General features: G+C 72.7%; 108 protein-coding genes and 1 riboswitch (2 of these 109 cut by a window edge). Of the genes, 26 read left to right on the top strand and 82 right to left on the bottom strand.

Annotated elements, in window-relative coordinates; all coding sequences use genetic code 11:
* From argG to H8838_RS09170, 20 genes are all read right to left on the bottom strand, one after another.
* Positions 1-555, bottom strand: the 5' end (the start) of a protein-coding gene (gene argG / locus H8838_RS09265) for an argininosuccinate synthase (protein WP_181310811.1). 879 nt of this gene lie to the left of the window's left edge; the window shows 555 of its 1,434 coding nt (coding positions 1-555); its start codon is at positions 553-555; its stop codon lies beyond the left edge, outside the window.
* Between the two features lie 52 nt (positions 556-607).
* Positions 608-1,129 carry an arginine repressor gene (locus tag H8838_RS09260; RefSeq protein ID WP_181310810.1) on the bottom strand — a complete coding sequence of 174 codons (522 nt, stop codon included), beginning with the start codon at positions 1,127-1,129 and terminating at the stop codon, positions 608-610.
* Complete coding sequence (gene argF, locus H8838_RS09255; RefSeq protein WP_185994789.1) at positions 1,126-2,052, bottom strand: ornithine carbamoyltransferase; 927 nt, start codon at positions 2,050-2,052, stop codon at positions 1,126-1,128. The genes H8838_RS09260 and argF overlap by 4 nt, the downstream gene beginning before the upstream one ends.
* Complete coding sequence (locus H8838_RS09250; RefSeq protein WP_185994790.1) at positions 2,049-3,227, bottom strand: acetylornithine transaminase; 1,179 nt, start codon at positions 3,225-3,227, stop codon at positions 2,049-2,051. The genes argF and H8838_RS09250 overlap by 4 nt, the downstream gene beginning before the upstream one ends.
* Complete coding sequence (gene argB, locus H8838_RS09245) at positions 3,224-4,162, bottom strand: acetylglutamate kinase (RefSeq protein ID WP_181310807.1); 939 nt, start codon at positions 4,160-4,162, stop codon at positions 3,224-3,226. The genes H8838_RS09250 and argB overlap by 4 nt, the downstream gene beginning before the upstream one ends.
* Positions 4,159-5,310: a bifunctional glutamate N-acetyltransferase/amino-acid acetyltransferase ArgJ gene (argJ, locus tag H8838_RS09240; RefSeq protein WP_185994791.1), complete on the bottom strand. Its 1,152-nt coding sequence runs from the start codon at positions 5,308-5,310 to the stop codon at positions 4,159-4,161. Before argJ ends, argB begins: the two co-directional genes overlap by 4 nt.
* Positions 5,307-6,347 (bottom strand): N-acetyl-gamma-glutamyl-phosphate reductase, encoded by a 1,041-nt coding sequence (gene argC / locus H8838_RS09235; RefSeq protein ID WP_185995142.1) that lies wholly within the window; start codon positions 6,345-6,347, stop codon positions 5,307-5,309. Before argC ends, argJ begins: the two co-directional genes overlap by 4 nt.
* Before the next feature lie 39 nt (positions 6,348-6,386).
* Complete coding sequence (locus tag H8838_RS09230) at positions 6,387-7,379, bottom strand: fibronectin type III domain-containing protein (protein WP_185994792.1); 993 nt, start codon at positions 7,377-7,379, stop codon at positions 6,387-6,389.
* Positions 7,376-8,104 carry an SGNH/GDSL hydrolase family protein gene (locus tag H8838_RS09225; protein ID WP_185994793.1) on the bottom strand — a complete coding sequence of 243 codons (729 nt, stop codon included), beginning with the start codon at positions 8,102-8,104 and terminating at the stop codon, positions 7,376-7,378. Before H8838_RS09225 ends, H8838_RS09230 begins: the two co-directional genes overlap by 4 nt.
* A gap of 158 nt (positions 8,105-8,262) precedes the next feature.
* Entirely contained in the window at positions 8,263-9,147 is an 885-nt protein-coding gene (locus H8838_RS09220) for an alpha/beta hydrolase family protein (protein ID WP_185994794.1), read from the bottom strand.
* A 160-nt stretch (positions 9,148-9,307) separates the two neighbouring features.
* Complete coding sequence (gene pheT / locus H8838_RS09215; protein WP_185994795.1) at positions 9,308-11,788, bottom strand: phenylalanine--tRNA ligase subunit beta; 2,481 nt, start codon at positions 11,786-11,788, stop codon at positions 9,308-9,310.
* A 12-nt stretch (positions 11,789-11,800) separates the two neighbouring features.
* Positions 11,801-12,898, bottom strand: coding sequence for a phenylalanine--tRNA ligase subunit alpha (locus tag H8838_RS09210; RefSeq protein WP_185994796.1), 1,098 nt, complete (start codon positions 12,896-12,898; stop codon positions 11,801-11,803).
* Between the two features lie 261 nt (positions 12,899-13,159).
* A complete protein-coding gene (locus H8838_RS09205; RefSeq protein WP_185994797.1) occupies positions 13,160-15,832 on the bottom strand; it encodes a DUF4153 domain-containing protein in 2,673 nt (890 codons plus the stop codon).
* On the bottom strand, positions 15,829-16,548 hold the full coding sequence (locus tag H8838_RS09200) for a response regulator transcription factor (protein ID WP_185994798.1): 720 nt from the start codon (positions 16,546-16,548) through the stop codon (positions 15,829-15,831). Before H8838_RS09200 ends, H8838_RS09205 begins: the two co-directional genes overlap by 4 nt.
* Before the next feature lie 115 nt (positions 16,549-16,663).
* A complete protein-coding gene (locus H8838_RS09195) occupies positions 16,664-17,701 on the bottom strand; it encodes a sensor histidine kinase (RefSeq protein ID WP_185994799.1) in 1,038 nt (345 codons plus the stop codon).
* 29 nt (positions 17,702-17,730) lie between these two features.
* On the bottom strand, positions 17,731-18,528 hold the full coding sequence (locus H8838_RS09190; RefSeq protein ID WP_181310798.1) for a TrmH family RNA methyltransferase: 798 nt from the start codon (positions 18,526-18,528) through the stop codon (positions 17,731-17,733).
* An 8-nt stretch (positions 18,529-18,536) separates the two neighbouring features.
* Positions 18,537-18,920: a 50S ribosomal protein L20 gene (gene rplT / locus H8838_RS09185; RefSeq protein ID WP_181310797.1), complete on the bottom strand. Its 384-nt coding sequence runs from the start codon at positions 18,918-18,920 to the stop codon at positions 18,537-18,539.
* Between the two features lie 71 nt (positions 18,921-18,991).
* Positions 18,992-19,186 (bottom strand): 50S ribosomal protein L35, encoded by a 195-nt coding sequence (rpmI, locus tag H8838_RS09180; protein WP_181310796.1) that lies wholly within the window; start codon positions 19,184-19,186, stop codon positions 18,992-18,994.
* 63 nt (positions 19,187-19,249) lie between these two features.
* Positions 19,250-20,017: a translation initiation factor IF-3 gene (gene infC, locus H8838_RS09175; protein WP_258236384.1), complete on the bottom strand. Its 768-nt coding sequence runs from the start codon at positions 20,015-20,017 to the stop codon at positions 19,250-19,252.
* Positions 20,018-20,211: 194 nt separating this feature from the next.
* Entirely contained in the window at positions 20,212-20,745 is a 534-nt protein-coding gene (locus H8838_RS09170) for an SseB family protein (RefSeq protein WP_181310795.1), read from the bottom strand.
* 41 nt (positions 20,746-20,786) lie between these two features.
* Here H8838_RS09170 and H8838_RS09165 point away from each other — a divergent pair, with 41 nt between their 5' ends.
* The 4 genes from H8838_RS09165 to H8838_RS09150 are packed head-to-tail and all read left to right on the top strand — an operon-like array spanning position 20,787 to position 24,047.
* Positions 20,787-21,221 (top strand): cellulose synthase, encoded by a 435-nt coding sequence (locus tag H8838_RS09165; protein ID WP_181310794.1) that lies wholly within the window; start codon positions 20,787-20,789, stop codon positions 21,219-21,221.
* On the top strand, positions 21,221-22,438 hold the full coding sequence (locus tag H8838_RS09160) for an alanine racemase (RefSeq protein ID WP_181310793.1): 1,218 nt from the start codon (positions 21,221-21,223) through the stop codon (positions 22,436-22,438). The genes H8838_RS09165 and H8838_RS09160 overlap by 1 nt, the downstream gene beginning before the upstream one ends.
* 44 nt (positions 22,439-22,482) lie before the next feature.
* Positions 22,483-23,016: a nucleoside/nucleotide kinase family protein gene (locus H8838_RS09155; protein WP_185994800.1), complete on the top strand. Its 534-nt coding sequence runs from the start codon at positions 22,483-22,485 to the stop codon at positions 23,014-23,016.
* A 44-nt stretch (positions 23,017-23,060) separates the two neighbouring features.
* On the top strand, positions 23,061-24,047 hold the full coding sequence (locus H8838_RS09150; RefSeq protein WP_185994801.1) for an NAD-dependent epimerase/dehydratase family protein: 987 nt from the start codon (positions 23,061-23,063) through the stop codon (positions 24,045-24,047).
* Positions 24,048-24,063: 16 nt separating this feature from the next.
* On the opposite strand, the gene H8838_RS09145 is transcribed toward H8838_RS09150, so the two are convergent.
* From H8838_RS09145 to ribD, 8 genes are read right to left on the bottom strand one after another with little or no spacing between them, the layout of a single operon-like run.
* Complete coding sequence (locus H8838_RS09145; protein WP_181310790.1) at positions 24,064-24,504, bottom strand: PH domain-containing protein; 441 nt, start codon at positions 24,502-24,504, stop codon at positions 24,064-24,066.
* Positions 24,488-25,354, bottom strand: coding sequence for an ATP phosphoribosyltransferase (hisG, locus tag H8838_RS09140; RefSeq protein ID WP_224766493.1), 867 nt, complete (start codon positions 25,352-25,354; stop codon positions 24,488-24,490). The genes H8838_RS09145 and hisG overlap by 17 nt, the downstream gene beginning before the upstream one ends.
* A gap of 10 nt (positions 25,355-25,364) precedes the next feature.
* A complete protein-coding gene (locus H8838_RS09135) occupies positions 25,365-25,628 on the bottom strand; it encodes a phosphoribosyl-ATP diphosphatase (protein WP_181310789.1) in 264 nt (87 codons plus the stop codon).
* Between the two features lie 10 nt (positions 25,629-25,638).
* On the bottom strand, positions 25,639-26,157 hold the full coding sequence (gene ribH / locus H8838_RS09130) for a 6,7-dimethyl-8-ribityllumazine synthase (RefSeq protein WP_181310788.1): 519 nt from the start codon (positions 26,155-26,157) through the stop codon (positions 25,639-25,641).
* Positions 26,154-27,377 carry a bifunctional 3,4-dihydroxy-2-butanone-4-phosphate synthase/GTP cyclohydrolase II gene (locus tag H8838_RS09125; protein WP_185994802.1) on the bottom strand — a complete coding sequence of 408 codons (1,224 nt, stop codon included), beginning with the start codon at positions 27,375-27,377 and terminating at the stop codon, positions 26,154-26,156. The genes ribH and H8838_RS09125 overlap by 4 nt, the downstream gene beginning before the upstream one ends.
* A complete protein-coding gene (locus H8838_RS09120; RefSeq protein ID WP_185994803.1) occupies positions 27,374-28,099 on the bottom strand; it encodes a nicotinamide mononucleotide transporter family protein in 726 nt (241 codons plus the stop codon). The genes H8838_RS09125 and H8838_RS09120 overlap by 4 nt, the downstream gene beginning before the upstream one ends.
* Positions 28,096-28,725: a riboflavin synthase gene (locus tag H8838_RS09115; RefSeq protein ID WP_181310785.1), complete on the bottom strand. Its 630-nt coding sequence runs from the start codon at positions 28,723-28,725 to the stop codon at positions 28,096-28,098. Before H8838_RS09115 ends, H8838_RS09120 begins: the two co-directional genes overlap by 4 nt.
* Position 28,726: 1 nt before the next feature.
* The gene (gene ribD / locus H8838_RS09110; protein WP_224766492.1) at positions 28,727-29,773 is read right to left on the bottom strand and encodes a bifunctional diaminohydroxyphosphoribosylaminopyrimidine deaminase/5-amino-6-(5-phosphoribosylamino)uracil reductase RibD; all 1,047 of its coding nucleotides are present in this window, start codon (positions 29,771-29,773) and stop codon (positions 28,727-28,729) included.
* 83 nt (positions 29,774-29,856) lie between these two features.
* Positions 29,857-30,011: riboswitch (FMN riboswitch) on the bottom strand.
* A gap of 154 nt (positions 30,012-30,165) precedes the next feature.
* On the opposite strand from ribD, the gene H8838_RS09105 reads away from it, so the two are divergent.
* Positions 30,166-31,161: a hypothetical protein gene (locus H8838_RS09105; RefSeq protein WP_185994804.1), complete on the top strand. Its 996-nt coding sequence runs from the start codon at positions 30,166-30,168 to the stop codon at positions 31,159-31,161.
* A 22-nt stretch (positions 31,162-31,183) separates the two neighbouring features.
* Here the strand turns inward: H8838_RS09105 and rpe are convergent, their stop codons facing one another.
* From rpe to def, 6 genes are read right to left on the bottom strand one after another with little or no spacing between them, the layout of a single operon-like run.
* A complete protein-coding gene (gene rpe / locus H8838_RS09100; RefSeq protein ID WP_185994805.1) occupies positions 31,184-31,849 on the bottom strand; it encodes a ribulose-phosphate 3-epimerase in 666 nt (221 codons plus the stop codon).
* 20 nt (positions 31,850-31,869) lie between these two features.
* Complete coding sequence (ligD, locus tag H8838_RS09095) at positions 31,870-32,838, bottom strand: non-homologous end-joining DNA ligase (protein WP_185994806.1); 969 nt, start codon at positions 32,836-32,838, stop codon at positions 31,870-31,872.
* 36 nt (positions 32,839-32,874) lie between these two features.
* Positions 32,875-34,335 carry an RsmB/NOP family class I SAM-dependent RNA methyltransferase gene (locus H8838_RS09090; protein ID WP_185994807.1) on the bottom strand — a complete coding sequence of 487 codons (1,461 nt, stop codon included), beginning with the start codon at positions 34,333-34,335 and terminating at the stop codon, positions 32,875-32,877.
* Positions 34,328-34,786 (bottom strand): MmcQ/YjbR family DNA-binding protein, encoded by a 459-nt coding sequence (locus tag H8838_RS09085; protein ID WP_185994808.1) that lies wholly within the window; start codon positions 34,784-34,786, stop codon positions 34,328-34,330. Before H8838_RS09085 ends, H8838_RS09090 begins: the two co-directional genes overlap by 8 nt.
* Before the next feature lies 1 nt (position 34,787).
* Complete coding sequence (fmt, locus tag H8838_RS09080) at positions 34,788-35,723, bottom strand: methionyl-tRNA formyltransferase (RefSeq protein WP_185994809.1); 936 nt, start codon at positions 35,721-35,723, stop codon at positions 34,788-34,790.
* Positions 35,724-35,725: 2 nt separating this feature from the next.
* The gene (def, locus tag H8838_RS09075) at positions 35,726-36,271 is read right to left on the bottom strand and encodes a peptide deformylase (RefSeq protein ID WP_181310778.1); all 546 of its coding nucleotides are present in this window, start codon (positions 36,269-36,271) and stop codon (positions 35,726-35,728) included.
* A gap of 107 nt (positions 36,272-36,378) precedes the next feature.
* Here def and H8838_RS09070 point away from each other — a divergent pair, with 107 nt between their 5' ends.
* The gene (locus H8838_RS09070; protein WP_224766491.1) at positions 36,379-37,296 is read left to right on the top strand and encodes an ABC transporter ATP-binding protein; all 918 of its coding nucleotides are present in this window, start codon (positions 36,379-36,381) and stop codon (positions 37,294-37,296) included.
* Positions 37,293-38,144, top strand: a complete 852-nt coding sequence (locus H8838_RS09065) for an ABC transporter permease (RefSeq protein ID WP_185994810.1) — start codon at positions 37,293-37,295, stop codon at positions 38,142-38,144. Before H8838_RS09070 ends, H8838_RS09065 begins: the two co-directional genes overlap by 4 nt.
* Before the next feature lie 47 nt (positions 38,145-38,191).
* On the opposite strand, the gene H8838_RS09060 is transcribed toward H8838_RS09065, so the two are convergent.
* The 18 genes from H8838_RS09060 to H8838_RS08975 form a co-directional block, all read right to left on the bottom strand.
* Positions 38,192-40,276: a primosomal protein N' gene (locus H8838_RS09060; protein WP_185994811.1), complete on the bottom strand. Its 2,085-nt coding sequence runs from the start codon at positions 40,274-40,276 to the stop codon at positions 38,192-38,194.
* Positions 40,277-40,339: 63 nt separating this feature from the next.
* Entirely contained in the window at positions 40,340-41,533 is a 1,194-nt protein-coding gene (gene metK / locus H8838_RS09055) for a methionine adenosyltransferase (RefSeq protein ID WP_224766490.1), read from the bottom strand.
* Positions 41,534-41,605: 72 nt separating this feature from the next.
* Positions 41,606-42,796, bottom strand: coding sequence for a bifunctional phosphopantothenoylcysteine decarboxylase/phosphopantothenate--cysteine ligase CoaBC (gene coaBC, locus H8838_RS09050; RefSeq protein ID WP_224766489.1), 1,191 nt, complete (start codon positions 42,794-42,796; stop codon positions 41,606-41,608).
* Between the two features lie 92 nt (positions 42,797-42,888).
* Entirely contained in the window at positions 42,889-43,221 is a 333-nt protein-coding gene (gene rpoZ / locus H8838_RS09045) for a DNA-directed RNA polymerase subunit omega (protein WP_309136324.1), read from the bottom strand.
* Between the two features lie 30 nt (positions 43,222-43,251).
* Entirely contained in the window at positions 43,252-43,857 is a 606-nt protein-coding gene (gene gmk / locus H8838_RS09040; protein ID WP_181310774.1) for a guanylate kinase, read from the bottom strand.
* Positions 43,854-44,174 carry an integration host factor, actinobacterial type gene (gene mihF, locus H8838_RS09035; RefSeq protein WP_181310773.1) on the bottom strand — a complete coding sequence of 107 codons (321 nt, stop codon included), beginning with the start codon at positions 44,172-44,174 and terminating at the stop codon, positions 43,854-43,856. The genes gmk and mihF overlap by 4 nt, the downstream gene beginning before the upstream one ends.
* Positions 44,175-44,298: 124 nt before the next feature.
* On the bottom strand, positions 44,299-45,129 hold the full coding sequence (gene pyrF / locus H8838_RS09030) for an orotidine-5'-phosphate decarboxylase (RefSeq protein WP_181310772.1): 831 nt from the start codon (positions 45,127-45,129) through the stop codon (positions 44,299-44,301).
* Positions 45,126-45,944 (bottom strand): beta/alpha barrel domain-containing protein, encoded by an 819-nt coding sequence (locus H8838_RS09025; RefSeq protein WP_185994813.1) that lies wholly within the window; start codon positions 45,942-45,944, stop codon positions 45,126-45,128. Before H8838_RS09025 ends, pyrF begins: the two co-directional genes overlap by 4 nt.
* Entirely contained in the window at positions 45,932-46,759 is an 828-nt protein-coding gene (locus H8838_RS09020) for an iron-sulfur cluster-binding protein (RefSeq protein WP_185994814.1), read from the bottom strand. Before H8838_RS09020 ends, H8838_RS09025 begins: the two co-directional genes overlap by 13 nt.
* Positions 46,760-46,764: 5 nt before the next feature.
* Entirely contained in the window at positions 46,765-47,823 is a 1,059-nt protein-coding gene (locus tag H8838_RS09015) for a quinone-dependent dihydroorotate dehydrogenase (RefSeq protein ID WP_224766488.1), read from the bottom strand.
* Positions 47,796-51,101 carry a carbamoyl-phosphate synthase large subunit gene (carB, locus tag H8838_RS09010; RefSeq protein WP_181310769.1) on the bottom strand — a complete coding sequence of 1,102 codons (3,306 nt, stop codon included), beginning with the start codon at positions 51,099-51,101 and terminating at the stop codon, positions 47,796-47,798. The genes H8838_RS09015 and carB overlap by 28 nt, the downstream gene beginning before the upstream one ends.
* On the bottom strand, positions 51,101-52,228 hold the full coding sequence (carA, locus tag H8838_RS09005; RefSeq protein ID WP_185994815.1) for a glutamine-hydrolyzing carbamoyl-phosphate synthase small subunit: 1,128 nt from the start codon (positions 52,226-52,228) through the stop codon (positions 51,101-51,103). The genes carB and carA overlap by 1 nt, the downstream gene beginning before the upstream one ends.
* A gap of 137 nt (positions 52,229-52,365) precedes the next feature.
* On the bottom strand, positions 52,366-52,776 hold the full coding sequence (locus tag H8838_RS09000) for a VOC family protein (protein ID WP_181310767.1): 411 nt from the start codon (positions 52,774-52,776) through the stop codon (positions 52,366-52,368).
* 126 nt (positions 52,777-52,902) lie between these two features.
* Positions 52,903-54,180 carry a dihydroorotase gene (locus H8838_RS08995; protein ID WP_185994816.1) on the bottom strand — a complete coding sequence of 426 codons (1,278 nt, stop codon included), beginning with the start codon at positions 54,178-54,180 and terminating at the stop codon, positions 52,903-52,905.
* Entirely contained in the window at positions 54,180-55,106 is a 927-nt protein-coding gene (locus tag H8838_RS08990) for an aspartate carbamoyltransferase catalytic subunit (RefSeq protein ID WP_185994817.1), read from the bottom strand. The genes H8838_RS08995 and H8838_RS08990 overlap by 1 nt, the downstream gene beginning before the upstream one ends.
* Positions 55,103-55,642, bottom strand: a complete 540-nt coding sequence (pyrR, locus tag H8838_RS08985; protein WP_185994818.1) for a bifunctional pyr operon transcriptional regulator/uracil phosphoribosyltransferase PyrR — start codon at positions 55,640-55,642, stop codon at positions 55,103-55,105. Before pyrR ends, H8838_RS08990 begins: the two co-directional genes overlap by 4 nt.
* 88 nt (positions 55,643-55,730) lie before the next feature.
* Positions 55,731-56,582 carry a DUF1206 domain-containing protein gene (locus tag H8838_RS08980; protein WP_185994819.1) on the bottom strand — a complete coding sequence of 284 codons (852 nt, stop codon included), beginning with the start codon at positions 56,580-56,582 and terminating at the stop codon, positions 55,731-55,733.
* Positions 56,583-56,589: 7 nt separating this feature from the next.
* Positions 56,590-57,879: an acetyl-CoA C-acetyltransferase gene (locus H8838_RS08975; RefSeq protein ID WP_185994820.1), complete on the bottom strand. Its 1,290-nt coding sequence runs from the start codon at positions 57,877-57,879 to the stop codon at positions 56,590-56,592.
* A 247-nt stretch (positions 57,880-58,126) separates the two neighbouring features.
* Here H8838_RS08975 and H8838_RS08970 point away from each other — a divergent pair, with 247 nt between their 5' ends.
* Together H8838_RS08970 and H8838_RS08965 are read left to right on the top strand one after the other, a co-directional pair.
* A complete protein-coding gene (locus H8838_RS08970) occupies positions 58,127-59,479 on the top strand; it encodes a 3-oxoacyl-ACP reductase (protein WP_185994821.1) in 1,353 nt (450 codons plus the stop codon).
* A 1-nt stretch (position 59,480) separates the two neighbouring features.
* Positions 59,481-60,329, top strand: a complete 849-nt coding sequence (locus tag H8838_RS08965) for a MaoC/PaaZ C-terminal domain-containing protein (protein ID WP_185994822.1) — start codon at positions 59,481-59,483, stop codon at positions 60,327-60,329.
* An 18-nt stretch (positions 60,330-60,347) separates the two neighbouring features.
* Here the strand turns inward: H8838_RS08965 and H8838_RS08960 are convergent, their stop codons facing one another.
* From H8838_RS08960 to H8838_RS08950, 3 genes are all read right to left on the bottom strand, one after another.
* On the bottom strand, positions 60,348-61,595 hold the full coding sequence (locus H8838_RS08960) for a M23 family metallopeptidase (RefSeq protein ID WP_185994823.1): 1,248 nt from the start codon (positions 61,593-61,595) through the stop codon (positions 60,348-60,350).
* A 193-nt stretch (positions 61,596-61,788) separates the two neighbouring features.
* Positions 61,789-62,646, bottom strand: coding sequence for an acyl-CoA thioesterase (locus H8838_RS08955; protein WP_185994824.1), 858 nt, complete (start codon positions 62,644-62,646; stop codon positions 61,789-61,791).
* Positions 62,646-63,581, bottom strand: a complete 936-nt coding sequence (locus H8838_RS08950; protein WP_185994825.1) for a PAC2 family protein — start codon at positions 63,579-63,581, stop codon at positions 62,646-62,648. Before H8838_RS08950 ends, H8838_RS08955 begins: the two co-directional genes overlap by 1 nt.
* A 148-nt stretch (positions 63,582-63,729) precedes the next feature.
* On the opposite strand from H8838_RS08950, the gene H8838_RS08945 reads away from it, so the two are divergent.
* The 4 genes from H8838_RS08945 (at position 63,730) to H8838_RS08930 (ending at position 68,874) form a co-directional block, all read left to right on the top strand.
* Positions 63,730-64,929 carry a thiolase family protein gene (locus tag H8838_RS08945; RefSeq protein WP_181310756.1) on the top strand — a complete coding sequence of 400 codons (1,200 nt, stop codon included), beginning with the start codon at positions 63,730-63,732 and terminating at the stop codon, positions 64,927-64,929.
* Positions 64,929-67,016, top strand: coding sequence for a 3-hydroxyacyl-CoA dehydrogenase NAD-binding domain-containing protein (locus tag H8838_RS08940; RefSeq protein ID WP_181310755.1), 2,088 nt, complete (start codon positions 64,929-64,931; stop codon positions 67,014-67,016). The genes H8838_RS08945 and H8838_RS08940 overlap by 1 nt, the downstream gene beginning before the upstream one ends.
* Before the next feature lie 185 nt (positions 67,017-67,201).
* Positions 67,202-67,741 carry a SigE family RNA polymerase sigma factor gene (locus tag H8838_RS08935; protein ID WP_181310754.1) on the top strand — a complete coding sequence of 180 codons (540 nt, stop codon included), beginning with the start codon at positions 67,202-67,204 and terminating at the stop codon, positions 67,739-67,741.
* Positions 67,738-68,874, top strand: a complete 1,137-nt coding sequence (locus H8838_RS08930; RefSeq protein WP_185994826.1) for a hypothetical protein — start codon at positions 67,738-67,740, stop codon at positions 68,872-68,874. Before H8838_RS08935 ends, H8838_RS08930 begins: the two co-directional genes overlap by 4 nt.
* Before the next feature lie 39 nt (positions 68,875-68,913).
* Here the strand turns inward: H8838_RS08930 and H8838_RS08925 are convergent, their stop codons facing one another.
* The 3 genes from H8838_RS08925 to H8838_RS08915 form a co-directional block, all read right to left on the bottom strand.
* Complete coding sequence (locus H8838_RS08925; protein WP_317983805.1) at positions 68,914-70,374, bottom strand: amino acid permease; 1,461 nt, start codon at positions 70,372-70,374, stop codon at positions 68,914-68,916.
* Positions 70,375-70,468: 94 nt separating this feature from the next.
* Positions 70,469-72,373, bottom strand: a complete 1,905-nt coding sequence (gene dxs, locus H8838_RS08920) for a 1-deoxy-D-xylulose-5-phosphate synthase (RefSeq protein WP_185995147.1) — start codon at positions 72,371-72,373, stop codon at positions 70,469-70,471.
* Between the two features lie 102 nt (positions 72,374-72,475).
* Positions 72,476-73,123: a 4a-hydroxytetrahydrobiopterin dehydratase gene (locus H8838_RS08915; protein ID WP_185994828.1), complete on the bottom strand. Its 648-nt coding sequence runs from the start codon at positions 73,121-73,123 to the stop codon at positions 72,476-72,478.
* Between the two features lie 177 nt (positions 73,124-73,300).
* Between H8838_RS08915 and H8838_RS08910 the strand changes: the two genes are divergently transcribed.
* Positions 73,301-77,080, top strand: coding sequence for an Ig-like domain-containing protein (locus tag H8838_RS08910; protein WP_185994829.1), 3,780 nt, complete (start codon positions 73,301-73,303; stop codon positions 77,078-77,080).
* Positions 77,081-77,134: 54 nt separating this feature from the next.
* Here the strand turns inward: H8838_RS08910 and H8838_RS08905 are convergent, their stop codons facing one another.
* From H8838_RS08905 to H8838_RS08880, 6 genes are all read right to left on the bottom strand, one after another.
* Positions 77,135-78,076: an SMP-30/gluconolactonase/LRE family protein gene (locus tag H8838_RS08905; protein ID WP_185994830.1), complete on the bottom strand. Its 942-nt coding sequence runs from the start codon at positions 78,074-78,076 to the stop codon at positions 77,135-77,137.
* Entirely contained in the window at positions 78,073-78,531 is a 459-nt protein-coding gene (locus H8838_RS08900; protein ID WP_185994831.1) for an NUDIX domain-containing protein, read from the bottom strand. The genes H8838_RS08905 and H8838_RS08900 overlap by 4 nt, the downstream gene beginning before the upstream one ends.
* 11 nt (positions 78,532-78,542) lie before the next feature.
* Positions 78,543-78,914, bottom strand: a complete 372-nt coding sequence (locus tag H8838_RS08895) for a hypothetical protein (protein WP_185994832.1) — start codon at positions 78,912-78,914, stop codon at positions 78,543-78,545.
* A gap of 56 nt (positions 78,915-78,970) precedes the next feature.
* A complete protein-coding gene (locus H8838_RS08890; RefSeq protein ID WP_185994833.1) occupies positions 78,971-79,375 on the bottom strand; it encodes a YjbQ family protein in 405 nt (134 codons plus the stop codon).
* Positions 79,376-79,453: 78 nt separating this feature from the next.
* Positions 79,454-79,777, bottom strand: coding sequence for a thiamine-binding protein (locus tag H8838_RS08885; RefSeq protein WP_181310744.1), 324 nt, complete (start codon positions 79,775-79,777; stop codon positions 79,454-79,456).
* Positions 79,778-79,942: 165 nt separating this feature from the next.
* Complete coding sequence (locus H8838_RS08880) at positions 79,943-80,659, bottom strand: hypothetical protein (protein ID WP_185994834.1); 717 nt, start codon at positions 80,657-80,659, stop codon at positions 79,943-79,945.
* 86 nt (positions 80,660-80,745) lie between these two features.
* Here H8838_RS08880 and H8838_RS08875 point away from each other — a divergent pair, with 86 nt between their 5' ends.
* Positions 80,746-82,011 (top strand): FAD/NAD(P)-binding protein, encoded by a 1,266-nt coding sequence (locus tag H8838_RS08875; RefSeq protein ID WP_185994835.1) that lies wholly within the window; start codon positions 80,746-80,748, stop codon positions 82,009-82,011.
* Between the two features lie 88 nt (positions 82,012-82,099).
* Here H8838_RS08875 and H8838_RS08870 read toward each other — a convergent pair whose 3' ends face one another.
* Together H8838_RS08870 and H8838_RS08865 are read right to left on the bottom strand one after the other, a co-directional pair.
* Complete coding sequence (locus tag H8838_RS08870) at positions 82,100-84,907, bottom strand: aconitate hydratase (protein ID WP_181310742.1); 2,808 nt, start codon at positions 84,905-84,907, stop codon at positions 82,100-82,102.
* Between the two features lie 225 nt (positions 84,908-85,132).
* The gene (locus H8838_RS08865; protein ID WP_185994836.1) at positions 85,133-88,225 is read right to left on the bottom strand and encodes a hypothetical protein; all 3,093 of its coding nucleotides are present in this window, start codon (positions 88,223-88,225) and stop codon (positions 85,133-85,135) included.
* Between the two features lie 333 nt (positions 88,226-88,558).
* Between H8838_RS08865 and H8838_RS08860 the strand changes: the two genes are divergently transcribed.
* On the top strand, positions 88,559-89,545 hold the full coding sequence (locus H8838_RS08860) for an aldo/keto reductase (RefSeq protein WP_181310740.1): 987 nt from the start codon (positions 88,559-88,561) through the stop codon (positions 89,543-89,545).
* A 13-nt stretch (positions 89,546-89,558) separates the two neighbouring features.
* Here the strand turns inward: H8838_RS08860 and H8838_RS08855 are convergent, their stop codons facing one another.
* On the bottom strand, positions 89,559-90,662 hold the full coding sequence (locus tag H8838_RS08855; RefSeq protein ID WP_317983802.1) for a class I SAM-dependent RNA methyltransferase: 1,104 nt from the start codon (positions 90,660-90,662) through the stop codon (positions 89,559-89,561).
* Between the two features lie 41 nt (positions 90,663-90,703).
* Positions 90,704-92,755, bottom strand: coding sequence for an APC family permease (locus tag H8838_RS08850; protein ID WP_224766487.1), 2,052 nt, complete (start codon positions 92,753-92,755; stop codon positions 90,704-90,706).
* Between the two features lie 85 nt (positions 92,756-92,840).
* Between H8838_RS08850 and H8838_RS08845 the strand changes: the two genes are divergently transcribed.
* The gene (locus tag H8838_RS08845; protein WP_219924101.1) at positions 92,841-93,488 is read left to right on the top strand and encodes a potassium channel family protein; all 648 of its coding nucleotides are present in this window, start codon (positions 92,841-92,843) and stop codon (positions 93,486-93,488) included.
* Positions 93,489-93,491: 3 nt separating this feature from the next.
* Positions 93,492-94,157 (top strand): potassium channel family protein, encoded by a 666-nt coding sequence (locus tag H8838_RS08840; protein WP_181310736.1) that lies wholly within the window; start codon positions 93,492-93,494, stop codon positions 94,155-94,157.
* A gap of 70 nt (positions 94,158-94,227) precedes the next feature.
* Here H8838_RS08840 and H8838_RS08835 read toward each other — a convergent pair whose 3' ends face one another.
* The 4 genes from H8838_RS08835 to dut are packed head-to-tail and all read right to left on the bottom strand — an operon-like array spanning position 94,228 to position 96,478.
* Positions 94,228-94,959, bottom strand: a complete 732-nt coding sequence (locus H8838_RS08835) for a DUF3159 domain-containing protein (RefSeq protein WP_224766486.1) — start codon at positions 94,957-94,959, stop codon at positions 94,228-94,230.
* A complete protein-coding gene (locus H8838_RS08830; RefSeq protein WP_181310735.1) occupies positions 94,956-95,318 on the bottom strand; it encodes an OB-fold nucleic acid binding domain-containing protein in 363 nt (120 codons plus the stop codon). Before H8838_RS08830 ends, H8838_RS08835 begins: the two co-directional genes overlap by 4 nt.
* A 1-nt stretch (position 95,319) precedes the next feature.
* Complete coding sequence (locus tag H8838_RS08825) at positions 95,320-95,955, bottom strand: DUF3710 domain-containing protein (protein WP_181310734.1); 636 nt, start codon at positions 95,953-95,955, stop codon at positions 95,320-95,322.
* A gap of 25 nt (positions 95,956-95,980) precedes the next feature.
* The gene (dut, locus tag H8838_RS08820; protein ID WP_181310733.1) at positions 95,981-96,478 is read right to left on the bottom strand and encodes a dUTP diphosphatase; all 498 of its coding nucleotides are present in this window, start codon (positions 96,476-96,478) and stop codon (positions 95,981-95,983) included.
* Between the two features lie 65 nt (positions 96,479-96,543).
* Between dut and H8838_RS08815 the strand changes: the two genes are divergently transcribed.
* A complete protein-coding gene (locus tag H8838_RS08815; RefSeq protein ID WP_181310732.1) occupies positions 96,544-97,014 on the top strand; it encodes a DUF3093 domain-containing protein in 471 nt (156 codons plus the stop codon).
* Positions 97,015-97,057: 43 nt separating this feature from the next.
* Positions 97,058-97,372: a DUF4235 domain-containing protein gene (locus H8838_RS08810; RefSeq protein WP_181310731.1), complete on the top strand. Its 315-nt coding sequence runs from the start codon at positions 97,058-97,060 to the stop codon at positions 97,370-97,372.
* Between the two features lie 155 nt (positions 97,373-97,527).
* On the opposite strand, the gene H8838_RS08805 is transcribed toward H8838_RS08810, so the two are convergent.
* The 3 genes from H8838_RS08805 to H8838_RS08795 form a co-directional block, all read right to left on the bottom strand.
* Positions 97,528-97,818: a DUF4193 domain-containing protein gene (locus tag H8838_RS08805; RefSeq protein ID WP_181310730.1), complete on the bottom strand. Its 291-nt coding sequence runs from the start codon at positions 97,816-97,818 to the stop codon at positions 97,528-97,530.
* 171 nt (positions 97,819-97,989) lie between these two features.
* Positions 97,990-98,832 (bottom strand): inositol monophosphatase family protein, encoded by an 843-nt coding sequence (locus H8838_RS08800; RefSeq protein ID WP_185994838.1) that lies wholly within the window; start codon positions 98,830-98,832, stop codon positions 97,990-97,992.
* Positions 98,829-99,929, bottom strand: a complete 1,101-nt coding sequence (locus tag H8838_RS08795; protein WP_181310728.1) for a ferrochelatase — start codon at positions 99,927-99,929, stop codon at positions 98,829-98,831. The genes H8838_RS08800 and H8838_RS08795 overlap by 4 nt, the downstream gene beginning before the upstream one ends.
* Before the next feature lie 35 nt (positions 99,930-99,964).
* Between H8838_RS08795 and H8838_RS08790 the strand changes: the two genes are divergently transcribed.
* On the top strand, positions 99,965-101,176 hold the full coding sequence (locus tag H8838_RS08790) for an MFS transporter (protein ID WP_185994839.1): 1,212 nt from the start codon (positions 99,965-99,967) through the stop codon (positions 101,174-101,176).
* A 19-nt stretch (positions 101,177-101,195) separates the two neighbouring features.
* Entirely contained in the window at positions 101,196-102,503 is a 1,308-nt protein-coding gene (locus H8838_RS08785; protein ID WP_185994840.1) for a D-arabinono-1,4-lactone oxidase, read from the top strand.
* A 26-nt stretch (positions 102,504-102,529) separates the two neighbouring features.
* Here H8838_RS08785 and H8838_RS08780 read toward each other — a convergent pair whose 3' ends face one another.
* Positions 102,530-103,162 (bottom strand): trimeric intracellular cation channel family protein, encoded by a 633-nt coding sequence (locus tag H8838_RS08780; protein ID WP_181310886.1) that lies wholly within the window; start codon positions 103,160-103,162, stop codon positions 102,530-102,532.
* A 160-nt stretch (positions 103,163-103,322) separates the two neighbouring features.
* Between H8838_RS08780 and sepH the strand changes: the two genes are divergently transcribed.
* A complete protein-coding gene (sepH, locus tag H8838_RS08775) occupies positions 103,323-104,321 on the top strand; it encodes a septation protein SepH (protein WP_185994841.1) in 999 nt (332 codons plus the stop codon).
* Positions 104,322-104,334: 13 nt separating this feature from the next.
* Positions 104,335-105,195 (top strand): MOSC domain-containing protein, encoded by an 861-nt coding sequence (locus H8838_RS08770; protein WP_185994842.1) that lies wholly within the window; start codon positions 104,335-104,337, stop codon positions 105,193-105,195.
* Here the strand turns inward: H8838_RS08770 and H8838_RS08765 are convergent.
* Positions 105,164-105,985: a sulfurtransferase gene (locus H8838_RS08765; protein WP_185994843.1), complete on the bottom strand. Its 822-nt coding sequence runs from the start codon at positions 105,983-105,985 to the stop codon at positions 105,164-105,166. The two genes, H8838_RS08770 and H8838_RS08765, sit on opposite strands and share 32 nt — an antisense overlap.
* Positions 105,982-106,992: an aldo/keto reductase family protein gene (locus H8838_RS08760; protein WP_181310722.1), complete on the bottom strand. Its 1,011-nt coding sequence runs from the start codon at positions 106,990-106,992 to the stop codon at positions 105,982-105,984. Before H8838_RS08760 ends, H8838_RS08765 begins: the two co-directional genes overlap by 4 nt.
* A gap of 92 nt (positions 106,993-107,084) precedes the next feature.
* On the opposite strand from H8838_RS08760, the gene H8838_RS08755 reads away from it, so the two are divergent.
* Both H8838_RS08755 and H8838_RS08750 read left to right on the top strand, forming a co-directional pair.
* Positions 107,085-107,738 carry a thymidine kinase gene (locus H8838_RS08755; RefSeq protein WP_185994844.1) on the top strand — a complete coding sequence of 218 codons (654 nt, stop codon included), beginning with the start codon at positions 107,085-107,087 and terminating at the stop codon, positions 107,736-107,738.
* Between the two features lie 185 nt (positions 107,739-107,923).
* A complete protein-coding gene (locus H8838_RS08750; protein ID WP_185994845.1) occupies positions 107,924-109,480 on the top strand; it encodes an MDR family MFS transporter in 1,557 nt (518 codons plus the stop codon).
* Between the two features lie 21 nt (positions 109,481-109,501).
* Here H8838_RS08750 and H8838_RS08745 read toward each other — a convergent pair whose 3' ends face one another.
* The 4 genes in view from H8838_RS08745 to H8838_RS08730 are tightly spaced (at most 25 nt apart) and all read right to left on the bottom strand, a layout consistent with a single transcriptional unit that may run on beyond the window.
* Positions 109,502-110,638: an alkaline phosphatase family protein gene (locus tag H8838_RS08745; RefSeq protein ID WP_185994846.1), complete on the bottom strand. Its 1,137-nt coding sequence runs from the start codon at positions 110,636-110,638 to the stop codon at positions 109,502-109,504.
* Positions 110,635-111,234, bottom strand: coding sequence for a DUF5998 family protein (locus tag H8838_RS08740; protein ID WP_181310718.1), 600 nt, complete (start codon positions 111,232-111,234; stop codon positions 110,635-110,637). The genes H8838_RS08745 and H8838_RS08740 overlap by 4 nt, the downstream gene beginning before the upstream one ends.
* A gap of 22 nt (positions 111,235-111,256) precedes the next feature.
* Positions 111,257-111,880: a sulfotransferase family 2 domain-containing protein gene (locus H8838_RS08735; protein ID WP_181310717.1), complete on the bottom strand. Its 624-nt coding sequence runs from the start codon at positions 111,878-111,880 to the stop codon at positions 111,257-111,259.
* 25 nt (positions 111,881-111,905) lie between these two features.
* Positions 111,906-112,546, bottom strand: partial view of a bifunctional acetate--CoA ligase family protein/GNAT family N-acetyltransferase gene (locus H8838_RS08730; protein ID WP_185994847.1) — the end only. It continues 2,068 nt past the right edge of the window; 641 of the gene's 2,709 nt are visible here — the last part of the coding sequence; its start codon lies beyond the right edge, outside the window — the gene reads right to left on this strand; the stop codon is at positions 111,906-111,908.

Here is a 112,546-nt window from a genome sequence, read left to right as displayed (position 1 = left end):
GTCGCGGTACGGCAGCCCGTGCTCGGTGAGCCACTGGCTCATCTCCGCCCGGCCGCCGAGCTCGTGGACGAAGTCGGCGTCCAGCCACGGCTTGTAGATCCGCAGGTCCGGGTTGGCCAGCAGCCCGTAGCGGTAGAACCGCTCGATGTCGTTGCCCTTGAAGGTCGAGCCGTCGCCCCAGATGTCCACGCCGTCCTCGTGCATCGCCCTGACCAGCATGGTGCCCGTCACGGCGCGACCCAGCGGGGTGGTGTTGAAGTAGGCGCGACCGCCGGAGCGGATGTGGAACGCGCCGCAGGCCAGCGCAGCCAGGCCCTCCTCGACCAGCGGACCGCGGCAGTCGACCGCACGGGCGATCTCGGCGCCGTACTCGGTGGCGCGATCGGGGACGCCGGAGATGTCTGGCTCGTCGTACTGACCCAGGTCGGCGGTGTACGTGCAGGGCACGGCGCCCTTGGCGCGCATCCAGGCGACGGCGACGGAGGTGTCGAGCCCTCCGGAGAAGGCGATGCCGACGCGCTCGCCGACGGGGAGGGAGGTGAGGACCTTGCTCACAGCGATGTTCCTTGTCTTGGGACGTGGGGGAAGCGGGAGGAGGCTGCTGGGGTCAGGGCGCTGGCGAGCTGTTCGCCAGCGCCAGGAATCGTCGGGCCAGCTCCTCGCCGCCGCCGGGGTCGCGGCTGATCACCAGCACCGTGTCGTCCCCGGCGATGGTGCCCAGCACATCACCCAGCTCGGCCCGGTCGAACGCCGAGGCCAGGAACTGGGCCGCCCCCGGAGGCGTGCGCAGGATGACCATGTTGGCGCTGGACTCGGCGCTGACCAGCAGCTCCGAGCAGAGCCTGGCCAGCCGCTGCTGCGAGGCGCGGCTGGTCTCCGGCGCGACCGGCGCCCGGTCCCCGCCCTCGGCCGGGACCGCGTAGACCAGGGCGCCGCCGGACCCGCGCACCTTGACCGCGTCCAGCTCGACCAGGTCGCGCGAGAGCGTGGCCTGGGTGACGTGCAGCCCCCGAGCCGCCAGCAGCTCGGCAAGCTCGGTCTGGGAGCGCACCTCGTGATGGCTGACCAGGTCGATGATCACCTGCAGCCTCGCGCTGCGGGTCATGGGGTTGTGCGGGTGCTCGGTCATGTCCGGGCCTCCAGCAGCCAGGTCAGGACGGCCTTCTGGGCGTGCCGACGGTTCTCGGCCTCGTCCCAGACCACGCTGCGCGGGCCGTCGAGGACCTCGGCGGCGATCTCCTGCCCACGATAGGCAGGCAGGCAATGCATGACGATCGCGTCCGGCTCGGCGTGTGCGAGGAGCTCGGCGGTGAGGGAGAACGGCGCCAGAGCGGCGAGCCGGTCGCCCGACTCCGCCTCTCGGCCCATCGAGACCCAGGTGTCGGTCACCACGACGTCGGCGCCCGAGACCGCCTTGACCGGGTCGTCCAGCACGGCGACCGAGCCGCCGGTGGTCACGGCGATCGCGGCCGCCCGCTCGACCACGCCGGTGCTCGGCTGGAACTCCGCGGGAGCCCCGATCCGCACGTGCATGCCAGCGGTCGCTCCGGCCAGCAGCCACGAGCTGCCCATGTTGCACGCCCCGTCACCCACGAAGGCGACCACCAGACCGCGCAGCGGGCCCCGGTGCTCGGAGACGGTGAGCAGGTCGGCGAGCAGCTGGCAGGGGTGGTAGTCATCGGTCAGCGCGTTGACCACCGGGACGCCCGCGTGCTCGGCCATCTCCTCCAGCCGGGACTGGGCCCCGGTGCGCCACACGATCGCGGCGGCCTGACGGCCCAGCACCCGGGCGACGTCGGGAACGGACTCCCGGACGCCGACCCCGGCCAGGGCACCGTCGACCACCAGCGGGAAGCCGCCCAGCTCGGCGATGCCGGCGGAGAAGGAGGCCTGGGTCCGCAGCGTCTGCTTGTCGAAGATCATCGCCACCGTCGACGGCCCCGCCAGGGGACGCCGGGAGAACGGGTCGCGCTTGATCTCAGCGGCCAGCGCCAGCACCTCGGCCTGCTCGGCCGGGGAGAGGTCGTCGTCGGCCAGGAGGTGCCGGATCACGCGGCGCCGCCGGACTCGGCGGCCCGACCGACGATCGCCGGCCAGGCACCCACCAGCTCGGACACGTCGTCCTCGGTGAGGATCAGCGGGGGGACGAAGCGCAGCGTGCCCGGACCCGTGGCGTTGAGCAGGAAGCCCTCGGCCCGGCCGGCCGCGACCACGGCGGGGGCATCCAGCGAAGCCAGGTCCACACCCACCATCAGCCCGGGACCACGCACTGCGGTGACCTCCGGGAGGTCCGAGAGCTCCTCGCGGAGCCGCTTGCCGACCCGCGTCACCTGCTCGAGCAGGCCGTCGGCCTCGATGGTGTCCAGGACAGCCAGCGCGGCCGCGCACGCCATCGGGTTCCCCCCGAAGGTGGTGCCGTGATTGCCGGGGGCGAAGAGCTCGGCGGCCGCTCCGGTCGCCAGCGTGGCTCCGATCGGCACCCCACCACCCAGACCCTTGGCCAGCGTCACCACGTCCGGGACGAGCCCGGGAACCGACTGGTGGGCGAACCACTCCCCCGTGCGGCCGATCCCGGTCTGCACCTCGTCGAGCCACAGCAGCGCTCCGCGCTCCTTGGTGATCCGGCGGGCCTCGGTCAGGTAGTCGGTCGGCGGCACGAGCACGCCAGCCTCGCCCTGCACGGGCTCGAGGACCACGGCCGCGGTCTCGTCGGTGACCGCGGCGGCGAGCGCCTCCACGTCGCCGTACGGCACCCAGGTCACGTGGCCGGGCAACGGCTCGAAGGGAGCGCGGTAGGCCTGCTTCGAGGTGAGCGCCAGAGCCCCCATCGTCCGGCCGTGGAAGGAGCCCTCGGCGGCCACCACGTGGGTGCGACCGGTCAGCCGGGTCAGCTTGAACGCCGCCTCGTTGGCCTCGGCACCCGAGTTGGAGAAGAAGACCTTCGAGCCGTGTCCCAGCAGCCCGTCGAGGCGCTCGGCGAGCTGGATCTGCGGCTCCGAGGTGAAGAGGTTGGAGACGTGGCCCAGGGTCGCGACCTGCTCGCTGACCGCCCGGACGATCGCCGGATGGGCGTGGCCCAGGGAGTTGACCGCGATCCCGCCGACGAGGTCGAGGTAGGCGCGGCCGTCCGCGTCCCAGACCCGCGCGCCCTCGCCCCGCATCAGGGTGAGGGCCGGGGTGCCGAAGGTGTTCATCAACGCCGAGCCGTAACGCTCCTGCCAGGTCATGACTTCTTCTCCCCTGCGCTCGAGTACGCCTTGCGAAGCTTGGTCTCCACCCCGGGCAGCACCTGGGTGCCGACGCCCTCGTCGGTGAAGATCTCGAGCAGGACCGCGTGCGGCTCCCGCCCGTCGACCACGGTCGCCCGCTGCACGCCGCCCTCGACCGCGCTCAGGCAGGCCTGCATCTTCGGGACCATGCCGCTGGCCAGCGACGGCATGAGCGCCGCCAGCTCCTCCGGCGAGATCTCCTGGATCACGTCGTCGCTGCCGGGCCAGTCGCGGTAGAGGCCCTCCACGTCGGTGAGCACCAGCAGCTTCTCCGCGCCGAGCGCCACGGCCAGCGCGGCCGCGGCGGTGTCGGCGTTGACGTTGTGGACCAGACCGTCGTCGTCCGGAGCGACGCTGGAGATGACCGGGATCCGGCCGGCCTCGACCAGGTCCTGCACGGCCTCGGGGCGCACGGAGGCGACCTCGCCCACCAGGCCCAGATCCACCTCCTCGCCGTCCACCACGGTGCTGGCCGGGGTCGCGGTGAAGAGCCCGGCGTCCTCGCCGGAGAGCCCGACGGCCAGGGGACCGTGCTGGTTGATCAGCCCCACCAGCTCGCGCTGGACCTGGCCGACCAGGACCATCCGGACCACGTCCATGGCCTCGGGCGTGGTCACCCGCAGCCCGCCGCGGAACTCCGACTCGATGCCCAGGCGGTCGAGCATCGCCGAGATCTGCGGGCCGCCGCCGTGCACGACGACCGGCTTGAAGCCGGCGAACCGGAGGAAGGCGATGTCCTCGGCGAAGGCCTTCTTCAGGTCGTCGTCGATCATCGCGTTGCCGCCGTACTTCACCACGATCGTGCGTCCGTGGTAGCGCTTGAGCCACGGCAGGGCCTCCGCCAACGTCGCGGCCTTGGCGGGGTCGGGTGCGTTCTTCGGCCGGCCGGTCATGAGCTGTACGCGCTGTTCTCGTGGACGTACGCGTGGGTCAGGTCGTTGGTCCAGACCGTGGCCCGGTGCTCCCCGGACTTCAGGTCGACCGTGACGCTCACCTCGCGGCCCGAGAGGTCCACCTTGGCGGGGTCCTCGGCCGGGGTGGATGAGCGACAGACCCACACGCCATTCATGGCGACGTCGAGGTCGGCGGGGTCGAAGGCGGCCGACGTGGTGCCGATGCTCGCCAGGACCCGGCCCCAGTTCGGGTCCTTGCCGAAGACGGCCGCCTTGAACAGGTTGCTGCGGGCGATGCTGCGGCCCACCTCGACCGCGTCGTCCTCGCTGGCGGCGTTGAGCACGGTGATGGCGATCTCGTGGTCGGCGCCCTCGGCGTCCTTCAGCAGCTGCATGGCCAGGTCGGTGCAGGCCTGCACGAGCGCGTCGGTGAAGTCGGCCAACGTCGGGGTGATCCCCGAGGCCCCGCTGGCCATGATCGTCACCGTGTCGTTGGTGGACATGCACCCGTCGGAGTCGAGCCGGTCGAAGGAGACCCGGGTGGCCGCCCGCAGCGCGGTGTCGAGGTCCTCGGCGGGCACCACGGCGTCGGTGGTCAGCACGACCAGCATCGTGGCCAGCTGAGGAGCCAGCATGCCGGCGCCCTTGGCCATGCCGCCGATCGACCAGCCGGCGCCCTCGACCACCACGGTCTTGCTGACCGTGTCGGTGGTCATGATCGCTGCGGCGGCGTCGGCGCCTCCCGAGTCGCTGAGCGCGCCGTGCGCCGCGTCCACCCCGTCGAGCAGGAGCTCGCGGGGGTTGGCCAGGCCGATCAGCCCGGTGGAGCAGACCACCACGTCGATCGCGCCGATGCCCAGGTGGTCCGCCACGCGCTCGGCGACCGCGTGCGTGGTCTGGAAGCCCTCGGGCCCGGTGTAGCAGTTGGCGCCGCCGGAGTTCAGGACGACGGCCCGGACGACGCCGTCCTTGACCACCTCCTGGCTCCAGAGCACGGGGTTGGCCTTGCACCGGTTGCTGGTGAAGACGGTGGCGGAGTCGAAGGTCGGACCGTTGTTGACGACCAGGGCGAGGTCCTGGCCGCCGCTGGTCTTCAGTCCGGCGGTGACGCCGGAGGCAAGGAAGCCGCTGGGATGTGTCGTGGTCATGGTGCGAGTCCGATCGTGGAAAGTCCGGTGGTCTCCTCGAGCCCGAAGGCGAGGTTGAGGCATTGGACGGCGGCCCCCGCGGTGCCCTTGGTCAGGTTGTCCACCGCGCCGACCGCCACGAGTCGTCGCGCTCTGGTGTCGACGGAGACCTGCACGTGGATGCTGTTGGAGCCGATCACCGACTTGGTCTGGGGCCAGTGACCACTCGGGAGCAGGTGCAGGAACGGCTCGTCGGCGAACGCCTTCGCGTAGACCTCGTACGCCTCGTCGGCGGTGACCTCACGGGCCAGCGGCGCCGAGACCGTCGCGAGGATGCCGCGCGGCGTGGGCACCAGGACCGGGGTGAAGGAGACCCGGACGTCCTCGTCGGTCAGCCCGCTGAGGTTCTGGATGATCTCCGGGGTGTGCCGATGGGTGCCGCCCACGCCGTACGCCGAGATGTTGCCCATCACCTCGCTGCCCAGCAGGTTGGTCTTCGCGGCCTTGCCGGCACCCGAGGTGCCGCTGGCCGCGACCACCGCCACGTCGGGCTCGACCAGACCAGCGGCCAGGGCCGGCGCGATCGTCAAGGTCGACACGGTCGGGTAGCACCCGGGGACCGCGACCCGTCGCGTGCCGCGCAGCAGCTCGCGCTGTCCCGGCAGCTCCGGCATCCCGTAGGGCCAGGACCCGGCGTGCGGGGAGCCGTAGAACCGCTCCCAGGCCTCGGGGTCGGTGAGCCGGAAGTCCGCGCCGCAGTCGATCACCACCGTGTCTCCGCCCAGGGCCTCGGCGATCTCCGCCGACTTCCCGTGCGGCAGACCGAGGAAGACCGCGTCGTGCCCGGCCAGGGTCTCCGGCGTGGTGGGCTCGAGAACACGGTCGGCCAGCGGCACCAGGTGCGGAGCCAGCGTGCCCAGCGACTCCCCGGCGTTGGACCCGCCGGTCAGCGCGCCGATCTCGACGTCCGGGTGAGCCAGGAGCAACCGCAGGACCTCACCGCCCGCGTACCCACTGGCACCGGCGACTGCCACCCGCTTCTTCGAGCTCATGTGCATAAGCATACATGAGAGCGCATTGTCATGCAGCATCGTGGGTCACATCGTCCGGTGCACCACGGTGTCGGCTCCGCCGCGCACCAGATCGTGAAACGACCGTACCCGGATCAGGTGATGCCCACGCGTCAGCGGAGTCAGAACGAGACGCGTCACCCGCTGAGGCACCTCCGGCAGCGTGCGCCACGGGGCGCCGGGACGGGCGGACCGGTAGGAGACGCGGTAGTGGGTCGCCCCTCCCACCCGGCGCCACCGCAGCTCCGGCGCCTGCCCGTCGCCCACGATCCGCAGCCGCCGGGGCCGCGGCGGGGTGGGTGCGGTCGGGATCCCCCTGACCGCGGAGGTCGGCGCACTGATGCCCGCCTCGCCCAGCGCCTGCACCCGGACCGCGTGCCGGGCGCCCGCACGCAGGCCCTCGATCCGCAGCGCCGTCGCCGAGGTGGGGAGGGAGCGCCACCCGGTCCGCGCATCCCGGTCGCGGACCAGCACCAGGTACGACGCCGCCCCCGGCACCGGGGACCAGGACACGCGCAGCGCGCCGCGGGCAGGGCGGACGTCGAGGCCCCGGGGCGGGACGGGCGGGGTCGCCGCCGACACGAGCCCTGGGGTGGGTGACGGGGTGAGAGAAGGGGTCGGACCCAGGGTGGGCTGCGGGGCTGGCGGACCGCCCGGCACGGTGAGCACCACGGCGTTGCTCTGCATGTCGGGCAGGGCCGCCTGGAGGTGCTTGCGAGGCAGCACCCGCAGCGCGTAGGTGCTGCCGGGCGTCAGGCCCTGCACCTGGACCGTGGTGCCACGTACCTGAGACAACGCGAGCCGAGGTGCGCTCCGGGCGGAGAGATCCTCCATCCACACGTCGTGCGCGGTGGCGCCCGGCGGAGCGGACCACCACAGGGTGGCCGACTCCTCCCCGACCGCGGCCTGAAGCTCCGGCGCATGCCGCAGCCCCTCCGGCGGGACCGCCAGCGGGCGTGGGTAGGGGGCGCCGACGCCGAGCTCGGCCAGCGCGTCCGCGACGGAGGCGGCGTACTTCACCTGGCCGGAGGTGTCCGGTGGATGTCGTCCCAGGTGTCCGCCGCGTCTGTCTGGCTGCTGGTGCGATAGGTCGGGTCGGCCAGAGCCACCACGACGCGGGACCGGAGCGTGGAGAGCTCGGCGGCCCGCGCCCCCAGCAGAGCGTTGTACGCCCGTCCGTTCGGCACCTGGTCCTCCTCGGCGAACACCTGGACCAGGACCACGTCGATGTCCGGGTCGACCGAGCGCGCCACGGCGACGCGCTCCTCGACGAGCTCCAGGACGCGCTCCGGGGAGAGCAGCCAGAACCGGAGGTCGCTCGAGCCGATCGCGTTGACCAGGACGTCTGGCTGGTGCTCCTCCATGACCGGGGCGACAGGGTTGAACTGCCAGGCCATCGAGTCGCCCCACTCCGCTCCGTGGTCCCGGTCGAAGTCGGGATCGGCGTAGGCGTGGCCCCGGCCGAAGGACTCCATGTCGAAGAGGTCGTCGCGAGGCCCCACCAGGTCGACGTCGCTGCCGACCGCCCGCAGGTGCCGCTCCAGGAAGTAGCGCCAGGTGTAGTCACCCGACGAGCCGTCCGTGATGGAGTCTCCGAGAACGGCGATCCGCACAGGAACCGGGCCCGGCGTCTCCACCGCGGCCGACGCCAGGGAGGGCACGCCGGCCGCTGCCGCGAGGAGACAGGCCAGGGCCGCGATGGCGCGCCTGCCGGCACGCAGGGCCACGGATCGGGTCAACGCCATGCGCCGATGGTGCCGGAGGCCCTCGTCAGGGACAGGAGAATCCCAGAACTCCGGGCCGCAGGACGGAACTGGCCTCCGCGCCGCAGTCGCACGCCGTCGTCCCGACGGCTGGGCCGACCCGGGAGGTTGGGCCGGCCCAGCCGTTCAGCGCGCCACCGTCAGGAGGCGCAGGTGTTGCGGTAGTCCGACACCTCACCCGTGGTCGAGGGCCGCGGGCCGGGGCAGATGAACTGCCGGTACCGGGCGTCCTCGTCCACGTAGAGCTTCAGCCAGCTGATCGTGTTGGCTGCGATGGTGGTGTTCTCGGAGTTCGGCGCGAAGTGGCTGGCGTTGTTGAGCTCCAGGTACGCCTTCGCGGTGCTCGACGGGATGGAGCCGTAGAACGGGATGGAGTGCGAGGAGACCGGGGCGACGGAGTCGTTCTCCGCCCCGATGACCAGGCTGGGCGTCCTGATCTCCGGCCAGGTCTTGTCCAGGTTCCACGGGGTCAGCCCGACGGTCGCCTTCAACGAGGGCCGGTCCTTGGCCGCCTCCAGGGTGCCGCCGCCGCCCATCGAGTGCCCGATCACCGCCAGCCGGTTGGGGTCGACCCGCTGCCGGACGGTGGCGCTGCTGCTGCGCACCACGTAGTCGAGCGCCGCGAGCAGCTGGTCGCCCCGCGCCCCCGGCTGGTCGAGCCGGCTCTGGGTGTTGAAGGTGATCACGACGAAGCCCTGCGAGGCGAGCCTCGGCCCGAGCCAGGCGATGGTCGACTCCGAGGCCGTGTAGCCCGGAGAAATGGCCACCACGCCGTACGTGCCCTGGCTGGTGGAGGTCGGGTAGTTGATCGTCGCGGAGCCGAAGCCCGGCGTCGACAGGTCCGAGACCGAGGTCGAGGAGACGGCGAAGGGACCGCGCCGCGCCTCGATGCTGGACTGTGAGGGGTCTGGGCCGCGCTCGTAAGGACTCGCGGCCCCGGCGGGGCCGGCCGGGGCGACGAGCAGGGCGAAGCCGGCGACGAGGGACAGGGCGGTGCTGAGCATGGTGCGTCTGGGCTGCCTCATGGGAACTCCGAGAGATGTGGGGACGGCCTGGGTGGCCGTCCCGCCGATGTGACACCCCTCACGCTAGGAACGTGCGACCCTCCTCGCCATGGGCGCACCGCCCAGTCCCAGGTGGGCAGCCCTGTCGTGCACCGCGCCCTTCAGCGCTGTCCCGTCCTCCTCAGCGCTGCACCGCCCCCGTCAGCTCCGCGGCCTTCGCCACCGCGGCGTCCCGGGCCCGGGCCGACTCACCCTCCTTGAGCGTACGGTCGGGCGCCCGGAAGCGGAGCGCGAACGCCAGCGAACGGCGTCCGGCCTCCACCGGGTCACCGGTGTAGACGTCGAAGAGCCTGATCGACTCCAGCAGCTCGCCGGCGCCCTCGCGCAGTGCCGCCTCCACGTCCGCGGTCGGCACGGACGCGTCCACGACCAGCGCGACGTCCTCCTTGGCCAGCGGGTAGGTGGAGAAGACCGGGGCGGTCCGCAGGTGGACGGCGTGCTCGGCCAGGCGGTCGAGGTCGACCTCCGCCGCCACGGTCCCCCGGGGCAGGCCGTACGCGGCACAGACCTTCGGGTGCAGCTCGCCCGCATGCCCGATCACCTGGTCGTCGACCGCGAGCTCGGCGCAGCGCCCGGGGTGCCACGGCGCCACCTCCACGGCACGGGCGGTGACCCTCAGACCCACGGAGTCGGCGAGCGCCCGGACGGCGTCCACCGCATCGGCCCAGTCGACGGGGCGTCCGGTGCCCCACCAGCCGCCGGTCTCGGCGTCCCCGACGGCGACCAGCCCGAGGTGCTGGGGCTGGGCGGGCAACGCCTCGTCCAGCGCGGCCAGCTCCTCGGCGGTCGGCCGGCGGTCGACCCCGAGGATCGGAGCGGCCCCACCGGTGGGCACCGTGATCGTGGTGGTCTCGTAGATCCCGAAGGACGAGGCTCCCAGCCCCACGTTGCGTCCGGCGGCCTTGAGCAGCCCCGGCAGCAGCGTGGTGGTCATCATCGGGGCCTCGTTGCTGAGCGGGTTCTCCAGCACCAGCGCCCGGCGGCGCTCGTCGTCGGCGGGAAGGCCGAGCGCGTCGAAGTCGGTCTCGCCGACGAACGGGAAGGTCACCACCTCCACGAAGCCCTCGGCCGCGGCGGCGCGGGAGAACCGGCGGCGCAGCTGCTGGGCACGGGTCAGCCCGCGGCCCGCCGGCGGCGTCGGCAGCACCGACGGGACCCGGTCGTAGCCGACCAGGCGGATGACCTCCTCGGTGGTGTCCTGAGGATCGACCAGGTCGGGCCGCCACGGGGGCGGCACCACGGTGAGGGTCCCGGACCCGGAGACCTCGCAGCCGACGGCTCGCAGCGTCTCGACCACGGTCTCCTCGGAGATCTCCATGCCCGACACCTTGGCCGCCCGGTCCGCCGCCACGGTGATGACGGGCATGGCCGGGGGCTCACCGACGACGGTGACGCCAGGGTCGGCGCTCGCCCCGCCGAGCTCGACGAGCAGCTCCACGACCCGGTCGGCCGCCGCCTCGCAGATCGTCGGGTCGACCCCGCGCTCGTTGCGCTTGCCGGCCTCGGAGGTGATGCGGTGCCGCTTGCCGGTGCGGAACATCGACACGGCGTCCCAGTGGGCCGACTCGACCAGGATCGAGGTGGTGCTCTCCGAGATCTCGGTGGTCTCGCCGCCCATCACGCCACCCAGGCCGATGATGCCGGAGTCGTCGGTGACGACCAGGTCCTCCGGGTCCAGGGTGCGCTGCACGCCGTCGAGCGTGCGCAGCGTCTCCCCCGGGGTCGCGCGACGGACCACGACCGGTCCCTGGAGCTTGTCCGCGTCGTAGCCGTGGATCGGTCGACCGGTCTCGAGCATGACGTAGTTGGTGATGTCGACGGCCAGCGAGACCGAGCGCATCCCGGCGGCCGTCAGCCGGTCCACCATCCAGGTGGGCGTGGCAGCGGCGGGGTCGAACCCGGTCACCTTGCGGGCGACGAAGACCGGGCAGCCCGCACGGTCCTCGAGCACGACGGGGTAGCCCGCGTCGTTGGCCGGCGGGGTGTCCCGCAGCGCGGGGTCGCGGAAGTCCGAGGCGCCGTCGACGGAGACGAGGACCTCGCGCGCGATCCCCCGCAGGGAGAGGGCGTAGGCCCGGTCCGGGTTGACCTCGAGCTCGACGACCTCCTCGTCGAGGCCGAGCACGGGGCGTACGTCCTGGCCTGGCTCGCCGGCGTCGGCGGGGAGCACGATGATGCCGTCGTGCTCCTCCCCCAGCCCGAGCTCTCGGGCCGAGCAGATCATCCCGGCCGACAGGTGTCCGTAGGTCTTGCGCGCGGAGATGGCGAAGTTCCCGGGCAGCACACCACCGGGCAGGATCACGACCACCAGGTCGCCCGGGGCGAAGTTGTGCGCCCCGCAGACGATGCCCTGGGGCTCACCGGTGCCGTTGGCCTCGCCCACGTCGACGGTGCACCAGTTGATCGTCTTGCCGTTCTTCTGCGGCTCGGGCTCCATGGTGAGCACCCGACCGACCACCAGCGGACCGGTGATCTGCGCGCCGGGGCTGTCGATCGCCTCCAGCTTCAGGCCGGTGAGGGTGAGCCGGTGGGTGAGCTCCTCGGTCGAGACGTCCGCCGGGACCGAGACGTACTCCTTGATCCATGAGATCGGGGCCTTCATCGTGTCTTCTCCTCAGATCTCGGTGCCGAAGGCGGAGCTGAAGCGCACGTCACCCTCGAAGAGCGGGCGCAGGTCCTCCAGCCCGTGGCGGAACATGAACGACCGGTCGATGCCCATGCCGAACGCGAAGCCGGAGTAGACCTCCGGGTCGACCCCGCAGGCCACGAGCACGCGCGGGTTCACCACGCCGCAGCCGCCCCACTCGATCCAGCCCTCGCCCCGGCAGGTGCGGCACTCCTGGGCGTTCTCCCCGCGGCACACGAAGCACCGCAGGTCGACCTCCGCGGAGGGCTCGGTGAACGGGAAGTACGACGGCCGGAACCGGGTGCCGATCCCCTCACCGAAGAGCCGCGCGGCGAAGTGGTCCAGGGTGCCCTTGAGGTGTGCCATGGAGATGCCCTCGTCCACCACGAGGCCCTCGACCTGGTGGAACATCGGGCTGTGGGTGGCGTCGTACTCGTCGGTGCGGAACACGCGCCCCGGGCAGGCCACGTAGATCGGCGGCTTGCGGGTCAGCATCGTGCGCGCCTGCACCGGCGACGTCTGGGTGCGCAGCACCACGTGGTGGTCGGCCGGGCTCGCCCAGAAGGTGTCCTGCATCGTGCGGGCCGGGTGGTCGGGGCCCAGGTTGAGGGCGTCGAAGTTGAGCCACTCGGCCTCCACCAGCGGACCTTCGGCGATCTCCCAGCCCATCGCCACGAAGATGTCGGCGATCAGCTCGGACTGCATGGTCAGCGGGTGCCGCGAACCCCGACGTCGGCGGTCCGTCGGCAACGTGACGTCGACCGTCTCGGTGACGAGCATCTGCTCCTCGTGCTCGGCCTCCAGGACCGCCTCACGAGCCGCGAGGGCCTTCGCGACCGCTCCCCTGGCCTGCCCCACCCGCTGCCCGGCCTCCTTGCGCGCCTGCGGCGGCAGAGCGCCGATCTCGCGGTTGGCCAGGGCCAACGGCGAGCGGTCGCCCGCGTGCTCGAGCCTGGCCTGCTTGAGGGCGTCGAGGTCGCCGGCGGCGGCGATCGCGGCCAGGGCGGCCTCGCGCATCGCCTCGACCTGGTCGGCCTTGAGCGGGGTGACCTCGACAGGGTCGTAGTCGGTGTTGGGGCCGGACATGGCTCCCTTTCCAGCGGCGATCGGGACGCCGCAGAGTCTAGGGGTGGGCTACGGGAGGGCTGCTCCCCGGACCGGTCGAGCGACCGTGCGCCACGACCCGGCGGTGCCGACCGGGTCGGGAACCGCGACGAGCTCCGGACGCCCGGGTCGGCGGCTGCATGCCCTGCTGTCGATCCTACGACAGCCGTTCAGGAGCGCCGGGCCTCTCGGCCGCTCCCCGGCCCGCACCCGGCACCACGCCGCAGCGCTCGGATGCAGTTGTCACGGCCCTGGTGCCGGCAGGACCGACTGACAGCGCACGGGATCGGGCTGCCCGTCAGCCGTCAGCGAGGAGAGTGCGCGCTCGGCGCGATCGTCGCCCCAGGTCCAGGCCGGGTCCCAGCGCCACCCGCCGCCGTCCCTTCCCCCCTCCGGCGACCCCGCTCGCTCCTGGTGCAACAGGAGCACGCAGCGCGCCAGGTCGGCGGGGAGCCGCTCCACCAGCACCGGCACGGCGTCGTCGGACAGGTGTGCCAGGTAGTCGGTGTCCAGCCATCCGCTCTCCTGGTAGCGGTCGATGTTGCGTCCGGCCACCCAGGCGTCCGGGTTGAGCACCAGCAGGCCGAGCAGCGTGGACGCACCGGTGAGCAGCGCGAGTCGGGGCACCCAGGTCGCCACGCCCAGGACTCCGAGCACCAGCACCGCGAGGACCACCAGCCCGAGCCAGGCCTCGAAGACGGTGACCACCAGCCGGAGCGTGGTGAAGCCGTAGGCGTCCTGGTACACGGCCATCCGGGACACGGCGGCGCCGACGACCGCCAGGGCCAGGACCCCGAGCAGGCCGGCGGCGGCGCGGAAGAGCAGACGGTCGGAGGCACGCGGGGAGACGCGGCGGGCCGCGGCCCAGATCACCACCAGGGTGAGCGCGGTCGCCACGACGAGCTGGCCGAAGCCCTGGTGGGCGTAGTCGGCGTAGCTGAGCCCCGCGGTACGACGTACGTAGTCGTGTCCCCCCAGGACGACGCGAGCCTGGGCCAGGACGAAGACCGCGAAGACCAGGTCGACGACGAGCAGCGGGGCGAGCCACTCCCACTGCGACCTGGCGACCGGGCCCGCGGTGCTCGTCGGGTCGACCCGAGCGGGGTTGCGCGCGAGGTAGGCCGCGGCGAGCGTCATCGCGAAGACCGTCAGCGTGACGAAGCCACGGACGACCGCGTCGTCGAAGTCGGCGTCCGGGACCAGCGCGTCCATCCACCGGGCGAAGGTCCGGTCGGCACTGGCGAAGAGGAGCCCGAAGACCGCGGCGCCCAGGAGCGAGAGGAGCACGGTGCGGGCCAGGACGGGTCCGCGACCGCGCGCGCCGACGAGGCGCAGGGTGCGGCCGAACCACGGCAGACCGCGCAGGCCGGCGGCGGGCCAGGCCATCCCCGAGAGCAGGAACCCTCGGAACGTCCGCGCTCGGGTGACCCCGGAGAGGAACACTCCCGCCGCGGCCAGCACCCCCAGCACGGCCAGTCCGTCCGCCGCCCGGACGGCCAGCATCGCGACCAGGCCGGCGGCCAGCAGGCTGCAGGTCAGGGTGAACGGTCTCGTCCTGACGGGCGAGGACAGCCAGGCGCAGACGCCGGCGAGCATCAGCACCACGGCCCACGACAGGCCCGGCCCGGAGAAGGTCATCAGGGCCCCGGCCAGGACGCCCACGGCGAGCGCGCCGGCCACCGGGCGCAGGTCCGCGGCGGGGGCGTTCTCGGGCCAGACGCGACCGAAGAGCTGGTCCAGGGCCGAGACCGGCACGCCCGTCGACCCAGACGTCGACCCAGACGTCGACCCAGCGGGACGCCACGAGGTAGGGGCAACGGTTGACGTCACGGGGGACGACGGGCTGGGGGGCTGGGCCTCGGGCACCTGCGCCGTACGACTGGGCGGACGCGCCGGGAGCTCCAGCCGCAACCTCGCGCCCCTCCCCTGCGTCGGCTCGTGGAACCGCAGGGTGCCGCCGTGCAGCCTGGCCACCCAGCGCGAGATCGCCAGTCCGAGTCCCGTCCCGCCACCAGCGGGATCGGTGCCGAAGCGCTCGAACACGCGCTCCCGGTCGGCCGGCGGCACACCCGGGCCCAGATCCCTGACCTCCAGCCACCACCCCGGCTCGGCCGGCGGTGCCCCCGCCGCGACCTGCTGAGACGCGATGTCGGCACCGGCACCGGCGAGCACCGTCACCGAGGCCCCTTCCGGGGAGTGCCGGGCGGCGTTGTCCAGGACGTTCACCAGCAGCTGCCGCACGCGTGCCGGGTCGACCCAGACCGTCAGGTCGGTCGGGACGTCCACCTCCACCCGGACGGGGCGCCCGGACCCACGCAGCTGGTCGGCGCACTCGTGCACCAGGGCCGCGAGCCCGACGGGCACCGGGTCCAGGTCGACGACGCCGGCCTCCAGGCGGGAGAGCGCCAGCAGGTCCGCCAGCAGGCCCCCGAGCCGCACCGTGCTGTCCAAGGCACCCTGGAGGTGCCTCTCGTCCGCGGGGACGACCCCGTCCACCAGGTTCTCCAGCTGGGCCTGGAGTGCGGCCACGGGCGTGCGCAGCTCGTGGGAGACCGTGGCCACCAGGTCCCGCCGTTCGGCGTCCACCCGAGCCAGGTCGTCGGCCATCGCGTTGAACGCCGAGGCCAGCTGACCGACCTCGTCGCCGTGGGGAGCCACCACCCGGATGCCGTGGTCGCCCTGGGCCAGCCGCTGGGCCGCCACGGTCATCTCACGCAGCGGCGCCAGCATCCCGGCCGCTAGCAGCTGGGCCACCGACAGCGCGAGCAGCACGGTCACCGGAAGGCTCAGCCAGGGCGGGACGCCGTTCTCGCGGCCGAACGCGGCCACCAGCGCCGCCACCAGCACCGAGAGCCCGACCAGGACCCCGAGCCGGGTCCGGATCGACCTCCACGGCGACAGGGTCGGCGTGCTCACGAGAGCGTCCCGCGCTCGAGCGCGTAGCCGACGCCGTGCACCGTGCGGATGCGGTGGACCCCGATCTTCGCCCGCAGCGCCTTCACGTGGCTGTCGACCGTGCGGGTCCCCGAGGCCCCCGGCCAGTCCCAGACCCGCGCCAGCAGCTGGTCCCGGCTCAGCACCCGACCCGGCTCCTCGGCCAGGCAGACCAGCAGGTCGAACTCCGTGGGAGTCAGGTGGACCTCCGCGCCGGCGACCACGACGCGCCGCGTGGCCGGCTCCACCTGCAGGTCCCCGAGCAGGAGCGCGGCACCGTCCTGACCCCGGACGAGCTCGGCCGCGCGCTCGACCCGGCGCAGCAGCGCCGCCACCCGGGCGACGAGCTCACGCATCCGGAACGGCTTGGTCAGGTAGTCGTCGGCACCCACCCCGAGCCCGACCAGGACGTCGGCCTCGTCGTCGCGGGCGGTGAGCATCAGCACCGGGACCGGGCGCTGCGCCTGGAGACGGCGGCAGACCTCGTGCCCGTCGTACCCGGGGAGCATCACGTCGAGGACGACGACGTCGGGCGGGCGGCTCAGCGCCAGCTCGACGGCGGAAGGGCCGTCGAAAGCGCGGAGCACCTCGTACCCCTCGGCCGCCAACCTGTCGGTAACGGCCTGGTTGATCGCAGGGTCGTCCTCGACCACCAGCACCAGTCGACGGGCTCTGCTCGCGGGTCCGGGGGTCGCCATGGCACGACCCTAGGAGCGGGAGGGCGCAGGAGGTGCCAGCAACTCGTGAAGGTTCGGTGTAGGTGCCGCGGGGACCGGTCCCCGCGACCAGTCCGGTGGGAGCAGCCGGGCCGGATCAGTCCGGACGCCGGTCCTCGACCGGCCACTCCACGGTGATCCGGGCCCCGCCGCCGGGCCGGTCGTCGATGCTGAGCTGCCCGCCGTGCGCGCGGGTGAGCCCGTGGGCGATGTACATGCCGAGACCCGAGCCGCCGGCGGCACCGGAGGTCCAGAACTTGGTCAGCACCCGGCGGCGCAGGTCCTCGGGGATCCCCTCCCCCTCGTCGGTGACCACCAGCGAGGCGCCGGGTCGTCCCGCGGCGTCGCTGACCCGCCCCAGAGTCACGCGGACCGTCCCCTCGCCGTGCCGTACGGCGTTCTCCACCAGGTTGGTGACCACCTGGGTGAACTTGTCGGGGTCGGCGAAGATCTCCCCCGGGCCCTCGTCGACCTCGAGCTCCAGCGGCCGCGACGTCGCGGCCTGGACGGAGCCGACCACCCGGCGCACCAGCATCGCGCCGTCCACCTCGCGGGGGTAGAGGCTGAGCCGCCCGGTGTCGATCCGGGCCACGTCCAGCAGCTCGGCGATCAGCCGCGCCAGCCGGTCGGCGTCCGCGTTCACCGTGGTGAGCATCAGCTTCTTCTGCTCGTCGCTGAGCAGGTCCCACCGGTTGAGCATCGCCTGGACGAATCCCTTGACGCCGGTCAGCGGGGAGCGCAGCTCGTGCGCCACGGTGGCCACGAGGTCCGAGCGCTCACGGTCCAGCCTGGCCCGGCCACGGCCACTGCGCAGGCAGACGGCGACGTGCTCCACGGGGGCGTGCGGGTGCGGACGGGTCAGCCGCGCGTTGACCAGCACCTCGTTCCCGTTCGGCAGGATCCAGGACTGCTCGGGCACCCCGGTCCGGGTGCCGAGCCCCGCGAAGGGGCAGTTCGTGCTGACCCAGTCGCGGCCGCTCTGGTCGACCAGGGTGAGCACCTGGGCCAGGGGTCGCCCCACCCCGTCGGCACAGCCCAGCAGGGCGGCCGCGCTCCGGTTGACCGCGAGCACGGTCCCCTCGGCGTCGGCGAGCACCACACCGTCCGGCAAGAGGTCCAAGACGTCGTCGCTCATCCGCGCAATGTAGCGACCGTGCTCCTCGCTCACGCGGAGGGTCGCTGCGCGGCGGCGCTGGCGTAGAGGCAGACGGCCGCCGCGGTGGCCAGGTTGAGGCTCTCGGCCCGTCCGTGGATCGGGATGGAGACCCGGCGGTCGGCCAGGGCGGCGACCTCGTCGGGCAGCCCGTGCGCCTCGTTGCCGAAGAGCCAGGCCGTGGGCCCGGACAGGTCGGTGGTGAAGAGGTCGTCGGTGCCGCCCCCGTCGGCGGCGAGCACGGTGAGGCCGGCCGCCTGCAAGGTGGCGAGCACCTCGTCGAGGTCGGGAGCGACCACGACGGGGAGGTGGAACAGGCTGCCCACCGTCGCGCGGACGGTCTTGGGGTTGTAGGCGTCGACCGAGTGCCCGGCGAGCACGACCAGGTCCGCCCCGGCCGCGTCGCTGGTGCGGATGACCGTGCCGGCGTTCCCGGGGTCCCGGACGTCCAGGCAGATCGTGACCAGGCGAGGACCGTCCGGCAGCTCCGCGAGCGCCCGGTCCAGGGGGACGTCCAGGAAGCGGCAGACCGCCACGAGCCCGGCGGGGGTCACGGAGTCCGACAGCCCCGCCAGTGCGCGGTCCTCGACCACCGTCACCCGCGGCGCGGGCGCGAGGAGCTCGGCGTGCTGCTCGGCGGCCGCCGCGGTGACGAAGACCTCGAGCACGCGGTCCGGCTGCTCCAGCGCGCCCTCGACCGCCTTCGGGCCGTCGGCAAGGAAAAGCCGCCGCTCGGTACGTACCGAGCGGCGGCTGAGCTTCCTCGCCTCTTTCACGCGGGCGTTGCCCGCGGACAGAGGAGCGTCCACGAGAGGAGTCAGGAGGCCTTGGGGGCGTTGACGTCCTCGGGGAGGGCGGCCTTGGCCGTCTCGACGAGAGCGGCGAACGCCGGGGCGTCGTTGACGGCGAGCTCCGCGAGGATCTTCCGGTCGACCTCGACGCCGGCCAGGTTGAGACCCTGGATGAAGCGGTTGTACGTCATGCCGTTGGCTCGGGCCGCGGCGTTGATCCGCTGGATCCAGAGCTTGCGGAAGTTGCCCTTGTTCTTGCGGCGGTCGTTGTAGCTGTAGACCAGCGAGTGGGTGACCTGCTCCTTGGCCTTGCGGTACAGGCGCGAGCGCTGACCGCGGTAACCGGAGGCGCGCTCCAGGACGACCCGGCGCTTCTTCTGGGCGTTGACTGCCCGCTTGACGCGTGCCATTTCTTACTCCTTGTAGCTGTCTGCCCTCCCGACCAGTGGGCCGGGAGGAAGTGTGAGGGGGCGAAGAGGGATCAGAGACCCAGCATCTTCTTGGCACGCGGGACGTCGGCCTTGGCGACCTCGGTGGTGCCGGTCATCCGGCGCGTGACCTTGGAGGCCTTCTTCTCCAGGTTGTGGCGCTTGCCCGCCTTCTCGCGCAGGATCTTGCCCGAACCGGTCACGCGGAAGCGCTTGCCGGCACCGGAGTGGCTCTTGTTCTTGGGCATGTCGATGCTCTCTCTTCTCGTGGTGCGTACGACGACCGTCGGGCCGCCGCAGTACGTGGTGGGTCAGGCCTCGATCTCGGGGTCGAGGTTCTCCGAGCGGCCGCGCTCCTTCTTCTGCGCGACCTTGCGACCTGCCTCGGGTGCGAACGCGGCGCGCTCCTCGGCCTCGGCGGCGGCCCGCTCGGCGGCCTTGGTCTCCTTCTCCGCCTGCATCTCGACCTTGGCGTCGGCCTTCTTCTTGTTCGGCCCGAGCACCATGATCATGTTGCGCCCGTCCTGCTTGGGCGACGACTCGACGAAGCCGAGCTCCTGGACGTCCTCCGCCAGCTTCTGCAGCAGACGGAAACCCAGCTCGGGGCGGTGCTGCTCGCGGCCGCGGAACATGATCGTGATCTTGACCTTGTCGCCGGCACGGAGGAAGCGGACCACGTGGCCCTTCTTCGTCTCGTAGTCGTGCGCGTCGATCTTGGGACGAAGCTTCATCTCCTTGATGATCACGTTCGTCTGGTTCCGCCGTGCCTCACGGGCCTTCTGGGCGTTCTCGTACTTGAACTTCCCGTAGTCCATGAGCTTGCAGACGGGCGGGCGGCCCTGGGGCGCGATCTCGACGAGGTCGAGGTCCGCCTCCTGGGCAAGCTTCAGTGCCTGGTCGGTCGGAACGATGCCGACCGTCTCGCCGTTCGGTCCAACGAGACGGACCTCGGGAACCCGGATCCGGTCGTTGATACGCAGCTCTGTGCTGATGAGTCCTCCAGTGGTCTGATGCGGGACAACGTCTCCGAAATGGACGATGGCCCCCGCTCGTTCCAAGCGGAAGCCAGTCAGACGCATCCCCCAGCACCTGGGAAACACTCCGGAATCGGACCCGTGGGACCGTTCCGTGACCGGACCCGACGACCTCGTGCGGCCGGTGCGGGTGGGAGACGTCTTGCAAGCCTCCGCTTGTGATGCGACCGGCGAATGCCGGACACATCGGTCAACACTGGAATGCTACCGGAGCATTCCCCACGGCGCGAATCGGGTGGTCACGAGTCGCCGGAGTCGTCGGCGGGCCGGAGCCAGCCCCAGCGGTCGTCGACCTGGACCAGCTGCCAGCCGGCGGCGAACGCCTCCAGCTCCTGCCCCTCGAGGGCCAGCGGATGGGGTCCGGCGACGTCGACCACGAGGGCGGCCGCGCCTTCCTGCACCGCACTGAGCGCCGCGGTCTCGGCGGTCACCGGAACCGGACGGGCCTCGGGGTTCCAGCGGGCGAGGTTCTCGGTGGAGGTGAAGGCGAGGAGCGCCGTACGACCGTCGGCGCCGGTGAGCAGGACGGCCGCCATGTCGCTGGACTTGTCGTGGGCCAGTCCCGCCTCGTCGACCTCCACCTCCCCCAGCACCGCCACCACCGGGACCAGGAGCCGCGCGCCGGCCAGGGCCGCGACCACCGGGGCGAAGGTCGCCGCGCTCCCGTCGTGGGCGGCGAGCGCGGCTGCGAGCGCCGGGTCGGCCTCGCCGGTGTCGCCGGAGAAGCCGGTCTGCAGGATGCGGGCGCCGTCGAAGCGCGGAGAGTCGGCCATGATGGGAGGAAGCCTAGACAACGGTGTGGGATTCTGGGCAGATGGACGAGGTGACCTGGGGCGCACTGGCGCTCACGTTGACGGTGCTCGGCGTGATCTACACCTGGTGGGCTGCGCGCAACCGAGGCGCGGCCTCCGCCACCCGCGGCGCGGCCTTCACGCTGCTGCCCGCGGCGGCCTGGCTGACCGGCACGCTGGAGATGTTCACCGAGATCGCGGGCTCGGTCTCCGACTGGGCCACCCACCTGGTGCTCAGCCCGGTCGTGTGGAGCGGCATCGGGCTCGCGGGCCTCTCGGTGGCGCTCTTCTTCGTCGCGGGCTTCCTGGCCGGACGCCAGGGGGCAGGAGACAAGCAGCTCCCGCCCTCCCGGACGGCTGGTGCCGTCCCGCCCGCCGGTCGCGGCAAGGCCCAGCCTCCCGTCGACGACGACCTGGCCGACATCGAGGCGCTCCTGCGCAAGCGCGGGATCACCTGATGCCCGACGGGCTGGTGGACCGCTACCGGCTCTGGACACGGCTGCGCGACGCCGTACGGGCACTGCCCGAGCAGCCGCCGACGCCGCTGGCGGTCGTGGACCTCGACGCCTTCGACGCCAACGCGGCCGACCTCGCCGCCCGTGCCGGCGGCGTGCCGATCCGGGTCGCGTCGAAGTCGCTGCGCGTCCCGGCGCTGATCTCCCGCGCGCTCGACCACCCCGGGTTCCAGGGCGTGCTGGCCTACACCCTGCGCGAGGCCCTGTGGCTGCACCGTCAGGGGATCAGCGACGACGTCGTCGTGGCCTACCCCACCGTCGACCGGGCCGCCCTGGCCGAGCTGGTCGCCTCCCCGTCGACCGCCGCGGCGGTCTGCCTGATGATCGACGACCCGGCCCACCTCGACGTCGTCGACTCCGTGCGCGCCTCCAAGGCCGTCCAGGTCCGGGTGGCGCTCGACGTCGACGCCGGTCTCGACGTCGCGGGGCGCCGGGTGGGGCCCAAGCGCTCGCCGCTCCACGACGCCGCCGCGGTCTCGGCCCTGGCCGCCGAGGTCGCCCGACGCGACGGCTTCCGCCTGGTCGGCGTGATGACCTACGAGGGGCAGGTCGCCGGGGTCCCCGACGACGTCCCGGGCCAACGAGCCCGCTCCACGGTGGTACGCCGGATGAAGCAGGCCTCGGTGCGCCAGCTGGGGGCGCGCCGTGCCGCGGTGGTCGAGGCGCTCGCTGCCCACGGCCCGTTGGCGTTCTTCAACGCCGGGGGCTCGGGCTCGATCGAGACCAGCGCGCAGGACCCGCACGTCACCGAGGTGGCGGCCGGCTCCGGGCTGCTCGTCCCCGGACTCTTCGACCACTACCGCTCCTTCCGGCCCCGGCCCGCGGCCTTCTTCGCGGTGCCGGTCACCCGTCGTCCCGCGCCCGGCACGGTCACCGTGCACGGGGGCGGCCTGGTCGCCTCGGGGCCGCCGGGGCCCGACCGGCAGCCGCTCCCCTGGTGCCCGCCCGGACTCAGCCTGACCCCCCTGGAGGGCGCGGGAGAGGTACAGACCCCGCTGGTCGGCCATCCGGCCGACACGCTGGCCATCGGCGACCTGGTCTGGTTCCGGCACGCGAAGTCCGGCGAGCTCTTCGAGCACGTCCCGCTCGTGCACCTGCTCTCCGGTCGGGAGATCACCGGCAGCGTCTCCAGCTACCGCGGCCTGGGCGAGGCGTTCTGAGGCCCCTCGCCCTGGAGCCGGTCACGGCGGACACCCCCGGGCGCGTGCTCGCGCTCGCCGGCGCCCGTCCGGCGCTCGCCACCGGCACCCGGATCGTCTGCGTGGACGGCCCGTCGGGATCGGGCAAGAGCACGCTGGCAGCGGACCTGGCAGCCGCGGTCCCGCCGGGCGACGCGGTGGTGGTGCAGCTCGACGACCTGCTGGACGGCTGGGACGGCGGTCTCACCCGGATGATCTCGTCGCTCGTGGGACACGTCCTGGCTCCGCTGTCGGCGGGCAGGGCCTCGGGCTACCGGCGCTACGACTGGCACGCGGGCAGGTTCGCCGAGTGGACGCCGGTGCCACCGGTTCCGCTCGTGGTGGTCGAAGGCGTCGGCGCAGGCGCGCGGCTGACGGCGCCGTACCGGAGCCTGTGCGTGTGGGTGGAGGCGCCGCGCGAGCTCCGGCTGGCACGCGGGATCGCCCGCGACGGTGAGGCCTTCGCGCCATACTGGCTGACCTGGGCCGACCAGGAGGACATCCACTTCGCCCGGGACGAGACCCGGCGCCGGGCGGATCTGACCCTGACCACCGGCTGAGCGGATCGACCCCCGCCGAGCCCCTCCGGCACTAGCCTCCGCCCATGGACGAGACCGCGGCCACCGTTGGACCGCACGAGCCGCTCAAGCGACTCGAGCCACTCAAGTGCGTGATCGCCGGCGGCTCCGGAAGCCTCGGGCGGCCCCTCGCCGACCACCTCGCCCAGCAAGGCCACGAGGTGGTCGTGCTCACCCGGCGCCCGAGTCCCGACCTCGGCCACCGCCAGGTGCGCTGGGACGGCCGGACCGTCGGGGACTGGGCCGAGGAGCTCGCGGACCCCAGCCGCACGGCCGTGGTCAACCTGGCCGGCGAGCTGGTGGACCGCTCCCCCACCCACGCGCACGCCCGCCTCCTGCTCGACTCCCGGGTGCAGCCCACGCTCGCGCTGGTCCAGGCCAGCCGGCTCGGTGCCGAGCCGCTGGCCCACTGGGTGCAGGCCTCCACCACGGCGATCTGGTCCGACGGCGGGGAGCGGCGGATCACCGAGTCCACCCCGCTGCCGGAGCCCGGCCTGCCGCAGATGACCGGCGTGGCGCGCCCCTGGGAGGCCGCGAGCGACGGCGCGCACACGTCACACCGGGTGCTGCTGCGTACCTCGTTGGTCCTGCAGCCCGGCTCGCCGCTGCTGACCCGGCTCTCCGGCGTGACCCGGGCGGGCCTGGGCGGCCGCCTCGGCTCGGGGCGCCAGTGGATCAGCTGGATCCACGTCGACGACTGGCTGCGGGTGGTCGCGGCCTGCCTGGACCTGGTGCCCGGGGTCCGCATCCCCTCCGGGCCCCTGGTGGCCTCCTCGGACCGCCCGCTGCGCAACGCGGAGATGATGGCCGCGCTGCGCGCCCGCTACCGCCGCCCGGTCGGGCTCCCGGCCCCGGCGTTCGCCGTCCGGGTCGGCGCCCGGGTGCTCGGCTCGGACCCCGCGCTGGCGCTCACCGGTCGCCACTGCACCTCGCAGGTGCTGGAGCGTGCCGGATGGAGCTTCGACGTGCCGACGTTCCAGGACGCGCTCGCCCGGATCGGTACGGCCGGGTGAGCCCGGGGCGCCCGGCTCAGCGGTCGAGATAGCCGCGGAGCTCGCGCACCGCCGCGGTGGCGCGGGCACCGTCGGAGCCCTGGATCCCCATCACCGCGACCGACGTGCCGTCGCTGAGGTCGAGCGAGGCCCAAGGGGCACCCTGCGGCATCCGGACCGCGATCACCTCGGGCCACGTGAAGTGACGGCGGCGGTAGCCGTTGACCACCAGCAGCCCGTCCTCGCGCGCGACCACGCGGGACCGGGCGAGCGCGTGGCCCACCGAGAGCACCATCGCGGCCAGCACGAAGATCGTGCTCTTCTGGAAGAGCGTGAACTTGGCGCGGATCGACTCGTCGAAGCCGAACCAGGCGAACGTGCACACCACGACGAGGAGCACGCCGCAGGCCGTCGCCGCCAGCCTGACCCCCAGCGGGCGCCAGGTCCTGGGCAGCGTCGGGTCAGAGCCGGCAGGCATGGACGTCGGTGAGCAGGATGCCGCGGGCACCCAGGTCGTAGAGCTGGTCCATCAGGCGCTGGCTCCCCTCGCGCGGCACCATCGCCCGGACGGCGACCCAGCCCTCACGGTGCAGAGGCGAGACGGTGGGGCTCTCGATGCCCGGGGTGAGGGCGACCGCGTCGCTCACCTGCTCGGTGCGGATGTCGTAGTCCATCATCACGTAGCTGCGTGCGACCAGGACCCCCTCGATCCGACGCCGGAAGACCTCCAGGCCAGCCGGCGGCTCGCCGAGACGGGTGATCATCAACGCCTCCGAGCGCAGGATCACCTCGCCGAAGGTGGCCAGGCCGGCGGCGCGCAACGTCGAGCCGGTCTCCACCACGTCGGCGATGACGTCCGCCACGCCCAGCTGGATGCTGGTCTCCACGGCCCCGTCCAGGCGCAGCACGGTCGCCTCGATGCCGTGCTCGTCCAGGAACCGCTGGACGATCCCCACGTAGGAGGTGGCGATCCGCTTGCCTGCCAGGTCGGCCAGGTCGGTGTAGCGCCCGGCCGGGCCGGCGAAGTGGAAGCGCGAGCGGCCGAAGCCGAGCGCCAGCGTCTCCTGCGCCTGGGCACCGGAGTCCAGCAGCAGGTCGCGGCCGGTGATGCCGACGTCCAGGGTGCCCTCACCGACGTACAGCGCGATGTCACGGGGTCGCAGGTAGAAGAACTCCACGCCGTTCTCGGGGTCGGAGAGGGCGAGCTCCTTGGAGTCGCTGCGCTGCCGGTAGCCGGACTCGCGCAGGATCTCCGAGGCGGACTGCGACAGCGCGCCCTTGTTGGGCACCGCGACGCGCAGCAGCCGCCCGGGGGTGGTCTCGGTCATCGGTCCTGCCTCACAGGTGTGCGTAGACGTCGTCGAGCGTGATGCCGCTGGCGAGCATGAGGACCTGCGCGTGGTAGATCAGCTGGCTGATCTCCTCCGCCGTCCGCTCCTTGCCCTCGTGCTCGGCGGCCATCCAGGACTCCGCGGCCTCCTCGACCAGCTTCTTGCCGATCGTATGGACCCCGGCGTCCAGTGCGCGCACGGTTCCGGATCCCTCGGGGCGGGTCCGGGCCAGCTCGTTGAGCTCGTCCCAGAGACCTTCGAACGTCTTCACGGCGACAAGACTAGGCGGTAGGCCGGGACTCACCCACGGTGCCCTCCCCCGGCCTTGCGCGCAGGTCCTTGAGCGTGCGTGCCGTGAGCAGGGCGGCAGACGCCGCCTCCAGCCCCTTGTCCTCCGAGGAGCCCGGCAGGCCGGCCCGGTCCAGCGCCTGCTCCTCGGTGTCGCACGTCAGGACGCCGAAGCCGACCGCGACGCCGTGGTCCAGCGCGACCCGGGAGAGCCCGTCGGTGGCGGCCGAGCAGACGTACTCGAAGTGCGGCGTGCCTCCCCGGATGACCACCCCGAGCGCCACCACGGCGTCGTACCCCTGGGCGGCCAGCGCCGCCGCGACGACGGGCAGCTCGAAGGTCCCCGGCACCCGGACCTCCAGCGGCGCCTCCACCCGGGAGTCGGCCAGCGCCCGGCGCGCCCCGGCCAGCAGGCCGTCCATGACCTGGGTGTGCCAGCTCGCGGCCACCACCGCGACCTTCAGGTCGCGGCCGTCGACCGGCTCGTGGGTGGGTGCTCCGGCGCCGCTCATGACTGCTCCTCCAGGTCGGGAAGGTGGTGGCCCATCCGGTCGCGCTTGGTCATCAGGTAGGCCAGGTTGTGGTCGTTGGGGTGCGGGGTCAGCGGCACCCGCTCGGTGACCCGGATCCCGAAGTCCTCCAGGCTCCGGGTCTTCTCCGGGTTGTTGGTGAGCAGCCGGACCGCGCTCACGCCGAGGTCGCGCAGCACCTGGGTGGCGGCGCCGTAGTGCCGGCCGTCCGCCGGCAGGCCGAGGTCGAGGTTGGCGTCGACGGTGTCGCGGCCCTCGTCCTGCAGGGCGTACGCCTGGAGCTTGGCCACCAGCCCGATCCCGCGGCCCTCGTGACCGCGCAGGTAGACCACGACCCCGCGGCCCTCCTCGACGATCCGGGCCATCGCCTCCTCGAGCTGCGGACCGCAGTCGCAGCGGTAGCTGCCCAGGACGTCACCGGTCAGGCACTCGGAGTGGACCCGGGTGAGCACCGGCTCGTCCCCGGTGATGTCGCCGTGCACGAGCGCCACGTGCTCGGAGTCGTCGATGGTGATCCGGTAGCCGTACGCGGTGAAGTCGCCGTGCCGGGTCGGCAGCCGGGTCACCGCGACCCGGTCGACGTGAATCTCGTGCCGCCGGCGGTAGCGGACGAGGTCCTCGATGGAGATCATCGCCAGACCGTGCTCGTCGGCGAACTCGCGCAGCTCGGGACCGCGCTTCATGGTGCCGTCGTCGTTGACCACCTCCACCAGCACGCCGGCCGGGGTCAGGCCGGCCAGGCGGGCCAGGTCGACCGCCGCCTCGGTGTGCCCGCGGCGGACCAGCACCCCGCCCTCGCGGTAGCGCAGCGGGAACACGTGACCGGGCCTGGTCAGCTCCCACGGCTCGGTGGCGGAGTCGGCCAGCACGCGCGCGGTGTGGGAGCGGTCGGCCGCCGAGATCCCGGTGGAGACGCCGTCCCGGGCGTCCACCGAGATCGTGTACGCCGTACGGAGCTTGTCCTTGTTGTGCGGCGTCATCAGCGGGATCTCCAGCCGGTCCAGCATGTCGGCGGGCATCGGCACGCAGATCACCCCGCTGGAGTGCCGGATGGTGAAGGCCATCAGCTCCGGGGTCGCCTTGCTGGCGGCGAAGATGATGTCGCCCTCGTTCTCGCGGTCCTCGTCGTCGACGACCACCACCGCCTTGCCGGCGGCGATGTCGGCCACGGCCCGCTCGACGCTGTCCAGTCGGATGCTCACGCGCGCACTCCTTCTCCTGCTGCCGATGCCGGCAGCGAACGGTCCCCTTCCGGGGACTCCTCTTGCTGGTCCGCCCGCCGGGCGGCCCGCCACCAGACGACGAAGCCGAGCACCACGAAGGCGGCGTAGACCAGGTACATGACGGCGGTCGGGTAGTAGCCGGCCTGCATCAGGGTGGTGACCCCGACGACGTCGACCAGCACCCAGACCAGCCAGAACTCCACCCACCCGCGGGCCATCCCCCAGGTCGCCAGCATCGAGCCGGCGAGGATCCATGCCTCCGTCGCCGGGCCCCAGGAGCCGAGCCGGGTCAGCGCCCAGTACGCCACGGCGTACCCGACGAGGCCGGCGACGAGCAGCTGGCCGCGCTCGCCCCAGGTGGCCCAGCGAGGCGTGATCGCCCCGCCGTCCGCGGCGCCACCGGCCCGGCGGGCCCGGCTCCAGCGGACCCAGCCGTAGAGGCTGACGGCGGCGAAGAAGACCTGTCGCCCCGCCTGCCCCCACAACGGCTCGGAGACGACGTTGCTCAGCTCGCCGGTGGCGAAGACCCCGAAGAGCAGGACGTTGCCGACCAGGCCCACCGGCCAGGCCCAGACGTACCGCCGCATCCCCAGGACGGCGCTCATCAGCCCGAAGACGTTGCCGATCACCTCGGGCGCGCTCAGGCTGCCGCCGGGCACCGCGATGGTGCCCGAGGTCAGCCACTCCAGCAGCGTCATCATGCGCGCTCCCCCGGCAGGTAGGCGCGGACGAGCTTGGCCACGTGCTTGGCGATCACGTCGGTCTCCAGGTTGACCCGGTCCCCGGGCTGCCGGAAGCCCAGGGTGGTCCGGGCCAGGGTCTCGGGGATCAGGCTGACGGTGAAGCTGGCCTCGCCGACGTCGACCAGGGTGAGGCTGACGCCGTCGACGGTGATCGACCCCTTCTCCACCAGGAACGGGCCCAGCTCGGGCGGCATCGAGATCTCCACGACCTCCCAGTGCTCGCTGGGCGTGCGGATGAGCACCTCGCCCACGCCGTCGACGTGGCCCTGGACGATGTGCCCGCCGAGCCGCTTGTCGGCGGTGACCGCGCGCTCGAGGTTCACCCGGTCACCCGGCCCGACGCCGGCCAGGCTGGTGCGCTGCAGGGTCTCCTGCATCAGGTCGGCGGTCCACAGGTCGACCGTCCCCTGCTCGCCAGAGGAGCCGGTCTCGCTCACGGTCAGGCAGCAGCCGTTGACCGCGATCGAGTCACCCAGGTGGACGTCGTCCAGCACCGTGGCGGCCCGGATGGTGAGTCGCAGGGCGTCGCCCTGGTCGAGCACGGCGTGCACGGTGCCGAGCTCCTCGACGATTCCGGTGAACATCTCAGAGGTCCTCTCGTGGGGATCGTGGGGGCGCCATGGTCAGGCGGACGTTGCGCTCGGGGCCCTCCCCGAGCACGGCGACGTCGGTGACGTCGAGGCGCAACGCGTCGGCGAGGGTGGTGACGCCCAGGTCGGCGACGGCGGCGCGGCCGGAGCCCAGCAGCATCGGGGCGACGTAGGCGACCACCTCGTCCACCAGGCCGGCGGTGAGGAAGGCGGCGGCCAGGGTGGGCCCGCCCTCCAGGAAGACGTGCCGGCGCTCGAGCGCGAAGAGCTCGGTGAGCGCCTCGGCGGGGTCGCGGGTCAGCAGCCGCACCGTGCGGGCGGAGTCGTCGAAGACCCGGCGGTCCTCGGGCAGGTCGCGCAGGCCCATCACGGCCCGCAGCGGCTGCTCGGGGACCGGCCGGTCGTGCTCGTCGCGCACCGTCAGCCTCGGGTCATCGACCTGGACGGTGCGGGTGCCGACCAGAACGGTGTCGCTCAGCGCCCGCAACCGGTGCGTGTCGAGCCGGGAGGCCGCGGAGCTGACCCAGCGGCTCGTGCCGTCGGCGGCGGCACTGCGGCCGTCCAGGGTGGTGGCGAACTTCCAGGTGACGAACGGGCGACCGTGCTCCCAGGCGAAGGTCCACACCTCGTTGACCGCGCGGGCCTCCTGCGCCAGCACCCCGGCGAGCACCTCGACCCCGGCCGCGCGCAGGGTCTCGGCCCCGCCGCTGGCCTGCGGGTTGGGGTCGGACTGGGCGAAGACCACCCGGCGGACGCCGGCCTCGACCAGGGCCTGGGCGCAGGGTCCGGTGCGACCGGTGTGGTTGCAGGGCTCGAGAGTGACCACCGCAGTGGCCCCACGCGCCGCCGCGCCGGCACGGGCCAGTGCGTCGGCCTCCGCGTGGGGCGTGCCGGCGCCGCGGTGGAAGCCCTCGGCCACGACCTGTCCGTCGTCGAGAAGCACGCAGCCCACCCGCGGGTTGGGACCGAGCGGGACTCCCGGGCTCGCGGCGAGCGCCAGCGCGCGCAGCATCGCCTGCTGCTCGGCGTGTGTGGCTGTCATCGCTCTCCCGGGTCCGTCGCGGACTCCTGGGGGCGCGATCTCGGAGGAGCAGTCGCCACGGGGACGACCGGACCTACGGAGATCTGCGTGCGTCTTCTCATCCGGACTTTGACCGTCGGTCCAGGAATTTCACCTGGTCAACCGACCACTGGTGGTGGCCGGGTCGCGGACTTCCGGTCGAAGCAAGCTTCTTCCAGTCACCGCCGGTGCGGAGTTTCACCGCCCCCAGAGCACGCGAGCTCTTTTGCTCTTGCAGGCCCAACTCTGCCACACAGGTCACGGGGGCACCGCGGGTGTCCAGATGCGGGTCAGGGGCGGGCGACCCGAGGAGCCCGGGCTCTTGTCTCGACGGGTGATGACAGCGGGACACGGGCCGCCCTAGTCTCCGCTCCATGCGACCACGTCGGCCGTGGTCGATGACCACCCTGTCCTCTCCGCCCGCCGCGCGCCTGGTCCCGGTCGCGCTGATCTCGGCTGTGCTGACCGCGACGCTGCTGGCCGGCTGCTCCACGCGGATCAGCGCCGGGACCGAGGCCGGGGCCGCGTCCTCCGGCACGCGGTCGGCATTGAGCACTCCCCAGCCGGCACCGTCCGAGGCAGAGGACACCCCACCCCCGGGCGACCGGACGCCGACTCCTCCTGCCCGGCCGACACCCCGGTCCCCCCGGCAGGTGGTGGACGACCCGCGGTCGTCCCTCAACGGCGTGTGGGTGGTCCGCGGCGAGGGCGGGTTCGCGGTCGACACGTGGTGGGGACGGCCGGACCGGCCGGCCGAGCGGGCCGTGGCCTCCAGCACCGACGGCTTCGCCACGGCGCAGTACGCGCGGCTGAGCGAGCGGACGGGCTACGAGTGGTTCCCGGTCCCCACTCCCCCCGGGCCGCGTCCCGACCTCGCCGAGCTCGAGGGCCTGCTCCAGTCACCCGCGCACACGACGGTGGACCGGGTGCGCGCGGTGGTCGGCGGGGGCGACGGGGCCACGCTCTTCCCGTTCCAGGCCGTCGCCCGGTCGACCGACCGCGGCGCGACGTGGCGGCGCTTCGACGTGCCGAGGTTCGACGGGGAGATGGCGTACGTCAGCGGCGAGGCGGTCCTGCCCGGCGGGCGTCTGCTGGTCCTGCTCAGTAACTTCTCCGACGACCGACGTGGCGACCCTTCGCCGCGGCATCACGGCCTTTGGGTCAGCCTGGGGGGCGACTGGTCGTCGTACACAGAGCTGGTTCCCACTTTCGACCCGCCGCTGCTGCCCACCGAGCACGGCTGGCCTTCGGCCGTGGGCGTCGGGGCGAGCCCCGAGGGCGGTGGCGTGGTGTGGGTGACGACCTGGGACGACCGGCTCTACGTCTCCACCGACGGCGCCGCGACCTTCCGGGAGATCCCCGCGCGCTGACCGCGCTGCAGGGACCCGGGCCTCAGAGGGCGGAGGCCGCCTCCGCCTTCGCCTTGAGGTCGCGGACCATCGCGTCCGGGTCCTCGGCGGAGTAGACGGCCGAGCCGGCCACGAAGACGTCGGCGCCGGCCTCGGCGCAGCGCTCGATGGTCTCCAGGCTGACTCCCCCGTCGACCTGGAGCCAGGTCTGCACCCCGTGCTTGGCCATCAGCGCGCGGGCGGTCCTGATCTTGGGCAGGCACAGGTCGAGGAACTTCTGCCCACCGAAGCCGGGCTCGACGGTCATGATCAGCAACATGTCGAGCTCGGGCAGGAGCGCCTCGTAGGGCTCGACCGGGGTGGCCGGCTTGAGCGCCATGCTGGCCCGGGCGCCCTGCGCCCGGATCTCGCGGGCCAGCCGCACCGGGGCCTTGGCCGCCTCGACGTGGAAGGTGACCGAGCTGCAGCCGGCCTCGGCGTACGCCGGCGCCCACCGGTCCGGGTCCTCGATCATCAGGTGCGCGTCGAGCGGAAGGTCGGTGTGCTTGGCCAGGCTCTCGACCACCGGCAGGCCGAGGGTCAGGTTGGGCACGAAGTGGTTGTCCATCACGTCCACGTGCACCCAGTCGGCGCTGCCGATCCGGGCCACCTCCGCTCCCAGCGCGGCGAGGTCGGCGTTCAGGATGCTCGGTGTGATCTGGATTCCCACCCGCACATCGTAGGTGCGGCTCAGTCCGGCTCCGCGGGCGGCTCCGCGCCCTCCGACTCGTCCCGGTCGGCCCACTCCAGGAGGGGTGCGAGGTCGAAGACGTGCTCGTCGATGGAGGCGTGCAGGTCGCCGATCTCGGCGAACCTCGCGGGCACGGTGAAGATCGTGAAGTCGTCCGGCTCCGCGTCGTCGACCTCGTCCCATCCGATCGGCGCGGAGACCCGCGCCTCGGGCACCCCGCGCACCGAGTACGCCGCGGCGATGGTGTGGTCGCGCGCGTTCTGGTTGTAGTCCACGAACAGCGCGCCCGGGTCGCGGTCCTTGCGCCACCAGGCGGTCGTCACGTCCTCGGGGGCGCGCCGCTCGACCTCGCGGGCGAAGGCGAGGGCGGCCCGGCGTACGTCGGCGAAACCGTGGTCGGGGCTGATCCGCACGTAGACGTGCATCCCGCGGCCCCCGCTGGTCTTCGGGAAGCCCGTGGCACCCAGCTCGTCGAGCACCTCGTGGGCCACGTGCGCCACCCGGCGCACCTGGGCCCAGTCCGACGCCGGTCCGGGGTCCAGGTCGATCCGCCACTCGTCCGGCTTCTCGGTGTCCGCGCGACGACTGTTCCACGGGTGGAACTCCACCGTGGACATCTGCACCGCCCAGATCACCTGGGCCAGCTCGGTGACGCAGAGCTCGTCGGCGGTCCGCTTCCACCGCGGGAAGAAGAGCTCGACCGTCTCCACCCAGGGCGGCGCGCCCGGGGGCAGCCGCTTCTGGTGCACCTTCTCCCCCGCCAGCCCCTTGGGGAAGCGGTGCAGCATGCACGGCCGCTCCTCGAGCGCGTTGACGATCCCCGGGCCCACACTCAGGTAGTACTCCACCAGGTCGAGCTTGGTGGCACCGCTCGCCGGGAAGTAGACCCGGTCGGGGTTGCTCACCCGCACCGTGCGGTCGTCGACCTCGATCTCGACGGCCGGGGTGGCGGACTTTCCGGAGGGCACGGACAGCAGGCTAGCGGCCCGGCGCTCCGGCCGGCGTCAGCTCGTGCGCTCGAGCAGCGCCATGAACATCGCGTCCGTGCGGTGCCGGTGCGGCCACAGCTGCATCGTCCCCGGCAGCGGGCCCGCCGCGTCGGGCACCTCCGGCAGCACCAGGCTCAGGTCACCCAGCCGGACGTCGTCGCGCTCGGCCAGCACCGCCGAGACCACGTCCGCGGTCTCGGCGAGCACCGGGGAGCAGGTGGAGTAGAGCACCACACCGCCGGGACGCACGGCGTCCACGGCCCGGTCGAGCAGCGCGCGCTGCAGCGGGACCAGCGCCTCCAGGTCCTCGGGGCTGCGCCGCCAGCGCGACTCCGGCCGGCGGCGCAGCGCCCCCAGACCGGTGCACGGCACGTCGACCTGGACCCGGTCGAAGGAGCCCGCCGGCCAGGCGGGCTGGGTCCCGTCGGCGGTGACCACCCCGAGCGAGCCGTCCGCACCGTCGAGGGCCCGACGGACCAGCCGCGCCCGGTGCGGCTGACGCTCGACGGAGAGCAGCCGGGCGCCCGGGGCGCTGCCGTCCCGGGTCGCCGCCAGCGCCGCGAGCAGGGCGGACTTCCCGCCAGGTCCGGCGCACAGGTCGAGCCAGCGCTCCTCCGCAACCTCCGGGCCGGGCTCGAGGCCCACCCGGGCGAGGGCGAGGGCGACCAGCTGCGACCCCTCGTCCTGGACCCCGGCGCGGCCCTGGGCCACCGCCGGCACCTCGCCGGGGTCACCGCCGTCGAGCACCACGCCGTACGGCGAGAACAGCGTCGGGGTGCCCGGCAGCTCCGCGCGGTCGACCCGGCCCGGCCGGGCCACCAGGCAGACGGCGGGCGCCTCGTTGTCGGCAGCCAGCAGCGCCTGCAGCTCGTCGGCGGTGGTGGTCGCGACCTCGGTGCGCGGGCTGCGGGCCAGCGCCTCACCCAGGGCGTCGACCACCCAGCGGGGGTGGGAGTGCGCGACGGCGGAGAACCCGTGCGGATCGCGCACCGGGTCAGGGGCGACCCGGCGCACCCAGCCGGCGAGGTCCTCCTCGCAGACCCGGCGCAGGACGGCGTTGGCGAAGCCCGCGGCCCCCTGGCCGACCGCGTCCCGGACCAGGTCCACGGTGCTGCTGATCGCCGCGTGGGACGGCACCCGCATCGAGAGCAGCTGGTGCGCCCCGAGGCGGAGCGCGTCGAGCACCTTCGCCTGCACCTTGGCCAGCGGCCGGTCCAGGCACGCGGCGATCACCGCGTCATAGGTGGCACGGCGACGCAACGTGCCGGAGACGAGCTCGGTGGTGAAGGCGGCGTCGCGGCCGGTGAGGCCGTGGGTCCGCAGCACCGAGGGCAGCACCAGGTTGGTGTAGGCGTCGTCGACGCGCACGGCCGTGAGGACCTCCAGCGCCGCGCGACGGGACGGGTCGGCGCTCTTGCGAGCGCGCGGCGGACGACCCCCGGGACGGCGCCCGCGGCTCTGACGGGGGTCAGCCATCGAGTCGCTCCCCGGCGCGCAGGGCGGTGACGAGGCGCCGCGGGGCCCGGCACGCCCAGGCCTCGGTCAGGATCTCGCGCAGTTCTGCGAGGGTGAGCTCGGCGAGCCTGGACTGCTGGACCAGCACGGCGTTGGTGCTCCTGAAGTGGTCGATGGTGAAGAACGGGGTGGCGGGATCGTCGACCAGCGCGGCCTTCTCCCCCGCGTCCGCGGTGACGACGACCAGGAGGTCGTCGTACATCTCCCCGGTCTCGGGGTGGACGGCGGTGTGGTGCGGACGGCGGTAGAGCACGAAGCCCCGCCCCTTGTCCCCGCGCGGGACCTTCCAGGTCGGCACGTCGCCCCAGGAGACGCCGAGCTCGGTCTCCGGCAGCGACGCGCAGATCTCCTCGACGTCCTCGGGACGCGCCGGTCGCCCGGCGTCGGTCCCGGGCACGTCCGCAGAGGTCATGTCAGACAGGATCGCCCAGACGGAACCCGGAGTCGAGCCGCGCACCGCGGGCCCAGTCCGCGGCAGCCATCTCCTTCTTGCCGAACGGCTTGACCCGGTCCAGCTGCACCGGGTCGGTGGCCGTGCCGACGAAGAGCGCCTTCTTGGTGACCTCGACCTCGCCGGGCGCGAGCCGCTCCCGCCCCTCGGTCAGGCGCACCGGCCCGATCTTGACCCGCTCACCTTCGTGCGTGCTCCAGGCACCCGGGCCGGGGGTGCAGGCGCGGATCCGGCGGTCGACCGCCACGGCCGGCTCGCTCCAGTCGACCCGGGCGTCCTCCACGGTGATCTTGGGGGCGAAGGAGACGCCCTCGGCCTGCTGCTCGCGGGCCTCGAGCTCGCCGCTCTCGATCCCGTCCAGGGTCTGGACCAGGAGGCCGGCACCGCCCTCGGCGAGCCGGGCCAGGAGGTCGCCCGCAGTGTCGTGCTCGCGGATCCGTTCGGTCATCACGCCGAACGTCGGACCGGCGTCCAGCTCCTTGACGATCCGGAAGGTCGTCGCGCCGGTGACCTCGTCACCGGCCCAGATCGCGTGCTGCACCGGAGCGGCGCCGCGCCAGGAGGGCAGCACGGAGAAGTGCAGGTTGACCCAGCCGTGGGGCACCAGGTCGAGCGCGGACTGCGGCAGCAGGGCGCCGTAGGCCACCACCGGGCAGCAGTCGGGGCGCAGCGCCCGCAGCTCCTCCTGGAACTCGGGGTCGCGCGGGTGGGCCGGCTTGAGCACCGGCAACCCGAGCTCCTCGGCGCGCTGCGCGACCGGGCTCGCCACCAGCTTGCGGCCGCGGCCGGCGGGGGCGTCGGGCCGGGTGACGACGCCGACCACCTCGTGGTCGGAGGCGACCAGGGCGTCCAGGGCGGGGACGGCGACCTCGGGGGTACCGGCGAAGACGATGCGCATGCTCAGAAACCGAATCCGTTCGTGCGGTGGGGAGAGACCTTGACGACGGGCTGCTCGAGCCCGAACCACTCCGACTCCCGGATCGCCTTCATCGCGGCCTTGCGCGCCTCGGCGTCCAGCCGGTCGATGAAGAGCACGCCGTCCAGGTGGTCGGTCTCGTGCTGCAGCGCGCGGGCGAGCAGCTCGGAGCCCTCGATCCGCAGGGGCTCACCGTGCATGTCGAAGCCGGAGGCGACCACCCGCAGCGCGCGCCGGCAGTCGAAGGTCAGGTCGGGCAGCGAGAGGCAGCCCTCCGGTCCGTCCTGCACCTCCTCCGACAGGCTCAGGGTGGGGTTGACCAGGTGGCCCACCTCACCGCCGACGTTCCAGGTGAAGACCCGCAGGCCGACGCCGATCTGCGGCGCCGCGAGGCCCGCGCCCGGGGCGGCCAGCATCGTGTCGGTCAGGTCCCGGACCAGGGTCCGGATCTCCTTGTCGAAGTCGTCGACCTCGAGCGCCGGCTTGCGCAGGACCGGGTCGCCGAACAGGCGGATGGGCTGGACTGCCACGGAAAGCGTGCTCCTCGGGTGGTGGAAGCAGACAGTCTACGAACCGGACCGGGGACGCCGGGTCATCGGTGCGAGACTGCTCGCACGTCTGCGCTTGGGAGGGTGCCATGACCACGGTTGTCGACGTCCGCGACCTGCGGATGCGCTACGGGGACCACGACGTGCTGGACGGGGTCGACTTCCGGGTCGAGGCCGGCGAGGTGGTCTGCCTGCTCGGGCCGAACGGGGCGGGCAAGACCACCACGATCGAGATCCTGGAGGGCTTCCGGATCCGCTCGGCCGGGTCGGTGCAGGTGCTCGGCGAGGACCCTGCCACCGCTCCCGAGGACTGGCGGGCCCGGACCGGGGTGGTGCTCCAGTCCTGGCGCGACCACCCGCGGTGGACCCCGCGCCGCCTGCTGGCCCACCTCGGCGGCTTCTACGCGCCGTACTCGGAGCCCGGACGTACCCGTCCGCACGACACCGAGCTGCTGCTGGAGACCGTCGGTCTCAGCGAGCACGCCGACCGCAAGCTCGCCTCGCTCTCCGGCGGGCAGCGACGCCGCCTCGACGTCGCCGCGGCCATCGTCGGCCGTCCCGAGCTGCTCTTCCTCGACGAGCCCACCACCGGCTTCGACCCGCAGGCCCGCCGCGACTTCCACGACCTGATCACCCGCCTGGCCCGAGCCGACGGCACCACCATCGTGCTCACCACCCACGACCTGGCCGAGGCCGAGAAGCTGGCGACCCGGGTGCTGGTGCTGGCCGGTGGGCGGATCGTCGCCGACGACACGGTCGCGGGACTCGCCCGGCGGGTCCTGGGCGAGGCCGAGGTCCGCTGGGTCGCGGACGGCGCGAGCCACAGCGAGACCACGCAGGACGCGACCGGCCTCGTACGCCGTCTGCTCGAGCAGCACGGCGACGGGCTGCACGACCTCGAGGTACGCCGGGCCAGCCTGGAGGACGCCTACCTCTCGCTGGTCCGCGGCCACGAGACCGGCCAGCAGGACGCGGCCGCCCGGCTCTTCGCGGAGGCGACCCGATGAGCTCATCGTGGTACGGCTACCGCCTCGGGCTGCGCCGGGGCTGGACGGAGTTCATGCAGAGCCTGCGCAGCACCCAGGACCAGGGGTACTACCTGTTCACCGCGGTGCTGTCCCTGGGCTACCTGTACCTGAACCGGAACGAGCCGGTGGAGGGGACCGACCTGCTGCTGCCCACGGTGCTGCTCCCGAGCCTGCTGGGCGCCCTGCTCTGCTTCGGCACGGTGATCGGACCCGCTGGCTCCCTGGCCATGGAGAAGGAGGACGGCACCCTGCTGCGGCACAAGGCGGTGCCGCACGGGGTCCAGGGCTACTTCTCCGGTCAGCTGCTCCTGCACGCGCTCGGGCTGGTGCCCCAGCTGGTCGTCATCCTGCTGCCCAGCCTCCTGCTCTTCGACGGCCTGATGGACGCACCGACCGGCTGGCTGACCCTGGCCTGGGTGGTGCTGCTGGGGATGGCCGCGACGATGCCGCTCGGCATGATCCTGGGCGGCCTGGTGCCGAGCGCGCAGAAGCTGGGCACCTGGGGGATGTTGCCCGTCCTGCTGCTGATCGGCATCTCCGGCATCTTCTACCCGGTGCAGGCCCTGTGGGAGTGGATCCAGGTCGTGGCGCAGGTGTTCCCGGTCTACTGGATCGCCTTGGGCCTGCGCTCGGCCTTCCTGCCCGACAGCGCCGCCGCGCTGGAGCTCACCGAGAGCTGGCGGACCCTGGAGACCGTCGGCGTGCTCGGCGCGTGGGCCGTGCTCGGCGCGCTGCTCACGCCGCTCGTGCTGCGCCGGATGGCGCGACGGCAGGCCGGCTCGCGGGTGGAGGCGGCTCGGGAGGCGAGCATGCAATGGGTGAAGTGACGCGGGTGAGGCGCCCGGGGTGACCCGCCTGCTCCCGGCGTCGCTGCTCAGAGCTCGAGCGGGTCGACCTGGACCCGCACGGCCTGGAGCTTGCGGGCGGACCTGATCCGCTGCAGCTCCCCCAGAGACTCCGACAGCGCCGTCCCCGAGGAGCGGGGCACCCGCAGGACCAGCCTGATCTCCTCCGGCTCGGCGGGCCGCCCGCCCGGGCCCCCCGCCCCGGGGGTCCGCTCCTTCGCGGCCACGGGCACGGGCCCGAGCACCTCGGCCACCTCCGGCAGCGCGAGCAGCGTGAGGGCGTCGTCGACGGCGCCGGGCTCTCCGGTGACGGTGGCGAGCCGCACGGCCGGCGGCAGGTGCGCCGAGGCGCGGGCCTCCAGCTCACGGGCGGCGAACCCGGCCGGGTCCCACCGCACCAGCGCCTGCAGCACGGGATGTGCCGGATCTCCGACCGCCACGACGTGACCACCGGGACGGACCAGCCCGGCCGCGGTCATGAACCGCCGCAGCGCCTCCTCCTCGGTACGCAGCTCCGCCCGGCCCAGCGCCATCCAGGTGTCCAGCAGCAGCACGCCGGCGTACCCGCCCTCGGCCACCGGCTCGGCGCCGGGCGTGGCCACCACGACCTCCGGCCGCGTCCCGACCTGCTGCAGCACGCGGTCGCCCCCGGAGCTGCGGATGGTGGCACCGGGCAGGCTGCGCCCGAGCTCCTCGGCGGTCCGGTCCCGGCCCACGACGGGCGCGCGCAGCCCGGCGCTCCCGCACTCGGGACACGCCCACCGGGGATCCGGAGTGCCGCACCAGCGGCACCGCGGAGGCTCGGTGCTGGCGGTCAGCTCGAGGGGTCCTTGACACCCGCGGCAGCGGGCAGGGGTCCGGCACCGCTCGCACGCCAGCGACGGGGCCCAGCCGGCTCGCGGCACCTGGACCAGCACGGGGCCGCTCTCCAGCGCGCGGCGCAGCATCGCGCGGGCGGCGCCCGGGATCCGGGCAGGGATCCCCCGGTCCTCCGCGGGAGTCACGTCGACCCGCGCGGCGGCACGGATGCTGCGCCGGTCGGGAGCCAGCGCGCGCGCCCACCCGGTCCGGAGCAGGTACTCGGCCTCGCAGGTCCGGGCGAACCCGCCGACCAGGGCAGCGGTGCCCTCCAGCTCGGCGCGGGTCAGCAGCACCTCCCGCGTGTGCGGGTAGGGCGCGCGCGGCTCGGCGTACAGGTCGTCGCCGTCGTCCCAGATCACCACCAGGCCGAGGTCCTGGACCGGAGCGAAGGCGGCGGAGCGGGTGCCCACCACCACCCGGTGCCGTCCGCGGGCGACCGCGAGGAAGGCGGCGTACCGACGCGCGGGCCCGCCCTCGGCGGTGAGCACCGCGTGCTGGTCCTCCCCCAGCACCGCGGTGAGCTGCTCGGAGACCCGGGCGACGTCCCGGTGGTCGGGAACGCAGATCAGCACCCCACGCCCTCCGCTCACCGTGGCGAGCGCGGCCTCCGCGACCAGCCGCGGCCAGTCGGTGCCCGCGGCCGGCTGCCAGACCGCTCGCGCCGGCCGGCCCTGGGTCAGGGCGCGCAGGAATGCCTCCCCGGCCCCCGGCTCGGCTCCCTGCTCGGCCCAGGCCAGCCTGGCCTCGCCCAGATCCGCCGGCCGCACGGGCAGCCGCTCCGGCTCGGGCGCCTTCTCCGTCGCGGCGTGCCGCGGGGGCACGGCCAGACGCAGCACGTCGGCGCGGGCCCCGGCGTACCGGTGGGCCAGGCGCGCGGTGAGCTCTGCCACCGCCGGGGTGAGCACCGGCTCGGGGCTGACCACCCGGCGCAGCGGGGCCAGCCGCCCGGGGTGCTGGGAGGTCGGCACGCGCGCCACCACGAAGCCGTCGACGTCCTGCCCGGCGAACCGCACCTTGACCCGGGCGCCCGGCACCGCGGTCGCGGCCATCGCCGCCGGCACGGAGTAGTCGAACGGCCGGTCGAGGTGGGCCAACGGCACGTCGACCAGGACCTGGGCGACCGGATCGACCTCGGCCGGCGCCGCCTCGTCGTCGCGGCGTCGCCGCTCCGCGCGGCCGCGGGCCCGGGCCTCGGCCACCGTCGCACGAAGACCGGGCAGCATCTCCGGCTGCCCGGTCTCGTGATCGCTCATGCGCGAATGTCTATCAGCCGCCACCGACGGGGTCGCCGGGATGGGCGGCGTCCTGCCGCCCGCTCAGAGGCCGGCGGCCTTCCGCAGCGCGTCGGCGCGGTCGGTGACCTCCCAGGTGAACCCCGGGAGCTCCCGACCGAAGTGCCCGTACGCCGCGGTCTGGGCGTACTTCGGCTTGAGCAGGTCCAGGTCGCGGATGATCGCGGCGGGGCGCAGGTCGAAGACCTCGAGCACCGCCTCCTGGATCTTCTGGTCCTCCACGACGCCGGTGCCGAAGGTCTCGATGAAGAGCCCGACAGGGGCGGCCTTGCCGATCGCGTACGCGACCTGCGCCTCGCACCGCCGGGCCAGACCGGCCGCCACCACGTTCTTGGCGACCCAGCGCATCGCGTACGCCGCCGAGCGGTCCACCTTCGACGGGTCCTTGCCGGAGAAGGCGCCGCCGCCGTGCCGGGCCATGCCGCCGTAGGTGTCGATGATGATCTTGCGACCGGTCAGCCCGGCGTCACCCATCGGGCCGCCGATGACGAAGCGGCCGGTGGGGTTGACCAGCATCCGGTAGCCCTCGGAGGGGATGTCGAAGCCGGCCAGCACCGGGTCGATCACGTGCTCCTGGATCTCGCCCTCGAGCTTGGCCAGGTCCGTGTCCTCGGAGTGCTGGGTGGAGAGCACCACGGTGTCGACCCGCACGGGCCGGTTCTCCGCGTCGTACTCGATGGTGACCTGGGTCTTCCCGTCCGGGCGCAGGTGCGGGAGGGTGCCGTCCTTGCGCACCTGCGAGAGGCGCTCGGAGAGCCGCTGGGCGATCGTGATCGGGAGCGGCATCAGCTCCGGGGTGTCGTCGCAGGCGTAGCCGAACATCAGGCCCTGGTCGCCGGCACCCTGACGGTCCAGCTCGTCCTCGGAGTGGTCGTGCCGCTCCTCGTAGGCGTCGTCCACGCCCTGGGCGATGTCCGGGGACTGGGCGCCGATGGCGACCTGCACCCCGCAGGAGCGACCGTCGAAGCCCTTGTCGGAGCTGTCGTAGCCGATCTCGAGCACCTTCTCCCGGACCAGCTGCGCGACCGGGGCGTACGCCTTGGTCGTCACCTCTCCGGCCACCACCACCAGGCCCGTGGTCAGCAGCGTCTCCACCGCGACCCGGCTCGCCGGGTCGTGCTCGAGCAGGTAGTCGAGCACTGAGTCGCTGATCTGGTCAGCGATCTTGTCCGGATGACCTTCGGTCACCGACTCGGACGTGAAAAGTCGTCCAGACACGATGTCACTCTCTCCCTTGAGACGTAGCGGTGCGGCAAGACTAGAACTCCGCCAGCATGCAAGACAGATGTCTCACAGGGCGAATCGGGCGACGACCTCGTCCCAGATGCTGTGGGCGATGTCGGCCTTGGCGGCCCGCGGGACGCTGCGGCTGCTTCCGTCGGTCCCGAGGATCACCACCTCGTTCTCCCCACTGCCGAAGACAGCGCCGCCGCTGACGTCGTTGACGACCAGGAGGTCGCAGCCCTTCCGGGCGAGCTTGGCCCGGCCGAGCTCGAGCACCGAGCCCGTCGAGTCGCCGGTCTCGGCTGCGAACCCCACGATCACCGCGTCCGGGCGGGAGCGGTTCGTGGCGAGCTCGTGCAGGATGTCGGGGTTCTGCTCCAGCGTCAGGGCCGGCGCCGAGCCGTCCGCCGCCTTCTTGATCTTGTCGGCGCTGCGGACCGCCGGCCGGAAGTCGGCGGGCGCCGCGGCCATCACGACCGCGTCCGCGCCCTGGACGGCCGCCAGCATCGCCGTACGGAGCTCCTCGGTCGTCTCGACGCGCTCGACGCGGGCACCGGCCGGGGCAGGCAGATCGACGTTCGCACTGACCAGCGTCACCGAGGCACCCCGGGACAGGGCCGCCCGAGCCAGGGCGTAGCCCTGCAGGCCCGAGGACCGGTTGCCCAGGAACCGGACCGGGTCGAGGAACTCCTTGGTCCCGCCGGCGGAGACCACCACGTGGCGACCGGCGAGGTCGGCCCCGCCCTCGGGGCGAGCCAGCACCTGGCGAGCGACCTCGAAGATCTCCCCGGGGTCGGGCAGCCGGCCCTTGCCGGTGTCCTTGCCGGTGAGCCGGCCCTCGGCGGGCTCGAGCACCAGGGTGCCGCGGGCGCGCAGCGTGGCCACGTTGGCCTGCGTCGCCGGGTGCTCCCACATCTCGGTGTGCATGGCAGGGGCCAGCACCACCGGGCACCTCGCGGTGAGCAGGGTGTTGGTCAGCAGGTCGTCCGCCAGGCCGTGCGCGGCCTTGGCCAGCAGGTCGGCGGTGGCGGGCGCGACCAGCACGAGGTCGGCCTGCTGGCCCAGCCGCACGTGCGGCACCTCGTGCACCTGGCTCCAGACGCTCGCGGCCACCGGCTTGCCGGACAGCGCCGCCCAGGTGGGCGCGCCGACGAACTCCAGCGCCGACGCGGTGGGCACGACGGTCACGTCGTGACCGGACTCGGTCAGACGACGGAGCAGCTCGCAGGCCTTGTACGCCGCGATGCCACCGCTCACGCCGAGAACGACACGGGGCCGAACGACACGGGGCCGCTCCCGCGCGAGCGGGGCGGCCTCGTCGTCGTGGTCAGCGACCTCGGGGGGTGGAGTCACTCCACGGGGGCGCTGGGCTCGGCCTGCGCACCGGCGGCGCGAGCCGCCTCCTCCGCCGCCAGCTCAGCCGGGTCGGCGTCCTCGCAGGTCAGCAGGTCCTCGTTGATCTCGCGCAGCGCGATCGAGAGCGGCTTCTCCTGGACGTGGGTGTCGACCAGCGGGCCGACGTACTCCAGCAGGCCCTCGCCGAGCTGCGAGTAGTAGGCGTTGATCTGCCGAGCGCGCTTGGCGCTGTAGAGGACCAGCTGGTACTTGCTGTCGGTCTTGGTGAGCAGGTCGTCGATCGAGGGGTTGGTCACGCCCTCTGCGGCGATGTTAGGGGCAGACACGCGTGGGCCTCACAAAAGGAACTCGAAGAATCAGGACTCGGAACCGAACTTCATCAACTTTACCAACTCCTCGACCGCATCGTGAACTTCCGTGTTCACGATGGTGACGTCGAACTCGCTCTCCGCCGCCAGCTCGCCCCGTGCGGTGGCCAGTCGGCGCTCCCGTTCGGCCTCGGTCTCGGTGCCTCGGCCGACCAGCCGACGGACCAGCTCGTCCCAGGACGGAGGCTTGAGGAAGACGAAGAGAGCCTCCGGCATCGACTCACGCACCTGGCGGGCGCCCTGCAGGTCGATCTCCAGCATCGCCGGCCGGCCGGCGGCCAGCGCCTGCTCGACCGGACCGCGCGGAGTGCCGTAACGGGCGGCGCCGTGCACGCACGCCCACTCCAGCAGCTGGTCCTCGGCGACGAGCCGGTCGAACTCCTCCTCGGAGACGAAGTGGTAGTGCACCCCGTCGACCTCACCGGGCCGGGGCGCGCGGGTCGTCGCCGAGACGGAGATCCAGACCTCCGGGTGCTCGGTGCGGACCGCGGCGGCCACGGTGCCCTTGCCCACGGCCGTCGGACCGGCCAGGACCACGAGGCGGGAGTGGCGGGCGGGTGCGTGCCGACCCTCGGCGGCGTACGTCACGCTCATCCCTCGGAGGTGAACTCGCGCTCCAGGGCGGCCACCTGCTTGGTGCCCAGCCCCCGGACCCGGCGGCTCTCGGCGATGCCGAGGCGCTCCATCATCTGGCGGGCGCGCACCTTGCCCAGGCCCGGCATCGACTGCAGCAGGTCGACGACCCGCATCTTGCCGATGACCTCGTTCTCCTGGCCCTCGTGGATCACCTCGAGGATCGAGGCCCCGGAGTTCTTGAGCCGGTTCTTCACCTCCGCTCGCTCCCTGCGGGAGGCGGCCGCCTTGTCGAGCGCCGCCTGGCGCTGTTCGGGGGTGAGGGGGGGCAGGGCCACGGAGAGTTCCTCGTCGTGTCGGGGGCAGGTCGGGGATCTGGTCAATCTAGTCACGAGGCGCCGCGAGCGGCAATCGAGGGCCGACCCGGAGCCGGTGACGTCCGCCACCCGGTCCCGGCGGGGCTCACTCCCCCAGGGCCGCGACCGCGTCGTTGCCGCGCAGCACGGCGTCGCGGAGCGCGCCGGTGTCCGGGCCCGCCGAGAGCACCTCGCGCGAGGAGCTGGGCAGGACGCGCGGAGCCGCCGCGCCGAAGATCCGCCGCAGGTCGGTGATGGTCCCGCCCTGCGCGCCGAAGCCGGGAGCCAGGATCGGACCGTTGACGTCGAGGTCCTCCTCGACCTCGGCCAGGGTCGCCCCCACCACCGGGCCGAAGTCGCCCATCGGCTCCGCGCCGTGGTTGAGCTCGCGCAGCTGGTCCAGCACGAAGCCCGCCACGCTGCGCCCGCCCGACGCCGCGGACTGCACCTGGACACCCTCGGGGTTGGAGGTGCGGGCCAGCACGAAGAGACCGGCACCGTGCCGACGGGCGGTCTCCACCATCGGGGTCAGGGACCCGAAGCCGAGGAAGGGGCTGGCGGTGATCGCGTCCGCGGCCAGGGGCGAGGCCGGGTCGAGGTAGGCGTCGGCGTAGGCCTGGGTGGTGGAGCCGATGTCGCCTCGCTTCACGTCCAGCAGGACCAGCGCACCGGCCTCCCGGGACTCGGAGAGCACCCGTTCCAGCACCGCGATCCCCCGGCTGCCGAAGCGCTCGAAGAAGGCGCTCTGCGGCTTCACCACGCCCGCCACCGGCGCGATCGCCTCCACCGCGGTCAGCGCGAACCGCTCCAGGCCGGCGACGTCGTCGGACAGGCCCCACGAGGCCAGCAGCGCCGCGTGCGGGTCGATCCCGACGCAGAGCCGGCCCCGGCTGAGCATCGACTCGTGCAGGCGGGCTCCGAAGGACTGGACTGTCATGGGGACTCCTCGAGGTCGGAACGGATGCGGGTGTACGTGGTGGGGTCAGCCAGCATCGCAGTGCCGACCTGGACCGCGACAGCGCCGGCGGCGAGGTAGCTCCGGACGTGGCCCGCCTCGGTCACCCCGCCGGCGCCCACCACCGGCGTGCGGGGCAGCACCTGCGCGACGTCGCGGACGCACCGCAGAGCCACCGGGCGGACCGCGGGACCGCTGAGCCCGGCCGGCCGCCCGTCGGCCAGGGCGGCCGGGAGGGCGTTGCCGACCACGACCGCGATGGCTCCGGCGTCGACCACCGCGCGCGCGGTCTCCACCACCCGCGAGACGTCGGGACGCAGCTTGGCCAGGACCGGGAGGTCGCCGGGCACCTCGCGGCGCACCGCTCCGACCACGGAGCCGGCGTGGAAGGGCTCCCGGGCGTCGAAGAGCCCGGTGCCGGCCGGGTCGGGCACGGAGAGGTTGACCTCCACCCCAGCCACCCCCGGCGCACGACCCACCCGGCGGGCGAGCTCGGCGTACTCCCCCAGCGACGCCGCGACCACCGAGACGAAGACCCGGACGCCGGCACGCACCAGCCACGGCAGCTCGGTGGCGAGGAACTCGGCCAGCCCGGGGTTCCACAGCGGCGTGCGGAGCACCAGGCCGCCGGGAGACTCCTCCAGCAGCGGAGGCGGCCCCGACGACCGCGGAGCCAGGGTCAGGCTGCGCGTGACCAGGGTGAGCCGCTCCAGGTCGACGTACGGCGCCAGCTCGCGACCGGTGCCGCCGCAGCCCGCCGCGACCATCAGCGGCGGGTCGAAGGTCAGTGCGGCCACGGTGCACCGCCCGCCTGCGGTGCGGCGTCCCACCGGACCCGGTCCGCGCGCATCGCCGGCCCCTCGACGCAGGCCCGGACCCAGTGGGCGGCCCCCACCGAGTCCTGGACCGGGACCAGGCAGGCACCGCAGAGCCCGGTGCCGCAGGGCATCGGCGGCGCCAGCGCGACCTGGGCGCTGAGCTCGCGCACCCGAGCCGCCTCGGCCACCGCGCGCAGCAGGGCGGGCGAGCCGGCTGCATAGGTCACCTGGGCACCGCTGCTCGTCAGCACCGCCCCCAGCACGCCCTCGGCGCTGCCGCGGGTCCCGACGGACCCGTCCGCGGTCGCCACCGTCACCGCCCGGGCCAGCCGCCGGGCCTCCAGCGTCGAGACCAGGTGCGCCTCGTCGTCGGCGGCGACCAGCATGGTCACCGGGCAGGCGCGCTCACGCAGCCGCTCGGCGAGGGTGAACAGGGAGGCTGCGGCGACCCCCTCGCCGACCAGCAGGCAGGCCACAGGCTCGCGAGGCAGGGCGAACGGCCGCCCCAACGGGCCGGTCAGCGGCACCCGGTCACCGAGCCGACGCCCGGCCAGCCAGGTCCCGCCCTGCCCGCGAGGCTCGACCACCACGTCGAGGCACGCCCCGTGGGTGCCGCTCTCGCGGACCCGGTGGATCCACAGCGAGCGCCGGCCCAGTGACCCGGTGCCCACCGTGACGGCGACGAACATGCCGGGCCGGAACCCGTCCGCGACCCCGGGGGCGGCCAGCGACAGCACCCGGTAGGCGCCCGCACGCCTGGTGGCGATGACCTCCGCGTCGACGTGGACGGGCACCGCGGTCAGCCTCCGGCCAGTCCGCGCACGACCCGGGCCGGCCACCGGGGTCCGCCGTAGACGAACCCCGTGTAGGCCTGCACGAGCGTGGCGCCGGCGGCCAGCCGGGCGCGCGCGTCCGCGGCGTCGCTGATGCCGCCGACCCCGATCAGGGTGAGGTCAGGCCCGACGCGCTCACGCAGCAGCCGGGTCACCTCCAGGGCGCGGCTCCGCAGCGGGGCGCCGGAGAGGCCGCCCGCGCCGATCTCCTCGACCCGGGTCCGGTCGGAGGCCAGGTGCTCGCGGGAGATGGTGGTGTTGGTCGCGATGATCCCGTCGAGCCCGATGGCGAGCGCCAGGTCCGCGACTGCGAGGACGTCGTCGTCGCTGAGGTCGGGCGCGATCTTGACCAGCAGCGGCACCCGGCGGTCCGGCACTGCCTCGTCGGCGCGGGACCGGACCGCGCGCAGCAGCGGCTCCAGCTTCTCCACCGCCTGCAGGTCGCGCAGGCCGGGGGTGTTCGGCGAGGAGACGTTGACGACCAGGTAGTCGGCGTACGGCGCCAGCAGGCCGGTGCTCTTGCGGTAGTCCTCGACCGCGTGCTCCTCCGGGACGACCTTGGTCTTCCCGATGTTGACCCCGAGGACCAGTGGCGGCGCGGCCTCGCGCCTCGCCGACCGCCGGGCCAGGCGAGCGGCGACCGTCTCGGCCCCCTCGTTGTTGAAGCCCATCCGGTTGACCACGGCCCGGTCGGCGGGCAGCCGGAACAGGCGGGGCCTGGGGTTGCCCGGCTGCGGCTCGCCGGTGACCGTGCCGACCTCCACGTGCCCGAACCCCAGCGCCGCCAGGGCGTCGATGCCACGAGCGTTCTTGTCGAAGCCGGCGGCCAGCCCCAGGGGGTGCGGGAACCGCAGCCCCATCGCCTCGACCGGCGTGCCCGTGGCTCGGGGCAGCCGGCGGGTGACCGGGCGGCCGGCCCGGATCGCGGCGAACGCCACCTCGTGGGCGCGCTCGGGGTCGACCCGGGTCAGCACCCGGTCGAAGAGCTGGTCGTACATCAGCGCGACCCGCTGGCGGCGTTCCACTCCTGCAGGCTCCGGACCCCGATGTCGCCGCGGTGCAGCGCCTCGATGCCCTGCACCGCCGCACCCAGCCCCTGCACCGTGGTGATGCACGGGATGTTCGCCAGCACCGCCGCCGTCCGGATCTCGTAGCCGTCCGAGCGCCCGGCCTCGCCCGTCGAGTACGGGGTGTTGACCACCAGGTCGATCTGCCCGTTCCGGATCATCCCGACCGTGGTCGGCTCCCCCTCGGGTCCTTCGCCCTCGTGGTGCTTGCGCACGGTGGTGACGGTGACGCCGTTGCGCCGGAGCACCTCGGCGGTGCCCTGGGTCGCGAGGATCTCGTAGCCCTTCTCCGCCAGCACCTTGATCGGGAAGATCATGTTGCGCTTGTCCCGGTTGGCCACTGAGACGAAGACCCGGCCCGCGAGCGGGAGCGACCCGTACGCCGCGGTCTGGGACTTGGCGAACGCCTTGCCGAAGTCGTGGTCGAAGCCCATCACCTCGCCGGTCGACTTCATCTCCGGCCCCAGGAGCGTGTCGACGTTCGCCCCCTCGGCGGTCCGGAACCGGTTGAACGGCAGGACCGCCTCCTTGACGGCGATCGGCGCGTCCGCCGGCAGGGTGCCGCCGTCGCCGGTCTCCGGCAGCAGGCCGGCGGAGCGCAGGTCGGCGATCGACTCGCCCAGCATCACCCGGGCCGCGGCCTTGGCCAGCGGGGTCGCGGTCGCCTTGGAGACGAACGGGACCGTGCGCGAGGCGCGCGGGTTCGCCTCCAGCACGTAGAGCACGTCGGAGCTCAGCGCGAACTGGATGTTGAGCAGGCCGCGGACGCCGACGCCCCGGGCGATCGCCTCGGTGGCCTGGCGGATCCGCTTGATCTCGTAGGTGCCCAGGGTGATCGGGGGCAGCGCGCAGGAGGAGTCGCCGGAGTGGATGCCGGCCTCCTCGATGTGCTCCATCACGCCGCCGAGGAAGAGCTCCTCGCCGTCGAACAGGGCGTCCACGTCGATCTCCACCGCGTCGTCGATGAACCGGTCGACCAGCACCGGGTGCTCCGGGCTGATCTCGGTGGCCCGCTCGATGTAGCCGCGCAGCGACGGGTCGTCGTACACGATCTCCATGCCGCGTCCGCCGAGCACGTAGGAGGGACGGACCAGCACGGGGTAGCCGATCCCCTCCGCGATCTCCTTGGCGTCCTCGTAGGAGGTCGCCATCCCGAACTTCGGCGCGGGCAGTCCGGCGTCGGCCAGCACCTGGCCGAACGCGCCGCGCTCCTCGGCGAGGTGGATCGCCTCCGGCGGGGTGCCGACGATCGGCACCCCGGCGTCGGCCAGCCCCTGGGCCAGGCCCAGCGGGGTCTGGCCGCCGAGCTGGCAGATGACCCCGACGACGGGGCCGGCCTGCTGCTCGGCGTGCACGATCTCCAGCACGTCCTCCAGCGTGAGCGGCTCGAAGTAGAGCCGGTCGGAGGTGTCGTAGTCGGTGGAGACCGTCTCCGGGTTGCAGTTGACCATCACGGTCTCGTAGCCGGCCTCGCTGAGCGCCAGCGAGGCGTGCACGCAGGAGTAGTCGAACTCGATGCCCTGACCGATCCGATTCGGGCCGGAGCCGAGGATGATCACTGCCGACCGCTCCCGCGGCGCGACCTCGGTCTCCTCGTCGTAGGAGGAGTAGTGGTACGGCGTGGCCGCGGCGAACTCCGCGGCGCAGGTGTCGACCGTCTTGTAGACCGGGCGCAGACCGAAGGCGTGCCGGACCGCGCGCACCTCCTCCTCGGTCATGCTCCGGATGCCGGCGACCTGGGCATCGCTGAAGCCGTGCCGCTTGGCCAGCCGCAGCGTGGCCTCGTCGAGCTGGTCGGCGGCGCCGATCCGCTCCGCGACCTCGCGGAGCAGGAAGAGCTGGTCGACGAACCACGGGTCGATCCGGGTGTGCTCGAAGACCTGCTCGGGGGTGGCCCCGGCCAGGATCGAGTCCATCACCGTCCGCAGGCGGCCGTCGGTGGGCACCCGGGACTTCTCCAGCAGTGCCTCGAGGTCGCCGGGCGGGGCGGCGAAGTCGAAGATCGCCTGCTTGCTCTCCAGGCTGCGCAACGCCTTCTGCAGCGACTCGGTGAAGTTGCGCCCGATCGCCATCGCCTCGCCGACGCTCTTCATGTGCGTGGTCAGGGTCTGGTCGGCGCCGGGGAACTTCTCGAACGCGAACCGGGGCACCTTCACCACGACGTAGTCGAGGGTGGGCTCGAAGGCGGCCGGGGTGCTCTGCCCGTCGGGGCGGGTGGTGATGTCGTTGGGGATCTCGTCCAGCGTGTAGCCGATGGCCACCTTGGCCGCGATCTTCGCGATCGGGAAGCCGGTCGCCTTGGAGGCCAGCGCGCTCGAGCGGGAGACCCGGGGGTTCATCTCGATCACGATCAGCCGGCCGTCGGCGGGGTTGACGGCGTACTGGATGTTGCAGCCGCCGGTGTCGACGCCGACCGCGCGGATGATGCCGATCGCCATGTCGCGCATCTTCTGGTACTCGCGGTCGGTGAGGGTCAGCGCCGGGGCCACGGTGATCGAGTCACCGGTGTGCACGCCCATCGGGTCGAGGTTCTCGATCGAGCAGATGATCACCACGTTGTCGGCGGTGTCGCGCATGACCTCGAGCTCGTACTCCTTCCACCCGAGGATCGACTCCTCCAGGAGCACCTCGGTGGTCGGGGACGCCGCCAGGCCCGCGCCGCCGATGCGGCGCAGGTCGGCCTCGTCGTAGGCGAATCCGGAGCCGGTCCCGCCCATGGTGAAGGACGGACGGACGACGAGCGGGTAGCCGAGCTCGTCGGCACCGGCCAGCAGGTCCTCGATCGTGTGGCAGACCACCGACCGGGCGGACTCGCCGCCGAGCTCCTCGACGATCTTCTTGAACGTCTCGCGGTTCTCGCCGCGGTTGATCGCCTCGATGCTGGCGCCGATCAGCTCGACGTCGTACTTCTCCAGCACCCCGGCGGCGTCGAGCTGCATGGCGCAGTTGAGGGCGGTCTGCCCGCCGAGGGTCGCGAGCAGCGCGTCGGGCCGCTCCTTGGCGATCACCTTCTCGACGTACTCGGGGGTGATCGGCTCGATGTAGGTGGCGTCGGCGAACTCCGGGTCGGTCATGATCGTGGCCGGGTTGGAGTTGACCAGGACGACCCGCAGGCCCTCCTCCTTGAGCACCCGGCACGCCTGCGTGCCGGAGTAGTCGAACTCGCAGGCCTGCCCGATGATGATCGGCCCGGAGCCGATCACCAGCACGGACTTGATGTCGTCGCGCTTGGGCATCAGGCCTTCGCCTCCATGAGGTCGCAGAAACGGTCGAAGAGGTAGGCAGCATCGTGCGGACCGGCCGCGGCCTCCGGGTGGTACTGGACGGAGAAGCTCCTCAGCGCCCCGTCGTCGTCGCGCAGCTCCAGGCCCTCGACCACGTCGTCGTTGAGGCAGACGTGGGAGACCGAGGCGACGCCGTACGGCGTGTGGGTCTCCCCCTCCAGGGGCGCGTCGACCGCGAAGCCGTGGTTGTGCGCGGTGACCTCGACCTTGCCGGTGGTGCGGTCCATCACGGGCTGGTTGATGCCGCGGTGGCCGTACTTGAGCTTGTAGGTGTCGAAGCCCAGGGCACGACCGAAGAGCTGGTTGCCGAAGCAGATCCCGAAGTACGGGAGGTCCTGGGCCAGCGCCCCCTGGAGCAGCTCGACCTGGGCGGTGGTGGCGGCCGGGTCGCCCGGGCCGTTGGAGAAGAAGAGGCCGTCGGGCGCGACGGCGAGCACCTGCTCGAGCGAGGAGGTGGCGGGCAGGACGTGCACCTCGATGCCGCGCTCGCTCATCATCCGCGGGGTGTTCGCCTTGATCCCCAGGTCGAGGGCGGCGACGGTGAACCGCTTCTCCCCCACTGCGGGGACGACGTACGGCTCGCTCACCGTGACCGCCTCGCTGAGGTTGGCACCGGTCATCTCACCGGACTCGCGGACCCGGGCCAGCAGCGCCTCGGCGTCGGTCTCGGTGGTGGAGATGCCCACCCGCATCGCGCCGCGCTCGCGCAGGTGCCGGGTCAGGGCGCGGGTGTCCACACCGGAGATCCCGACGACACCCTGCTCGCGCAGCGCGTCGTCCAGGGTCCGCGTGCTGCGCCAGTTGGAGGGCACCCGGGCGGGGTCGCGCACGACGTAGCCGGAGACCCAGATGCGACGGGACTCGGGGTCCTCGTCGTTCATGCCGGTGTTGCCGACGTGCGGGGCCGTCATCACGACGACCTGGCGGTGGTAGCTGGGGTCGGTCAGCGTCTCCTGGTAGCCGGACATGCCGGTCGAGAAGACGATCTCGCCGAAGGTCTCGCCTTCGGCTCCGAAGGACTCACCGCGAAAGGTGCGCCCGTCCTCGAGGACCATGAGCGCAGGGGCAGGCAGAGCCATGCCGCACCTCCTTCTCCGCCTCACAGGACGGACCGTTAAAGGATGTTCGAACAGGGGGCCGACCCTATCAGTGGGACGGCCCGCACCCGGGGCGGGTACCGCTCCGTGGCGCGCCTCTCGCCCGCCCCTACGCCGGCTCAGGCCACGAAGATGCAGAACGGATGCCCCTCGGGGTCCGCGTACACCCGCAGCGGTTCGTCAGGGTCGTCGGTGCGGTCCAGCAGGACCGTGGCGCCCAGCGACAGCGCACGCTCGTGCTGCTCGGCGAGCCCCTCGACGTCGGGCACCGTCAGGTCCAGGTGGAGCTGCTGCGAGACACCGGGCTCCGGCCACGTCGGGCGCGGCAGCGCCTCGACGCGCTGGAACGCGAGCATCCGGGTGCCGTCCTCGGCGGTGAGCACCAACCAGTCGGCCTGGTCGGGGGTCCCGTCGGCCGGGACGTCGTCGCCCGGGCGGTAGACCAGACCGAGCAGCTCGCGCCAGAACTCGGCCTCCCGTCTGATCTCGACCGCGTCGAGCACCGTGTGCAGCAGCCGGGGTGGGGGCATCAGGAGAGACCCCGGGCGTAGTTCCCCGGGTGGTGGCAGTCGTCGAGGTCGGCCAGCCGGTCGACGGTGGTGATCTCCATGGGCCGACACTAGACCCGCCGGGCGGCGGGGGTCAGCCCGTGCAGATCAGTCCGCCAGTGCTCCGTCCCGGACGGTCACCCGACCGCCGTACACGGTGTGCACCACGCGGGAGGAGAGCTCCCGGCCGTGCCAGGGATTGTTGCGCGAGAGCGAGGCCGAGGCGTCCCGGTCGACGGTGACGGCGGCGTCGGGGTCGACCAGCACCACGTGCCCGGGAGCCCCGGGGACCAGCCCCTGCCCCTGGGACCCGAGGCCGGCGATCCGCGCGGGCGTGGTCGACATGACCCGGGCGACGTCGCTCCACGAGAGCTCGGGCATCGCGGTGCGCACCACGCCGAGTGCGGTCTCCAGCCCGAGCATACCGAAGGCGGCGTCGACGAAGGCGTGCTCCTTGTCGTGGCGGGCGTGCGGGGCGTGGTCGGTGGCCACCGCGTCGATCGTGCCGTCGGCCAGCGCCTCGCGCAGCGCGGCGACGTCCTCCTCGGGACGCAGCGGCGGGTTGACCTTGTACGTCGGGTCGTAGCCGGTGAGCAGGTCGGCGGTCAGCAGCAGGTGGTGCGGCGTGACCTCGGCGGTGACGTCGATCCCCTGGGCCTTCGCCCAGCGCAGCACCTCGACCGAGCCGGCGGTGGAGACGTGCGCGACGTGCACCCGCGAGCCGGTGTGCCGGGCGAGCATCACGTCGCGCGCGACGATCACCTCCTCGGCGATGCCGGGCCAGCCGGGCAGACCGAGGCGGCCGGAGAGCTCGCCCTCGTGGCAGCAGGCGGTCGGGCCGGCGAGCGTGGGGTCCTGGGAGTGCTGGGAGACCACCCCGCCGAACGCCTTGACGTACTCCAGGGCCCGGCGCATCACCCGGGCGTCGTGCACGCAGCGACCGTCGTCGGAGAAGACCCGGACGCGCGCCCGGGACCGGGCCATCAGCCCGAGCTCGGCGAGCTCCTCCCCGCCCAGGCCGCGGGTGACCGCGCCCACGGGCTGCACCTCGACCAGGCCCACCTCGCGTCCGAGCTGCCAGACGCGCTCGGCCGCCTCGGCGGTGTCGGTGACCGGCGAGGTGTTGGCCATCGCCAGCACGGCGGTGTAGCCGCCGAGGGCCGCGGCCTGCGAGCCGGTCAGGATCGTCTCGGCGTCCTCCCGCCCCGGTTCACGCAGGTGGGTGTGCAGGTCGACGAGGCCCGGCAGCGCGACCAGGCCGTCGGCGTCGAGCACCTCGTGGCCTGCCGGGTCCACCGCACCGACCTCGGCGATCACGCCGTCGACGACGAGCAGGTCTGCCGGGGTCTCGCCGAGCAGCGAGGCCCCCTTGATCACGAGCGCCATCAGGCTTCCTCTCCGGCCAGCAGGTGGTAGAGCACGGACATGCGGACCGCCAGACCGCTGGAGACCTGCTCCAGGACGACCGACTGGGCGGCGTCCGCGGCGTCGGCGGCGATCTCCAGGCCGCGGTTCATCGGACCGGGGTGGCAGATCGGCACGTCCGGCCCGATCAGCGCGAGCCGGTTGCGGGTCAGCCCGTAGCCGACCGTGTACTCCCGGGCGGTCGGGAAGAACGCGCCGGACATGCGCTCGCGCTGGACCCGCAGCATCATCACCGCGTCGGCCTCGGGCAGCACGGCGTCCAGGTCGTAGGAGGTCTCGAAGCCGACGTCGCGCGACCAGGGGTCGATCCCGGACGGCATCAGCGTCGGCGGCGCCACGACCGTCACCCGGGCGCCGAGCTTGGTCAGGCACAGGACGTTGGAGCGGAAGACCCTGCTGTGCGTCAGGTCGCCGACGATCGCCACGTGGCGGCCCGCCAGCGAGCCCAGGTGGCGCTGCAGGGTGTAGGCGTCGAGCAGCGCCTGGGTGGGGTGCTCGTGCATCCCGTCGCCGGCGTTGACCACGGCGGCGTCGACCCACTGGCTCACCTGGTGGGCGGCGCCGCTGGCCGGGTGCCGGATGACCAGGCCGTCGACACCCATCGCGCAGACGGTCAGCACGGTGTCGCGCAGGCTCTCGCCCTTGGAGGCGCTGGACCCCTTGGCGCTGACGTTGATCACGTCCGCCGAGAGCCACTTGCCCGCGATCTCGAACGAGGAGCGCGTGCGGGTGGAGTCCTCGAAGAACATGTTGACCACCGTGCGCCCGCGCAGGGCGGGGAGCTTCTTGACATCCCGGGTCTGGACGTCGTGCATCTCGGCGGCGGTCTCGAAGATCGCGCCGATCTGGTCGACGGAGAGGTCGTCGATGGAGAGCAGGTGCTTCACGCGATCGTCACCTCGTCCACCCCGTCGGTCTCGGCGAGCCGCACGCTGACCCGCTCGGAGCGGGCGCTGGGCAGGTTCTTGCCCACGTGGTCGGCCCGGATCGGCAGCTCGCGGTGACCCCGGTCGACCAGGACGGCGAGCCGCACCGCCGCGGGGCGACCCAGGTCGCTCAGCGCGTCCAGGGCAGCGCGGATGGTGCGCCCGGAGAAGAGCACGTCGTCGACCAGCACGACGACCTTGCCGTCGATGCCGGAGGCCGGGAGCTGAGTCTTGTGCGCGCGGCGGGTGGGCTGGGAGCGCAGGTCGTCGCGGTACATCGTCACGTCGAGCTCGCCGACCGCGACGGGCGTGCCCTCCACGGCCGCGATCCCCTCGGCGATCCGCCGTGCCAGCGGGACGCCGCGGGTGTGCAGGCCGAGGAGGATGAGGCCGTCGGCGCCCTTGTTGCGCTCGAGGATCTCGTGCGAGATGCGGGTCAGAGCCCGGCCGATGTCTCGGGGATCGAGGACGGTACGTCCTGGTGCGGGGGCAGGCATGGGCGACCTGGACCTCCTTCTCCGCCTCACGGGACGGTTCGTTAAAGGATGTCGTGCAGGCCGGATGCTAACAGCCCGAGGCGTCCGCTCAGCGGTCGAGGTGCTTCGCCCGCGCGAAGCTGAACAGGCCGTAGCAGGCGATACCCAGGGCGATCACGCTGAGCAGCCACGGGCCGAAGGGCTGCTGCAGCACCTCGGCGAGCGCGTCGTCGAGTCCCTGGTCCTTGCCCTCGTGCGTCCAGCCGGCGTGCACGATCAGCACGCCGACGATCCCGACCGCGACGCCCTTGGAGACGTAGCCGGCGATGCCGAACCACTTGTAGGCGCGGCCGATCTCGCCGATCCGGCCGGACTGGTCGAGGTGCTCGAGGAACTTCTTGGAGACGCCGCGGTAGATCTGCAGACCGCCGTAGCCGATCACGCAGAGCCCACCGAACACGACCAGCCACTGGCCGGCGGGCCAGGACATCACCTGCGCGGTGAACGGCTTGCCACCACCGCCGCCGCCACTGCTCAGCAGCGTGCGGAAGGCGGTGAAGGCCAGGGCTCCGTACAGAGCGGCCTTGAGCAGGGAGCCGCCGGCCGCGACCCAGCGCTCCGTGCCGTCCTTGTCCTCGTGCCCGAAGGCGGCCTCCAGGAGCCGCCAGAGCACCAGCAGGACCAGGCCGACGGCGACGCCCCACAGCACCGCGGTGCCGAGTCCGCTGGAGGTCAGCTGCTGGAAGGCGCCCTCGCTCGAGGCCTTCCCCGAGGAGGAGCTGCCCCAGGCGAGCTGGAGCGCCACCCAGCCGATCAGGAGGTGGGTGATGCCGTAGGCGACCAGCCCGACGCGGATGAGAACGTCGAGCCAGGGGCTGTCCTCGGCACTGTCGCCCGCCCTGCGGGCCTTGCTGGAGATGTCGACCACGGACCCCGGGTGCCCATCCGGGGTCCGCAGCATGCGTCGACTACTCCGCCGGCTTCTCCAGGATCGCCACCACGCCCTGCCCACCGGCGGCGCAGATGGAGATCAGGCCGCGGCCCGAGCCCTGCTGGGCGAGCAGCTTGGCCAGCACCGGGACGATGCGCCCGCCGGTGGCGGCGAACGGGTGCGCCGCAGCGAGCGAGGAGCCGTTGACGTTGAGCTTGTCCCGGTCGATGGCGCCCAGCGGCACGTCCAGGCCGAGGCGCTCCTTGCAGAAGACCGGGTCCTCCCAGGCCTTCAGGGTGGAGAGCACCTGGGAGGCGAACGCCTCGTGGATCTCGTAGTAGTCGAAGTCCTGGAGGGTGAGGCCCTCGCGCTGGAGCATCCGGGCCACGGCGTACGCCGGCGCCATCAGCAGGCCCTCGTGGCCGTGCACGTAGTCGACCGCCGCGGTCTCGTGGGCGGTGAGGTAGGCCAGCACGGGCAGCCCGCGCTCCTTCGCCCACTCCTCCGAGGCGAGCAGCACCGCGGACGCGCCGTCGCTGAGCGGGGTGGAGTTGCCGGCCGTCATGGTCGCGGCCTCCCCCCGACCGAAGACCGGCTTGAGGGTGGCGAGCTTCTCAGCGGTCGAGTCGGGGCGCATGTTCGTGTCGCGCTCGACGCCGCGGAACGGGGTGACCAGGTCGTCCTGGAAGCCCTCGTCGTAGGAGCGGGCCAGGTTCTGGTGCGAGCGCGCGGCCAGCTCGTCCTGCTCCTGGCGCCCGACCCGCCACTCCAGGGCGGTCAGGGCGGCGTGCTCGCCCATCGACTTGCCGGTGCGCGGCTCCCCGTTCTGCGGGATCTCCAGGCCGATGTCGCCGGGGCGGATCTGGCCCAGGGCGAGCAGCTTGCCCTTGGTGTCCTTCGCGGCGTTGACCTTCATCAGCTTCTTGCGGAGCTTGTCGCTGATCGCCACGGGCGCGTCGGAGGTGGTGTCGGAGCCGCCGGCGATGCCGACGTCGATCTGGCCCAGCGCGATCTTGTTGGCCACCTGGATCACGGCCTGGAGACCGGTGCCGCACGCCTGCTGGATGTCGGTGGCGGGGGTGGCCGGGCTGAGCTTCGAGCCGAGGACGCACTCGCGGGTCAGGTTGAAGTCACGGGCGTGCTTGAGCACGGCGCCGGCGACGACCTCGCCCAGCACCTCACCCTCGAGGCCGAAGCGGGTCACCAGCCCGTCGATGGCGGCGGTGAGCATCTCCTGGTTCGAGACGTCGGCGTAGACGGTGTTGGAACGCGCGAACGGGATCCGGTTGCCGCCGATGACGGCGACGCGGCGGGTCTGGGCCTGCATCTTGAGCTCCTGCGGGGTGACTGGCTGGTGGGCCGGGTGGTGGGCCGGCATGTCTGCGGGGCCCGGTGCGGGTACGTCGTACCCGACCACGGGCGGTCAATCCTGGCGTGCGCGAGCCCTTCTCGGAACCCGATGAGGGCAACGTCACGAAATATGGACGCCGAGTTACACCAGGAGTTACATGTCGGGCACCCTAGTCCTGCACACCCGGGTCGTGCTCGTGATCCACCGACCGAAAGGCCTCCCCATGACCGACCGCTACCAGGGCTTCGTCTCCACGCCCGTCGGCAAGCTACTCGTGAAGAACCTGGGGCTGCCCAGCCCCGCGCGGCTCGAGCGGTGGAGCGAGGGCTCGCCGCTGGTCGACGGCACCGTGCTGGTCGGCGGCCGGGGCCGGATGGCCGACCGCCTGTCCAAGACGCTGGACAGCCTCGGCATCGCGGCGGTCACCGAGGATCCCGAGCAGACGGACGGCACCGGGCGCACGACATACAAGGGTCTGGTCTTCGACGCCACCGGCCTCGAGCGTCCCGAGGAGCTGGTGGCACTGCGCGACTTCTTCACCCCCCTCCTGCGCCGCCTCGACCCCTGCCCCCGGGTCGTCGTGCTCGGGACGCCCCCCGAGCAGCTGACCGGCGCGGCGCGGATGACCCAGCGGGCGCTGGAGGGCTTCACCCGGTCGCTGGGCAAGGAGATCGGCCGCGGCGGCACCTCCCAGCTCGTCTACGTGAGCGAGGGCGCCGAGGACGCGACCGACTCCACGCTCGCCTTCCTCCTCTCCCCCAAGTCCGCCTACGTCTCCGGCCAGGTCGTCCGGATCGGCGCGCGCGGTCGCCAGGACGCGGTCGCGGTCACCGACTGGGAGAAGCCGCTGGCGGGCAAGGTGGCCCTGGTCACCGGCGCCAGCCGGGGCATCGGCGAGCAGATCGCCCGGGTGCTGCACCGCGACGGGGCCACCGTCGTCGGGGTCGACGTGCCGCAGGCGGCGAGCGAGCTGCAGTCCCTGATGGCCGAGCTGGACGGCGACCACCTCAGCCTGGACATCACCCACTCCGACGCGCCGCAGCGGATCGCCCACCACCTGCGCGAGCAGCACGGCGGGGTGGACGTGGTGGTGCACAACGCGGGCATCACCCGGGACAAGAAGCTGGCGAACATGGACGAGGCGCGCTGGGACAGCGTGATCTCGGTCAACCTGCTCGCGCCCGAGCTGATCACCCGCGAGCTGCTGGACCAGGGCGTCGTCGGCGCCAACGGCCGGATCATCGGCGTCGCCTCGATCGCCGGCATCGCCGGCAACGTCGGCCAGACGAACTACGCCGCGTCCAAGGCGGGCGTCATCGGACTGGTCGACAGCCTGGCCGACGAGCTCTCCGACGGCATCACCGTCAACGCGGTGGCGCCGGGGTTCATCGTCACCCAGATGACGGCCGCGGTGCCGTTCGCCACCCGCGAGGTCGGCCAGCGACTCAACGCCATGAGCCAGGGCGGGCTCCCGGTCGACGTGGCCGAGACCATCGCCTGGTTCGCCTCGCCCGCCTCGACCGCGGTCAACGGCAACGTGGTCCGCGTCTGCGGCCAGATGATGCTGGGGGCCTGAGGTGGCCGGCGCGCTCGCGCTCGCCCGCGCGGCCCTGCCCGCCGTCCCCGGGGTCAACCAGCTGCCCGGGGTACGGAAGGCACCGGCCTCGGAGTTCACCGGCATCGCCCGCACCGGGCCGGTGACCGAGATCGATCCCCGGCACGTCGCCGCCTACGCCCGGGTGTGCGGTTTCCCGCGGCGCGACACCGTGCCGGTCACCTACCCGCACCTGCTGACCTTCGACCTCCAGATGCAGATCATGAGCAGCGCGGCGTTCCCCTGGCCGGCGATCGGGACCGTGCACCTGGAGAACACCGTCACCTCGCACCGCCCGATCGCGCTGACCGAGGCGTTGGGGGCGACCACCTCGGTGCGCGAGCCGCGCCCTCACCCCAAGGGGACGCTGCTCGACTTCGTCTCCACGATCAGCTCGGGCGACGAGATCGTCTGGGAGTCCACCTCGACCTACCTGCGCCGGGGCCGCGGGACCGAGGACGCCCCTCGCGGCCTCGACCTGCCGCTGGTCCCCGAGGGCAGGACCACCTGGGACCTGCCCGGCGACCTGGGGCGGCGCTACGGCAGCGTCTCGGGCGACTTGAACCCGATCCACCTCTACCCGCTCACGGCACGAGCGCTCGGGTTCAAGCGGCAGATCGCCCACGGCATGTGGACCAAGGCCCGCTGCCTGGCGGCGATCGAGAACCGCCTGCCGGACGGCGTGCGGGTCGAGGTCTCCTTCCGCAAGCCGGTCTTCCTCCCCGGACGGGTGGCGTTCGGGCTCGAGGGCGACCGGTCCGCCTGGTCGTTCTCGCTCACCAGTCCCGAGGACCGGTCCACGCACCTGGTCGGGCGGGCCACGGCGCTCTGAGCCCGGCCCCCCGCCGGGTCAGCGCGGGACGCCGAACTGGAGCGTGGCGACCGTCCTGGCCGCCGTGGCCACCGGGGCCTGGGCCAGGTTGAAGACAGCGGTGGACGGGGTCCACGTGCCCAGGTCGGTGGTGCCGTTGCCGTCCCAGTCGCCGGTGACCGGCAGGTCGCCGGGGTAGCCGAACGGCACCGTCGCCAACGCGGCGACGCCGGCCGGGTCGACGGTCCGCAGGGTGAAGGTCAGCGTCGCCTTGTCGTAGACGCCCACGTCGGTGCGCCCGTCGCCGTCCCAGTCGCCGGTGACCGGCACGTCGTCGGCATCTCCCATCGGGACCGAGGCGACCGCGCCGGACGCGGCGCGCAGCAGGAAGGTCGCAGAACGGGGCCGGAAGACACCGACGTCCCACGCGCCGTTGCCGTCCCAGTCCCCGGCCACGGGACGGTCGCCCCGGGCCCCGAACCGGAACGAGGTCGTCCCGGCGGGGCCGCTGAGCTTGAACATGCGCCCGCGCGGGTTCCAGGTGCCGGGCTGGACCAGCCCGTCGCCGTCCCAGTCGCCGAGCACCGGCTCGTCGGTGCCGGAGCCGAACCGGATCGCCGGGGTGGCCCCGTCGGCCTGGCGTACGACGAAGTCACCGCGCCGGGTACGACGGAAGACCGCCACCTCGGCACCCCTCGTCCCCGCCAGGTTGCCGGCCATCGGGACGTCGACGCAGTTGCCCGACGTCACCGCTCCGTACCCCAGCTTGACCCCGCGGAAGTGCGCGGGCACGACGTCGCGGCCGACCTTCTGCTCGAAGTGCAGGTGGGCGCCGGTGGTGTTCCCGGTCTTGCCCACCGCCCCGATCAGGGTTCCCTGGTCGACGGAGGATCCCGCCGCGACGAAGACGTTCTTCAGGTGGGCGTACGTCGTGCTCTCGCCGTTGCCGTGGTCGATCACCACGTGCCTGCCGTAGCCCCGCGTGCTCGTCTGGTCGGCCTTGGTCACCCGCCCGGCCGCGGCGGCCACGACCGCCTTGCCCTCGTCCTTGGCGCGGTTGAAGTCGACCGAGTGGACGCTCGGCGAGTGCCGGGCCCGGGTGCCCGCCGACCAGTCCTGCGCGCAGGTGAACGGCACCTGGAAGGACGTGGTCGGCACTGGCAGCGACTTGCGTGCCGCCGACGACTGGGCGGGCGCGGTCAACGCCGTGGTGCACAGCGCCAGGGCGGCCAGTCCGAGCGCGGCGGTGGTGGCGCGGGCGCGCGGCCAGGGGTGGGTCAGGGGCACGGCGGGGTCCACCTCGTCAGTCGCAGGACGCTCCGCGGGCACCTCGTCGCGCCCCGGTGGTCAGTCCTGTCCCACGAAGGGTCGGATGCCACACAAGCGCTCAGAAGTCACGGAAGCACTCACAGATAATCACGCGTCCGGCGTGTCTGTCAGGCAGATCACGTGAATTACACCCGTGTAATGGTATATGCGCTCATCGCCGACGGCGGATGAGCCCCTCCTGGGCCACCGTGGCGACGAGAGAGCCCTCCTCGGTGAAGACGTTGGCCAGCGCGAGCCCGCGCCCACCGGAGGCCGACGGTGAGTACTGGTCGTAGAGCCACCACCGGTCCGCCCGCATCGGCCGGTGGAACCACACGGTGTGGTCCAGCGAGGCCGGCTGGAGGGTCGGCGACCCGATGTCCACCCCGTGCGGCACCAGCGTCACCCCCAGCAGGGTCAGGTCGGTGCCGTAGAGCAGCGCGGCCAGCTGGATCGACCGGTCGTCGGGGAGCTCGCCGTCGACCCGGACCCAGGCTCGCGCGCGGGCAGGGTGCGCGGGGTCCTCCTCCAGGCCGTGGCGCGAGTTGCCGACGTAGCGCACGTCCAGCGCCGCCCACTCCCGGCGCCACTCCGCGGCCTCCTCCTCGCCTCGTCGGCGGATCAGCTCGGCCAGCGGGAGCGCGTCTGCCGGCGGCGGGACCGCCGGCATCGCGTCCTGGTGGACGAAGCCGTCCTCGGGCAGCTGGAAGCTGCAGGTCTGGTAGTAGATGGGGCGTCCGTGCTGGCGCGCCACGACCCGGCGCGCGTCGAAGGTGCGTCCGTCGCGGATCCGCTCCACGTCGTAGATGATCGGCACCGAGGTGTCGCCGGGCCGCAGGAAGTAGGAGTGCAGCGAGTGCAGCGCGAACGGCTCCTCCACGCTACGAGAGGCGGCCAGCAGCGCCTGGGCCGCCACCTGGCCCCCGAAGACGCGCTGACGGCGGGTGTCCGGCTGCCGCCCGCGGAAGAGGTCGAGATCCAGGCGCTCGAGGTCCAGCAGCTCCAGCAGCTCGGCCGCCGATCCCGGCACTAGCCCTGCCCCTGCTCGTTGTCGGGGCGGTCCAGGCCCGCCAGGAACTGCTCGAACTGACGCCCCAGGTCCTCTCCGGTGGGCAGCGGCTCGTCGCTGGCCAGCAGCGAGGCGCCCGACTCCTCGGCCCGCTGGAACGAGTCGTACTGCTGCTCCAGAGCGGTCACGACGTCCTGGACCTCCGCGTGGCTGGTCAGGTAACGGGCGACCTCCTGCTCGCACTCCTCGGCGGCCGAGCGCAGGGTCGTCAGGTCGATCGTCAGCCGGCCCCCGATCTCGAGGTTCTCCAGGAGCGAGAGCGACGCGGTCGGGTAGGCCATCTGGGCCAGGTAGTGCGGCACGTGCGCGACGTACCCCAGCGCGGGGTGGCCCCACTCCCCCAGCCGGACCTCGAGCAGCGCCTGGGCGCTGGAGGGGACCCGGAGCTCGCCGCGCCACGGGCTGCGCCCGGTGAGCAGGGAGGAGTCGTTGGCGTGGTGGGTCACCGCGATGGGTCGGGTGTGCGGCACCGCCATGGGCACCGAGCCCAGGGAGACCACGCGGGTCACCCCCAGCCGCTCGACGACCTCGCGGACGGCCAGCGCGAACGCCTCCCAGCGGATGTCCGGCTCCGGACCGGTGAGCAGCAGGAACGGGGTGCCGCCGGTGTCACGCAGCAGCCGCACGGACAGCCGAGGGGCCTCGAAGCCCTCGTAGTGGTCCTGCACGAAGGCGATCGGGGGGCGGCGCGCCCGGTAGTCGTGCAGCTGGTCGACGTCGAAGGTGGCCACCACCGGCCCCTCGCCCAGCTCGCGCAGGTGCTGGGCACCCAGCTCGGCGGACTGGCCGGCGTCGAGGAACCCGGTGAGCACCAGGACCATGGTCAGCTCGTCGACGCCCTCCAGCTCCGGGACGTCGTCGACGATGTGCACCAGTCGGTTCGGGGCGTCAGGCATGCGCCCAGCCTATGCTGCGCCCGCGCACGGCCCGGAGGTGACGACGGGCACACCCCCGAACCCCCCCGGGATTGTTACTGAGAGGTAACCTAGGCGGGCCCGGCCCACGCCGGGTCACCGACCCCTTTAGGCACCATTAGGAGACTCCGTGCCCCGACAGTTGCGAGAGGTCGTCTTCGTCGACGGCGTGCGCACGCCGTTCGGCAAGGCCAAGGGCCAGTTCGCCGAGACCCGCGCCGACGACCTCGTCATCAAGTGCATCCGCGAGCTCATGCGGCGCAACCCCTCGCTCCCCCCGGAGCGGGTGGACGAGGTGGCCATCGCCGCCACCACGCAGATCGGCGACCAGGGCCTGACCATGGGCCGCACCGCCGCCCTGCTGGCCGGGCTGCCGAACACCACCCCCGGCTACTCGATCGACCGGATGTGCGCGGGCGCGATGACCGCCGTGACCACCACGGCGGGCGGCATCGCCTTCGGTTCCTACGACGTGGTCATCGCCGGCGGTGTCGAGCACATGGGCCGCCACCCGATGGGCGAGGGCGTGGACCCCAACCCGCGGATCATCTCCGAGAAGATCGTCGACCCCGACGCGCTCGTGATGGGCAAGACGGCCGAGAACCTGCACGACCGCTACCCCGCGATCACCAAGGAGCGCGCCGACGCGTACGCCGTGCGCAGCCAGCAGCGGACCGCCGCGGCGTACGCCGCCGGCAAGATCCAGCCCGACCTGGTGCCGGTGGCCACCCGCTCCGCCGAGGAGGGCTGGGGCCTGGCCCTGACCGACGAGGCACCGCGGCCGCAGACGAGCATGGAGACTCTCGCCGGTCTGAAGACCCCGTTCCGCGCGCACGGCAACGTGACCGCCGGCAACGCCTCGGGCATCAACGACGGTGCCACCGCGGCGATCCTCGCCGACGAGGAGACCGCCAAGGAGCTCGGCCTGCCGGTCAAGATGCGCCTGGTCTCCTACTCGTTCGTGGGTGTCGAGCCCGAGGTCATGGGTGCCGGCCCGATCCCGTCGACCGAGAAGGCGCTCAAGCAGGCCGGTCTCACCATCGACGACATCGACGCCTTCGAGATCAACGAGGCGTTCGCGGTGCAGGTGCTCGCGCTCCTGGACCACTACGGCATCGCCGACGACGACCCGCGCGTCAACCCGTACGGCGGCGCCATCGCCATGGGTCACCCGCTCGCCTCCTCCGGCGTGCGCCTGATGAACCAGCTCGCTCGACAGTTCGAGGAGCGCCCCGAGGTCCGCTACGGCATCACGACCATGTGCGTCGGCATCGGCATGGGCGGGACCATCGTCTGGGAGAACCCGCACTGGAACGGAGAGAAGGCCTGATGTCCGACCTGAGCACCCTGATCGAGAAGGCCGCGTCCCTCGCCCCCGAGAACGAGGTCGTGACGCAGGCCAAGCTGCGCAAGGTCACCCTGCCGGGTGACGCCGGTGTCCTGGGCCTGATCACCCTGGACAACGGGCTGGACCACACCCGGCCCAACACCTTCGGGTTCAAGGGCCTGATCTCCCTGAACGAGGCGATCGACGCTGCCCTGGCCGACGACGAGATCACCGCGCTGGCGGTCACGGGCAAGCCGTTCATCCTCGCCGCCGGCGCCGACCTGTCCGGCATCTCCGGCGGCGGCCCGGACGGCGTCCGGCTGATCGCCGAGCTCGGCCACGGCGTCTTCCGCAAGCTGGGCGAGGGCGGCAAGCCCTCGTTCGGCTTCATCAACGGCCTGGCGCTGGGCGGTGGCCTCGAGGTCGCGCTGCACTGCACCTACCGCACCGTGATGGACTCGGCTCCCGCGCTCGGCCTGCCCGAGGTCATGCTCGGCCTGGTCCCCGGCTGGGGCGGCGCCTGGCTGCTCCCGAACCTGGTCGGCGCGGACGCGGCGGTCACCGTGATGGTGGAGAACCCGCTCAACAACGGCAAGGTCATCGGCGGCAAGAAGGCCTACGACCTCGGCATCGCCGACGCGGTCTTCTCCGGCGCCGACTACCTGGAGCAGTCGCTGCTGTGGGCGGCCGACGTGCTGACCGGCAAGGTCACCGTCGAGCGGCCCGAGGTCGACCGCGGGGCCGGCTGGGACGCCGCCGTCGAGCGGGCCCGCGGCATCGTGCTGGCGAAGACCGGCGGTGCCTCGCCGGCCGGCAAGCGGGTCGTCGAGCTGCTCGAGGCCGCCCGCACCTCGACCCGCGACGAGGGCTTCGCGGCCGAGGACCAGGGTCTGGAGGACATGTCCAAGACCCCGGAGCTGCTGGCCAGCCTCTACTCCTTCGACCTGGTGCAGAAGCGGGCCAAGCGCCCCGCCGGTGCGCCGGACAAGTCCCTGGCCCGCAAGGTGACCAAGGTCGGCATCGTCGGCGCGGGCCTGATGGCCTCGCAGATGGCCCTGCTCTTCGCCCGGCGCCTCGAGGTCCCGGTGGTCCTGACCGACCTCGACGAGGAGCGCGCCCAGAAGGGTGTCGCCTACGTCACCGCCGAGATCGACAAGCTGCTCGGCAAGGGCCGGATCAGCCAGGACAAGGCGAACCGCCTCAAGTCGCTGGTCTCCGGGTCGGCGGACAAGGAGACCGCGTTCGCCGGTGCCGACTTCGTGATCGAGGCCGTCTTCGAGGAGATGTCGGTCAAGAAGTCGGTCTTCGCCGACGTGGAGAAGGTCGTCTCGCCCGAGTGCGTGCTGGCCACCAACACCTCCTCGCTGTCGATCACCGAGATGGCCTCCGAGCTGCAGCACCCGGAGCGGGTCGTGGGCTTCCACTTCTTCAACCCGGTCGCGATCATGCCGCTGCTCGAGATCGTCAAGGGCGACGCCACCGACGACGAGACCCTGGCCACCGCCTTCGCCACCGGCAAGGGCCTGAAGAAGACCTGCATCCTGGTCAAGGACAGCCCCTCGTTCATCGTGAACCGGCTGCTCGGCCGGTTCCTGGGCGAGGTCGCCAAGGCGGTCGACGCCGGTACCCCGATCGAGACCGCGGACGCCGCGTTCGCCGGGATCGCGCCGATGCCGCCGTTCATGCTGCTCGGCCTCGTCGGCCCGGCGATCGCGCTGCACAACAACGAGACCCTGGTCAAGGCGTTCCCCGACCGGTTCTACGTCTCCCCGCTCCTCGAGCGGGTCGTGGCGGAGAAGAAGACCTCGTTCTACCTGCCGGACCTCTCCATCGACCCGGAGATCAAGGCCCTGCAGGAGCAGCCGGAGAACCCGGTCGTGCTGAGCAAGGACGAGCTGCGCGAGGCGGCCCTCTCCGGGCTCGCCGAGGAGGCACGCCTGATGCTGGACGAGGGTGTCGTCGCGGCTCCCGAGGACCTGGACCTGGCGATGATCACCGGCGCCGGCTTCTCGTTCTGGAACGGTGGCCTGACCATGCTGCTCGACTCCTCCGGCGTCGCCGAGAAGGTCAACGGCAAGCGGTTCCACTGAGCCGTCGCTCGCCGGCGTGAGCCGGCGACGTGCACGAGGGCGTCCGACCTGCGGGTCGGGCGCCCTCGTCGTTCCTGCGACAGGTGCCAGGGCTTCCGGAAGACTCCTGCCCGGAGACCGAACCGAACGGGCGCCTGGGAGCGTCGTACAAGGCGTGAGAGCAACAGCGAGACCCGGGAGACCAGATGGCGCGACGTGACTCCGAGGCGTTCACCGAGTTCGTGGCCGCCAGGTCCGCCGCCCTGCACCGCACGGCCTACCTGATGGTCGGCGACCGGGGTCTGGCCCAGGACCTGCTCCAGGAGGCGCTCACCAAGACGTACGTCGCCTGGCCACGGCTGCGGGACCCCCGACGGGCCGAGGCCTACACGCGCAAGGCGATCACCACCACGGCGATCGGCTGGTACCGGCGCAAGGGCTGGACCGCCGAGCGACCCGGTACCGAGGCCCCGGACCTGGGGCGTCCCGGGCACGAGGGGCAGGTGGCCGAGCGCGACTGGCTCTGGCGGGCGCTGCTCGACCTGCCGCCGCGGCAGCGGGCCGCGCTCGTGTGCCGGTTCTACGACGACCTGAGCGAGGCCCAGACCGCCGAGGTCATGGGGTGCGCGCCCGGCACCGTGAAGAGCCAGGTCTCCGCCGGGCTCGCCAAGCTGCGTGCGGCCGTGGGCGACCGCGGCCTGGACGCCACCTTCCTGGACGACGAGCTGACGGAGGCGACGCGATGACCACCGACCTGCACGACCTGATGAGCGAACGGGCCGAGCGGCTCGACCCGCCCACCCTCGACGCCTCGGCGATCATGGCCGCGGGCGACCGGCGGGTCCGTCGTCGCCGCTGGACCGGTGGCGCCGGCGCAGCCGTGCTCTGCGTGGCTGCCGCACTGGCGGCCCCGGCAGTGCTCGGCGGGAGCGGCACCGACGGCCTGGTCGCCGAACGCCCGGCGGACAGCGAGGACCCGGTGGCGTGGGTGAGCGGCTCCGTCCTGCACACCTCGCCGGACGGGCCCGAGGTGGAGCTCGGCCGGCAGCCGGTGGCGCTCGTCCAGGGCGAGTCTGGCTTCGTCTTCTCCGACGCCGAGGGTGACGTGCACGTGGTCCTGGACGACCGGGACCTGGTGCTGCCGGTGGGCCGGATGGAGACCCCCGACGCCGCACACTTCGAGTCCGACGGCGACGTCGTCGCCTGGGTCGACGCCGACGAGGGCGAGCCGTCGTACGCCGTGATGGACCTGTCCGAGGGCCCGGGAGTCACCCGGCTGCCCGTGACCGACGGGACGGTCACCCCGCTGGAGCGCGAGCACGACATGACCGCGGCGGTGGCCGCAGTGGACGGGTACACGGTCTACCTGCGGACCGCCGGCGGCGCGACCGCCTGGGAGCCGTTCAGCGGGGACAACGCGCTGCAGCCGCTCGCCGTGGCCCCGGGGACGCAGGTCGTGGTGGAGGACGTCAAGGACGGTGTCTTCCACTACCAGCGCACCGGCGGCACGCCGGCCGCCAAGGAGGAGGCGTACGTCGTGGGACCGGACCTGACCTCCGGCACCGAGCTGGACGCCTGGGACGGCATCCTCTCCCCCGACGGGCGCTACCTGGTGTCGGAGACCGCGGACGAGAACAGGGTCTTCGACACCACGACCGGAGAGCGGCAGCCCTTCGACCTCGGGGAGTACGCCTTCGTCGCGGGGTACCGCTGGCTGGACGGGGACACCTACGTCGCCCTTGGGCTGAAGGACCTGGAGGCCGAGCAGGCCGACCTCCTGAGCTGTGAGGTCGCGACGGGCACCTGCCGGGCCGCGGTCACCGATCTGGACCTGACGTCCGGCGACGCCCTGCAGCTGCCGATGAGCGAGGCCTGGTAGCAGCACGCGGGTCGCGGTCGGGCGGGGCGGCGCTCCCCCTCAGGTGCCCGCCAGTCGGGAGTGGCGGCGCCCGTAGAGGAAGTACACCACCAGTCCCAGGGCCATCCAGGCGAGGAACCGGACCCAGGTGGCCCCGGTCAGGTTGAGCATCAGGTAGGCGCACAGCAGGGCCGAGACCGGGCTCACCACGTAGACCAGCGGCGTGCGGAAGGCCCGGGGCAGGTCCGGTCGCTGCCGGCGCAGCAGCAGGACCCCCAGGCTGACCAGCACGAATGCGAAGAGCGCGCCGATGCTGACCAGGTTGACCAGGGTGTCGAGCTCGACGAACCCGCTGATCGCCGCTACCGCGAGCCCGGTGATCGCGGTGAAGACGTACGGCGTGCCGAATACCGGGTGCACCTTGGCCAACGGCTTGGGCAGGAGCCCGTCGCGGGCCATCGCGAAGCCGACCCGGGTCTGCCCGAGCATCAGGATCATCACCACCACGATCAGCCCGATGCAGGCTCCGATCGCGATCAGCCGGCCCATCCACTCCATCCCGACGGCGTCGAAGGCCGTGGCGAGCGGGGCCGCGTCGTTCTCGTCGATCTGCTCGTAGGGCTGCATGCCGGTCACCACCAGGCTCACGGCGATGTAGAGCACGGTCACGATCACCAGGGAGCCGATGATCCCGCGGGGGATGTCGCGCTGCGGGTTGCGCGTCTCCTCCGCGGTCGTCGCGACGATGTCGAAGCCGAGGAAGGCGAAGAAGACGATCGACGCCCCGGCGATCACTCCCGCCAGCCCGTAGACCGCCGGCTCCGCGCCGGTCAGGGTGCTGATCAGCGTGCTGTCGAGGAAGCCGCCGCTGCCGGCGGGGGCCGGCTTCGACTCCGGGATGAACGGGACGTAGTTCGCGGTGTCGATGTGGGAGAAGCCGAAGATCAGCACCATGGCGATCACCAGCAGCTTGATCGCCACCACCGCCTGGTTGACCCGGCTGGAGAACTTGATCCCGACGATCAGCACGACCGTCACCAGCACGGAGATCACCACGGCGGGAAGGTCGACGAACCCGTCGGCTGCGGAGGCGATCCCGGTCGGCACCTCCAGGAAGCTGCCGTCCACGACCTCCTGGTAGTAGCCGGAGAAGCTCGTGGCCAGGGCGGCCGCCCCGATGGTGAACTCCAGCGCCAGGTCCCAGCCGATGATCCAGGCCACGAGCTCGCCGAAGGTGGCGTAGCTGAACGTGTAGGCGCTTCCGGCGACCGGCACCGTGGCGGCGAACTCGGCGTAGCACAGGGCAGCGAGGCCGCAGGCCAGCCCGGCGATCAGGAAGGAGAGCGTGATCGCCGGCCCGCTGTTGGTCTTGGCGACCGTGCCGGTGACCACGAAGATCCCCGCGCCGATGATCACGCCGACCCCGAAGATCATCAGGTCCAGGGCGCCCAGGTTCTTCTTCAACCGGTGCTCGGGCTCGTCGGTCTCCGCGATCGACTGCTCCACGCTCTTGCGGCGCATCACTCCCACGCTTCGACGCTAGGGGTTACGCACCGGTAGGTCGATGGGCCGATGTCCCCCCCGGCCGGGCGCTGCTGGGCGTGCTGGGTCCCGGTCAGGGAGCCTGGTCGGCCTCGACCAGCTCGGAGCCCTCGTCGGCGGCGGTGATCTCCTCCACGATGGAGCGGGCCAGCGACTGGGCGTCGAGCCCGATCCGGGAGAGGATCACGCCGCGCTTGGCGTGGTCCAGGAAGTCCTGCGGGATGCCGTGCAGGCGCACCGGCGTGTCCACGCCCTGCTCGTTCAGCGTCTGGAGCAGCACGGAGCCGCAGCCGCCGACGACCCCGTTGTCCTCCACGCTGACCACCAGGCGGTGCTCGCGGGCCAGGGCGACGATCGCGGGGTCCACCGGCTTGACCCAGCGGGGGTCGACGACGGTGACCCCGATGCCCTGGGCTTCGAGGCGCTCGGCGACGTCCATCGCGACCGCGACCATCGACCCCACGGCCACCACCAGCACGTCCTGGTCGCCCGTGCGGACCATCAGGTCGGCGTCGCCGACCTTGCCGATCGCCTCGAGGTCCTCGGGCGGCGGACCCTTGGGGAAGCGCACCACGGTGGGGGCGTCGTCGACGTCGATCGCCTCGTTGAGCAGCTCACGCAGCCGGGCGGCGTCGCGCGGGGCGGCGAGCCGGAGCCCGGGGACCACCTGGAGGATCGACATGTCCCACATGCCGTTGTGGCTGGCGCCGTCGTCGCCGGTGACCCCGCTGCGGTCGAGGGCGAACGTGACCCCGCACTTGTGCAGCGCGACGTCCATCAGGACCTGGTCGAAGGCGCGGTTGAGGAAGGTGGCGTACACGGCGAAGACCGGGTGCAGCCCGCCCATCGCCAGGCCGGCGGCCGAGGTGACCGCGTGCTGCTCGGCGATCCCCACGTCGAAGGTCCGCTGGGGGAAGCGACGCTGGAAGTGGTCGAGCCCGACGGGGTGCATCATCGCGGCGGTGAGCGCGACCACGTCGTCGCGGCGCTCGCCGATGCGGACCATCTCCTCGCCGAAGTGGTCGGTCCAGATGCGTCCGGTCGGGTGCTCCTCCCCCGTCTCCACGTCGAACGGGCGGGGCGCGTGGAACTGGTCGGCCTCGTGCGCCATCGCGGCCTGGTAGCCGTAGCCCTTCTTGGTCAGGGCGTGCACGATGACGGGGCCGTTGAACCGCTTGGCCTGGGTCAGCGCCTGCTCCACCGCCGCTCGGTCGTGCCCGTCGATCGGGCCGACGTACTTCAGGCCGAGGTCCTCGAAGAGCCCCTGGGGTGCCAGGGCGTCCTTCATCCCCTTCTTCATCGCGTGCAGCGCGTCGTACGCCGCGGGCCCCACGCCCTTGACCGCGGTCAGACGGCGCTTGACCAGGTCGAGGATCTGCTCGTAGCGGGGGTTGGTGCGCAGGCTGGTCAACGCGGTCGCCAGACCGCCGATGGTGGGCGTGTAGGAGCGCTCGTTGTCGTTGACCACGATCACCAGCCGGCTGTCCTGGGCGATCGCGATGTTGTTCAGCGCCTCCCAGGCCATGCCACCGGTCAGGGCGCCGTCGCCGATCACGGCCACCACGTGCCGGTCCTCGCCGCGGATCCGGTACGCCTTGGCCAGGCCGTCGGCGTAGCTCAGGGCGGTCGAGGCGTGCGAGTTCTCCACGATGTCGTGCTCGGACTCCGCCCGGCTCGGGTAGCCGCTGACCCCGCCCTCCTGGCGCAGCCGGTCGAAGCCCGCGGCGCGGCCGGTGAGGAGCTTGTGCACGTAGGTCTGGTGACCGGTGTCGAAGACCACGCGGTCGTGCGGGCTGTCGAAGACCCGGTGGATCGCCAGGGTCAGCTCGACGACGCCGAGGTTGGGTCCCAGGTGCCCGCCGGTGCGGGCGCAGGTCGCGACGAGGAAGTCCCGGATCTCCGTGGCCAGCTCGCCGAGCTGCTCGTCGTCGAGACCACGGAGATCACGCGGTGCGGAGATCGACTCCAGGTGGCCCATGGTCCTTCGCTTCCTGACGGGGGTGCTGCGGTGGTCCGGGTCGGTGTGCGTGGAGACCACCGGTCCGAGGATCGAGTCTAGGGGACGGCCCCAGCGAGGCCGTCAGCCGTCGCGACCCTCCATGGTGCACACGCACACCCGGTTTCCGTCCGGGTCGGCCAGCACCGTGAAGGTCGGAGCCATCTCGTCGTCGACCAGCACGCCCCCCGCCGCCAGGGCGGCCTCGATCCGGGCCCGGGCCTGGTCGGAGGGGACCATCACGTCGAGGTGGAACCGCTGCCGGGGCTCCTCGTCGCCGCTGGCCTGGAACCACAGCCGCGGGAGGTCACCGGAGTCGTCGCGGACCTCGCCCTCGTGCGGCTGCGGCTCCGCCAGGACCGCTCGCCAGAAGGGCTCGACCCGTGTGCGGTCGGGCGTGTCGAGCGCCACCTCGGCCGCGGAGAGCAGCTGCGGGACGGCCACCACGCCGCGGGCGGCGGCCAGCTCGCTGATCCGCTGGGCCAGCCGGAGGTCGCGACGGGTCACGCCCCCCGCGTCGTGGCTGTACAGCCGGACGTTGAGGTGCCCGTAGCGCAGGTCGAGGTCGGGATGGTGGTCGGCCTCCTCCGCGGCCCGGCCGATCTCGGTCAGCAACGCCAGGCCGGTCGCGAAGTCGCCGGTGGCGTACCGGGTCTGCAGCGCGTGGAACAGCTGTCGCCAGTCGGCCAGGCCAGCGGCGCCGACCTGGGCCGGGGTCAGGATCTCGCTCATCTCTCCTCCTGCTGCTTCGAGCGGGCTCGGCTCGCACGCTGGTCCGACGTTAACCAGGAGGGCCGGTTGACGAAACACTCGCGTCACATCGGATTCGTACGTTCGCACCTCCCCCCTCCCCGCTCCCTCCGCCGCTCGGGCCAGGCAGACGGAAGCGATCGATCCACAGGAGTGCACGTGACACGACGAAATCCCCGCGGCGTGGTGACCGGCCTCGCCGCCATGGCCTTGGCGGGCGCCCTGCTCCCCGTCTTCTCAGGGGTGGCCTCGGCCGCCCCTGACCCCGCAGAGGTAGCCAGCGGCGACGGCTGGTCGGTGACCCAGGCCCCTGGCGGCTACCTAGTCAGCGTCGAGCTCGACGAGCCGCTGCCGGTGCGCTCCGACGCCCCCACCGTCGAGGTGGACGGCAGCAGCGTGGGCATCGCCACCGAGTCTGCTGACGGCCTCTCCCTGACGGCGTTCACCACCGACCCCGCGGTGCTCGAGGCCAAGGAGGTCGACGCCGGCTGGACCAGTGAGTCGACCCCGGCCGACGCCCGCGGCGTGCAGACGGTCGAGGTCCCTGCCGCCGCCTCCGCAGCGCCGCCCCTGCCTGCGGACCCGCTGGCCGAGGGCGACTACGAGTGGACCGAGTCCATTTACAAGTTCGGCGACCAGGCCATCGACCTGGCCGCCATCGGGGGGGTGCGCGGAGAGCTCGAGGGCAAGGTCTACCTCCCCAGCACCGGCGGCGAGCGGCCGACGGTGATCCTGCTCCACGGGCGGCACACCTCCTGCTACGGCACCGGGCCCAGCAACCCGGACCGGTGGCCCTGCGCGGTGAGCCCGAGCACGGACCCGACCCAGGAGGCCCGCAAGTCGATCCCCAGCTACGCCGGGTACGACGGGACGGCCCGGATCCTGGCCAGCCACGGCTACTCCGTGGTCTCCATCTCGGCCAACGCGATCAACTCCAACGACAACCAGCTGGCCGCCGACCAGGGCGCCCAGGCCCGTGGCCAGCTCATCCTCGACACGCTCGAGATGCTCGACCGGGCCAACAAGGGCCAGCAGGTCGTCTACCGCGACGCCTGGACCGAGCGCGACGTCGACCTCGCGCAGGCGCTGCGCGACGGGACGGCCTCCTACGCAGTGCGTGCCGAGGGCTTCGTCACCGGCGCTCCGGCGCTGGACCGGGTCACGCCCGCCGACTTCGTCGGTCGCTTCGACCTGGACTCGATCGGCCTGATGGGCCATTCGCGTGGCGGCGAGGGCGTGACCTCCGCGGCTGTCCTCAACCAGGGGCTCGCAGATCCGTGGGCGATCAAGTCGATCCTGCCCCTGGCACCCGTCGACTTCGGGCGGATGACCGTCCCGGACGTGCCGATGCAGGTGATCCTCCCCTACTGCGACGGCGACGTGTCCAACCAGCAGGGCCAGCACATGCTGGACGACAGCCGCTACGCCTTCGACGACGACGTGCTGCGCAGCGGCGTCTGGGTGATGGGTGCCAACCACAACTTCTACAACACCGTGTGGACCCCCGGCCTCTACGCCTACAGCGTCTCCGACGACTGGGGCACCGCGGCCCGCCGCGTAGAGCCGACCTGCGGCACCGACCCGTCGGTGGCCGAGACGTCGCTGCGTCTCTCCCCCGCGGAGCAGTACGAGCAGGGCTCGGCGTACATGTCGGCGTGGTTCCGCCTGACCATGGGCGGGGAGAGGCGCTTCCTGCCGATGTTCGACGGCTCGGGACAGGTGCCGGCCTCCCTGGACGGCGCCGATGTCCGCACCGTGGCCACCGCCCCGGCCAGCGCCCGCTCCACCATCGCCACGTTCGAGTCCGCCTCCCCGCTGGTGCGGCGGTTCGGCTCGGTCTCGCTGACCCCGTGCGCCAGCCTCAGCGGCCGGACCACGGCCCAGGACCTGGCTCCGTGCGCCACCACCCTGGGCAGCGCCCAGGCCCCGCACTGGACCCCCGCGTCCAACGGCGGCAACGTCCCCGCCACCCCGGTCACCCGGATGGAGTGGACCGCGGGCGACGAGGTGCGGGTCTCCGTGCCGCCGGCCCTGCGCGACGCCTCGCGGCACGAGCGCCTCTCGGTCAAGGTGGCTGCGTCGGAGAGCGTCGAGGTCGGCACCGACCTCGTCCTGACCGTCGTGGACGGCACCGGCGCCACCTGGAGCGAGCCCGTCTCCGAGCTCAACCCGTACGCGCTGACCCGGCTGCCCACTTCCACCTCCAGCGCCGCGACGTCGACGCTGAAGAAGGTGGTGCTCCAGCAGGTCAACGTCGACCTCGACACGCTCGCGGACGCGGGCCTGTCCGTCACCGACCTGCGCGAGGTGCGGTTCACCCCGGCCGAGGACGCGCCGGTCGGCGGGGCCTACCTCTCCGACCTCGCGTTCGAGACCTCGAGCGTGGGCACCCCCCGGGTGCGCACCTGGCCCGTGCTCGACCTCTACGCGCCGCACCACATGGAGGGCGACGCCCCCAGCACGGTCGAGTTCGCCGCGCACCTGAGCTCCCCGGCCAAGACGTCGGTCACGGGCTACGTCTCCCTGCTCGGCAGCACCACCAGCCGCGCCGGGATCGCGATGGAGAAGGTCACCTTCGCCCCCGGGGAGACCTGCAAGCCGGTCACCGTGCCGCTGCAGGGCGACACCGCCCCCAGCTCCTCGGTGAGCACCTCGGTCAAGGCGAGCGTGATCAACACCTCCGGGGCAGTGATGGGCAAGCAGGCCATCGCCTTCACCCAGGTCGCCGAGGACGACGGCATCCTTGCGCCAGCAGCGGACCAGGTCGCGCCGGCACCCTCCGCGTCGTTCGGCACGCCCGGCGCAGCCTGCGCCGAGCTGGCCACGGTCCTGGCCGGTGGAGAGGTGGAGGCACCCGGCGTGGTGGCGCCGGGCAGCGAGTCGGTGATGGCAGCCGCCGGTTTCCGCCGCGGCGAGACGGTGACCTTCACCGCTCCCGGCACCGACGCGGTGACCGCCGAGGCCGACGCCTCGGGTCGTGCCGTGGCGCTGCTCGCCGTGCCCCAGACGGCGTCGCGCGGTGAGCTCGCCCTCACCGCCACCGGTGCCGCGACCGGCCGGGTGGCCACCGGTGCCACCCAGGTGCTGGACGCCAGCACCACCGCCCTCTCGCTCTCCCCGGCGGCGCCGGGCCTGCGGGAGCCGGTGACGCTCGAGGCGAAGGTCGACGGCGGCGACGCCGCGGGCCCCGTGGAGTTCCTCGACGGTGACACGGTGCTGGGCACGGCGACGACCACGGACGGCGTGGCTCGCCTGGCTCTGCCGGGCTTCGGCGCCGGGGAGCACCGCCTCTCGGCGCGGTTCCTGCCCTCGGCCACCACCCAGGGCTCGCAGTCGGCTGCCGTCGTGCTCACGCTGGCGCGCAACACTCCGACGCTCGCCGTGGCCCTGAGCGCCCCGGCCACCGAGTACGGCGCTCCCGCGACCGTCTCGGTCACCGTCGGCGGGGCGGCCGGTGGCGAGGTCGAGCTGGGCGTCGGGACCGACGTGGTCACGCTGCCCGTCGGGCAGGGCGGCGTCGCCTCGCACACCCTGCCGGCCACGCTCGGGGTCGGGACCTACACCCTCACCGCGCAGTACCTCGGCAGCGCCGACACCGCCGGCTCGACGGTCGCTCGGGTCTCCTACCGGGTCAGCCCGCGGGCGACCTCGACCGAGGTCTCGGCTCCCGGCAAGGTGCGGAAGGGCAAGAAGCTCACCGTGAAGGTCCGGGTCGCCGGCACCGTCCCGGGCGAGGCCTCCACGGGCACCGCCGAGGTGCGGGTCCGTGGCGGTGGCCGCACCCTGACCAAGACGGTCCCGGTCTCCGCGACCGGCGAGGCCAAGGTCGTGGTCCGCGCTCCGGCGAAGGGCAAGAAGGTGCGCATCCGCGCGTCGTACTCCCCGACCGCGAACTACGCGCCCAGCAAGGCGAAGGTCAAGGTGGTGACGCTGCGCTGAGCCGATGGCCGTGAGGCCGTGAGGAGGGGCGGAGACCGAGGTCTCCGCCCCTCGTCACGTCCCGGACCAGGAGGAGAGGTCGAGGACGGCCACGGCCGGCTCGTGCAGGCTCCCCATCCACACCTGCCCACCGTGCTCGCGGACCCCGGTCACCATGTGGTAGCCGGGGTGGTCCACGTCGAGGTCGTGCACCAGCCGCCCGTCGTCGTCGTAGGCCCGCACCCGGATCGTGCGCTGCGGCATGGGCTGGAGCCGCTCGGGAATCCGGGTGACCGCCTTGCGCAGCGCCATCGGCGCCCGCTTCAGCGACTCGACCATGGGGTCGCGCGGGCTGGCCAGGGTGACCCAGATGAGGCCGTCGCTGCCGCGGGAGATGTTGTCCGGGTAGCCCGGCAGGTCGTCGCAGAGCAGGTCCCGCCGACCCGCCCGGTCGCCGGTGAGCCAGAGCCGTACCACCGTGCGTCCCCCGGTCTCGGCCACCGCGACGAACTCCTCGCCCCGCGAGAGCGCCACCCCGTTGGCGAAGGCCAGCCCGTCGAGGGCGACCGTGACCGTGCCGTCCACGTCGCGGCGCAGCAGCCGTCCGGTGCGGGTGTCCTGGACGAAGTCGTCCTTCCACCGGTCGACCCCGTAGAGCCGGGAGGAGTCGCTGAACCAGACGGTGCCGTCGGCCGCGATCGCGGCGTTGTTGCAGAACCGCATGGGCTGACCGTCCACCTCGGTGACCAGCTCCTCGATCCCACCGCCCGGACCCACCAGCAGGAGGCCCCGCCGGGCGTCGCAGACCAGCAGGTCGCCGTCGTCGAAGAGCTCCAGGCCCAGCGGCCGGCCGCCTGTCCGGGCGACCAGGTCGATCCGGGACCCGTCGGGACGCAGCCGCCAGATGGACCCGTCCGCGGTCCCGGTCAGCACGGTTCCGTCCCGGGCGACGACGACGTCCTCGGCGCCCTCGCCGGGGACGGGATGGACGGTGAGGGAGCGGGAGGCGTCGGTCATGGGGTCATCGTGGCGTAGAGCGGCGAGTCGAGGAAGAGCGGCAGCACCTGGGCCGCCCCGACCGTGAGGGGCAGCGCCAGCGCCTCGGACGGCGGGACGAAGACGATGCGCCGACCCTCCCGGCAGACGACGTCCGCGTCGGTGATGCTCATCGGCACCGCGAACACGTCCATCCGGTCCAGGCCGTCGTTGACCTGGTGGAAGACCTCGAACGTCCCCACGTGCCGGACCAGGCCCGGGTCGGGCACCAGCCCGGCCTCCTCCTCCAGCTCGCGCAGCGCGCCCGGCAGCGGCTCCTCCCCCGGCTCCAGGTGTCCGCCGCAGAGCCCCCACCGCTCCGGGTCGATCCGGGCGTGCTCGTCGCGCTCCTGGAGCAGGAGCCGACCCACCCGGTCGACCACGATCACGGAGCCGAACCGGGTCGGCGGGTTCCTCGGCAGTCCGGAGTCGCTCATGGGCCGGGAGGCTACAGCCGGGCCACGAAGCGACGGCCGCGCAGCGCCTCCTCCACCAGCCCCACCGCCCGGCGCAGCGCCAGGAGCCGCGCCTCCTCGGCCTGCCAGGTCTGCACCGCCGCCTCGACCGTGTCCAGGTCCGCCACGTCCCGCAGCTCTGCCCGGGCCTCGCTGAGCCCACGCCGGCAGGCCGCTTGCTGGGCCTCCACCTGGAGCACGGCGAACCGCGCCAGCACCACCACGTGCCGTCGCAGCACCATGTGCGCGCGGTACTCCGGCGGGCTGATGTCGAAGAGCCAGTTGATCGCGGTCCGCTCCCAGTCCGGCGCGTCCGGCGGACGGACCTCGCGGGGCCAGCCGGGCGGGGCGACGTAGGTAGGCACCCTCCGATGCTACGTCGAACAGGTGTTCGATGCGAACGGCCGTCGGGTCTCTGGCATCACCCCGGCAGGAAGTCCATCCGGACGAACCGCTCGTGGTTGTCCACGTTGAGGTCGACCAGGCAGATGCTCTGCCAGGTACCCAGCCCGAGGACACCGTCGTCGACCGGCACGCTCGCGTACGGCGGGACGAAGGCGGGCATCACGTGCGAGCGGCCGTGGCCCGGCGAGCCGTGCCGGTGCCGCCAGCGGTCGTCGGCGGGCAGCAGGTCGCCCAGGGCCGCGAGCAGGTCGTCGTCCGAGCCGCTGCCGGTCTCCAGGATCGCGAGCCCGGCCGTGGCGTGCGGGACGAAGACGTGCAGCAGCCCGTCACCCAGCGGACGGACGAAGTCGGCGCAGTCGGCGGTCAGGTCGAGCACGGTGTCCGCACCCCCGGTGCGGTAGGCCTTGGTGATCGTCTCCATGCGACCCAGCCTGACAGCCGCGCCCACCGGAGCACCCCACGCACGGCCGCACGGCGGGGCGGACGGACGGGCAGGTCGTCAGTCCGGCGCGCCCTCGGCTCGCCGCAGGCCGGCCTCGACCCGCTCCACCTTCCCGTCGAGCTCACCCTCGTAGCCCGGCCGGATGTCGGCCTTGAGCACGAGGGAGACCCGGGACCCGAAGGGGGCGACGGCCTCGGTGGCCCGCTTCACCACGTCCATCACGGTGTCCCAGTCCGGACCCTCGATCGTGGTGAACATCGCGTCGGTCCGGTTCGGCAGGCCGGACTCCCGGACGACTCGGACCGCCGCGGCGACCGCCTCGGAGACCGACCCGTCGTCACGTCCGGTGCCGCTCGGCGCGACGGAGAACGCCACCAGCATCAGCGACCACCCGCGATCTCGGACAGGACTCGGGTGAGGGCGCGGTGCGTGGGAAGAGACATGGACGCCACGGTAGCGATGAGCCGATCGACCGATCCAGCGAGGCGGCAGTCGCACAGCAGCGCGCTCGCGGCGATGACTCCCGAGCAGGTCGAGGAGATGACCTCAGACACCTTCCGTGTCGGCCTGCCCCGACGAGCGGTCGTCGACCGACCCGCCCAGCCTGTGACAGCGGATCGTCTCGCGCCGCAGTGACGGATAGACGACCTCGCGGACGGTCCGGAGGCGTGCGACCCGGATGGCCACCCTGAGGCGCTCCTGCTCCGCGAACGCGTGCACGTCTCGCTGTGACGGGAGATCGGTCCCGTACCGCACGACGGTCACGTGGCACAGCTCCGGCAGTGGTCGCACCTCCAGGCCGAGGGCCACCGCCAGTCGGCGGCGCAGGTCCACGAGCTCGGCACTGTCGACGGCAGCGACCAGGAGCCCGGACGGAGAAGGCACGATCCGTTCCAGGACAAGCTCGAAGGGAGGCGTGACTGCCGCCTCCGCGTCGATGGCCGGGAGCCACGTCGACTCCTTCTCCGCCCAGAGCGCCGCCTTCCTCCGGGGAGGATGGGGGCCGCGCACGTGGACCAGGTTCAACACCGAGAGGTGGAGCGCATGCTCCGGGATGACGTGCTGGTGCGGCATCCGCGCGTCGAAGGCCCGCTGGATCCGACCGATCGCCGCGACCGCCTGGTCGCAGAGATCGGCCTGGATGTTGAAGGCCAAGCAGTCCCTGCCCCAGAGGATGTCAGGGGTCAGGTTGCCGTCGACGAGCGCCGAGGGGTCGAACTGCAGACCACGCACGTTGGTCCTCGCTCCCCCGTCGCGCGACATGGACGCCACGGTAGCGATGACCCCGACCTCCCTCAATGTATAGTAACTTGATTGGCTAACATCACTGATCTGTCTGGGAGCGCCGCATGACCCTCGTACGCACAGCAACCCGACCGCAGCCGCTCCAGGTGGTGGTCGTCGGCGGAGGGGCCGCCGCCGTGATCGCCGTGCTCCACCTGCTCCGCGCGACCACCGCGCAGGCTCCGGTCGACGTGCACCTCGTCGAGCGCGACCAGCAGGTCGGACCGGGGCTCGCCTACCGCAGCGCGTACCCGCGGCACACGGTGAACAACTTCGCTGAGCGGCTCAGTGCAGTCGACGGCGACCCGGGACACCTGATCCGCTGGTGCGCCGCGCGAGGCCTCGACCTGGGCGCCCGGTCCTTCCCGGCCCGCAAGGTCTACGGCGACTACCTCGCCGCCCTGCTCGACGAGGTCGAGGTTCCTGCCGGGTCTTCCCTGCGCCGGTTGCGCGACGAGGCCGTCGACCTGCGACAGGACGGGCGCAGATGGGCGCTCGACCTCGGCTCCGGTCACTCCCTGGCCGCCGACCGGGTGGTGCTGGCGCTGGGCAACCCGCCTCCACACGCACACCCGCGCCTGGCGCAGGGGCCCCGGTTCGTGGCCGACCCCTGGGCCCAGGAGTGGCGCCAGGACCTGGCGGGCGTACGTCGGGTGCTGCTGCTGGGCACCGGGCTGACGATGGTCGACCTCGCGATCGAGCTCGAGCACCTGCTCCCCCGGGCCGAGATCGTCGCCGCCTCCCGACGCGGGGCCCTGCCCAGCGCCCACGTGGTCGAGCCGACCGACGGCTCCGACTGGCGGGACGCCGTGGACGCGGTGCGGGGGTTCGCGAACCAGCTGTGGACCGGTCTCGCGCCGGGCGACCAGGCTCGGTTCGCCACCACCTACGCCCACGCCTGGGACCGGCGCCGGCACCGGATGTCGCCCGCGGCGGCCCACCACGTCGAGCGGCTCCAGGCAGCCGGGATCCTGGTGGTGCGCACCCTCGACCAGGTCGATCCCGCCGAGTTCGACCTGGTGGTCAGCTGCACCGGACCGCGTCCGGTCCCGACGTCCGGGTGGAACCCCCTGGTCGACGCGATGCTGGAACGCGGGCTGCTCCGGCCGCACCGGCTCGGACTGGGTGCCGACCTCGTCGCTCCCGGCCATCCGGTCGACCAGCACGGCCACGTGCTGGACGAGCTGTTCTGGCTCGGTGCCGCCCGCAAGGGACTGGAGTGGGAGGTCGGCGCCATCCCCGACCTGCGCGCCCAGGCGGTGCTGCTGGCCCGGGCACTCGCCCCAGCCGCGGAGGAGGCGGCCGACGAGCGGGCTCCCCTGCTGCGCTGAGCGTACGGCGAGCACTCCCTCCCAGCATGCGACGAGGCCGGTCCGGGAGCTCCCGGACCGGCCTCGTCGGCGTCTGTGCGTCGGCTGGTCAGCCGCGCAGCAGGTTGCGCAGCACGTACTGCATGATGCCGCCGTTGCGGTAGTAGTTCGCCTCACCGGGGGTGTCGATGCGGACGACCGCCTCGAACTCCTTGTCGTCGGCCTTGACCGTGACCGTGCGCGGCGTGGTGCCGTCGTTGAGCGCGGTGATGCCGGTGATGGAGAAGGTCTCCTCGCCGGTCAGGCCCAGCGACTCAGCGGTCTCGCCCTCGGGGAACTGGAGCGGGATGACGCCCATGCCGATCAGGTTCGACCGGTGGATCCGCTCGTAGGACTCCGCGATGACGGCCTTGACGCCGAGCAGCGAGGTGCCCTTCGCAGCCCAGTCGCGCGACGAGCCGGAGCCGTACTCCTTGCCGGCCAGGACGACCAGCGGGGTGCCCGCGGCGATGTAGTTCTCCGAGGCCTCGTAGACCGAGGTCACCTCACCGTCGCGGGTGAAGTCACGCGTCACGCCGCCCTCGGTGCCGGGAGCCAGCTGGTTGCGCAGCCGGATGTTGGCGAAGGTGCCGCGGATCATCACCTCGTGGTTGCCGCGGCGCGAGCCGTAGGAGTTGAAGTCCCGCTGCTCCACGCCGTGCTCGGCCAGGTACCGGCCGGCCGGGGAGTCCTTCTTGATCGCACCGGCAGGGCTGATGTGGTCGGTGGTGACGGAGTCGCCGAGCTTGAGCAGCACCCGGGCACCCTCGATGTCGGTGACCTGCTCCGGCTCGGCGGGCATCCCGTCGAAGTACGGAGGACGGCGCACGTAGGTGGACTCGGGGTCCCACGCGAAGGTGTCGCCCTCCGGGGTGGGCAGCGAGCGCCACTGCTCGTCGCCGGCGAAGACGTCGGCGTAGGAGTCACCGAACATCTCGGAGGTCACCGCCTGGGCGATCGTCTCCTCGACCTCGGACGGCGAGGGCCAGATGTCCTTGAGGAAGACGTCGTTGCCCTCGGTGTCCTGGCCCAGCGGGTCGTTGAACAGGTCCACGTCCATCGAGCCGGCCAGCGCGTAGGCGACGACCAGCGGCGGGGAGGCGAGGTAGTTCATCTTCACGTCCGGGTTGATCCGGCCCTCGAAGTTCCGGTTGCCCGAGAGCACCGAGACGACCGAGAGGTCCTTCTCGTTGACCGCGGCGGAGACCTCGGGGATCAGCGGGCCCGAGTTGCCGATGCAGGTGGTGCAGCCGTAGCCGACCAGGTTGAAGCCGAGCTTGTCGAGGTACGGCGTGAGGCCGGACTTCTCGTAGTAGTCCGAGACCACCTTGGAGCCGGGCGCGAGCGTGGTCTTGACCCACGGCTTGCGCTGCAGGCCCTTCTCGACCGCCTTCTTCGCCAGCAGCGCCGCCCCGATCATCACCGACGGGTTGGAGGTGTTGGTGCACGAGGTGATGGCCGCGATGGCCACGGCACCGTGGTCGAGCGTGAACTTCGTGCCGTCCTCGAGGGTGACCTCGACCGGGCTGCTGGGCCGTCCGCCGTCCTTCGGGGCTGCCGAGAGGTGGTCGGTCGGCGCCGGCGAGCCGTTCCCGTTGTGGGTGGGCGGGTCGGAGGCCGGGAAGGACTCCTCGACCTCCTCGTCGTACCCGTCGGTCTTCTGTGCGCCCTCGTCGACGTAGTCGGCCAGGGCGCCGCGGAAGGACTCCTTGGCGTCGGTGACCTGGATCCGGTCCTGCGGGCGCTTGGGGCCGGCGATCGACGGGACGACCGTGGCCAGGTCCAGCTCGAGCCGCTCGGAGTAGCGCGGCTCGGCCGACGGGTCGTGCCAGAGGCCCTGCTCCTTGGCGTAGGCCTCGACCAGCGCGAGCTGCTCGTCGGAACGGCCGGTCAGCTTGAGGTACTTGACCGTCTCCTCGTCGATCGGGAAGACCGCGATGGTCGAGCCGAACTCGGGGCTCATGTTGCCGATCGTGGCGCGGTTGGCCAGCGGCAGCGCGGAGACGCCGGGGCCGTAGAACTCGACGAACTTGCCGACCACGCCGTGCTTGCGCAGCATCTCGGTGATGGTCAGCACCAGGTCGGTGGCCGTCGAGCCCTCCGGCAGGTCGCCGGAGAGCTTGAAGCCGACCACGCGCGGGATGAGCATGGAGACCGGCTGGCCCAGCATCGCCGCCTCGGCCTCGATGCCGCCGACGCCCCAGCCGACCACGCCGATGCCGTTGACCATCGTGGTGTGGGAGTCGGTGCCGACGCAGGTGTCGGGGTAGGCCTGGAGCACGCCGTCGACCTCACGGGTGAAGACGGTGCGCGCGAGGTGCTCGATGTTGACCTGGTGCACGATGCCGGTGCCCGGCGGGACGACCTTGAAGTCGTCGAAGGCGCCCTGGCCCCACCGCAGGAACTGGTAGCGCTCGCGGTTGCGCTCGTACTCGATCTCGACGTTCCGCTCGAACGCCTCGGGGGTGCCGAAGACGTCGGCGATCACCGAGTGGTCGATGACCATCTCGGCGGGCGCGAGCGGGTTGATCTTGGAGGCGTCGCCGCCCAGCTCAGCCATCGCCTCGCGCATCGTCGCCAGGTCGACCACGCACGGCACGCCGGTGAAGTCCTGCATGATCACGCGGGCGGGCGTGAACTGGATCTCCTTGTCCGGGTGGGCGTCGGCGTCCCAGCCCGCGAGGGCCTTGATGTCGTCGGCGGTGATGTCGGCACCGTCCTCGGTGCGCAGGAGGTTCTCCAGCAGCACCTTGAGGCTGAACGGAAGCGAGTCGACGTCGAGCCCCTCGCCCTCGACCGCGCCGAGTCGGAAGATCTCGTAGGACTTGCCGTCCACGTCCAGGGTGCCCTTGGCACCGAAGCTGTCCTGACTGACCATCAGTCGCATCTCCTACCGGGAATTGAGGTTGTCACAGCGTCCCATCTTGCCGCCGCTCTCCCGATGAGGGGAAGCAAGGCTGACCTAACCAGACGCGGTGGAAGCAGTTCGAATATGTCTCGACATCAAGATACACGACATCCAGTGACTTTTCGAGCGAGAAGGGGCCCCCGCCACGAGCGGGGGCCCCTTCCTGCACTCAGCCGGGCTGACGCAGCCCTGCCGTCACCTGATCCGGAACGACAGCCGCGCCTTCAGACCACCCGTCCCGGTCACCAGGACCTTCGTGGTGTTCCGCTTCGCCGCCTGGGCCTTCGCCTTCTTCCGGGCCTTCGCGGTCCGTCCGCCGGCCTTGACCTTGACCACGGTCCCGACCTTGAAGGTCACCGTGACCTCGCCTGACCTGGCCCGCTTGACCACGACCTTGGCACCGTTGACCTTGGCACGCTTGGTGACCCGCAGCTTCTTGGCCGTGAGCGTGAAGGCGGCGATCTTCTTGCCGCCAGCCTTCACCGTCACCCGCTGGCCGGACACCAGGTCGCGGACCCGGACGGTCTGCTTCTTCCTCGACTTCACCGACTTCTTCGCCAGCACCGCCGTCGCCCGGACCCCGGAGCTCGCGCCGGGGCCGCCGACCTGGGCGCTGTCCCCGGTCTCACCGCTCCCGGGGGCTTCACCCTGCACGGCACCCTCTTCCGGGCCCTCGCTCGCCGGTGCGGCCACGGTGGCGCTGGTGACCATCAAGGTGACCGGGGCATAGCCCCGACCGGAGACGGTGGCCTCGACCGTGAGGGCGAAGCCGATGTCGCTGGACGTCACGGCGTACGTCGGCCCCGAGCCGACCACGCTCGCGTTCCGCTTCCAGGTGTAGCTCACCGAGGTGTCGGCGGGAGTCCCGGCGACGTCGGCACGCAGCTCCTGCCCGACCACGGCCTTCCCGACCAGAGCGACGGAGGCTCCCGTGATCTCGACCAGCGGCACGGCCACCTCGAAGTCCAGGGTGACCGGCTCGTGGCGGGGCGCCGAGAGCGTCGCGACCACGGTGAGCCGCTGACCGGCGTCGGCGATCTCCGGGGTGTAGGTCGCCGAGGTGGAGACCACCTCCGAGTCGCGACGCCACTCCCAGGTGACGGTGGTGCCGGCGGTCTCCGAGCCCGCCTCGGCCGTCAGCTCACGCCCGACCTCCGGGTCCGGTGACGAGGCGGCCAGCCGGGCGAACGGCGCGACCAGGCCGGCGAACGGCACCCGACCGACTATGTGGGTCCCGGTCGACGACTGGTAGCCCGTCGCCGACACGACGTACCGCACGCTGAGCACCGCGTCGCGCATCGCCTCGGTGACCGGCAGGTCGGCACCGGAAGCACCGCTGATCGGATCCCCGTCGGCGTACCAGGTGTAGGCGACCGAGAAGTCCGGCTCGAGACCGTCGAGGCTGACACCGACCGTTCCGCCCACCACCGGCTCGCCGGTCGTGGAGGGAGTGATCGCCGGGAGGTCGAGGAGCGGCAGGTCCCAGGCGAAGGTGTCCACCCGGGTCCGGGCATCCGGGGCGCTGATCGTCACCGTGGCGTGCAGCCGGGTCCCGCCAAGGCGGGCCGGAGGAGTGAAGCGCGGGCTGGTCCCGGAGGCCAGGACGTCCCCGGTGGCCGAGCCGGCGCGCCAGGTCACGTCGACCGACGCCGTCTGACCTACGCCGCTGATCGTGATCTCGACCGGCTCGCCCGCCCGCGCGTTCCCGGGGGCGCTGACGTTCCAGGAGGTGGCGACGGGCAGCAGGACCGGCTCGATCGTGGTCCACGGCGAGGTCGTCGTCCGCGAGTCCGTCATGTTGCTGTAGTGCGCACGGACGCGGACGGTGCGACCGACCATGTCGGAGGTCAGCCGGAACGTACGCTGCTCGGCGCCCGGAACGGTGACTCCGTCGACCTGCCACTCGAAGGACGGGGGGTTCAGGTTGCTGTAGGCCCAGAACGACGTGTCCGCCGTGCTCGTGACCGTGCGGCCTGCGATCCACTCGCCGTCGACCTGTCCCGTGACCGTCGGTGCCGCCGGCCCGGCGACGGTGAAGACCTTCCGGTACGTGAAGGTCCGGTAGCCCGGCTGTGAGACGACCACGTCGTGGACCAGCTGCTTGCCGGCGTCCGCCAGGGTGGACGTGTAGGTGGGCCCCGTGGAGACCACCGTGCCGTCGATGGTCCACCGCTGTACGACGTCCCAGCCGGTCAGCGGGCCGAGCACGGCGATCGTGAACACCCGGCCGGCCAGGTCACGGTCGGCGCCGTCGTGCGGGAGCACCTGCTCGACGCGCAGGGACTCCGGCACGGGGTAGAGGTCGAGGAACGGCTGGGTCAGCGTCCGGGTCACCGTCTGGTAGCCGGGGGCGGTGACGGTGTAGGTCGCCTTGACCTCCTTGCCACGCAACGAGACGGAGTAGTCCAGGGTCGAGCTGGTCTGCGACGTGGCTCGGGCGGGGACAACCTGACCGTCGGCGGTCCACTCGATCTGGACGTTGGCGTCCGGGTAGGCGTCGGCCCCGGTCACGGTCAGCGTCCGGCTGCCGCCGTCGAGGTTGCCCGTGACGTTGTGGGTGATCGTCATGTCGCCCGGCGCGACCGTCTGGGTGGGCTGCCAGCACCGGTCGTAGTCCTCGTGGCCGCTGAGGGTGGCCACCACGCAGGCGCGCAGGATCTGTCCCGCGGCGCTCGGAGGAATCGTCAACGACGTGCTCCGGCCGTACGGGACCGTCTGGTTGGCGAGGAGCGTCACGCGGGGCGTGTACCCCGGGACGTTGTAGTCGAGCGCATCCCACCTCACCGAGAAGGTCGTCGGCGTCGGCGCGATGTGCAGGGCCGGGTAGGTGACGGTCCGGCCGACCTTCGTCTCACCGGTGAAGGAGATGCGCTGGCCCGTCCTTCCCCGCAGCGGTGGGTTCCGCACCGTCCACGGGCCGGGGCGCCACCAGAAGTCGTCGTGGCCGGCGTAGGCGTAGCGCACCTCCAACGAGAGGGCCTTGCCCCGGTCGGCCGCGGAGGGCGTGTACGACGCCGCGGTCGAGACCTGGGTGCCGTCGACCTTCCAGATCCGCTGCACGACGGTGGCCGGGACGCGCAGCCTCTGCTGGTTGCTGTAGGGCAGGCCGGTGAAGGTGGTCGCCTGTCCTACCGTCGGCGCCTCCCAGCCCGCCGACGTGCCCAGGCTGGAGTCGCCGGGGTAGGCGTACCCCCACTGCAGGGAGGAGCCGGTGGCGGTCATCGTGCCTGCGGCGTGCGCCGGCGAGACGGACAGCATGGAGAGGACGAGCGCCACGACCGGCGCCACGACCGCCAGGCGGAGCAGCCGAAGCCGTTCGCCGCCGGTCGTCGAGGGGGGATGTGCAGGTGGTGCGGAGGGGGGATTGATGGGTCTCATGGGTCCTGATCTGCTCGAAGCGACGAACCGCCCCGAGAATCAGAGACCGGGGAAGCCTCCTGCGGTTGCGATTGACGGGGTGATCGTAAATCGTGCCCTGCGTCACGACGTCCGTGAGGTCGAGCACAACCGCATAGCCCTCCAGGACGTCCCCGCCGACTGGGTCGCCATGGACAACCGCGACCCGTCGAGGTCATGGTGACTGAGTGACCTCGTCCACATTCCCGGCTCCGGAGGACTGACATGCACACGCGAACACTCGGCCGGGGCCTGGAGGTCTCGGCGATCGGTCTCGGCTGCATGGGGATGTCGCAGAGCTACGGCCCCAACCCCGGCTCGCGCGAGGACATGATCGGGGTGCTGCGCTCGGCCGTCGAGACGGGCGTGACCTTCTTCGACACCGCCGAGGTCTACGGCGCCGGCCACAACGAGGAGCTCGTGGGTGAGGCGCTGGCGCCACTGCGTGATCAGGTGGTGATCGCCACCAAGTTCGGCTGGGACGTCCGCGACGGACAGATCGTCGGGCTGGACAGCCGCCCCGAGCGCATCCGCCGGGTGGCGGAGGAGTCGCTCACGCGGCTGCGGTCCGAGGTGATCGACCTCTTCTACCAGCACCGGGTCGACCCCGCCGTCCCGATCGAGGAGGTCGCCGGCACAGTCGGCGACCTCGTCGCCGAGGGCAAGGTACGCCACTTCGGGATGTCGGAGGCCGCGGCCGGCACGATCCGCCGCGCCCACGAGGCGTTCCCCGTCACCGCCCTCCAGAGCGAGTACTCCCTGTGGACCCGCGACCCCGAGGGCGAGGTGATGCGAACCCTCGACGAGCTCGGGATCGGGCTTGTCCCGTTCAGCCCCCTGGGGAAGGGATTCCTCACCGGGACCGTCCGCTCCTCGAGCGGCTTCAGCGACGGCGACATCCGCACGACCATTCCCAGGTTCGCCGAGGAGAACCTCGCCGCCAACCAGGCCCTCGTCGACCAGGTCCAGGCACTCGCAGCGACGAAGGACGTCACGCCCGGGCAGATCGCCCTCGCCTGGCTGCTCGCGCAACGCCCCTCGGTCGTGCCGATCCCCGGGACTCGTCGCACCGAGCGGATCGCGGAGAACTCCGGAGCGACCGCCGTCGCTCTCTCTGCCGACGAACGCGCCGACCTGGACGCGCTCGCTGCCCGGACAGGCGTGCGGGGTGACCGCTACAACGAGTTCCACATGGGTTACGTCGGACGCTGACCGAGCGCCACGGTCAGCCCGTCTTCTCCAGGAGCGCGACGCACTCGACGTGGTGCGTCATCGGGAAGAGGTCGAAGGCCCGGATCGACGTGGTGCGGTAGCCGGCCTCGGCGAAGAACGCCAGGTCGCGCGCCAGTGCGGCCGGGTCGCAGGCCACGTACGCGACCGCCCGGGGAGCCCGGTCGACGACCTGATCGACGACCGCCTTGCGGGCGCCCTCGCGGGGCGGGTCGAGGACGACGAGGTCGAACGGCTCGTCGTACTCCTCGCGCAGCACCGAGGCCACGTCGCCGGCGCTCACCCGCACCTTCGCGGTGCCGTGCAGGTTGCCGCGCGCCCGCCGGGCGGCCTCGCGGTCACCCTCCACGGCGACCACGCGCGCCTCGAGGCCCACACGCTCGGCCAGGAACCGGGCGAACAGCCCGACACCGGCATACAGGTCCAGCACCGACTCCCCCGGCTGCGGGTCCAGCAGGTCCAGCACCGCCGAGACGAGCGCCTCGGGGGCCCCGGGGTGCACCTGCCAGAAGCCGCCCGGTGCCACGTCGAACTCGTGACCGCGCACGACGTGCGCGGGCGCCTCTCCCAGCGCCTCGATCCGGCAGTCGTCGACCTCGACCACCTCGTGCGAGCGGTGCTTGCGCATCCCCCGCCCGCCGCCGGGCAGCGGGACGAAGCGGGTCCGGGTACGCCAGCGCAGCCCGTCGACGTCACCGGGCACCTGCTCGACCACGAGCCCGGTCACCAGGGGATCCTCCGGGGACATCCGGGCCAGCCGCACCAGCTGCTCGCGGACCACCTCCGCCTTGAGCTCGCGCTGGTGCGGCAGCGCGACGTGCTGGAAGTCGCAGCCTCCGCACAGGTCGGGTCCGGCGAACGGGCACGGCGGCTGCACCCGCTCGGGCGAGGCCCGGAGCACCTGCACCGCGTCCCCGCGCCAGAACCGGTCGCCGTCGCTGCCCTCGGTGATCTGCACGACCACCCGCTCCCCCGGGATCGTGTGCCGGGTGAAGACCACGCGGGTCGCCTCGGGGTCGGCCTGATCGGCAGCGACCCGGACGATGCAGTGACCGCCGTGGGCCACCGGCCCCACCTCGGCCTCGAACCGCTCCCCCACGCGCGACCTACCGCGCGGCCGTCGTGTCCGTACCTGCCGGCTCACCAGTGCATCCCTCCGACCTGTCCGTCCGTCTGTTCCTGCTCCTCGACCCGCCCACGCCGCAGGTCGCCGGCCTTGACCCGGCTCTCGGTGGCCCGCGCACGCCGGCTCTGCGAGGACGGCAGCTGGAACGGTACCGAGGTGACCATGATCCCCGGCGAGAAGAGCAGCCGGCCCTTGAGCCTCAGCGCGCTCTGGTTGTGCAGCAGCTGCTCCCACCACCGGCCCACCACGTACTCCGGGATGTAGACCGCGACCACGCCGCGCGGGTTGGCGCGGCGGATCTCCTGGGCGTACTCCACGATCGGGCGGGCAACCTCCCGGTACGGCGAGTGCAACACCTTCAGCGGCACGTCCAGCCGGCGCTCGTCCCAGTCTTTCAGCAGCTGCTCGGTGGCCGCGGCGTCGACGTCGACGTAGACCGCCTCCAGCACGTTGGGCCGGGTCGCCTTGGCATAGGCCAGGGCCCGCAGGGTGGGCTTGTGCAGCCGGGAGACCAGGACGATCGCGTGCACCCGGGTGGGCAGCACCCGGTCCTGCTCGTCCGCGGCCAGCTCGGACTCGACCCGGTCGTAGTGGCGCCGGATGCCCCGCATCAGCACGAAGAAGCAGGCCATGGCCAGCACCGCGATCCAGGCGCCCGGCAGGAACTTGGTCACCAGCACCACCACCAGCACCGCACCGGTGAGCACCAGTCCGACGGCGGCGATCACCCGGGACCGGTGCATCCGCACCCGGTCCGCGGCGACCCGGGTGACCGACAGCTCCCGGGTCCAGTGCCGGACCATGCCGAGCTGCCCCAGGGTGAAGGAGACGAAGACGCCGACGATGTAGAGCTGGATGAGCTGGGTGGTCCGGGCGTCGAAGGCGACCACGAGGGCGATCGAGACCGCGGCCAGGAAGACGATGCCGTTGCTGTAGGCGAGCCGGTCGCCCCGGGCGCCCAGCGCCTTGGGCATGTAGCCGTCCTCGGCCAGGATCGAGCCCAGCACCGGGAAGCCGTTGAAGGCGGTGTTGGCGGCGAAGACCAGGATCAGGGCGGTCACCGTGACCACGAAGTAGAAGCCCGGCGGAAAGTCGCTGAAGACCCCCTGCGCGAGCTGGGCGATCACCGAGTGCTGGTCGTAGCCCGTGACGGGAGTGCCGTCGGGCATCGTGAGTCGCTGAAGCTCGAGCGGGTCGACGTACTTCAGGCCCATCTGCCGGGCCAGCACGATGACCGACATCATCATGCTGACCGAGATCAGCCCGAGCAGGAGCAGGGTGCTCGCGGCGTTGCGGCTCTTGGGCCGACGGAACGCCGGGACCCCGTTGGAGACCGCCTCCACCCCGGTGAGCGCCGCGCACCCGGAGGAGAACGCGCGCGCCAGCAGGAGCAGCAGCGCCACCGTGGTGAGCGGGCCCTCGAAGCCGGGCGCAGCGGTGATCTCGAAGGAGGCGCTCTCCACCTGCGGCAGGTCCCCGCGCGACCAGCGCAGCAGCCCGTAGCCGCACATGCCGAGGACGGCGACGATGAACAGGTACGTCGGCAGCGCGAACCAGGCGGCCGACTCCCGGACACCACGGAGGTTGAGCGCCGCCAGCAGCACCACCATCAGGCTGGCGAAGAGCACCTCGTGCCCGTCCAGGAACGCCAGCGCCGAGGACGCGTAGTGCGCGCCCGCGCTGATCGAGACGGCCACGGTCAGGACGTAGTCGACGAGCAGGGCGCTCGCCACGGTGACGCCCGCGTTGCGCCCCAGGTTCGCCGAGGCGACCTCGTAGTCGCCCCCGCCGCCCGGGTAGGCGTACACGGTCTGCCGGTACGAGGTGACCACCACCAGCATCACCACCGCGACCGCGAGCCCCACCTTCCACGACCAGGCGTACGCCGAGGCCCCGGCCAGGGAGAGCATGATGAAGATCTCGTCGGGGGCATAGGCGACGGAGGAGAGCGCGTCGCCGGCGAAGATCGGCAGCGCCACCCGCTTGCGCAACAGGGACTCTCCGAGCTGGGAGCTGCGCAGCTTGCGTCCCAGCAGGATCCGCTTCGAGACATCGCCGACACCCACGTCCCGAAGGCTAGTCCCCTCCACCGACGGACGCCGACCCGCGGCGTCCCGACTGGGATACGGTTTCCCCGTGCATGTCGTCATCATGGGTTGCGGCCGGGTCGGCTCGACCCTCGCCCGCAGCCTCGAGGACCGTAACCACACGGTCTCGGTCATCGACAGCGAGCCCGACTCGTTCCGTCGTCTCGGCCCGTCGTTCAACGGCGACAAGGTCACCGGCTACGGCTTCGACCAGGCCGTCCTGGAGAAGGCGGGCATCCGCCGGGCGGACGCGTTCGCGGCCGTCTCCAGCGGTGACAACTCCAACATCATCGCCGCCCGCGTCGCGCGCGAGACCTTCGGCATCCAGCAGGTGGTCGCCCGGATCTACGACCCCGGCCGCGCCGAGGTCTACCAGCGCCTGGGCATCACCACGGTCGCCACCGTCAAGTGGACCTCGGACCAGGTCCTGCGCCGGATCCTGCCGGCCGGCGCCGAGCCGACCTTCCGCGACCCCTCGGGCACCATCCGGCTGGACCAGGTGCCGGTGCCCCCCGCCTGGATCGGGCACCGGACCGTGCACTTCCAGGAGCAGACACAGAGCCGGATCGCCTGGATCGACCGCCTGGGCGAGGGCACGCTGCCCAAGCGCGAGAGCGTCATCCAGGAGGGCGACGTGCTGCACCTGGTCATCCGCGAGGAGAACGCCGCGGAGGCCTACCGCGTCCTCAACCGTGGGCCCGAGGAGGACTGACCGATGCGCGTGGCCATTGCCGGGGCCGGAGCGGTCGGCCGCTCGATCGCCCGCGAGCTGATCGAGAACGGGCACCAGGTCCTGCTCATCGACCGCAACCCCGACGCCGTCCGGCAGGAGCGGGTGCCGCACGCGGAGTGGCTGCTCGCCGACTCGTGCGAGCTCTCCTCGTTGGAGGAGGCACGCCTGGACCGCTGCGACGTGGTGATCGCGGCCACCGGGGACGACAAGGCCAACCTGGTCACCTCGCTGCTGGCCAAGACCGAGTTCGGGGTCCCCCGGACCGTGGGCCGGGTCAACCACCCCGACAACGAGTGGCTCTTCACCGAGGCCTGGGGCGTCGACGTCAACGTCTCCACCCCGCGGATCATGTCCGCGCTGGTCGAGGAGGCGGTCTCGGTCGGAGACCTGGTGCGCCTGTTCACCTTCCGGCAGAGCAACGCCAACCTGGTGGAGATGACGCTGCCCGACGACTCCCCCTACGTGGGCAAGCCGGCCGGCCTGGTGCCGTTCCCGGAGAACTGCGTGCTGGTCACGATCCTGCGCGACGGCCAGGTCTACCCGCCCAGCGACGAGCAGCCGCTGGAGTCCGGCGACGAACTGCTGTTCGTGGTGAGCGCCGACGCCGAGGTCGAGCTCGAGCGCACCCTGGCCCCGCACCAGCACTGAAGACTCACCACCAGTCGCTGAGCCACCGGACCCAGGCGGGTCAGGTCAGGACTGGGGAGGTGAGGGCAGGTCAGGACTGGTCGGTCGGGCCATCAGCGGCCGGGGTGACCGGCGTGTGGTCGCGCGCCAGCAGCCAGACCATGGTGCCCAGGGCCGCGAGCTGAAGCGGCCAGCCCAGGCCGATCTTGAGCAGGCCCAGGGCCGCGATCGCGGTGTCGGGGTCCCAGGCCCCGGAGTTGCCGGCCAGCCAGATGGGCGCCTGCACGGCCACCCGCAGGATGCACGGGACGGCGAGCACCCAGGTCAGCAACGAGCTCAGCCGCACCACCTGGCGGTCGGCGTGCCAGGCGGTGGGATCGCCGGTGACGCTGCCGACCATGAAGCCCACCAGCGGCCACCCGACCAGGCAGGTGAGGGCGAGCACGATCGCGTAGCCGCCGTTGTAGAGGATCCCGGGCAGGAAGTAGGCCAGCGCCTGGTCCTGCTCCGAGCCGCCCGCCGCGGCCGCCCGGTTGACGAAGAACCAGCCGATGCCGATGCCGAAGAGCGCGTTCACGCAGAACTGCACGGTCGAGCGCTGGACCACGCGCACGAGCAGCAGCAGCACCGCCGCGGAGATGCTCACCACGAGCGCGGTACGCAGGTCCTTGGCCAGCAGCCAGGTCGCGGTGAACAGGATCGTCGGGACGGCGGCCTCGACCATGCCTCGACGCCCGCCGAGCGCCTGGGCCAGCTGACGCCGGACCACCGCCTCGACCGTCTCGGTCCCGGGCGTGGAGCCCGGGTGCTCCGCCGCCGTCACGGCATCAGCTCGTAGCGCGGGTTGTACATGATCCGGCGCCCCTCGTGCACGCCGATGCGGCCCGTGACGGTGAGCGAACGGCCCGGCTCGATGCCGATGATGCGTCGCCGGCCGAGCCAGACCAGGGTGAGCACGTCGGTGCCGTCGCCCAGATCGGCCTCGAGTGCCGGTACGCCACCGCGCGGTCGCAGGGTGACGGTGCGCAGGCTGCCGCGCAGCACCACCGGCACCCGCTCCGGGGCGTCCAGGATCGTCTGGGCCCCCTGGCCGCCGTGGGCCGCACGCAGGTCCCGGGCCTGCTGGTCACCGCTGTCGGCCCATCGGGAGAGTCCTCGGCGCAGCCGGTCCCGGACGTCCATGTCAGGTGGCCCGTCGCGCGTCCGGAGGAAGCGTGAACCCGATCGGGCGGCCGACCGGCATGGCCTGGTCGCCGCGACGCACCGCCACCGAGGCCAGGGCGTCCTCCCAGACCTGCGCCGCCTCGTCCTCGAACGCCGGACGGCCCAGCAGCGAGGCGCGGAGCAGCCAGCGCGAGCCGTTGATCCCGATCACCCGGGACGGCTGGACCGCCTGGGTGCCGTCAGGGCGCTGGACCGGCATCCGGCACTCCAGCTCGGTGCCCCAGCGGCCCTCCCGCTCGGTCGCCGTGCCACCGCGGCGGACGACGTCCGCGGCGATCTGCGGCCGGACCTCGCCCCACAGGTCGCCGTTGCGGGGGGCGGAGAAGACCTGGAGCTCCATGGCGCCCTCCGGGCCGGCCAGCAGGGCGCTGGCGACCTCGCCGCTCTCCTCGTTGACCTGGAGCCTGAGCTCGAGGCCGGGCGCGGGGGCGACGAGCAGGGCGCCGATGTCGATCCGCTCCACCCCGTCGTCGAGGCCCTCGGCGTCGTACGGACCCGTGGGCCCTGCCTCGGACTGCTCCTGGGGAGCCGTCGTCTCTGCCGGCACCTCGTCCGCGGGACTCGGGGTCTGCTCGGACTTGCGGCGGAACTTCATCGGGGTGCCTCCTGGTCGATCGCTCTCAGCCCTGTGCGGTGGGCCCGCCGGGGACGCTCGTCCCGAAGCCACCGGTAGAACCGTAACCCCCCGCGCCACGACTGGACCCGGGGAGTTCATCGACCTCGACGAACCTGGCGTGCTCGAAGCGCTGCACCACCAGCTGGGCTATCCGGTCACCGCGTCGCAGCTCGACCGGCTCGCCCGGGTCGTGGTTGACCAGGAGCACCTTGATCTCCCCACGGTACCCGGCGTCCACGGTGCCGGGCGTGTTCACGATCGAGACCCCGTGCCGGGCGGCGAGGCCCGAGCGCGGGTGGATCAGTGCCACGTGCCCGGGCGGCAGCGCCAGGGCGATCCCGGTCGGCACCAGGGCCCGCTCGCCGGGGGCGAGCACGAGGTCGACGGTGGAGCACAGGTCGGCGCCGGCGTCGCCGGGGTGCGCATAGGCGGGCAGGGGCAGGTCCGGGTCCAGTCGCAGCACGGGGACGTCGAGCGGCACGGGCGAGGGGGCGTCGGTCACGGCGCAGGAGACTACCGGGGTCCCCCGTCGCCTCGGTGTTCGTCGGCGCCGCCTAGGCTGGCCCCGTGGAGTACGACGAGCGTCTGCGCGTGCCGCTGCGGTGGTGGGTGCAGGGAACCATGCTGATCGCCAGTCTCTGGCTCGCCGTCGTCGTCGCGGTGCCTGCCACCCCGGCCGGGTTCGCCACCTCCGGCGCAGTCACCGCGGTCGCCCTGGCGGCGATGGTCGGCCTCTTCTCCTCGCTCGCGGCCCGGGTCACCGTGGCCGACGGGGTGCTGACCGCCGGGAAGGCCCACATCAGCGTGACCCACCTGGGCCGGGCCGAGGCTCTGGACGCAGACCGGGCCCGCGCCGTCGCCGGCCCGGAGGCCGATGCCCGGGCGTTCCTGCTGCTGCGCCCCTACCTCAAGACCGCGGTGCGGGTCGAGCTCACCGACCCGGCCGACCCCACGCCGTACTGGTTGATCCACACCCGGCACCCGCAGCACCTGGTCGCGGCCCTGGAGCGAGCCGCCGCGGCCGTCCCGCATGCCTGATCCCACCGCTGGGTAGGGTTCTGGGAGACCCCCAGGAGGACCCATGGCATCGAGCAAGTTCTGGACCGTCTTCTCCCTCGGCTCCGCGATCGCCGCGGCGGCCGTGGCCAAGAAGGCGCTGAACACCTCGTGGCGCGCCGCCACGGGCAAGAACCCGCCCGCCAACCCGGCGGACCCCGACGTCGACCTGTGGGAGGCCGTCGCATGGGCCGCCGTGAGCGGCACCGCCATCGGCCTGGCCCGGATGCTCGCCACCCGCAAGGCGGCGAACTACTACGCCAAGTCGACCGGGCACCTGCCGCCCGAGCTGAAGAAGGACGGCCAGCACAAGGACGCCGCACAGGTTCCCCAGTCCTGAGCTCCCGTCCTGAGCCCGGTCGCTGACCGAGCCCCGAACGCGCTCAGGCCCCGCAGACGGCAGAAGGCCGCGACCCCCGGGTCGCGGCCTTCGTCGTCTCGTCCTGCTGCCGAGTCCCGCCGGCGGCTGGTGCCGCCGCGCGCGGGACGCGGTGCTCAGATGCAGTCGCGGCAGATCATCTTCTTCTCGTCCGCCAGCTGGCTGCGGTGGTGCACCAGGAAGCAGCTCATGCAGGTGAACTCGTCCTCCTGCTTGGGCTTGACCTCGACGGCAAGCTCCTCGTGGGAGAGGTCCGCGCCGGGCAGCTCGAAGGACTCAGCCGCCTCCGTCTCGTCCTCGTCGACCTTCCCGGAGTTCTTGTCGTGACGCCGCGCCTTGAGCTCTTCGATGCTCTCTTCGCTCTGGTCTTCCTCGGTCTTGCGTGGTGCGTCGTAGTCGGTCGCCATCTGCCCTCTTCCAATCCCGAACCCGCGGGCTGACAGCCCTCGTTCTAGTGCTCTGCGCGCGCTGATTGTGCCCCATCGAGGGGGCCGGATCTCTACTGGCCCGGCCCGTGTCCCACGGTAGCCACGCGCGTGTTCGGCGCAACGGTCCTCAGTCCGCAGCTATTCCCGCCATCAGCCCCTGGATCCGGAGGCATTCGCGTGGTTCAGGAAGCCGGTGTGGACCAGAAGATCGACCAGCTCGTCCCACCCTTCGGCGGGTCCGGCCACCAGCACCTCGCGCGGGTCGGTACCCGGACTCCCGGCCGGCCCGGTGCCCGGCAACCGGGCGAACCTGCCGCCGGCCTCGGAGACCACCAGGGACCCCGCGGCCCAGTCCCACGGCTGGGGACCCTCCTCGACGTAGGCGTCGGCGATCCCCTCCGCGACGTGGCACAGGTCCAGGGCGCAGGAGCCCATCCGTCGTACGTCGCGCACCAGGGGCAGCAGTCGCGCCACGCAGGCGCCCTGGTGGGCGCGGACCTCGGGCAGGTAGCCGAACCCCGTGAGCACCAGCCGCTCCGCCACCGGCGCCGCCGGCCGCACCCGCAGCGGGACCCCGTCCCGGGTCGCGCCCTGCCCCAGCGCCGCGGCGTAGACCACGTCCCGGACGACGTCGACGACGGCGCCGGCGACCACCTGGCCGTCGACCTCGGCCGCGATCGAGACGGCGTACTCGGGGATTCCGTAGAGCAGGTTGACCGTGCCGTCGACCGGGTCCACGACCCAGCGCACGCCGGTGCTGCCGGCCCGCTCGCCCTCCTCCTCGCCGAGGACCGCGTCCCCGGGCCGCAGCTCCCCCAGCCGGGTGCGGACCAGCGCCTCGCTCGCCCGGTCGATCTCGGTGACCACGTCGACCCCGCTGGACTTGGTGGCAGCGACCGCCACGCCCTCGGCACGGGTCCGGCGCACCAGTGCCGCGGCCTCCGCCGCGACCCGGACCGCGACCTCGCGCAGCTCGCCGGGGGTCGCGCTCACTCCGGCATCCCGCACAGCGCCGGCCGCGGCCCGCGGGGGTTCGGGCAGCACCCCGGTGCGCAGAGGTCGCGCCAGGGGCCCAGGGAGCCGACGGCTGCGCGCTCCGGCTCCTCACCCCGCTCCACCGCGGCCCGCTCGACCAGCAGGTCGCGCACCATCGCGACGAACCGCGGGTCGACCCCCGGCGTGGCCGCCCGGACCGCGCGCAGGCCCAGGCGCTCCGCGGTCGCCATCGCCTCGGTGTCGAGGTCGTAGATGACCTCCATGTGGTCGGAGACGAAGCCGATGGGGATCATCACCACCGCCTTCACCCCCCGGGCGGCCAGGGCCTCCAGGTGGTCGTTGACGTCGGGCTCGAGCCACGGCACGTGCGGGGCGCCGGAGCGGGAGCAGTAGACGAGCTCGTGCGGGGGCCGGGTCCCGGTCTCCTGCCGGACCCGGTCGACGACCTCGGCCATCACGCTGCGGTGCTGCTGGACGTAGGCGTTGCCCTCGGGACCGGACGTCCGGGCCATCTCGGTGGGGATCGAGTGGGTGACGAAGACCAGCTCGACGCCGTCACGGTCGGTGTCGTCGAGCTCGGCCAGTGAGGCGAGGGTGGCGTCCACCACCGGCTCGACGAACCCGGGGTGGTTGAAGTACTGGCGGAGCCGGTCGAGCCGGGGGGCGCCCGGCACCTCGGCCACCGCGTCGGCGAGGTTCTCCCGGTACTGGCGGCACGAGGAGTACGAGGAGTACGCCGAGGTGGGCAGCACGGCCGCCCGGGTCACCCCGTCGGCCGCCATCTGGCGCAGCGTGTCCGCCAGGTAGGGGTCCCAGTTCCGGTTGCCCCAGTAGACCGGCAGGTCGATCCCGGCCCCCGCCAGGTCCTCGGCCAGCGCGGAGAGCAGCGCCCGGTTCTGGTCGTTGATCGGCGAGCGCCCGCCGAAGAGGAAGTAGTGCTGACCCACCTCCTCGAGCCGCTCGCGGGGGATCCCGCGGCCGCGGGTGACGTTCTCCAGGAACGGCACCACGTCCTCGGGCTTCTCGGGGCCGCCGAAGGAGAGCAGCAGCAGGGCGTCGAAGGGGGCGACATCCGGGGGGGAAACCTGGCTCATGTCCGCCATCGTAGGCAGGCCTAGGCTGCGAGACGATGATGGATTCCTACCGCCGCGTCCTGCGCCACCCGGGAGCCCTGCGGTTCTCCGTGGCGGCCCTGGTGGCACGACTGCCGATCTCGATGGTCGGGGTGGGCATCGTGCTCCTGGTCCAGGCCGAGACCGGCTCCTACGGGGTGGCCGGCACCGTGTCGGCGGCCTACGTCCTCGCGCAGGCCGCCGCGGCGATGCTGCAGGGCCGCCTCCTGGACAGCCTGGGTCAGGCCGTCGTCCTCTCCGCGGCCGTCTCCGGCTTCGGGGTCGCGCTGTCGTTGATGATGCTGTCGGTCGAGCAGGAGTGGCCGCGGACGCTGACCTACGTGTTCGCCGCCCTGGCCGGCGCCTCCCTGCCCCAGGTCGGGGCGAGCGTGCGCGCCCGGTGGTCCCACCAGCTGCACCGACCGCACGAGGTGCAGACCGCGTTCGCGCTCGAGTCGGTGCTGGACGAGGTGGTCTTCGCCGTCGGACCGGTGCTGATCACCACCCTGGCCAGCCTCTGGCACCCGGTGGCGGGGCTCTCGGTGGCGCTGGCCGTGGGCGTGGTGGGGACCGCGGCGTACGCCGGGCAGCGCTCGACCCAGCCGCCCCCGCGAGGGCGCCGGCGGGCGCTGACGCACTCCCCCATGCCCTGGTCGGTGATCGGCCCGCTGGCCGTCGTGAGTCTCGCCCAGGGCACGGTCTTCGGGGCCGCCGAGGTGGTGATCATCGCCTTCGCCGACGAGCAGCGGGTCCCCGCCGCCGCCGGCCTGCTGCTGGCCTGCTGGGCGGTGGGCAGCCTGGTCGCCGGACTGGTCACGGGCGCGGTGGCCTGGCGCCGCCCGCCTGTCTTCCGCGTGCGGCTGGGGATGCTCGCGCTCACCCTGACCATGGTGCCCACGGCGGTCGTCGCCGCGGTCGGCTCCGTGCCGGCGATGGCGCTGGTCATGCTGGTCGGCGGCCTGGCGATCGCCCCCACGCTGATCGCCACCCTCTCGATGGCCGAGCAGGCCGCCCCGAAGGACCGGCTGACCGAGTCGCTCTCCATCCTGCACACGGGGCTGACCGCCGGGGTGGCGCCGGGCTCCGCGATCGCCGGGTTCGTGGTCGACCACTACTCCGTCTCCGCGGCGTTCCTGGTGGCGGTCGTCGCCGGCGCCGCCGGCACGGTGGCGGCGCTGCTCACCGGGCGCACCGCCGCGCCGCCGCGCCAGCCGCACCCCCACGCCTGAGCCCACTAGCCTGACCGCCATGACCGCGACGGCCGGATGGACGAACTGGGCCGGGCTCGAGCGCACCCGCCCCACGCAGGTGCTCGTCCCCGAGCAGACGTCGGAGATCGTCACCGCCGTCGAGCGAGCGCGAGCGAGGCGCACGCCGGTCAAGATGGTCGGCACCGGCCACAGCTTCACCGGCATCGCCGCCCCCGAGCACACCCTGCTGCGGCCCGACCGGCTGCGCGGCGTCGTCTCCCTGGACCGGGACGCCGGCACCGTCACGGCCCTGGCCGGCACCCCGCTCAAGGAGCTCAACCGCACGCTGGAGCTGCTCGGCCTCTCGCTGCACAACATGGGCGACATCGCCGAGCAGACCCTGGCCGGCGCCGTCTCGACCGGCACCCACGGCAGCGGCGGGCACGCCGCCGGGCTGGCCGCGCAGCTCGCCGGGCTCGAGCTGGTCACCGGCACCGGCGAGGTGCTGGACAGCGACCAGGAGCCGGCACTGCTGGACCTGGCCAGGATCGGCCTCGGTGCGCTCGGGGTGCTCACCACGCTGACGTTCCGGGTCGAGCCGCTGTTCCTGCTGCGGGCCGAGGAGCGGCCGGTGCGCTGGGACGAGCTGCTGGCCACCCACGACGAGCTCGTCGAGCGCCACGACCACGTCGACGTGCACTGGTTCCCGCACACCGACGGCGCCCTGCTCAAGGCCAACACCCGGCTGGCCGACCCGGTCTCCGCCGCCGAGCCGCTGCCCGGCTGGCAGCACCGGCTCGACGACGACCTGCTCTCCAACCGGCTCTTCGGCGTGCTGGCCGCCGCGGGAGCGCACTGGCCCGCGTCGGTCCCGTCGATCAACCGGGTGGCCTCCCGGGCGCTCTCGGCCCGGACCTACTCCGACGTGGCGCACCGGGTCTTCGTCTCCACCCGGACCGTGCGCTTCCGCGAGATGGAGTACGCCGTGCCCCGGGAGGCGGGTCTGGCGGCTCTGCGGGAAGCGCGCCGGGTGATCGACGCCCACGACTGGCGGATCGGGTTCCCGGTCGAGATCCGCTCGGCGCCGGCCGACGACGTCCCCCTGTCCACGGCGTACGGCCAGGGGGTCTGCTACCTGGCCTTCCACGTGCCCCGCAGCGTGGACCACACCGAGTACTTCCGCGCCATGGAGGAGGTGGTGCTCGCCCACGGTGGCCGGCCGCACTGGGGGAAGCTGCACTCGCTGGACGCCGACCGGCTCGCGCTGCTGCATCCCCGGTTCGAGGAGTTCCTCGTCCTGCGCGACCGGCTGGATCCCGACCGGCTGTTCACCAACGCCTACCTGCGCCGGGTGCTGGGCGACTAGACGCCGGCCTACTCGACGCTGGCCTACTAGACGCTGGCGGACCCGCGCGGCATCGGTGCCTGCCACGACCGCCAGATCGCCAGCAACCGCCAGACCAGGCAGGTGCCGGCGGCCAAGGGGACCACCAGCCACCAGCCCTGGTCGAGCCGGGTCGCCACCACCGCCACCGCGGCGCCGGCCAGCGCGGGCGTCGCGTAGAGCTCGCCGCGGAAGACGATCGGGACGCGTCCCGCGAGCACGTCGCGGGTCACTCCCCCGCCGATGGCCGTGACCATTCCCATCAGCGCCGCGGGCACGGGCCCCAGGCCGTACTCGAGCGCCTTCACGGCCCCGGTGACGCAGAAGAGCGCCAGGCCGAAGGCGTCGAAGACGTTGATCGGCCGCTCCAGGCGCCCGATCGTCGGGTGGAAGACGAAGACGACGAGGCCCGCCACGACGGGGACCAGGAGGTAGCGCCAGTCGGTCAAGGTGGCTGGCGGGGCGGCACCGATCAGGACGTCGCGCAGGAAGCCGCCGCCCAGGCCGGTCGCCCCGGAGAGCACCAGCACCCCGAAGACGTCGAGGCCCTTGCGCACTCCCAGCAGCGCTCCGGAGATGGCGAAGACGAAGATCCCGACGAGGTCCAGGACCACGAAGACGGTCGCGCTCGCCCCGGTCATGGTCACGGACCCACGCTAGCCGCAAGCAGGCGCGCGGCCGCGCGCCGGACCCGATGGGCGCGTGGTCGCCCGGCGCGGGTGCGCGCTGGCGTAGGCTCGGCACACCGGAAGAGCTGCCCCGGCACGTCCGGGGCCTGACAGGGGCAGGAGCAGAGCGGCGATGGCACACCTCAAGCTCGTCGGACTCAGCGGTGACCGCACGCGGTTGCTCCTGGTCGACGACGCAGGTGTCGAGCACACCCTCGCTGTCGACGCCGCCCTCCGGTCCGCTCTGCGCGGTGAGGACCCACGCCCCGGCCAGTTGGAGATTCGAATGGAAAGCGCCATCCGCCCGCGAGACATCCAGGCCCGCATCCGTGCCGGCGAGAGCCCCCAGTCCGTGGCCGAGGCCGCGCAGAGCACGGTGGAGAAGATCATGCCGTACGCCGCGCCCGTGCTCGCCGAGCGCGCGCACGTGGCCGAGCGGGCCCAGCGCTCCTCGGTCCGCCGTCGCTCCTCGGAGGGCTCCGGGTCGCTCGGTGGCGGCCGCACCCTGGAGGAGACGGTCACCGCTCACCTGCGCGGCCAGAACGTCGACCCCGGCTCGGTCGACTGGGACGCGTACCGGCGCGAGGACGGCCGCTGGACGCTCACCGGGGTCTTCTCCTCCCCCGGCCGGACCGGCACCGCGACCTTCACCTTCGACATCCCCGGCAACTACGTGACCGTGGAGGACGACGACGCCCGCTGGCTGGTCGGCGAGCTCGCACCCCGGCCTGCGCGCGCCGAGGAGCCGGTCGCCCCTGCCGGCACTCCCCGGCGGCGCCTCTCCGCGGTCCCGGCCGAGGAGCTGCCGCTCGGTGAGGACGCGATCGAGATGCTGGCCGGCGGCCGCACCGAGCCGGCACGGCCCGAGGAGGAGACCGCCGACCTCAGCGAGGCTCTGCCGGTCGAGGCGTTCCTCGACGCACGCCCCGACGACCAGGCGGCTCCGGCGGACCGGACCGCCTCCCAGCGCGACCAGGGCCAGCAGCGCGACCAGGACGAGTCTCCCGAGCCGGCCCAGGAGGAGAAGCCCAGCAAGGACGCTGCTCCGCGTCGCCCGGTGCGGAAGAACCGGGGCCGCGCCTCGGTGCCGAGCTGGGACGAGATCATGTTCGGGGGAGGCACCGGCGACTGAGGCCGCGCCGACCGTGCGGATCACCTCGCTGCGGGTCCATCCCGTCAAGAGCACGGCCGTCCGCCCGGTGGCCAGCGCCCAGCTCCAGCTCCGGGGCCTCGCGGGCGACCGCGACTGGGTCGTGGTGGACGCCGACGGCACCGTCGTGACCGCGCGCGAGCTGCACGCGCTCCTGGGCGTCGTCGCGGACACCCCCGGCACCGACCCGGAGCTGGCCTCGGACCTACGGCTGCGGCACCCTGCCCTGCCCGACCTGCACCTGGCCCACCCGACGGGTTCCCGGGTCCGGGTCGGCCTGTTCGCGCACGAGCTCACCGGGGTGGCTGCCGGTCCGGAGGCCCACGCGTGGCTGCGTGCGGCCCTGGGCCGCGACGACCTGCGTCTGGTCTGGTGCGACGACCCGACCCGCCGCCGGCTGAACCCGCTCCACTCCGAGCCCGGCGACCACACGGCCTACGCCGACGGCTACCCGCTCACCGTGGCCTCCGAGGCCTCGCTGGCGCGACTCGACCAGTGGGTGCGCGAAGAGGCTCGGGCGCGCGGAGAAGAGCCGCCCGCGCCCCTGCCGATGGACCGGTTCCGGCCCAACCTGGTGGTGGACGGGGACGAGCCCTTCACCGAGGACCACTGGCTGCGCGTCCGCGTGGGCGACGTCGTGCTCCGCCGGGCCAAGCCCACGGACCGCTGCGTGATCACGACCATCGACCCCGCCACCCTGCGCACCGGCAAGGAGCCGCTGCGCACCCTGGCCCGGCACCGGCGCCACGAGGGGAAGACCCTGTTCGCCGTCCACCTGATCCCGGAGACCACCGGCACCGTGTCGGTGGGCGACGGGGTCGAGGTCATCGCTCGACAGGACGCGTCGGGTCGGTGACCCACTCGCTCCAGCTGCCGGGGTAGAGCGCCGCGGAGACGCCGGCCACCTCGAGGGCGAGCACGTCGTGGGCCGCGGTGACCCCGGACCCGCAGTAGACGCTGACCCGCGCACCCGGGACCGCCCCCACCACCCCGTACAGCGCGGCGAGCTGCTCGGACGGCCGGAACCGTCCGGAGACGTCGAGGTTGGTCTCGGTGGGCACGTTGACGGCGCCGGGCACGTGCCCCGCCACCGGGTCGATGGGCTCCACCTCGCCCCGATAGCGCTCCGGCGCCCGCGCGTCGATCAGGACGTCGACGCCGGAGAGCTCCTCGGCCTCGACGTGCGGCATGCCGTCGGAGCCGCCGGCGACCGTGAAGTCGCCGGGCTCCGGGGGCTCCTCGCCACCGGTGACCAGAGCCCCGCCGCGGGCGCGCCAGGCGGCCAGTCCCCCGTCGAGCACCTGCACGTCCCGGTGTCCGTGCAGCCGCAGCAGCCACCAGGCGCGGGCCGCCGCCCGCCCCTGCCAGTCGTCGAGGACCACCACCGGCCGGCCGTCGCTCACCCCGGCCCGCCTCATCGCGTCCTGGAAGAGGCCCGGGTCGGGCAGCGGGTGACGACCGCCCTGGCCGGGCGGGGCAGCGAGCTCGCTGTCCAGGTCGACGTACGCCGCTCCGGGCACGTGGCCCGCCCGGAAGGCAGCCAGGCCGGTCTCGTCCGGCGGGGCCCCGGTGCGGTAGCGGACGTCGAGGACCGTCACCGCCCCGAGCAGGGTCGCCAGCTCCCCGGCCGAGACGAGCGGGCTCACACCGCGCGGCCCTTCGGCGCGTTCTCCGCCGTCATCGCGGGGTCACGGACGACGACGTCGCCGAGGGCCTCGTCGATCGCCGTCATCGCCTCCGCCGGCAGGGTGACCCCGGCCGCCGCGACGTTCTCGTGCACCTGCTCGGGGCGCGAGGCGCCGACGAGTGCCGAGGCCACGTTGTCGTTCTGCAGCACCCAGGCGACCGCGAGCTGGGACATGGTCAGGTCGAGGGACTCCGCGATCGGGCGCAGCCCCTGGACGGCGGTCAGGGTCCGGTCGTCCATGAACCGCTGGATCATCTGGGCCCCGCCCTTCTCGTCGGTGGCCCGCGAGCCGGCCGGCGGCGCCTGACCAGGCTGGTACTTCCCGGTGAGCACGCCCTGGGCGATCGGCGACCAGACGATCTGGGAGATGCCCAGCTCGCGGCTGGCCGGGACCACCTCGTCCTCGATGACCCGCCACAGCATCGAGTACTGCGGCTGGCTGGAGATCAGCTGGAACCCCAGCTCCTTGGCCAGCGCGGCGCCGGCGCGCAGCTGGTCGGCGGTCCACTCGCTCACCCCGATGTAGAGCGCCTTGCCGGCCCGGACGATGTCGGCGAAGGCCTGCATGGTCTCCTCCAACGGCGTCTCGGTGTCGTACCGGTGCGCCTGGTAGAGGTCGACGTAGTCGGTCTGCAGTCGCTCCAGGGACCCGTCGATCGACTCCATGATGTGCTTGCGCGAGAGCCCGGTGTCGTTGTGCCCCTTGGGGCCGGTGGGCCAGTAGACCTTGGTGAAGATCTCCAGCGACTGGCGCCGCTCCCCCTTCAGCGCCTCGCCCAGCACGGTCTCCGCCGCGGTGTTGGCGTAGACGTCGGCGGTGTCGAAGGTGGTGATCCCCACGTCCAGCGCGGCACGGACGCACTCGCGCGCCACGTCGTTCTCGACCTGGGACCCGTGGGTCAGCCAGTTGCCGTAGGTGATCTCGGAGATCTTGAGCCCGCTATTTCCCAGGTACCTGAATTCCATGCCGCGACGCTACTCCCGGCCGCAACCGGGCGGCGGCACCCGGGTGGGACCGGTGGCGCCGGTGCCGGGTCTGCGTGGCAGGATCGTGCCCCGTGGCGGAACTGCACTTCTTCACCGGGACCATGGACTCTGGCAAGAGCACCCTGGCGCTCCAGACGAACCACAACCACGCCACCCGCGGACGGGTGGGGCGCATCTTCACCGCCCACGACCGCGGCGGTCAGGCCGTGCTCTCCAGCCGCCTGGGGCTGACCCACGAGGCCCTCGAGGTCGCCCCGGACTTCGACTTCTGGAAGTACGTCGTCCAGGTGCTCACCCAGGGCGGACGGATCGACTACCTGATCTGCGACGAGGCCCAGTTCTACACCCCCGAGCAGGTCGACCAGCTGGCCAAGGTGGTCGACGAGCTGCAGATCGACGTCTTCGCCTTCGGCATCCTCACCGACTTCCGCACGGTGCTCTTCCCGGGCTCCGCGCGCCTGGTGGAGCTCGCCGACCGGATGAACGTCCTGCAGGTCGAGGCCCTGTGCTGGTGCGGCAAGCGGGCCACCCACAACGCGCGGACCGAGAACGGCGTGATGGTCGTCGAGGGCGAGGTCGTGGTGGTCGGTGACGTCGAGGCCGCCGACGAGCCCCCGGCGGACGTCGCCTACGAGGTGCTCTGCCGCCAGCACCACCGGCGCAGGCTCACCGCGGCCCGGGCCAAGGCGGTCAGCCTGGCCCCGGAGCCGCTGCCGTTCGGCTGATCGCCCCCCACCCGCACGCGGCCGGCTCCCGGCGTCGGGCGCGGCCCGGCAGGAGGACTCGGGCCCGAGCAGCCCGGGACCTCCGGCCTTATCCGCTCGGCTGGGGCACGCCTACGTTCCAGGGAGACCAGTCCGACGTGGGAGGCGAGCCCGGCCCGTCGCCCGCCTGAGCGCGGGAGCAGTCGATGACCGCAGGCACGACCGAGGAGCCGCAGAAGCTCGACCGTCGGGTGATCGAGATCGGGGGCGTGCTCATCGCCGGCATGCTCATGCCGGTGCTGGACAGCACCATCGTCAACGTCGCCCTCGACTCGCTGAGCCGGGACCTGGACGCCTCCCTCCCCGACACCCAGTGGGTGGTCACCGGCTACCTGCTGTCCGTCGCCATCGTCATCCCGATCACCGGCTGGGCGATGGACCGCTTCGGCTCCAAGCGGACCTGGGTGACCGCGGTGACGCTGTTCGCGTTGGGCTCCGCGCTCTGCGCCACGGCGTGGTCGATCGAGTCGCTCATCGCCTTCCGCATCCTCCAAGGGCTCGGCGGGGGCATGCTGCTGCCGGCCGGTCAGGCGATGCTCGCGCGGGCGGCGGGACCGGCCAACATGGGACGGGCGATGACGATCCTGGGGGTCCCGATGCTGATCGGGCCGATCCTGGGACCCGTGCTCGGTGGACTGCTCGTGGAGTACGGCAGCTGGCACTGGATCTTCCTGGTCAACGTGCCGGTCGGCGTGCTCGCCGTGGCGCTCGCCCTGTGGCGTCTGCCGGGCGAGCGCGATCTCTACGACCCGGGACGGCTCGACACGCTGGGGCTGGCCCTGCTGTCCCTGAGCCTCGCCAGCCTGCTCTACGGGCTCTCCGAGGCGAGCTCCAAGGGCGGCTTCGGGGAGCCCACGGTGCTCTGGCCGCTCGCCGGCGGAGTGGTCGGCCTGGGCCTCTACACCTGGCACAGCCTGGCCGCCGGAGCCCGCTCGATCATCGACGTGCGGCTGCTCGGCGACCGGCTCTTCGCCAGCGGGGCGCTCGCGCTCTTCCTGACCGCCATCGGGCTGTTCGGCGGCATGCTCCTGCTGCCCCTCTACTACCAGACGGTGCGCGGCGAGGGCGCCCTGGACGCCGGCCTGCTCCTGGTCCCGCAGGGGCTCGGTGCGATCATCTCGATGGTCGTCGCCGGGCGGCTCACCGACCGCCTCGGCGCCGGGTACGTCGTGCCGGTGGGCGTGGCGCTGGCCATGCTCGGGACCCTGCCGTTCACCCAGCTCGACATCGACACCTCCTACGTCTGGCTCAGCTGCGCACTCTTCGTCCGCGGCATGGGTCTGGGGGCGATCATGATGCCGACCATCTCCTCGGCCTACCAGCACCTGAGCAAGGACCGCGTCTCCCGGGCCTCGCCCACGCTCTCGGCGATCCAGCAGGTCGGCGCCTCGCTGGGCAGCGCCCTGCTGGTCACGGTGCTCACGCGGCAGTTCGCCGACCGCATGGGCGCAGAAGGCGTCAGCAGCCAGGGCGGCGGCGCCGACAAGATCAGCTCGCTGTCGCCGCGGGCGCGCCAGGTCGTCGGGCCCGAGCTCGCGGACGCCTACGGCTCGGCCTTCTGGGTCGCCTTCGCGCTGACCGCGCTGATCCTGGTCCCCGCGTTCTTCCTGCCCCGCCTCAAGCGTGGCGAACGCGGCAAGGCCGGCCGGTCCGGTGCGCCTGCTCAGGAGGCGGGCCAGGACCAGTCGCCGCCACCGAGCTGAGCGCGGCGGCACGCCCAGCCCTCAGACCAGCAGCAGCGGGATCCGCATCTCGTCGGGGGTCAGGGAGCCGTGCAGCCCGACCATCTGGTTCTCGTACGGGAAGTCGGCAGTGGAGATGATCGCGGCGTCCCCTCGGCAGGCGGCTACGACGTCGCCGATCCGCGGTAGCACGGACGGCTGGATCGCCCCCAGCCAGCCCGACGCGACCACCTCGTCGCGGGTCAGCACCTGCGCACGATCCCCCAGGACCTCCCGCCAGGTGGCAGCGACGTCCTCCACCGCCCCGCGGGCGCAGTAGACGTGCCGGAACCGTGCCTCGCCGCCGAGCAGGGTCACCCCCGAGCGGAGCTCCAGGCGGTCGTCCAGGTCGATCCGCGACGCCGGCGGGCTGTCGACCATCCCGTGGTCGGCGATCACCAGCATCCGCACGTGTCCCGGCAGGGCCTCGCGCATCTGCTCCGCCTCGGCGTCGACCATCGCCAGCTGCTGGAGCCACTGGGTCGAGGCCACCCCGAACTTGTGGCCGGTCCAGTCCAGGTCGGCGTCGTAGACGTAGGTGAGCGAGGGTCGGACCGCCGACGCGGCCTGGACCGCGGCGATCCGCTCTCCCACCCGGTCGGCGCCGACGTACTCGGCGCCCCGGTGGGCGGCCTGGGTCAGGCCGCTGGTGACGAAGTCGCGCTTGTTCACCACGGTCACCGAGACTCCGGCGGCGCTCATCCGGGCGAACGCGGTGGGGTGGGGCTGCCACTCCCGCGGGTCGACCCCGGAGTCCCAGGTGAGGCCGTTGAGAAGTCGGTCGGTCCCCGGGATCCGCGAGGTGTAGCCGACCAGGCCGTGCGCACCGGGCGGCAGGCCGGTGCCGAACGAGGTGAGGCTGGTGGCCGTGGTGGAGGGCACGGTCGCCGATCCGACGGAGTCACGGCCGACGAGCGAGGCGAGGAAGGGCGCCGCGTGCTCGTAGCGCCGGAGCAGCTCCGCGCCGAGACCGTCGACCAGGAAGACGACGTACGCCGGGGCGGGCGGCAGGACCAGCGCGACGCCGCCCTCGCCCGGGGAACCGCCCAGGGGCGCGCCCAGGGACCTGGCGACCGCGGGCACCACGTCGCTGAGCGTGCGCGAGCCGTACTCGGGAGCGAGGAACCCCTCGGGCGTCATGCGCCCCGGGTCCGCGCGGAGAGCTCCTCGGCGAACTCCAGCAGCCCGGTGACCGCGTCCCGGCCCTCGGCGGCCGCGGAGACCCGCAGGGAGAAGTCGTCGCCGGCCAGCACCCCGGTGTAGCCGTGGTCGGCGTCGCACTGGGGGTCGGCGCAGCTGGCGGGCTCCAGGTCGATCCGGGAGACCCCGCCCCACCCGATGGTGAGCACCGCCTCGGCCGCCGGGGCGGGCCCGGAGCTGGGGTTGGTGACCATTCGGGTGACGACCACCGAACGGATCGAGGAGAGCGTGATCGCCTCGGTGGACGTCGAGGTGTGCGGCTCCGGGAGCAGGTCGTCGCCGGGGTGCTCGTCGGTGTGCGCCAGCAGCAGCCTCGTGGGGGTCAGCACCACCACGGTGAGATGGCGGCGCACCTCGTCGCGCTCGAAGGTCGGCTCGTGGTGGACGTAGAAGGCCGAGACCCGCTCGCCGCCGAGGGCGGCGAAGACGCCGTCGCTGACCACCTCCGGGTAGTAGCCGGTCCGCTCGATCGCCTGCCGCAACCGGCGACCGTGGTCCTTCTCGTCCGTGGTGTGACCAGGGGTCCTGCTCCGCATGGGAGGCAGTCTGTCATGCCGCTCAGAAGACATACCCGAACGCCTCGAGGTCGTCCGCGAAGACCTCCGCGACCCGGTCGCGCATCAGCGGGGTGAACTCGGTGCGGTAGTCCCGCGGCGGGGCGGCGTTGTTGCGCGGGATGGCCGCGGGCGCGTCCAGGCCCAGGTGCAGCATCACCCGGCGTACGTCGTCGTCGAAGCTCTCCGTCCGGCCGACGAAGTCCGCCTGCCGGGTGGGCGTACGCAGGTAGGCGACCTGGGGGGTGCGCAGCCGCTTCCAGTCGTCGGGGCCCTTGAGCACGAAGGCCTCGAAGTCCGGGTAGTTCCGGGCCACCCCGGCCATGAACCCTCCGCCGGTGAGGAACCCCTGCGCCTTCGGCGATCCCTTGTCGGCCAGCCTGCGGAAGCGCTGCACCATCCCGTACCAGGAGAGCAGCCGGGCCCACGGGTTGCGCACGAACCCGACGGTCCAGTAGTCGGCCAGGCCCGGCTCGGCGCGCAGGATCCGGTCGAGCCGGGCGTGCCGGCTCAACCCGTCGAGGGTGCGGACCTCGGGCAGCTGCGGACGCAGCAGGTGCTCCACGCTGACACCGCCGGTCTTCTGCACGTGCACGAAGAGGAAGCGGTGAGCGTCGCAGACCAGCACGCGGCGATCCTAGTGGGCGCCGGACTCAGTCCGGCAGGGTGTCTCCGGGCATCATCGAGAGCCGGCGCACGAACCAGTCCGACCGCGGGTCCGCGACCGGCTCGATCCGGCAGGACGCGCCCAGCACCGAGCAGCCGTCCCGGCCGGCGAGCACCAGGGGCAGCGACAGCGAGCGCACCTGCGGGAGGTCGTGCTGCAGCTGGGCCACCCGGCGCACGATCCGCTCGACCTCCTCGACGTCCACGATCTCGCTGCCGCGGTAGCCGAAGAGGAGCGGCGAGGCCTTGATCTCCCGGACCATGTCCTGGGCGTCGTGCTCGGCCAGCGGCGGGATCCGGAAGGCCCGGTCCTGCAGGAGCTCGGTCATCGGGCCGCCGATCCCGAAGGAGACCACGGGCCCGAAGAGCGGGTCCTCGATGCTGGCGACGGCCACCGGCACGCCGGGCGGGGCGTTGCGCTGAACCACGAAGCCGGCCGACCCCGGGTCGCTGATCACCTCCCGGAGCGTGTGCCAGGCGTCCTCCATCTCCGCGGCGGAGTCGATGTTGCGCCACACGTGGGCCAGGTCCGGCCGGTCCCGCAGGTGCACCGCGGTCGCCTTGAGCACGACGTCCCAGCCGAGCTCCTCCCCCGCCTCGAGCGCCTCCGGCAGGTCCGCGACCGGGT

The sequence above is a fragment of the Nocardioides campestrisoli genome (genome assembly GCF_013624435.2).
In the GTDB taxonomy this organism is placed as follows: Bacteria; Actinomycetota; Actinomycetes; order Propionibacteriales; family Nocardioidaceae; genus Nocardioides; species Nocardioides campestrisoli.
The sequence above is the reverse complement of the archived record's forward strand: the minus strand, read 5'-3'. Positions and strand labels throughout refer to the sequence as shown.

What these genes read in the sequence shown, in the direction of transcription:
- H8838_RS09260 (WP_181310810.1), bottom strand. Translation starts at nt 1,129, where the DNA reads ATGACCGAGCACCCGCACAACCCCATGACCCGCAGCGCGAGGCTGCAG.
- H8838_RS09250 (WP_185994790.1), bottom strand. Translation starts at nt 3,227, where the DNA reads ATGACCTGGCAGGAGCGTTACGGCTCGGCGTTGATGAACACCTTCGGC.
- argB (WP_181310807.1), bottom strand. Translation starts at nt 4,162, where the DNA reads ATGACCGGCCGGCCGAAGAACGCACCCGACCCCGCCAAGGCCGCGACG.
- argJ (WP_185994791.1), bottom strand. Translation starts at nt 5,310, where the DNA reads ATGACCACGACACATCCCAGCGGCTTCCTTGCCTCCGGCGTCACCGCC.
- argC (WP_185995142.1), bottom strand. Translation starts at nt 6,347, where the DNA reads ATGCACATGAGCTCGAAGAAGCGGGTGGCAGTCGCCGGTGCCAGTGGG.
- H8838_RS09225 (WP_185994793.1), bottom strand. Translation starts at nt 8,104, where the DNA reads ATGGCGTTGACCCGATCCGTGGCCCTGCGTGCCGGCAGGCGCGCCATC.
- H8838_RS09220 (WP_185994794.1), bottom strand. Translation starts at nt 9,147, where the DNA reads ATGAGGCAGCCCAGACGCACCATGCTCAGCACCGCCCTGTCCCTCGTC.
- pheT (WP_185994795.1), bottom strand. Translation starts at nt 11,788, where the DNA reads ATGAAGGCCCCGATCTCATGGATCAAGGAGTACGTCTCGGTCCCGGCG.
- H8838_RS09210 (WP_185994796.1), bottom strand. Translation starts at nt 12,898, where the DNA reads ATGTCCGGCCCCAACACCGACTACGACCCTGTCGAGGTCACCCCGCTC.
- H8838_RS09200 (WP_185994798.1), bottom strand. Translation starts at nt 16,548, where the DNA reads ATGGCGACCCCCGGACCCGCGAGCAGAGCCCGTCGACTGGTGCTGGTG.
- H8838_RS09195 (WP_185994799.1), bottom strand. Translation starts at nt 17,701, where the DNA reads ATGAGCGACGACGTCTTGGACCTCTTGCCGGACGGTGTGGTGCTCGCC.
- rplT (WP_181310797.1), bottom strand. Translation starts at nt 18,920, where the DNA reads ATGGCACGCGTCAAGCGGGCAGTCAACGCCCAGAAGAAGCGCCGGGTC.
- rpmI (WP_181310796.1), bottom strand. Translation starts at nt 19,186, where the DNA reads ATGCCCAAGAACAAGAGCCACTCCGGTGCCGGCAAGCGCTTCCGCGTG.
- infC (WP_258236384.1), bottom strand. Translation starts at nt 20,017, where the DNA reads ATGCGTCTGACTGGCTTCCGCTTGGAACGAGCGGGGGCCATCGTCCAT.
- H8838_RS09170 (WP_181310795.1), bottom strand. Translation starts at nt 20,745, where the DNA reads ATGGCCGACTCTCCGCGCTTCGACGGCGCCCGCATCCTGCAGACCGGC.
- H8838_RS09165 (WP_181310794.1), top strand. Translation starts at nt 20,787, where the DNA reads ATGGACGAGGTGACCTGGGGCGCACTGGCGCTCACGTTGACGGTGCTC.
- H8838_RS09160 (WP_181310793.1), top strand. Translation starts at nt 21,221, where the DNA reads ATGCCCGACGGGCTGGTGGACCGCTACCGGCTCTGGACACGGCTGCGC.
- H8838_RS09150 (WP_185994801.1), top strand. Translation starts at nt 23,061, where the DNA reads ATGGACGAGACCGCGGCCACCGTTGGACCGCACGAGCCGCTCAAGCGA.
- H8838_RS09145 (WP_181310790.1), bottom strand. Translation starts at nt 24,504, where the DNA reads ATGCCTGCCGGCTCTGACCCGACGCTGCCCAGGACCTGGCGCCCGCTG.
- hisG (WP_224766493.1), bottom strand. Translation starts at nt 25,354, where the DNA reads ATGACCGAGACCACCCCCGGGCGGCTGCTGCGCGTCGCGGTGCCCAAC.
- ribH (WP_181310788.1), bottom strand. Translation starts at nt 26,157, where the DNA reads ATGAGCGGCGCCGGAGCACCCACCCACGAGCCGGTCGACGGCCGCGAC.
- H8838_RS09120 (WP_185994803.1), bottom strand. Translation starts at nt 28,099, where the DNA reads ATGATGACGCTGCTGGAGTGGCTGACCTCGGGCACCATCGCGGTGCCC.
- H8838_RS09115 (WP_181310785.1), bottom strand. Translation starts at nt 28,725, where the DNA reads ATGTTCACCGGAATCGTCGAGGAGCTCGGCACCGTGCACGCCGTGCTC.
- ribD (WP_224766492.1), bottom strand. Translation starts at nt 29,773, where the DNA reads ATGACAGCCACACACGCCGAGCAGCAGGCGATGCTGCGCGCGCTGGCG.
- H8838_RS09105 (WP_185994804.1), top strand. Translation starts at nt 30,166, where the DNA reads ATGCGACCACGTCGGCCGTGGTCGATGACCACCCTGTCCTCTCCGCCC.
- H8838_RS09090 (WP_185994807.1), bottom strand. Translation starts at nt 34,335, where the DNA reads ATGGCTGACCCCCGTCAGAGCCGCGGGCGCCGTCCCGGGGGTCGTCCG.
- H8838_RS09085 (WP_185994808.1), bottom strand. Translation starts at nt 34,786, where the DNA reads ATGACCTCTGCGGACGTGCCCGGGACCGACGCCGGGCGACCGGCGCGT.
- fmt (WP_185994809.1), bottom strand. Translation starts at nt 35,723, where the DNA reads ATGCGCATCGTCTTCGCCGGTACCCCCGAGGTCGCCGTCCCCGCCCTG.
- H8838_RS09070 (WP_224766491.1), top strand. Translation starts at nt 36,379, where the DNA reads ATGACCACGGTTGTCGACGTCCGCGACCTGCGGATGCGCTACGGGGAC.
- H8838_RS09065 (WP_185994810.1), top strand. Translation starts at nt 37,293, where the DNA reads ATGAGCTCATCGTGGTACGGCTACCGCCTCGGGCTGCGCCGGGGCTGG.
- H8838_RS09060 (WP_185994811.1), bottom strand. Translation starts at nt 40,276, where the DNA reads ATGAGCGATCACGAGACCGGGCAGCCGGAGATGCTGCCCGGTCTTCGT.
- gmk (WP_181310774.1), bottom strand. Translation starts at nt 43,857, where the DNA reads ATGAGCGTGACGTACGCCGCCGAGGGTCGGCACGCACCCGCCCGCCAC.
- pyrF (WP_181310772.1), bottom strand. Translation starts at nt 45,129, where the DNA reads ATGACAGTCCAGTCCTTCGGAGCCCGCCTGCACGAGTCGATGCTCAGC.
- carB (WP_181310769.1), bottom strand. Translation starts at nt 51,101, where the DNA reads ATGCCCAAGCGCGACGACATCAAGTCCGTGCTGGTGATCGGCTCCGGG.
- carA (WP_185994815.1), bottom strand. Translation starts at nt 52,228, where the DNA reads ATGGCTCTGCCTGCCCCTGCGCTCATGGTCCTCGAGGACGGGCGCACC.
- H8838_RS09000 (WP_181310767.1), bottom strand. Translation starts at nt 52,776, where the DNA reads ATGCCCCCACCCCGGCTGCTGCACACGGTGCTCGACGCGGTCGAGATC.
- H8838_RS08995 (WP_185994816.1), bottom strand. Translation starts at nt 54,180, where the DNA reads ATGGCGCTCGTGATCAAGGGGGCCTCGCTGCTCGGCGAGACCCCGGCA.
- pyrR (WP_185994818.1), bottom strand. Translation starts at nt 55,642, where the DNA reads ATGCCTGCCCCCGCACCAGGACGTACCGTCCTCGATCCCCGAGACATC.
- H8838_RS08980 (WP_185994819.1), bottom strand. Translation starts at nt 56,582, where the DNA reads ATGCTGCGGACCCCGGATGGGCACCCGGGGTCCGTGGTCGACATCTCC.
- H8838_RS08975 (WP_185994820.1), bottom strand. Translation starts at nt 57,879, where the DNA reads ATGCAGGCCCAGACCCGCCGCGTCGCCGTCATCGGCGGCAACCGGATC.
- H8838_RS08970 (WP_185994821.1), top strand. Translation starts at nt 58,127, where the DNA reads ATGACCGACCGCTACCAGGGCTTCGTCTCCACGCCCGTCGGCAAGCTA.
- H8838_RS08950 (WP_185994825.1), bottom strand. Translation starts at nt 63,581, where the DNA reads ATGCCTGACGCCCCGAACCGACTGGTGCACATCGTCGACGACGTCCCG.
- H8838_RS08940 (WP_181310755.1), top strand. Translation starts at nt 64,929, where the DNA reads ATGTCCGACCTGAGCACCCTGATCGAGAAGGCCGCGTCCCTCGCCCCC.
- H8838_RS08935 (WP_181310754.1), top strand. Translation starts at nt 67,202, where the DNA reads ATGGCGCGACGTGACTCCGAGGCGTTCACCGAGTTCGTGGCCGCCAGG.
- H8838_RS08930 (WP_185994826.1), top strand. Translation starts at nt 67,738, where the DNA reads ATGACCACCGACCTGCACGACCTGATGAGCGAACGGGCCGAGCGGCTC.
- H8838_RS08925 (WP_317983805.1), bottom strand. Translation starts at nt 70,374, where the DNA reads ATGCGCCGCAAGAGCGTGGAGCAGTCGATCGCGGAGACCGACGAGCCC.
- dxs (WP_185995147.1), bottom strand. Translation starts at nt 72,373, where the DNA reads ATGGGCCACCTGGAGTCGATCTCCGCACCGCGTGATCTCCGTGGTCTC.
- H8838_RS08915 (WP_185994828.1), bottom strand. Translation starts at nt 73,123, where the DNA reads ATGAGCGAGATCCTGACCCCGGCCCAGGTCGGCGCCGCTGGCCTGGCC.
- H8838_RS08905 (WP_185994830.1), bottom strand. Translation starts at nt 78,076, where the DNA reads ATGACCGACGCCTCCCGCTCCCTCACCGTCCATCCCGTCCCCGGCGAG.
- H8838_RS08900 (WP_185994831.1), bottom strand. Translation starts at nt 78,531, where the DNA reads ATGAGCGACTCCGGACTGCCGAGGAACCCGCCGACCCGGTTCGGCTCC.
- H8838_RS08890 (WP_185994833.1), bottom strand. Translation starts at nt 79,375, where the DNA reads ATGGAGACGATCACCAAGGCCTACCGCACCGGGGGTGCGGACACCGTG.
- H8838_RS08885 (WP_181310744.1), bottom strand. Translation starts at nt 79,777, where the DNA reads ATGCTGGTGGCGTTCTCCGTCGCGCCGAGCGGCACCGGACGTGACGAC.
- H8838_RS08880 (WP_185994834.1), bottom strand. Translation starts at nt 80,659, where the DNA reads ATGTCGCGCGACGGGGGAGCGAGGACCAACGTGCGTGGTCTGCAGTTC.
- H8838_RS08875 (WP_185994835.1), top strand. Translation starts at nt 80,746, where the DNA reads ATGACCCTCGTACGCACAGCAACCCGACCGCAGCCGCTCCAGGTGGTG.
- H8838_RS08870 (WP_181310742.1), bottom strand. Translation starts at nt 84,907, where the DNA reads ATGGTCAGTCAGGACAGCTTCGGTGCCAAGGGCACCCTGGACGTGGAC.
- H8838_RS08860 (WP_181310740.1), top strand. Translation starts at nt 88,559, where the DNA reads ATGCACACGCGAACACTCGGCCGGGGCCTGGAGGTCTCGGCGATCGGT.
- H8838_RS08845 (WP_219924101.1), top strand. Translation starts at nt 92,841, where the DNA reads ATGGGTTGCGGCCGGGTCGGCTCGACCCTCGCCCGCAGCCTCGAGGAC.
- H8838_RS08840 (WP_181310736.1), top strand. Translation starts at nt 93,492, where the DNA reads ATGCGCGTGGCCATTGCCGGGGCCGGAGCGGTCGGCCGCTCGATCGCC.
- H8838_RS08830 (WP_181310735.1), bottom strand. Translation starts at nt 95,318, where the DNA reads ATGGACGTCCGGGACCGGCTGCGCCGAGGACTCTCCCGATGGGCCGAC.
- H8838_RS08825 (WP_181310734.1), bottom strand. Translation starts at nt 95,955, where the DNA reads ATGAAGTTCCGCCGCAAGTCCGAGCAGACCCCGAGTCCCGCGGACGAG.
- H8838_RS08810 (WP_181310731.1), top strand. Translation starts at nt 97,058, where the DNA reads ATGGCATCGAGCAAGTTCTGGACCGTCTTCTCCCTCGGCTCCGCGATC.
- H8838_RS08805 (WP_181310730.1), bottom strand. Translation starts at nt 97,818, where the DNA reads ATGGCGACCGACTACGACGCACCACGCAAGACCGAGGAAGACCAGAGC.
- H8838_RS08795 (WP_181310728.1), bottom strand. Translation starts at nt 99,929, where the DNA reads ATGAGCCAGGTTTCCCCCCCGGATGTCGCCCCCTTCGACGCCCTGCTG.
- H8838_RS08790 (WP_185994839.1), top strand. Translation starts at nt 99,965, where the DNA reads ATGATGGATTCCTACCGCCGCGTCCTGCGCCACCCGGGAGCCCTGCGG.
- H8838_RS08785 (WP_185994840.1), top strand. Translation starts at nt 101,196, where the DNA reads ATGACCGCGACGGCCGGATGGACGAACTGGGCCGGGCTCGAGCGCACC.
- H8838_RS08780 (WP_181310886.1), bottom strand. Translation starts at nt 103,162, where the DNA reads ATGACCGGGGCGAGCGCGACCGTCTTCGTGGTCCTGGACCTCGTCGGG.
- sepH (WP_185994841.1), top strand. Translation starts at nt 103,323, where the DNA reads ATGGCACACCTCAAGCTCGTCGGACTCAGCGGTGACCGCACGCGGTTG.
- H8838_RS08760 (WP_181310722.1), bottom strand. Translation starts at nt 106,992, where the DNA reads ATGGAATTCAGGTACCTGGGAAATAGCGGGCTCAAGATCTCCGAGATC.
- H8838_RS08750 (WP_185994845.1), top strand. Translation starts at nt 107,924, where the DNA reads ATGACCGCAGGCACGACCGAGGAGCCGCAGAAGCTCGACCGTCGGGTG.
- H8838_RS08745 (WP_185994846.1), bottom strand. Translation starts at nt 110,638, where the DNA reads ATGACGCCCGAGGGGTTCCTCGCTCCCGAGTACGGCTCGCGCACGCTC.
- H8838_RS08740 (WP_181310718.1), bottom strand. Translation starts at nt 111,234, where the DNA reads ATGCGGAGCAGGACCCCTGGTCACACCACGGACGAGAAGGACCACGGT.